General features: G+C 66.3%; 91 protein-coding genes, 1 tRNA gene, 1 other RNA gene and 2 pseudogenes. 53 read left to right on the top strand and 42 right to left on the bottom strand.

The window, feature by feature from the left end:
• Nucleotides 1-69 precede the first annotated feature (69 nt).
• Both J7I85_RS12975 and J7I85_RS12980 read right to left on the bottom strand, forming a co-directional pair.
• A complete protein-coding gene (locus tag J7I85_RS12975) occupies nt 70-1,287 on the bottom strand; it encodes an acyl-CoA dehydrogenase family protein (RefSeq protein ID WP_308159478.1) in 1,218 nt (405 codons plus the stop codon).
• Nucleotides 1,284-2,114 (bottom strand): SDR family NAD(P)-dependent oxidoreductase, encoded by an 831-nt coding sequence (locus J7I85_RS12980; RefSeq protein WP_214852293.1) that lies wholly within the window; start codon nt 2,112-2,114, stop codon nt 1,284-1,286. Before J7I85_RS12980 ends, J7I85_RS12975 begins: the two co-directional genes overlap by 4 nt.
• Before the next feature lie 158 nt (nt 2,115-2,272).
• Between J7I85_RS12980 and J7I85_RS12985 the strand changes: the two genes are divergently transcribed.
• From J7I85_RS12985 to J7I85_RS13000, 4 genes are all read left to right on the top strand, one after another.
• Nucleotides 2,273-3,529: a glycoside hydrolase family 76 protein gene (locus tag J7I85_RS12985; protein ID WP_214852295.1), complete on the top strand. Its 1,257-nt coding sequence runs from the start codon at nt 2,273-2,275 to the stop codon at nt 3,527-3,529.
• A gap of 163 nt (nt 3,530-3,692) precedes the next feature.
• A complete protein-coding gene (locus J7I85_RS12990) occupies nt 3,693-4,739 on the top strand; it encodes an iron ABC transporter substrate-binding protein (RefSeq protein ID WP_214852297.1) in 1,047 nt (348 codons plus the stop codon).
• A gap of 4 nt (nt 4,740-4,743) precedes the next feature.
• Nucleotides 4,744-6,336 (top strand): iron ABC transporter permease, encoded by a 1,593-nt coding sequence (locus J7I85_RS12995; protein WP_214852299.1) that lies wholly within the window; start codon nt 4,744-4,746, stop codon nt 6,334-6,336.
• Nucleotides 6,333-7,496, top strand: a complete 1,164-nt coding sequence (locus J7I85_RS13000; RefSeq protein WP_214852301.1) for an ABC transporter ATP-binding protein — start codon at nt 6,333-6,335, stop codon at nt 7,494-7,496. The genes J7I85_RS12995 and J7I85_RS13000 overlap by 4 nt, the downstream gene beginning before the upstream one ends.
• Nucleotides 7,497-7,547: 51 nt before the next feature.
• Here J7I85_RS13000 and J7I85_RS13005 read toward each other — a convergent pair whose 3' ends face one another.
• Together J7I85_RS13005 and J7I85_RS13010 are read right to left on the bottom strand one after the other, a co-directional pair.
• Nucleotides 7,548-9,257: a glycoside hydrolase family 32 protein gene (locus tag J7I85_RS13005; protein ID WP_214852303.1), complete on the bottom strand. Its 1,710-nt coding sequence runs from the start codon at nt 9,255-9,257 to the stop codon at nt 7,548-7,550.
• A gap of 108 nt (nt 9,258-9,365) precedes the next feature.
• On the bottom strand, nt 9,366-9,974 hold the full coding sequence (locus tag J7I85_RS13010; RefSeq protein ID WP_214852306.1) for a YdeI family protein: 609 nt from the start codon (nt 9,972-9,974) through the stop codon (nt 9,366-9,368).
• A gap of 121 nt (nt 9,975-10,095) precedes the next feature.
• On the opposite strand from J7I85_RS13010, the gene J7I85_RS13015 reads away from it, so the two are divergent.
• From J7I85_RS13015 to J7I85_RS13040, 6 genes are all read left to right on the top strand, one after another.
• Nucleotides 10,096-10,824, top strand: coding sequence for a VOC family protein (locus tag J7I85_RS13015; RefSeq protein WP_214852307.1), 729 nt, complete (start codon nt 10,096-10,098; stop codon nt 10,822-10,824).
• Nucleotides 10,825-10,974: 150 nt separating this feature from the next.
• Nucleotides 10,975-11,514 (top strand): NUDIX hydrolase family protein, encoded by a 540-nt coding sequence (locus J7I85_RS13020; protein WP_214852308.1) that lies wholly within the window; start codon nt 10,975-10,977, stop codon nt 11,512-11,514.
• Between the two features lie 85 nt (nt 11,515-11,599).
• Complete coding sequence (locus tag J7I85_RS13025) at nt 11,600-12,730, top strand: DUF6707 family protein (protein WP_214852309.1); 1,131 nt, start codon at nt 11,600-11,602, stop codon at nt 12,728-12,730.
• A gap of 90 nt (nt 12,731-12,820) precedes the next feature.
• Nucleotides 12,821-13,546 (top strand): SRPBCC domain-containing protein, encoded by a 726-nt coding sequence (locus J7I85_RS13030; RefSeq protein ID WP_214852310.1) that lies wholly within the window; start codon nt 12,821-12,823, stop codon nt 13,544-13,546.
• 33 nt (nt 13,547-13,579) lie between these two features.
• A complete protein-coding gene (tgt, locus tag J7I85_RS13035) occupies nt 13,580-14,884 on the top strand; it encodes a tRNA guanosine(34) transglycosylase Tgt (protein ID WP_214852311.1) in 1,305 nt (434 codons plus the stop codon).
• A gap of 84 nt (nt 14,885-14,968) precedes the next feature.
• Complete coding sequence (locus J7I85_RS13040; RefSeq protein WP_214852313.1) at nt 14,969-15,943, top strand: type IV toxin-antitoxin system AbiEi family antitoxin domain-containing protein; 975 nt, start codon at nt 14,969-14,971, stop codon at nt 15,941-15,943.
• 62 nt (nt 15,944-16,005) lie between these two features.
• Here the strand turns inward: J7I85_RS13040 and J7I85_RS13045 are convergent, their stop codons facing one another.
• The gene (locus tag J7I85_RS13045; RefSeq protein ID WP_214852315.1) at nt 16,006-16,698 is read right to left on the bottom strand and encodes a queuosine precursor transporter; all 693 of its coding nucleotides are present in this window, start codon (nt 16,696-16,698) and stop codon (nt 16,006-16,008) included.
• A 267-nt stretch (nt 16,699-16,965) separates the two neighbouring features.
• Nucleotides 16,966-18,348 carry an MFS transporter gene (locus tag J7I85_RS13050; RefSeq protein WP_214852317.1) on the bottom strand — a complete coding sequence of 461 codons (1,383 nt, stop codon included), beginning with the start codon at nt 18,346-18,348 and terminating at the stop codon, nt 16,966-16,968.
• Between the two features lie 342 nt (nt 18,349-18,690).
• On the opposite strand from J7I85_RS13050, the gene J7I85_RS13055 reads away from it, so the two are divergent.
• The 4 genes and pseudogenes from J7I85_RS13055 (at nt 18,691) to J7I85_RS13070 (ending at nt 22,767) form a co-directional block, all read left to right on the top strand.
• Entirely contained in the window at nt 18,691-19,359 is a 669-nt protein-coding gene (locus tag J7I85_RS13055; protein ID WP_214852319.1) for a response regulator transcription factor, read from the top strand.
• On the top strand, nt 19,356-20,810 hold the full coding sequence (locus tag J7I85_RS13060; RefSeq protein ID WP_214852321.1) for a HAMP domain-containing sensor histidine kinase: 1,455 nt from the start codon (nt 19,356-19,358) through the stop codon (nt 20,808-20,810). The genes J7I85_RS13055 and J7I85_RS13060 overlap by 4 nt, the downstream gene beginning before the upstream one ends.
• Nucleotides 20,803-21,840, top strand: a complete 1,038-nt coding sequence (locus tag J7I85_RS13065) for a TAXI family TRAP transporter solute-binding subunit (RefSeq protein ID WP_214852322.1) — start codon at nt 20,803-20,805, stop codon at nt 21,838-21,840. The genes J7I85_RS13060 and J7I85_RS13065 overlap by 8 nt, the downstream gene beginning before the upstream one ends.
• Nucleotides 21,841-21,911: 71 nt before the next feature.
• Nucleotides 21,912-22,767, top strand: a pseudogene (locus tag J7I85_RS13070) (hydroxymethylpyrimidine/phosphomethylpyrimidine kinase).
• A gap of 107 nt (nt 22,768-22,874) precedes the next feature.
• On the opposite strand, the gene J7I85_RS13075 reads toward J7I85_RS13070, so the two are convergent.
• Together J7I85_RS13075 and J7I85_RS13080 are read right to left on the bottom strand one after the other, a co-directional pair.
• Nucleotides 22,875-24,152: a serpin family protein gene (locus J7I85_RS13075; protein ID WP_214852323.1), complete on the bottom strand. Its 1,278-nt coding sequence runs from the start codon at nt 24,150-24,152 to the stop codon at nt 22,875-22,877.
• Between the two features lie 164 nt (nt 24,153-24,316).
• Nucleotides 24,317-26,065: a pyruvate dehydrogenase gene (locus J7I85_RS13080; protein ID WP_214852324.1), complete on the bottom strand. Its 1,749-nt coding sequence runs from the start codon at nt 26,063-26,065 to the stop codon at nt 24,317-24,319.
• A gap of 338 nt (nt 26,066-26,403) precedes the next feature.
• Here J7I85_RS13080 and J7I85_RS13085 point away from each other — a divergent pair, with 338 nt between their 5' ends.
• The gene (locus J7I85_RS13085; RefSeq protein ID WP_214852325.1) at nt 26,404-26,796 is read left to right on the top strand and encodes a hypothetical protein; all 393 of its coding nucleotides are present in this window, start codon (nt 26,404-26,406) and stop codon (nt 26,794-26,796) included.
• Nucleotides 26,797-26,867: 71 nt separating this feature from the next.
• Here the strand turns inward: J7I85_RS13085 and J7I85_RS13090 are convergent, their stop codons facing one another.
• Nucleotides 26,868-28,382, bottom strand: coding sequence for an XRE family transcriptional regulator (locus J7I85_RS13090; protein WP_214852326.1), 1,515 nt, complete (start codon nt 28,380-28,382; stop codon nt 26,868-26,870).
• Nucleotides 28,383-28,546: 164 nt separating this feature from the next.
• Here J7I85_RS13090 and aceA point away from each other — a divergent pair, with 164 nt between their 5' ends.
• Together aceA and aceB are read left to right on the top strand one after the other, a co-directional pair.
• On the top strand, nt 28,547-29,863 hold the full coding sequence (aceA, locus tag J7I85_RS13095) for an isocitrate lyase (RefSeq protein ID WP_214852328.1): 1,317 nt from the start codon (nt 28,547-28,549) through the stop codon (nt 29,861-29,863).
• A 310-nt stretch (nt 29,864-30,173) separates the two neighbouring features.
• Entirely contained in the window at nt 30,174-31,844 is a 1,671-nt protein-coding gene (aceB, locus tag J7I85_RS13100) for a malate synthase A (RefSeq protein ID WP_214852330.1), read from the top strand.
• 197 nt (nt 31,845-32,041) lie between these two features.
• Here aceB and J7I85_RS13105 read toward each other — a convergent pair whose 3' ends face one another.
• The 4 genes from J7I85_RS13105 to J7I85_RS13120 all read right to left on the bottom strand — a co-directional run bounded on the left by J7I85_RS13105 (nt 32,042) and on the right by J7I85_RS13120 (nt 36,590).
• Nucleotides 32,042-33,235 (bottom strand): CynX/NimT family MFS transporter, encoded by a 1,194-nt coding sequence (locus J7I85_RS13105; protein WP_214852332.1) that lies wholly within the window; start codon nt 33,233-33,235, stop codon nt 32,042-32,044.
• Between the two features lie 203 nt (nt 33,236-33,438).
• Nucleotides 33,439-34,188 (bottom strand): ThuA domain-containing protein, encoded by a 750-nt coding sequence (locus J7I85_RS13110; RefSeq protein ID WP_214852334.1) that lies wholly within the window; start codon nt 34,186-34,188, stop codon nt 33,439-33,441.
• A gap of 1 nt (nt 34,189) precedes the next feature.
• Nucleotides 34,190-35,284, bottom strand: coding sequence for a Gfo/Idh/MocA family protein (locus tag J7I85_RS13115; protein WP_214852336.1), 1,095 nt, complete (start codon nt 35,282-35,284; stop codon nt 34,190-34,192).
• An 82-nt stretch (nt 35,285-35,366) separates the two neighbouring features.
• A complete protein-coding gene (locus tag J7I85_RS13120; RefSeq protein ID WP_214852338.1) occupies nt 35,367-36,590 on the bottom strand; it encodes an ROK family transcriptional regulator in 1,224 nt (407 codons plus the stop codon).
• A 178-nt stretch (nt 36,591-36,768) separates the two neighbouring features.
• Between J7I85_RS13120 and J7I85_RS13125 the strand changes: the two genes are divergently transcribed.
• The 11 genes from J7I85_RS13125 (at nt 36,769) to J7I85_RS13175 (ending at nt 48,161) form a co-directional block, all read left to right on the top strand.
• The gene (locus tag J7I85_RS13125; RefSeq protein WP_214852340.1) at nt 36,769-37,851 is read left to right on the top strand and encodes a Gfo/Idh/MocA family protein; all 1,083 of its coding nucleotides are present in this window, start codon (nt 36,769-36,771) and stop codon (nt 37,849-37,851) included.
• A complete protein-coding gene (locus J7I85_RS13130) occupies nt 37,848-38,666 on the top strand; it encodes a hypothetical protein (RefSeq protein WP_214852342.1) in 819 nt (272 codons plus the stop codon). Before J7I85_RS13125 ends, J7I85_RS13130 begins: the two co-directional genes overlap by 4 nt.
• 94 nt (nt 38,667-38,760) lie before the next feature.
• Nucleotides 38,761-40,089 carry an extracellular solute-binding protein gene (locus tag J7I85_RS13135; RefSeq protein ID WP_214852344.1) on the top strand — a complete coding sequence of 443 codons (1,329 nt, stop codon included), beginning with the start codon at nt 38,761-38,763 and terminating at the stop codon, nt 40,087-40,089.
• 11 nt (nt 40,090-40,100) lie between these two features.
• On the top strand, nt 40,101-41,063 hold the full coding sequence (locus J7I85_RS13140; protein WP_214852346.1) for a carbohydrate ABC transporter permease: 963 nt from the start codon (nt 40,101-40,103) through the stop codon (nt 41,061-41,063).
• Nucleotides 41,063-41,953 carry a carbohydrate ABC transporter permease gene (locus J7I85_RS13145; RefSeq protein WP_214852348.1) on the top strand — a complete coding sequence of 297 codons (891 nt, stop codon included), beginning with the start codon at nt 41,063-41,065 and terminating at the stop codon, nt 41,951-41,953. Before J7I85_RS13140 ends, J7I85_RS13145 begins: the two co-directional genes overlap by 1 nt.
• A gap of 56 nt (nt 41,954-42,009) precedes the next feature.
• On the top strand, nt 42,010-42,768 hold the full coding sequence (locus J7I85_RS13150) for a sugar phosphate isomerase/epimerase (RefSeq protein ID WP_214852350.1): 759 nt from the start codon (nt 42,010-42,012) through the stop codon (nt 42,766-42,768).
• Complete coding sequence (locus J7I85_RS13155; protein WP_214852351.1) at nt 42,765-43,883, top strand: Gfo/Idh/MocA family protein; 1,119 nt, start codon at nt 42,765-42,767, stop codon at nt 43,881-43,883. Before J7I85_RS13150 ends, J7I85_RS13155 begins: the two co-directional genes overlap by 4 nt.
• Nucleotides 43,884-43,891: 8 nt before the next feature.
• Nucleotides 43,892-45,100 carry a Gfo/Idh/MocA family protein gene (locus J7I85_RS13160; RefSeq protein ID WP_214852353.1) on the top strand — a complete coding sequence of 403 codons (1,209 nt, stop codon included), beginning with the start codon at nt 43,892-43,894 and terminating at the stop codon, nt 45,098-45,100.
• A gap of 2 nt (nt 45,101-45,102) precedes the next feature.
• The gene (locus J7I85_RS13165; RefSeq protein ID WP_214852354.1) at nt 45,103-46,104 is read left to right on the top strand and encodes a sugar phosphate isomerase/epimerase; all 1,002 of its coding nucleotides are present in this window, start codon (nt 45,103-45,105) and stop codon (nt 46,102-46,104) included.
• A gap of 130 nt (nt 46,105-46,234) precedes the next feature.
• Nucleotides 46,235-47,125 carry a biopolymer transporter Tol gene (locus J7I85_RS13170; protein WP_214852356.1) on the top strand — a complete coding sequence of 297 codons (891 nt, stop codon included), beginning with the start codon at nt 46,235-46,237 and terminating at the stop codon, nt 47,123-47,125.
• Nucleotides 47,126-47,129: 4 nt separating this feature from the next.
• Entirely contained in the window at nt 47,130-48,161 is a 1,032-nt protein-coding gene (locus tag J7I85_RS13175) for a Gfo/Idh/MocA family protein (RefSeq protein WP_214852358.1), read from the top strand.
• Between the two features lie 99 nt (nt 48,162-48,260).
• Here J7I85_RS13175 and J7I85_RS13180 read toward each other — a convergent pair whose 3' ends face one another.
• Nucleotides 48,261-49,307 carry a glycosyltransferase family 4 protein gene (locus tag J7I85_RS13180; protein WP_214852360.1) on the bottom strand — a complete coding sequence of 349 codons (1,047 nt, stop codon included), beginning with the start codon at nt 49,305-49,307 and terminating at the stop codon, nt 48,261-48,263.
• Nucleotides 49,308-49,486: 179 nt separating this feature from the next.
• On the opposite strand from J7I85_RS13180, the gene J7I85_RS13185 reads away from it, so the two are divergent.
• Entirely contained in the window at nt 49,487-50,203 is a 717-nt protein-coding gene (locus J7I85_RS13185) for a DsbA family oxidoreductase (RefSeq protein WP_214852362.1), read from the top strand.
• A gap of 106 nt (nt 50,204-50,309) precedes the next feature.
• A complete protein-coding gene (locus J7I85_RS13190) occupies nt 50,310-50,957 on the top strand; it encodes a TetR/AcrR family transcriptional regulator (RefSeq protein ID WP_214852364.1) in 648 nt (215 codons plus the stop codon).
• A gap of 33 nt (nt 50,958-50,990) precedes the next feature.
• On the opposite strand, the gene J7I85_RS13195 is transcribed toward J7I85_RS13190, so the two are convergent.
• On the bottom strand, nt 50,991-51,665 hold the full coding sequence (locus tag J7I85_RS13195; RefSeq protein ID WP_214852366.1) for a LytR C-terminal domain-containing protein: 675 nt from the start codon (nt 51,663-51,665) through the stop codon (nt 50,991-50,993).
• On the bottom strand, nt 51,658-51,957 hold the full coding sequence (locus J7I85_RS13200; protein WP_043417724.1) for a type II toxin-antitoxin system VapB family antitoxin: 300 nt from the start codon (nt 51,955-51,957) through the stop codon (nt 51,658-51,660). Before J7I85_RS13200 ends, J7I85_RS13195 begins: the two co-directional genes overlap by 8 nt.
• A 148-nt stretch (nt 51,958-52,105) precedes the next feature.
• On the opposite strand from J7I85_RS13200, the gene J7I85_RS13205 reads away from it, so the two are divergent.
• Together J7I85_RS13205 and J7I85_RS13210 are read left to right on the top strand one after the other, a co-directional pair.
• The gene (locus J7I85_RS13205; protein WP_214852368.1) at nt 52,106-53,035 is read left to right on the top strand and encodes a hypothetical protein; all 930 of its coding nucleotides are present in this window, start codon (nt 52,106-52,108) and stop codon (nt 53,033-53,035) included.
• A 159-nt stretch (nt 53,036-53,194) separates the two neighbouring features.
• On the top strand, nt 53,195-54,778 hold the full coding sequence (locus J7I85_RS13210) for a stealth conserved region 3 domain-containing protein (RefSeq protein WP_214852370.1): 1,584 nt from the start codon (nt 53,195-53,197) through the stop codon (nt 54,776-54,778).
• A 60-nt stretch (nt 54,779-54,838) separates the two neighbouring features.
• On the opposite strand, the gene J7I85_RS13215 is transcribed toward J7I85_RS13210, so the two are convergent.
• Both J7I85_RS13215 and J7I85_RS13220 read right to left on the bottom strand, forming a co-directional pair.
• A complete protein-coding gene (locus J7I85_RS13215) occupies nt 54,839-55,750 on the bottom strand; it encodes a phosphodiesterase (protein WP_214852371.1) in 912 nt (303 codons plus the stop codon).
• A 618-nt stretch (nt 55,751-56,368) separates the two neighbouring features.
• On the bottom strand, nt 56,369-58,018 hold the full coding sequence (locus tag J7I85_RS13220; RefSeq protein WP_308159479.1) for a M23 family metallopeptidase: 1,650 nt from the start codon (nt 58,016-58,018) through the stop codon (nt 56,369-56,371).
• A gap of 325 nt (nt 58,019-58,343) precedes the next feature.
• Here J7I85_RS13220 and J7I85_RS13225 point away from each other — a divergent pair, with 325 nt between their 5' ends.
• The gene (locus J7I85_RS13225) at nt 58,344-59,252 is read left to right on the top strand and encodes an oxygenase MpaB family protein (protein ID WP_214852372.1); all 909 of its coding nucleotides are present in this window, start codon (nt 58,344-58,346) and stop codon (nt 59,250-59,252) included.
• Between the two features lie 70 nt (nt 59,253-59,322).
• On the opposite strand, the gene J7I85_RS13230 is transcribed toward J7I85_RS13225, so the two are convergent.
• Nucleotides 59,323-59,410, bottom strand: a tRNA-Ser gene (locus J7I85_RS13230).
• A 157-nt stretch (nt 59,411-59,567) separates the two neighbouring features.
• On the opposite strand from J7I85_RS13230, the gene J7I85_RS13235 reads away from it, so the two are divergent.
• The 5 genes from J7I85_RS13235 to J7I85_RS13255 all read left to right on the top strand — a co-directional run bounded on the left by J7I85_RS13235 (nt 59,568) and on the right by J7I85_RS13255 (nt 65,959).
• Nucleotides 59,568-59,891 carry a hypothetical protein gene (locus J7I85_RS13235; RefSeq protein ID WP_214852373.1) on the top strand — a complete coding sequence of 108 codons (324 nt, stop codon included), beginning with the start codon at nt 59,568-59,570 and terminating at the stop codon, nt 59,889-59,891.
• Nucleotides 59,892-59,963: 72 nt separating this feature from the next.
• Nucleotides 59,964-60,060: signal recognition particle sRNA small type (ffs, locus tag J7I85_RS13240), an RNA gene on the top strand.
• Between the two features lie 32 nt (nt 60,061-60,092).
• A complete protein-coding gene (locus J7I85_RS13245; protein ID WP_214852374.1) occupies nt 60,093-63,746 on the top strand; it encodes a DNA polymerase III subunit gamma and tau in 3,654 nt (1,217 codons plus the stop codon).
• A 131-nt stretch (nt 63,747-63,877) separates the two neighbouring features.
• The gene (recR, locus tag J7I85_RS13250; protein ID WP_111902426.1) at nt 63,878-64,477 is read left to right on the top strand and encodes a recombination mediator RecR; all 600 of its coding nucleotides are present in this window, start codon (nt 63,878-63,880) and stop codon (nt 64,475-64,477) included.
• Nucleotides 64,478-64,600: 123 nt separating this feature from the next.
• A complete protein-coding gene (locus J7I85_RS13255) occupies nt 64,601-65,959 on the top strand; it encodes an aspartate kinase (protein WP_214852376.1) in 1,359 nt (452 codons plus the stop codon).
• An 85-nt stretch (nt 65,960-66,044) separates the two neighbouring features.
• On the opposite strand, the gene J7I85_RS13260 is transcribed toward J7I85_RS13255, so the two are convergent.
• Together J7I85_RS13260 and J7I85_RS13265 are read right to left on the bottom strand one after the other, a co-directional pair.
• Nucleotides 66,045-66,230, bottom strand: coding sequence for a hypothetical protein (locus J7I85_RS13260; RefSeq protein ID WP_251024307.1), 186 nt, complete (start codon nt 66,228-66,230; stop codon nt 66,045-66,047).
• A 140-nt stretch (nt 66,231-66,370) separates the two neighbouring features.
• Nucleotides 66,371-66,565 (bottom strand): hypothetical protein, encoded by a 195-nt coding sequence (locus tag J7I85_RS13265; RefSeq protein WP_194718022.1) that lies wholly within the window; start codon nt 66,563-66,565, stop codon nt 66,371-66,373.
• A 161-nt stretch (nt 66,566-66,726) separates the two neighbouring features.
• On the opposite strand from J7I85_RS13265, the pseudogene J7I85_RS13270 reads away from it, so the two are divergent.
• Nucleotides 66,727-67,174 (top strand): annotated as a pseudogene (locus tag J7I85_RS13270) (MarR family winged helix-turn-helix transcriptional regulator).
• A 109-nt stretch (nt 67,175-67,283) separates the two neighbouring features.
• Here J7I85_RS13270 and J7I85_RS13275 read toward each other — a convergent pair.
• Nucleotides 67,284-69,728 carry a S8 family serine peptidase gene (locus tag J7I85_RS13275; protein WP_214852378.1) on the bottom strand — a complete coding sequence of 815 codons (2,445 nt, stop codon included), beginning with the start codon at nt 69,726-69,728 and terminating at the stop codon, nt 67,284-67,286.
• 241 nt (nt 69,729-69,969) lie between these two features.
• Between J7I85_RS13275 and J7I85_RS13280 the strand changes: the two genes are divergently transcribed.
• From J7I85_RS13280 to J7I85_RS13290, 3 genes are read left to right on the top strand one after another with little or no spacing between them, the layout of a single operon-like run.
• Nucleotides 69,970-70,608 (top strand): SSI family serine proteinase inhibitor, encoded by a 639-nt coding sequence (locus tag J7I85_RS13280; RefSeq protein ID WP_214852379.1) that lies wholly within the window; start codon nt 69,970-69,972, stop codon nt 70,606-70,608.
• 4 nt (nt 70,609-70,612) lie between these two features.
• Nucleotides 70,613-71,569, top strand: a complete 957-nt coding sequence (locus J7I85_RS13285) for a 3-methyladenine DNA glycosylase (RefSeq protein WP_374102469.1) — start codon at nt 70,613-70,615, stop codon at nt 71,567-71,569.
• Nucleotides 71,566-71,970 (top strand): serine protease inhibitor, encoded by a 405-nt coding sequence (locus J7I85_RS13290; RefSeq protein WP_214852380.1) that lies wholly within the window; start codon nt 71,566-71,568, stop codon nt 71,968-71,970. The genes J7I85_RS13285 and J7I85_RS13290 overlap by 4 nt, the downstream gene beginning before the upstream one ends.
• Before the next feature lie 201 nt (nt 71,971-72,171).
• Here J7I85_RS13290 and J7I85_RS13295 read toward each other — a convergent pair whose 3' ends face one another.
• Nucleotides 72,172-75,252, bottom strand: a complete 3,081-nt coding sequence (locus J7I85_RS13295) for a S8 family serine peptidase (RefSeq protein WP_251024320.1) — start codon at nt 75,250-75,252, stop codon at nt 72,172-72,174.
• A gap of 346 nt (nt 75,253-75,598) precedes the next feature.
• A complete protein-coding gene (locus tag J7I85_RS13300) occupies nt 75,599-75,901 on the bottom strand; it encodes a hypothetical protein (RefSeq protein ID WP_214852381.1) in 303 nt (100 codons plus the stop codon).
• Nucleotides 75,902-76,157: 256 nt separating this feature from the next.
• Between J7I85_RS13300 and purS the strand changes: the two genes are divergently transcribed.
• From purS to purL, 3 genes are read left to right on the top strand one after another with little or no spacing between them, the layout of a single operon-like run.
• Nucleotides 76,158-76,409 carry a phosphoribosylformylglycinamidine synthase subunit PurS gene (purS, locus tag J7I85_RS13305; protein WP_214852382.1) on the top strand — a complete coding sequence of 84 codons (252 nt, stop codon included), beginning with the start codon at nt 76,158-76,160 and terminating at the stop codon, nt 76,407-76,409.
• A gap of 1 nt (nt 76,410) precedes the next feature.
• Nucleotides 76,411-77,181, top strand: a complete 771-nt coding sequence (gene purQ, locus J7I85_RS13310) for a phosphoribosylformylglycinamidine synthase subunit PurQ (RefSeq protein ID WP_214852383.1) — start codon at nt 76,411-76,413, stop codon at nt 77,179-77,181.
• Complete coding sequence (gene purL / locus J7I85_RS13315; protein WP_214852384.1) at nt 77,181-79,508, top strand: phosphoribosylformylglycinamidine synthase subunit PurL; 2,328 nt, start codon at nt 77,181-77,183, stop codon at nt 79,506-79,508. The genes purQ and purL overlap by 1 nt, the downstream gene beginning before the upstream one ends.
• Nucleotides 79,509-79,579: 71 nt before the next feature.
• Here purL and J7I85_RS13320 read toward each other — a convergent pair whose 3' ends face one another.
• From J7I85_RS13320 to J7I85_RS13345, 6 genes are all read right to left on the bottom strand, one after another.
• The gene (locus J7I85_RS13320) at nt 79,580-80,524 is read right to left on the bottom strand and encodes a hypothetical protein (protein WP_251024309.1); all 945 of its coding nucleotides are present in this window, start codon (nt 80,522-80,524) and stop codon (nt 79,580-79,582) included.
• A 118-nt stretch (nt 80,525-80,642) separates the two neighbouring features.
• Nucleotides 80,643-80,936: a DUF503 domain-containing protein gene (locus tag J7I85_RS13325; RefSeq protein WP_214852386.1), complete on the bottom strand. Its 294-nt coding sequence runs from the start codon at nt 80,934-80,936 to the stop codon at nt 80,643-80,645.
• A gap of 23 nt (nt 80,937-80,959) precedes the next feature.
• Nucleotides 80,960-81,277 carry a putative quinol monooxygenase gene (locus J7I85_RS13330; RefSeq protein ID WP_214852388.1) on the bottom strand — a complete coding sequence of 106 codons (318 nt, stop codon included), beginning with the start codon at nt 81,275-81,277 and terminating at the stop codon, nt 80,960-80,962.
• Between the two features lie 5 nt (nt 81,278-81,282).
• Nucleotides 81,283-81,933, bottom strand: a complete 651-nt coding sequence (locus J7I85_RS13335; RefSeq protein ID WP_214852390.1) for a hypothetical protein — start codon at nt 81,931-81,933, stop codon at nt 81,283-81,285.
• Between the two features lie 13 nt (nt 81,934-81,946).
• Nucleotides 81,947-82,495 carry a DUF1990 family protein gene (locus tag J7I85_RS13340; RefSeq protein ID WP_214852392.1) on the bottom strand — a complete coding sequence of 183 codons (549 nt, stop codon included), beginning with the start codon at nt 82,493-82,495 and terminating at the stop codon, nt 81,947-81,949.
• Nucleotides 82,488-82,877 (bottom strand): MmcQ/YjbR family DNA-binding protein, encoded by a 390-nt coding sequence (locus J7I85_RS13345; protein ID WP_214852435.1) that lies wholly within the window; start codon nt 82,875-82,877, stop codon nt 82,488-82,490. The genes J7I85_RS13340 and J7I85_RS13345 overlap by 8 nt, the downstream gene beginning before the upstream one ends.
• 61 nt (nt 82,878-82,938) lie before the next feature.
• On the opposite strand from J7I85_RS13345, the gene J7I85_RS13350 reads away from it, so the two are divergent.
• The gene (locus J7I85_RS13350; RefSeq protein WP_214852394.1) at nt 82,939-83,967 is read left to right on the top strand and encodes an isopenicillin N synthase family oxygenase; all 1,029 of its coding nucleotides are present in this window, start codon (nt 82,939-82,941) and stop codon (nt 83,965-83,967) included.
• 31 nt (nt 83,968-83,998) lie between these two features.
• Here the strand turns inward: J7I85_RS13350 and J7I85_RS13355 are convergent, their stop codons facing one another.
• Nucleotides 83,999-84,424 (bottom strand): CoA-binding protein, encoded by a 426-nt coding sequence (locus tag J7I85_RS13355; protein ID WP_214852395.1) that lies wholly within the window; start codon nt 84,422-84,424, stop codon nt 83,999-84,001.
• A 284-nt stretch (nt 84,425-84,708) separates the two neighbouring features.
• Between J7I85_RS13355 and acs the strand changes: the two genes are divergently transcribed.
• The 4 genes from acs to J7I85_RS13375 are packed head-to-tail and all read left to right on the top strand — an operon-like array spanning nt 84,709 to nt 89,977.
• On the top strand, nt 84,709-86,913 hold the full coding sequence (gene acs / locus J7I85_RS13360) for an acetate--CoA ligase (RefSeq protein WP_251024310.1): 2,205 nt from the start codon (nt 84,709-84,711) through the stop codon (nt 86,911-86,913).
• Nucleotides 86,914-86,922: 9 nt separating this feature from the next.
• Nucleotides 86,923-88,131, top strand: coding sequence for a dimethylsulfone monooxygenase SfnG (gene sfnG / locus J7I85_RS13365; RefSeq protein ID WP_214852396.1), 1,209 nt, complete (start codon nt 86,923-86,925; stop codon nt 88,129-88,131).
• Nucleotides 88,131-89,486, top strand: a complete 1,356-nt coding sequence (locus J7I85_RS13370; protein ID WP_214852397.1) for an O-acetylhomoserine aminocarboxypropyltransferase/cysteine synthase family protein — start codon at nt 88,131-88,133, stop codon at nt 89,484-89,486. Before sfnG ends, J7I85_RS13370 begins: the two co-directional genes overlap by 1 nt.
• A complete protein-coding gene (locus J7I85_RS13375; RefSeq protein WP_214852398.1) occupies nt 89,483-89,977 on the top strand; it encodes a CoA-binding protein in 495 nt (164 codons plus the stop codon). Before J7I85_RS13370 ends, J7I85_RS13375 begins: the two co-directional genes overlap by 4 nt.
• Nucleotides 89,978-90,234: 257 nt before the next feature.
• Here the strand turns inward: J7I85_RS13375 and J7I85_RS13380 are convergent, their stop codons facing one another.
• The 4 genes from J7I85_RS13380 to J7I85_RS13395 all read right to left on the bottom strand — a co-directional run bounded on the left by J7I85_RS13380 (nt 90,235) and on the right by J7I85_RS13395 (nt 93,728).
• Complete coding sequence (locus tag J7I85_RS13380; protein ID WP_214852400.1) at nt 90,235-91,011, bottom strand: hypothetical protein; 777 nt, start codon at nt 91,009-91,011, stop codon at nt 90,235-90,237.
• Nucleotides 91,008-91,556, bottom strand: coding sequence for an RNA polymerase sigma factor (locus J7I85_RS13385; RefSeq protein ID WP_111904867.1), 549 nt, complete (start codon nt 91,554-91,556; stop codon nt 91,008-91,010). The genes J7I85_RS13380 and J7I85_RS13385 overlap by 4 nt, the downstream gene beginning before the upstream one ends.
• Nucleotides 91,557-91,659: 103 nt before the next feature.
• Entirely contained in the window at nt 91,660-92,199 is a 540-nt protein-coding gene (locus J7I85_RS13390; RefSeq protein ID WP_214852403.1) for a hypothetical protein, read from the bottom strand.
• A gap of 239 nt (nt 92,200-92,438) precedes the next feature.
• Nucleotides 92,439-93,728 (bottom strand): adenylosuccinate synthase, encoded by a 1,290-nt coding sequence (locus J7I85_RS13395; protein WP_214852405.1) that lies wholly within the window; start codon nt 93,726-93,728, stop codon nt 92,439-92,441.
• Nucleotides 93,729-94,131: 403 nt separating this feature from the next.
• Between J7I85_RS13395 and J7I85_RS13400 the strand changes: the two genes are divergently transcribed.
• Nucleotides 94,132-95,343: a cobalamin-independent methionine synthase II family protein gene (locus J7I85_RS13400; protein ID WP_214852407.1), complete on the top strand. Its 1,212-nt coding sequence runs from the start codon at nt 94,132-94,134 to the stop codon at nt 95,341-95,343.
• A gap of 220 nt (nt 95,344-95,563) precedes the next feature.
• The gene (locus tag J7I85_RS13405) at nt 95,564-96,199 is read left to right on the top strand and encodes a uracil-DNA glycosylase (protein WP_214852409.1); all 636 of its coding nucleotides are present in this window, start codon (nt 95,564-95,566) and stop codon (nt 96,197-96,199) included.
• A 216-nt stretch (nt 96,200-96,415) separates the two neighbouring features.
• Here J7I85_RS13405 and J7I85_RS13410 read toward each other — a convergent pair whose 3' ends face one another.
• From J7I85_RS13410 to J7I85_RS13425, 4 genes are all read right to left on the bottom strand, one after another.
• Nucleotides 96,416-96,838, bottom strand: a complete 423-nt coding sequence (locus J7I85_RS13410; RefSeq protein WP_214852411.1) for a DUF3151 domain-containing protein — start codon at nt 96,836-96,838, stop codon at nt 96,416-96,418.
• Between the two features lie 2 nt (nt 96,839-96,840).
• On the bottom strand, nt 96,841-97,860 hold the full coding sequence (fbaA, locus tag J7I85_RS13415) for a class II fructose-bisphosphate aldolase (RefSeq protein ID WP_214852414.1): 1,020 nt from the start codon (nt 97,858-97,860) through the stop codon (nt 96,841-96,843).
• A 201-nt stretch (nt 97,861-98,061) separates the two neighbouring features.
• The gene (locus tag J7I85_RS13420) at nt 98,062-98,256 is read right to left on the bottom strand and encodes a hypothetical protein (protein WP_214852416.1); all 195 of its coding nucleotides are present in this window, start codon (nt 98,254-98,256) and stop codon (nt 98,062-98,064) included.
• 318 nt (nt 98,257-98,574) lie between these two features.
• The gene (locus tag J7I85_RS13425; RefSeq protein WP_214852418.1) at nt 98,575-99,261 is read right to left on the bottom strand and encodes an RNA methyltransferase; all 687 of its coding nucleotides are present in this window, start codon (nt 99,259-99,261) and stop codon (nt 98,575-98,577) included.
• Nucleotides 99,262-99,313: 52 nt separating this feature from the next.
• Between J7I85_RS13425 and J7I85_RS13430 the strand changes: the two genes are divergently transcribed.
• Nucleotides 99,314-100,144 carry an HAD-IIA family hydrolase gene (locus J7I85_RS13430; protein ID WP_214852420.1) on the top strand — a complete coding sequence of 277 codons (831 nt, stop codon included), beginning with the start codon at nt 99,314-99,316 and terminating at the stop codon, nt 100,142-100,144.
• Here J7I85_RS13430 and J7I85_RS13435 read toward each other — a convergent pair.
• The 3 genes from J7I85_RS13435 to J7I85_RS13445 all read right to left on the bottom strand — a co-directional run bounded on the left by J7I85_RS13435 (nt 100,141) and on the right by J7I85_RS13445 (nt 103,215).
• Nucleotides 100,141-101,190 (bottom strand): thioesterase domain-containing protein, encoded by a 1,050-nt coding sequence (locus J7I85_RS13435; RefSeq protein ID WP_214852422.1) that lies wholly within the window; start codon nt 101,188-101,190, stop codon nt 100,141-100,143. The genes J7I85_RS13430 and J7I85_RS13435 overlap by 4 nt on opposite strands.
• A 170-nt stretch (nt 101,191-101,360) precedes the next feature.
• Nucleotides 101,361-101,942, bottom strand: coding sequence for an orotate phosphoribosyltransferase (gene pyrE, locus J7I85_RS13440; protein ID WP_214852423.1), 582 nt, complete (start codon nt 101,940-101,942; stop codon nt 101,361-101,363).
• A 10-nt stretch (nt 101,943-101,952) separates the two neighbouring features.
• The gene (locus J7I85_RS13445; protein WP_214852424.1) at nt 101,953-103,215 is read right to left on the bottom strand and encodes an FAD-dependent oxidoreductase; all 1,263 of its coding nucleotides are present in this window, start codon (nt 103,213-103,215) and stop codon (nt 101,953-101,955) included.
• Between the last annotated feature and the right edge of the window lie 90 nt (nt 103,216-103,305).

The raw sequence follows: 103,305 nt of genomic DNA on the forward strand, positions 1-103,305 counted from the left end.
CCACAATCCTCACAGACACTTAAGCCCCCGGACCGCAGGGCCATAAGTGTCCGTTCGCGCTCAGAACCGTCAGGTGATTGCGGAGACGCCCGTGACTGCGCGGCCCACGATCAACGTGTTGATCTCGTACGAGCCCTCGTAGGTGTAAATCGCCTCGGCGTCAGCGAAGATCTTGGCCATCCGGTAGTCCGTGACGATGCCGTTGCCGCCCAGAATGGACCGGCCCATCGACACGGTTTCGCGCATCCTCGCCGACGTGTACGACTTGGCCAGCGCCACCTGCGCCATCCCGGCACCCTGCTCCTGCAGCTGCGCGATCCGGGCCATCATGCCCATGCTCGCGACGGCGTTGCCCAGCATGGACACCAGCTGCTGCTGGATGAGCTGGAACCTCGCCAGCGGACGGCCAAACTGGTGGCGTTCGACGGCGTACTGCCGGGCGACGTCGAACGCCGCCAGCTGCTGCCCCACGGCCTGCCACGCGACCATGATGCGCGAGCCGCGGAGCAGTTCGTTGGTGTCTTCGAAGCTGCTGATGCCGGCAAAGCGGTCGGTCTCGGCAACCCGCACGTTGTCGAAAACAATGTCGGCGTTTTGCACGGTGCGCAGCGCGATCTTATTCTCGATCCGGCTGCGGCTCACTCCGGGCAGGCTGGCGTCTACGATGAAGCCGCGGACCGCGCCGTCGGCTTCGTCCCGGGCCCACACCAGCATGTAATCGCAAAACGTCCCGTTGCCGATCCACCGCTTGGCGCCGTTCAGCACCCAGCCGTCCCCGGCGGCGTCGGCCACTCCCGTGCGGCTCGATATCCGGCGCGCCCGCGTCTCCATGCCGCCGGCGACGTCGGAGCCGTGGCCCGGTTCGGTCAGGGCAAACGCACCCGTGGTCCTGAGGTTCGAGGCGTCGTCGAGATACCGGTTCCGCTGGTCCCCGGAGCCGAAGCGGTAGAGCGACTCGACGAAGAGGTCGTGGTGGACCAGGAAAAACGTGGCGATCGATGTGTCAACGCGCGTCATCTCCGCGATCACCAGTCCAGCGAACAGGTGGCTGTAGCCGCGCTGGGCGGGCGTGCTCAGCTCCAGGGCGGCCAGCTTGGGGAGGATGTGCGCCGGAAATTCGGCCTTGTTCCACCAGTCCCCCGCAAACGGCGCTATCTCCGCGGCCAGGAAGTCCCGCAGTTCGCCCAGCTTGCGCTGCTCGGAGGCGCTGAGCAACGACTCGTAGCCGAAAAAGTCAGCGCTGGGCAGGGAGTCCACGGCGGATATCGCCTGCGCGGTGCCGGTCACTTCGGGCCCATCCGGATGGCGCCGTCGAGGCGGATGGTTTCGCCGTTGAGCATGGCATTCTCCACGATGTGCGCGGCTAGGTTTGCATACTCGGCGGGCCGGCCCAGGCGGGACGGGTGCGGCACCTGCCGGCCCAGTGACTCCTGCGCCTCCTGCGGCAGCCCGGCCATCATCGGGGTCTCGAAAATCCCGGGTGCGATGGTCACCACCCGGATGAGGGATCGGGCCAGTTCGCGGGCCAGAGGCAGGGTCATGGCGGCCACGCCGCCCTTGGATGCAGCGTATGCAGGCTGGCCGATCTGCCCGTCGAACGCGGCTACTGAGGCGGTGTTGATGATGACGCCGCGTTCCTCTCCGCCAAGCTCGGTGACAGCAGGCTCAGTGGCGGCCATCGCGGCGGCGGCCAGCCGGACCACGTTGAAGGTCCCCACCAGGTTGATCTGGATGACGCGGTGGAAGGTCTCCAGCGGCAGCACGCCGTCGCGCCCCAGGACCTTGCCCGGCGTGGCGATGCCGGCGCAGTTCACCACGATCCGCAGCGGTCCCATCCCGACGGCGGCGTCCACAGCGGCCTGCACCTGATGCTCGCTGGTCACGTCCGCAGGAACGAAAACCGCTTTGGGGGCTGCCACCTCGCGGCCTGAAGCGATGCCCGCAAGGTTCTGCGGGCCGGCCGCATTCAGCTCGTCGGCGTACGCGGCACCGGCCGAGGTGCCGAGGTCGGCGAGAACCACAGAGGCGCCGGCATTGAACAGTCGTCGTGCCGTGGCGGCGCCCAGGCCGGATGCACCGCCCGTGATGAGCGCGACGGAACCCTCAATTTCCATACATCCTCCTTGATGCGGAACCGGTCGATGCGGATCCGGATCCCGGCCGCGAACGTTAGTTAGTGAATGTTAACTGAAATGGGCGGCGGATGCATCCCGCCCCGCCCGGCTCGCCACGCTGGCGGGTCGCCAGTCTGGCGGTTCGCTAGGCTGGCCGAATGATCCAGCCAGATGCTGACGCCACCCCAGATGCCGTCCCCGCCGCCGCAACGGCCTGGGCAGAGCGGGCCGACGAGGCCGCGCGGTCGGTGACGCACCTGTTCGGCCAGCGGCTGTTCTTCCTGCCGGGGACGCACCTCGCAGCCACCGCCCGCCCCTCCGGCCGCATCGAAAACCTCCGCCGCCCGTGGCACTACTGGTGGCAGGCGCATTACCTGGACTGCCTCGTGGACGCAGGCTTTCGCGAACTCGGGAGGGCGGGGCGGCCGCCGGAAAAGTTCGACGGCGGCACCCGCCCCAGTGCGGGCCAGCTCGCTTCGCGGCTGGTCACCGGCATCCGGCTGCGGAATTTCCTGACGCTCGTCAACCATTACTACGACGACATGGCCTGGCTGGCCCTGTCCACACTCCGGCTGGAGCGGCTGGCCGAGGAGAGCCGCCGTCCCAGCCCCCGGCGGCAGGAGAGGATCCGCAAGAGCCTGACGCTGCAGTTCGACTCGGCATCCACCGACGACCTGGGCGGCGGCACGTTCTGGAGCACCCAGCGGGACTTCAAGAACACCCCGGCCACGGCACCGGTGGCGCTCTACTATGCACGCACGGGCAACGTCGCCAAGGCGCAGGCCCTGCTCGACTGGCTGGATGCGCGGCTGTTCGACTCCACCCGCGGCCTCTACCTGGACGGAATCCGGGTCCGCAGCACCGGGGAGACGGTGCTGGAGGACGCCATCTACACCTACAACCAGGGGCCCGTCCTCGGCGCCCTGCTGGAGCTCGGCGGCACCGCCAATCTGGAACGCGCATCGACCGTGGTGCGGGCAGTGGCAGCGCACCTCACCGTGCCGGAGGACGGCGGCACTGCCACCGGCGGCCCCGCGCCCAGCAGCATTCTCCGCTGCGACGGTACAGGCGACGGCGGGCTGTTCACCGGCATCCTCGCCCGCTACCTGGCACTCGCCGCCAACGACCAGCGGCTGCCGCAGGACGTCCGGACCACTGCCGCCGGGCTGGTCACCGGCACAGCCGGGGCCCTCTGGGCTGGCCGCCGGCTGATCGCGGCGGGCGAACCGCTGGCCCGCCACGGACGGGCCGGCGAACCGGTGTTCTCCTTCGAACCCCGGCGGCCGGCGAGCGACACATACCCACTGGGTGCCGCCGTCGAACTTTCCACCCAGCTTCAGGCCTGGATGGCACTGGAGGCGGCGGCGTCAGTGGCGGCGGCTTCAGCAACGGCGGCCAAGGGAAGCGCCAATTAGGACACGCAACAGTTTCGTAATTGATGTGATCCTCATCACTTAAAGCCCTTGTCGCTTGGTACTTAGGTTTGGCTAACCTACAGTTTTTCGAGTGAGCTTTGCCTTACTTCCCCAGCTCACAGAGGGCCTTGCCCACGAGACTTTTGCAGAAAGAAGCACCCCGATGAAGATCCGCATTAAAGCGCTGGCCGGCATCGCGATCGCCGCCACCGCAGCCCTTGGCCTCTCGGCCTGCGGCTCCAACACCTCCCCCGCTGCCTCGTCCTCGGCTGACGCGTCCAAGGGCGAGATCACGGTCTACAACGCCCAGCACGAAAGCCTCACCAAGGAATGGGTGGACGCTTTCACCGCGGAAACCGGCATCAAGGTGACGCTCCGCCAGGGTGACGACACCGAGATGTCCAACCAGATCGTCCAGGAAGGCGCAGCCTCACCGGCGGACGTCTTCCTTACCGAGAATTCCCCCGCAATGGCGCAGGTGGAGAACGCCGGCCTGTTCGCCGACGTCAACAAGGACACGGTGGCCCAGGTTCCGGCGGAGTTCCGCCCCAGCACCAACAAGTGGACCGGCATTGCCGCCCGCTCCACCGTCCTGGTTTACGACAAGAACAAGTTGAGCGAGGACAAGCTGCCGAAGTCCATGCTGGACCTGGCCAAGCCGGAGTGGAAGGGCAAGTGGGCAGCCTCCCCGAGCGGCGCCGACTTCCAGGCCATCGTCTCCGCCCTCGTTGAGCTCAAGGGCGAAGCCGCTGCCGAGGCATGGCTGAAGGGCATGAAGGAAAACTTCACCGCCTACAAGGGCAACAGCACCGCCATGAAGGCAGTGAACGCCGGCGAGGTCGATGCCGCGCTGATCTACCACTACTACTACTACGGCGACCAGGCGAAGACCGGCGAGAACTCCAAGAACGTCACGCCGTACTACTTCAAGAACCAGGACCCGGGCGCGTTCCTGTCCGTCTCCGGCGGCGGCGTGCTGAAGTCCTCGAAGAACGCTGAGAACGCCCAGGCCTTCCTGAAGTTCATCACCGGCAAGAAGGGCCAGGAAGTCCTGCAGAAGGGCACGTCCTTCGAGTACGCCATCGCTTCCGGCGTCCCCGCCAACGAGAAGCTGGTTCCCGTCAAGGAACTTGCCGCTCCCACCGTGGACCCGGCCAAGCTGAACTCCGAGAAGGTCACCGAGCTGATGACCAAGGCAGGACTGCTCTAATTCTGTGACCACGCAAGTATCGGCACCGGAGATATCCGGAAGCACGACGACGGCGGGCCGGGGCAAGCGCCCCCGCCCGCCTTTCGGCGTTTCCGCGGTAGGCGTCATGGCGGTGCTGATCGCCCTGTTCGCACTCGTCCCCCTCGGCTACGTCGCGGTGATGACCGCGGCCACGGGCTGGGACACCGCCTTTGAACTGATCGTGCGCCCGCGCGTCGGCGAGCTGCTGCTCAACACCGTGCTCCTGACCGTGCTCACGGTGCCGCTGTGCCTCATCCTGGGCGTGGGCGGCGCGTGGCTCGTGGAACGCACCACGCTGCGCGGGCAGAAGGTGTGGGCGGTGCTGCTCGCGGCGCCGCTGGCCATCCCTGCCTTCGTCAACAGCTACGCGTGGGTCTCCGCCGTGCCGTCCCTGCACGGGCTGTTTTCCGGCGTGCTCATCGCCACGCTCTCCTACTTCCCGCTGGTTTACATTCCCGCCGCCGCGACGCTGAGCCGGCTGGATCCCGCCGTGGAGCAGTCGGCTGCGTCCCTCGGCCTGGGGGCCTGGCGGGCGTTTTTCCGGGTGGTCCTGCCGCAGCTCCGGATCGCGATGACCGGCGGCGCGCTGCTGGTGGCACTGCATCTGCTGGCCGAGTACGGCGCCTTCGCGATGATCCGCTTTGACACGTTCACCACGGCCATCATGGTGCAGTACCAGTCCACGTTCAACGGCGCCGCAGGCACCATGCTGGCCAGCGTGCTGGTGTTCTTCTGCCTCCTCCTGCTCCTGGTCGAGGTGCGCAGCCGCGGCACCGCCCGGTACGCCCGCGTGGGGTCCGGCGCGCAGGCCAAAGCCCTGCGCCTGCCGCTTCACGTCTACCAGGTACCGGCCCAGCTGGCCCTGCTCGGCCTGACCCTGCTTGCCTTCGGGCTGCCGCTGCTGTTCGTGCTGCGCTGGATCATTGCCGGCGGTGCTGACATCTGGGCGGCTGACGAATTCGTTCCGGCGCTGTGGCAGACCCTGCTGTACGGGCTGGCCGGCGCGGCGGCCACCACCGTTGTCGCCTTCCCCATGGCGTACCTGGCCGTTCGGCATGCCAGCTGGTTCAGCAAGGCCCTGGAACTCTCCAACTACGTCACCAGCTCCATGCCGGGCATCGTGGTGGCCCTGGCCTTCGTCACCGTCAGCATCCGGTTGGTCCCGGGCATCTACCAGACAGCCGGCGTCCTGGTGGCCGCCTACATCCTCCTGTTCCTGCCGCGCGCGCTGGTCAACATCCGTGCCGGCCTGGCCCAGGCACCCAAGGAATTGGATGAGGCGGCCCAGGCCCTGGGCACGCCTCCGCTGCTGTCCTTCATCCGCGTGACGCTCCGGCTCACCGCCCCCGCTGCGGCCGGCGGGGCGGCGCTCGTCTTCCTTGGCATCGCCAACGAGCTGACCGCCACGCTGCTGCTCTCCCCCAACGGAACCCGGACCCTGGCCACCGAGTTCTGGAGCAAGAGCAGCGAAATCGACTACGCCGGCGCGGCGCCGTACGCCCTGCTCATGATCGTGATCTCGGCGCCCATGACCTATTTGCTCTTCCAGCAGTCCAAGAAAGTAGCGGGACAGTGACCGAACAATCCCCGTCCAGGCTTCCGGAACCGCGGATCTCACGGTCCGTGGCGCCAAGCACCAACAGCCATCTGGAGATCGAGGCCGTCACCAAGAACTTCGGCTCGCAGGCCGTCCTCAAGGGCGTGAACCTGTCCGTGGCCAAGGGCGGAACCACCGCGATCGTGGGCCCCTCGGGTTCGGGCAAGACCACCCTGCTCCGGCTGATCGCCGGCTTTGAACACCCGGGCACCGGCAGCATCTCGCTGAACGGTTCCCCCGTGGCGGGCGACGGCGTATGGAAGCCGGCGCACAAGCGCCACGTCGGCTACGTGGCCCAGGACGGAGCGCTGTTCCCGCACCTGACCGTGGGGCAGAACATCGCGTTCGGGCTCAGTGCCGCAAAGCTCGACGGCGGCCGCCGCGCGGTTAACGCCCGGGTCAACGAACTCCTCGAAATGGTGTCGCTGGACACGGCCATGGCCAAGCGCCGGCCGCACCAGCTCTCCGGCGGGCAGCAGCAGCGTGTCGCCCTGGCCCGGGCACTGGCCCGGGAACCCGAGCTCATGCTGCTGGACGAGCCGTTCTCAGCACTGGACGCCGGACTCCGGGTGGCCACCCGGCGGGCGGTGGCCAAGGTCCTCAACGAGGCCGGCGTGACCACCATCCTGGTCACCCACGACCAGGCCGAGGCGCTGTCCTTCGCGGACCAGGTGGCGGTCATGCGGGGCGGCAAGCTGGCACAGATCGGCAACCCGTTCGTGGTCTACACCCGGCCGGCGGACCGTGCCACGGCCGAATTCCTGGGCGACGCCGTGATCCTCGATGCGTGGATGGAGGGGTCGCTGGCCACCTGCTCGCTGGGCGGGATTCCGGTCCGGCGTCCGCCCGCGCAGGGCCGCGTGCAGCTCATGCTGCGTCCGGAGCAGATCCGGATCGCCGAGGACGGGCCCATCCGCGGCGTGGTGGTGGATACCGACTACTTCGGCCCCGAAACCACCGTGCGGCTCAAGCTTGCCGTGCCGCCCAAGCTGGCCGGCGCCATGCCCGACCACCGCTATCCCGGCGGCGGTGAAGTGATCACCATCCGGCACTGGAACGCGTCCATCGCCCAGCCCGGCACGGAACTGTGCCTGCGCGTGGTGGGGGAAGCCGTGGCCTTCCCGCTCGAGTCCGACTGACGTTCCGCTGACGTTTCTGCTGGGCGCCGCTGTTTGAAGGCACCGGTGCGTCTAGCGTGCGGTCAGCACGGTGGCGAGCGGGGTGTACTTGAACGACTTCAGCGTCAGCTTCCCGCCGGCGGTGGCAGCGCTGACCGCCGGCTGGCCGGACCGCGGCAGCACCACCGATGTCAGGGTCTGCTCCCCGCCGTTCACGAAGACCTCCACCGAGGAATAGTCCACGAAGACGGTCAGGTCCACGCTGCCCCTGCCTGGTGAGCTGCCCTGAGCGCTGCCGCTGCGGGGCGGGCTCTGGGCGCTCCTCCGCTCGGTGAAGAGAGGTCCAAGGGGTTCGGCGCCCGGCACCACCGCCGCCCGGCTCACCCACGCCGTGCCCGCCTCGAAGTTGTAGCCCACCCTGGCGTAGTCCGCGCCGCCGCTGCCAAGTTTCAGCAGGGCCTCCGTGCCGTCGTCGCCCGGTGCACGTTCCAGGGTCACATCCAGCCGGTAGGCGCCGCCTGCCGGCGCGGGAAGCTCGCCGGCGCCCTCCGGGGTCAATGCCCTGCTGCCTGCTGTCTTGGCTTCACCGTCCAGCGCGGACAGGGCCGGGATGGGGGTGGAGACGAGGGTAGGCCTGCCCTGCACGGTTTTCAGCCGGATGTCCCGGACGATCGAGTCGGCGCCGCCCTGCCAGTCCGTGGTGGGCAGCTGCCGGGCGTACGTCCAGTTGTTCATCCAGCCGATCGCGTGGCGGGAGGCCATCCGTTCGTTTTCCGGGAGCCGTGGATCGTCCCAGGTGACGGCCGCATAGAAGTCTGCACCGGCGTCGAGCCACTGGTGTTTGTCATCCGCGGGGGTGAACGTGGTTCCGTCAAAAGTCCCGGTCCAGTAGGCCACCCCGGTGGTCCGGCCTTCCGCGGTGCCGTTCGCGCTGGCGGCCAGGACCCAGGTGCGTTTGGCGGGGTCGCCGTCGACATCCAGCTGGAAGAGATCCGGGCATTCGAGGATACCCAGGCCTTTCCGCTCGAAGTCGGACACGTAGCGCCAGTCCTTGAGGTCCTTTGAGGTGTACAGGCCGATCTTCTCTCCCTCGGCCAAAGCCATAACCCACTGTCCGCGGTTCTCGTCACGGATGATTTTGGGATCGCGCCAGTGCTGGGCGCCGGGGTTCTCCATGACCGGATTGCCGTCGGCGGCCTTGAAGGTGTGGCCCTTGTCCGTGGAGTAGAACAGGGACTGCCGCTGCACGCCCTTGTCCTGCTGGGTCATGATGGCGACGACGGCGCCCTTGCCGAAGCCGGCGGTGTTGTCCCGGTCCACCACGGCGCTGCCGGTCTCAATGTCCCCGAGGCCGTTCTTGAACTTCTCGATGGCGACGCCTTCGTCCTTCCAGTGGACCAGATCGGTGCTGGTGACGTGGAACCATTCGGTGCCGTTCCCCTCGGGGTGGTCCGCGTTGTAGAGGTAGTAGTAGTGCCATACCTCGTCCAGCAGGAACGGCCGCTGCGGATCGTTCATCCACTCCTTGGCCGGAGTCAGGTGGTAGGAAGGCCGGAACTGCGAGGCGCCCCCCGGCCTGCTGAACGACTTCGGGGCTTCGCTCTGGGCGCCGCTGCCCTGGTGTCCGCTGCTTTGGGGTCCGGCGCCGCCCTGCGTTCCGCCGTCGCCCGAACGCCCGGCGAGGCCGATAACCGCTGCCGCGGCCAACACCAGAGCCAGGACCACTGCCGCCGCAATCCACCGCCCGCGTGGGCTCAGCGTGCGTAGGGAATACCGCTGCATGTTCGCCGTTCGTGTTTGGAGTTGGCACCAATTTTAGCGCGGCCGCCCTTCTCCTTGACCCGGCCAACTGGTTTCGACAGGCTCAACCAGCGGAATGAAGCACCGGGCTCAACCAGCGGGATTCTGCACCGGGCGCTTCTTCTGCGGATACGGCGTCTCGCCGCGGGCCAGCATCTCAACAAACCCGGCGATCTTCCGCTCCCGGGTGGAGGCCTGCTTGACCGAATTGGTGCGGTAGATCAGCGCGTAGCGGTTCACCGAGGTCAGCACATCGAACATGGCCTGCGCCTCGGGCACGGTCGCGATGGCGGCGGCCAGATCAGTTGGGACCTCCGCCGTCGCCTGTCCCGAATAGGCGGCCTCCCAGCGGCCGTCCGCTTTAGCGGCGTCGACGGCGGCACGGCCCGGGACTGTCATTTTCCCTTCCGCCTCAAGGCGGGCCACGTGGCCGACGTTCCGTTCCGACCAGGGGCTCTTGGCACCCCGGCGGGTCATGCGCTGGAGGTAACTGTCGCCGTCGCGCTTCTTGACCTGGCCGTCGATCCAGCCGAAGCACAGCGCCTCGTCCAGGGCGGCGTCGTAGTCGAGTTCGGTGACGTTGCCGCCCTTCTTGTGCAGGACCAGCCAGACGCCGGGGCTGTCGCTGTGGTGGGATTCCAGCCACGTCCGCCACGCGGCGGCGTCAGGCACCAGCAGTTCCTCGAGTTCTACAGCCATGCGCCTATTCTGCCCCGCACGCCTGCGGATTCAACCCGGTGCCACGCGATTCAAGACGTGGCATCATGGCCATGTCGGCGCCGTTTTCGGGATCCAGGTGTTTCGAGTTCGAGGAGAGAGCATGCTTCGTGTCCGCCCCATCCACTTCACGTCCCGGGTTGAACCCTGGGAGCGGCTCCTCACCGATTTGGGGATGATCAAGTCCGCCGACGAGGGCTCCTGGCGGGAGTACGACGCCGGGGCCGGCCGGCTGGCGCTGCACCAGGCCGAGCCGGGCGCAGCGGAGGACGGCGTCACCCACTTTGGCGTGGAGGTCGGCGACCTCGAGGAATTTGCCCGGCGCACCAACCAGTCCGGCGCGGAATCGGATACTTCCTCCGCCGAACTCGTCCGCGCGGACCACGGCGACTCCTGCCGGATCACCGGCGCGGACGGCTTCAGCTTCTTCGCCGACAAGGCCAGCCACGGGGCCCACTGTGCGGATGCGGATCCGGCGCTGGCGGTGGTGGAGGTGTGGTTCAGCGAGGATGTGACGGCCGCCGCCCAGGCGCTGCGGGACATCGGCGCACGGTTCCGGCCGGTCCCGGACGACGACGAAACCGCCGATTTCACGGCCAAGAACGGCGGCGTGCTGATGGCGCGCCCCGGCACGGGTGCGGCGCACGCAGGGCTGGGGTTCGAGTACGGCGGCGACATCGACGCCCTGCGGGACCGTCTCACCGCCGCCGGACACGACGTTACGCTGACCGAGGAGGCCTTCGGACGCACCCTGCATGTGCCCCACCCGGACAACGACGGCGCGGCAGCTCAGCGGGCACCGCTCTGGATCTCCGCCCGGCGCCCGTCGTAGCCCCCCCCCCCGCTCCGGTACCCCGGCGTGACGCAGCGGCGGTTCAGGACGGCAAATCGAGGGGTGATATCTCGTCGCTTTGGCCGCCTCGAAGCGTTGGAATCTCACGCATCGGCGGCCGGACCTGTGGCGATGGGGTAAAAATGACTCATGAACGTGCGCACCCCTGACCCCAACCCCGGCTGGCTCTCGGACGAAGATCTCTTCGAAGCCCGAGGCAGGCTTCCGATGGTCTACGTGGAGGCGGTGCCGGTCCGGCTGGATCCGCTCGGATTCGTGAATGAGGTGGGCACGCTCTTGCAGGCGGACGAGGACGGCACCATGGTCCGGTCGCTCGTCTCCGGGCGGGTGCTCTACCGCGAGACCATCCGCGCCGCACTGCTGCGCCACATGGAAAAAGACCTCGGCCCGCTGGCATTCCCCCAGCTCCCCATCAGCCCGGTGCCTTTCACCGTGGCCGAATACTTCCCCGCGCCCTCCCACACCGGCTTCACCGATGACCGCCAGCACGCCGTTTCACTGGCCTACATCATCCCTGTAACCGGCGAATGCGACCCCCGCCAGGACGCGCTGGAGCTGACCTGGATGACGCCCCAGGAAGTGCTCAGCGACGGCGTGCAGCTCGAGTTCGCCGGCGGCCGCGGCGCCCTGGTGCGCCAGGCCCTGGCCTACGCCGGCGTCGGCAGCTGACGCCCGGGCGCCCGCGCCTCCCAGACTTCGCAGCCTCTCCTTTGTAGACTGTTGGGCGGACCGCAAGAGAACTTAAGGACTCCCGATGAACCATCCTGCAGCTGCCAAGACCTACCGTGAACAGCAGGCGGGCTCTCTGCGGGCGGGCGACCACCTGCTCTTGCCGGATGGCGAGCGGTCCGCGGAAATCCACTTCGTGGAAGTCGAAACCGATGATTTCGGCAGCCCCGCCATCATCCTTGCGACCCTCACGGGCGGCGGCACGCTGCGCATCGCTGCCGGCTCGTCCGTCCGGATCCCGGAACCCGCGGTTGACGGTTCCGCCTCCCCGGCAGACGCCGCCAATCACGCTGTGAAGACCGCTGCCGTCGTCGAAGGTGCTGCCCTCGCAGACGGCGCCAGAAGGGCGGACGGTGACGCCCCGTCGGACGCCCAGGCGTCCGACGCCGGCACTCCCCTTTCCGTAGTGGGGAACTCCGTTGTGGGAAACTCCGTAGTGGGGAACGACGGTGCTGGGGAGCCTGCGCGGACGGCGCCTCCCGCCGTCGTCGTACCTCCTTTGCCGTCCACCACCCCGGTGGTGATCGGCCCCAGCGCCGAAGATCTGGCCCTCATCCCGGAGCCCTCGGGAACGCCTGAGTCCGTGGTGGAAGCCGTGGCGGAGGCCCATCCGGACTCCACCGGGGTGCAGCTGCTGGCCGACAAGCTGGTCAAGGGCATCAACACCAAGTCCGGCAGCTGCCTGAAGGACCTGAGCGACCTCGCGCATGAGCTGTTCGTCATGCTCAAGGACGCCGAGGCCGCGCTGGCGGTAGCCGACCTGCTGAACGTGCTGCCCTTCGACGGCAACCCGGGGCGCTGGGGATCGGTGGAGGCGTCGCTCGCGCTGTCCAGCTATGTGTGCCGCCAGACAGGGCAGAAGGGCCGGGCCGCCGTGTATGAGAAGCTGCTCCGGGCTCCGGACAACCAGGAGACGGATCCGTTCAAGGCGCGGATGCAGGCCAGGGTGCGCCAGCGCTCTCTCAACGAGCCGAACCTGTACGACAAAGAGATTTTCCGCTCCATCGACAACTCCAACCATGAGGCGGAGCGCGAGTGGCGGCTGCTGCGCTTGGAATCGCTGCTGTTCCTTCGCGCCCACGGCGGATCGCAGACCATCAGCGGATCAGAACTGGAGCGGCGGATTGCGAACGAACTGGAATCCGTGCGGGCCTAGGCAGCCCAGGCCTGCCGCCGGGACGACTGAACCCGCTTTCCACCGGATATTCCTCTAGCCCGGTTGCACCCCAAGTTGTAGATTCAGGCCATGACGAACAATCTCAGCCTTGTGATCAATTCGGACGCGCCGCAGGTTTGGACGATGCTGCGCGAACCCTCGAAAGTCGCGCAGTGGCATGGCTGGGAAGCCGACGATTTGGCGGCCGAAATCAATGAGATCTACTTCGGCAAGAACGTGGTCGAAGGGCCGGACCACACCACACTGACCGTCGACGGCGGCGACGTCTTTACGCTGAAACCCGTGCCCACCGGGACAGAGGTCAGCGTCACCCGCGCCGGCGTGGACCACAACTCGGAATGGGCCGCGTGGGACGAGGACATCACCCAAGGATGGCTCATCTTCCTGCAGCAGCTGAGGTTTGCACTGGAGCGCCATCCCCACGGCAAGCGCCGGACCTGCTATTTCTCCGTCCCCGGCAGCGGCGGGTCCGCCATCGAGAAACTCGGGCTCAAGGACATCCCCGCCCCCGGCGAAGAATATGCACTCACCCTGGGCACCGGCGAGGAAGTCTCGGGCAGGGTCTGGCACAAGACCAACCACCAGGTGGGACTCACCGTGCACAGCTATGCGGAGCACGGGGAGGGCCTGCTGATCGTGGCCGACCAGCCCGTGATTCCCGAGAAAAGGCCCGACGGCGGATCGATGGTGATCCTCTCGCTGTACGATCTCGGCGCGAACAGCATGGAAACGATCCGCTCCCTGTGGGACGACTGGCGCTCTGAGAACTACCCCACATCAGAACCTATCCAGTGAAGGTCCACGGCTGTTAGCTGGCACACTTGAACCGTGCCAGCCAATCCTGAACTGTCTTCCCCTTCTGCACCGGCCCCGGCCGCCCGCCAGTCCGAGTTTTCCTTCCGTGTGGGCAAGCGCCTCACCGAAACATGCAGCCCCGCCGCCGAACAGGTGAGCGCCAACGGAGGCGGGTTCCTGGGCCGGACCGGCACCATCACCACCCCGCACGGCGAGATCCAGACGCCGGCCTTTATCGCCGTCGGCACCAAGGCCACGGTGAAATCCGTGCTTCCCGAGTCCATGGCTGAGCTCGGCGCCCAGGCACTGCTGGCCAACGCCTACCACCTGTACCTCCAGCCCGGCCCCGAGGTCCTGGACGAAGCCGGCGGGCTGGGCGCCTTCATGAACTGGCCAGGGCCCACCTTCACAGATTCGGGCGGCTTCCAGGTGATGAGCCTCGGGTCGGGGTTCAAAAAGGTCATCGACATGAAGTCCGTCGATACCTCGGGGCCCGACGATGCTGTGGCGCCGGGCAAGGAGCGGCTGGCCCATGTGGACGAGGACGGCGTGTGGTTCAAGAGCCACCTCAACGGCGACCGCCACCGCTTCTCGCCCGAGATCTCCATGCAGGTCCAGCATCAGATCGGCGCAGACATCATGTTCGCGTTCGACGAGCTCACCACGCTGCAGAACTCGCGGGGATACCAGGAGGAATCGCTGGAGCGCACCCGGCGCTGGGCTTTGCGGTGCATCGAGGAGCACTTCCGGCTCACTGCCGAACGCTCGGGCAAGCCGTACCAGGCGCTGTTCGGCGTGATCCAGGGCGCCCAGTACGAGGACCTGCGCCGCAAGGCCTGCCAGGACCTCGGTGCCATGGCGTTCGACGGCTACGGGATCGGCGGTGCCCTCGAGAAGGAGAACCTGGGCACCATTGTGCGCTGGTGCAACGAAGAACTGCCCGAAAACAAGCCGCGGCACCTGCTGGGTATCTCCGAGCCGGACGACATCTTCACGGCCATCGAGAACGGGGCCGACACCTTCGACTGCGTCTCCCCGACCCGCGTGGCCCGCAACTCGGCGTTCTACACGCCCGACGGCCGCTTCAACCTGTCCGGCGCCAAGTACAAGCGCGACTTCGGCCCGCTGCAGGATGGCTGCGACTGCTACGCGTGCCTGAACTATTCGCGCGCGTACATCCACCACCTGTTCAAGGCCAAGGAGATGCTCTCCGCCACGCTCATCTCCATCCACAACGAGCGCTTCGTGGTGAAGATGGTGGACGACGCGCGGCTCGCGATCGAGTCCGGCGACTTCTTCGAGTTCAAGGCCGAGACCCTGGGCCGGTATTACTCCTAGGTGGCTCCCGCCGTCGAAACGGCGTTCTCCACATAGGAGCCGGAGCCTCTGTGCCTCCGTCGCTGCTGTGGCCATGGTGGAGAGATGAACTCATGTGTCCCTGCGTTGCCCATGTCGGAGGACCTCTGGCGCACAGAACAGCTCCTGCAGTACGGCCTGAATTCGCGGGTCCTCACCCAGCTGGTTCGCGAAGGAAGCCTCATCAGGGTGCGCCGTGGCTGCTATGCGCGAGGTAGCTGGTGGACCGGCCTGAACGCAGCGGGCCGCCGGCGTCAGCTGGTTTACGCGCATGCGCACGGTACACGCACGACGTCGGCCGGCGGCTTCGTCTACAGCCACACCTCGGGTGCCAGCCTGCAGAGGCTCCATCTGTGGGGCGTCGACGATATGGTCCATCTGACCCAGGCAGGCTGCCCATCCGGCGCCTCCCACGGGCGGGGCGTGGTGGCCCACACCCGGCAACTGGGCAGCCGCGAAGTGACCTTCGTTGACGATCTGCCTTGCACCTCGTTGGAGCGGACCGTGGTGGACTGCTGCCTGATGTTCAGCGTGAGCCAGTCCCTGATTCTCGTGGATCACGCCGCCCGTGCGGGAGCCGACCTGCCCCTGCTGCGGGATTACTGCACTGCCCTGGCGGGCCGCAATGGAGTCGTGGCATTGCGGCGGGCACTGGAGCTGGTGGATCCGCGTGCCGAATCTGCCGGCGAAAGCCTGACCCGGGAACTCATCCACAGACTCAGGATCCCTCCGCCGGAGCCGCAATACGTGGTACGGACATCGTTGGGCGAGCACCGTCTGGACTTTGCGTGGCCCGGACGGAAGGTGGCACTGGAATTCGACGGCAAGACAAAGTACTTCGATTACCGGCCGACGAGCGAGGTCGTGTTTCAAGAGCGGCGCCGAGAAAAGGCGCTCATGGAGCAGGGCTGGATCATCGTCCGGATCGAGTGGAAGGACCTTTTCCGCGAGCAGGAATTCAAAAACCGGATATTGCGGGCGCTGAGCCCACGATCGCATGATTCGCAGCCCGCCCCGTTTCGACGGTTCCCTGCCAGCTAGACGTTGCGGAACGTCGAACGGGCAGGGAACCGTCGAAACGGGGAACTCTCGGCGCCGCCGGACTACGCGTAGCTCGGTTCGCGCCTCTTGACCCAGCCGATGGCCAGGGTTGTCACGGGAACGAAGAGGAACTCCACGAGGGTTTTGTACAGGAAACCCACCAGTACGTAGTTCACAAACATGCCGAAGTCACTGATGCCGATCACCGAGGCCGCGATGCTGCAGAAAATCAGCGTGTCCACGAATTCCCCGGCCACTGACGAGCTCACGATGCGTGCCCACAGGGACTTCTCGCCGGTGCGGGCCTTCATCCGGACCAGGATCCAAGAGTTGATGGTCTGCCCGGCGAAGAACGCCAAGAGCGAGGCCAGCACGATCTGCGGAACCGGGCCGATGGCACCTTCGAGGGCGGCCTGCTTGGCGGTGCCGAAATCGTCGCCGAAGCCGGGCAGCGCAATGATCACCCAGTAGCACAGCGAGGCGAACACGGACAGGGCAAACGTGGTGACAATGGCCTTCCGGGCCACCTTGAAACCGTAGACCTCACTGATGACGTCGCCCAGAATGTACGCCAGCGGGAACAGGAAAAAGCCGCCGTCCGTGACGATTGGACCTATCGCCACGCCCTTGGAGGCACCGATGTTGGACAGGATCAGCACCACGGCCATGACCGCGAGCATGGTTCCGAAGTAGGGGGAACCGACCGAGGCGAATTTTGGCGCCGCTTTCGGCAGGGAGGACTGGGCGGTGGTCATGGGCGTTCCGTTCGTAGTGGTTCGCTCGGCCGCCTGGCCCTTGCGGAAACGGGGAGGCAGCCGGCTGTATTAGCACTGGACCGGTCCCGCCGGCTGGCCGCCGAAACCGGTCTTCATTGTCCCACCATTGCCGGCACCGGGAGTGCGTCACCCGGTTACCGCACCAACCCGGGAACGACGACGGCGGGCCGCCACCCCGGGACCCGAGAGTCACCGCGGAGCCGGCTACCCGCCGTCGTACGTTGCCGTGTTGTTCGTTACTGGAGGTCAGGCGTTGACGAGGTCCTCGTCGTCATCCTTGCGTGCGGCCGGGGCGGCGGACCAGGCAGTGCCCTGCTCGCGGTCCAGGTGCGTGGGCTTCTTGTTCTTCAGCGCGAAGATGTACACCAGGAGCGAGATGCCGATGGCCACGGTGACGTAGGTGAAGAGAACTTCCACTTGGCCGGACTTCTGCAGCGCGGCGCCGATCAACGGGACGGTGCCGCCGAACATCGAGTTGGCCAGTGCGTAGCCAAGGCCGACGCCGAGGGCCCGGATGGATGCCGGGAACAGCTCGGCCTTCACCAGGGCGTTGATCGAGGTGTAGCCGCCCACGATCAACAGGCCGCCGATCATCAGCAGGAAGGCGATCATGGGGTCCTTCGTGCCGGCCAGCGTGGACATTAGCGGCCAAGTGAACAGCACGCCGGTGATGCCGAACCACAGCAGCAGCGGCTTGCGCCCGATCTTGTCCGAGATGATGCCGTAGACCGGCTGCAGGAGCATGAAGATGAACAGCGCCCAGAAGTTGATCACCGAGGTGGTTTCCTTGGGGATGCCGCTGGTGTTGTTCATGAAGTTCAGGATGAAGTTGGTGTACGTGTAGAACGCCACGGTGCCGCCGAGGGTCACGCCGATGCAGATCAGCAGGGCTTTCCAGTGCTTGGTCAGCAGCAGTTTCATGGTGCCCGGCTGGGCCTCGCCCGGCACCGATGCGCCGGCAGCTTCAGCCTGGCTCGTGGACAGGGTTTCCTCCATGGAGCGGCGGAGCCAGAAGACCACCAGGGCAGCCACGCCGCCGATGGCGAACGGAACGCGCCAGCCCCATTCGGACAGCGCTTCCTTGCCCAGGGTGTTCTGCAGGACCACGAGGACCAGGAGGGCCAGCATCTGGCCGCCGACCAGGGTGACGTACTGGAAGCTGGAGAAGAATCCGCGGCGCTTCGCCGTCGCCGCCTCGGACATATAGGTGGCGCTGGTGCCGTATTCACCGCCCACAGAGAAGCCCTGGACGAGGCGGGCGAAGACCAGCAGAACCAGCGCCCACACGCCGATCACGTCCTTTGTGGGCAGGATAGCGATGAAGAACGACCCCGCCGACATCATGGTCACGCTGAGCGTCAGGGCTGCTTTCCGGCCCTTGCGGTCGGCATAGCGGCCGAAGAACCAGCTGCCGATGGGGCGCATCAGGAACGTGACGGCGAAGACCGCCATGCCTTCCAGGGCGCCCTGCAACGGGTCCTTTGAGTTGAAGAAGTGGGGCTGGAAGTAGGCCAGAAACGCCGTGTAGATGTAGACGTCGTACCACTCCACGAGGTTGCCGGCGGAGCCTTTGAGGATGTTGCCTACGGCCTTCCTCGTCTGGGCCGACTCGGTCAGTTGGGTGCTCATCAATGAACCTTCCTGGATCCGGCGCCGCCGTCGGCAACCGTTGGGTGTTTGCTTGATGTCCGTGCCGTCTGAACCTGCGGTTCCCCGTCTGCGCCTGCTGGCTCCTGAAGCAAAGGACTCCATCCAAACTATTCGTGATCCACGGCACAAGCTAAGCCAGGCGGTATTTCCTAACACTTCCTTAGGTTTTCCGGATCATTCGGTAGCACGGCCCCGCTCCGGTGGAAGACCCCGATCGAAGACCCGTGGAGGGACAGTGGGCGGCTAAAATCCCTTCCAGGGGGTAGTCTCCAAACGGGCTGCGGACGAAGGACCAAAGAACAACCCACTAAGGAACGTGCAATGGAAGTGCTCATCGTCGAGGACGACGACGCCATGGCGTCCGCCCTCGACGCGGCCGTGGTCTCCGCCGGGCACAAGGCCACCAGGGTTTCCCGCGGAGCCGATGCGCTCCTGGTCCACCGGCGGTTCGAAGTGATTCTGCTGGACCTGGGCCTTCCTGACCTCGATGGCCTTGACGTGCTGCGGAAGCTTCGCCAGGTGACGGCCTGCCCGATTCTGATCCTCACGGCCCGGGACGATGAGCGCAGCGTGGTCCTGGGACTGCGCTCCGGGGCAGATGACTATCTGGTCAAGCCGGTGAAACTTGTGGAACTGCTGGCCAGGATCGAAGCCGTCACCCGGCGCACAGGCCGTTACGGCGACGGGCAGCACCACAGCATCGCACTCGGGGACCTCGACGTCGACCTGGACCGCCGGGTGGCCGCCGTCGGTTCCAGGGTGCTGTCGCTGACGCCCACCGAGTTCCAACTGCTCGCCCTGCTGGTCCGCAATGCGGGCTCCGTGGTCACGCGCGAACAAATTCTGGACGCCCTCTGGGGCGATGCCTTCCTTGCGTCCTCGAGGTCCCTTGACGTCCATCTCACCGGGTTGCGGGCCAAGCTCCAGCTGCCGGGGTTCATCATCAACGTCCGGGGCGTCGGCTACCGGGTTGAGGGGAATCCTGCGTGAGGCTCCGCGTTCTGGGCATCCTGAGCCTTCTTTCCGTCCTGATGGTGATCGCTGCAGCCGGCGCCATTCTGTCCTCCGCGAGCCGGGAGCTCACCCAGGAGGTAGAGATCAACCGCAACGCCGCCCTCAACAGGTTCGGCCAGGTGGCCTACGATGCGGCACTGGACGGTGATTCCACCCAGCTGCGGCGGGAGATGGAGGGGTACTCCCGGCTGTACGGCGAAGGGATCCTCATCCGGATGCAGCAGGGCACGCTGCGTTCGGGCGGTTTGGGCGAGGACAAGGCAGAGGTCCGGGACGCGGTTTCGAGGGCCAGCCTGAACGTCAGCGACACAGACCTTCCCACGCTTCAACCGTTGGGCAGCGGCTCGGAAGTGATTTCCAGGTCGTTCGGCACCGCCAGCCAGGTACTCGGCGAAGCTGTCCTGGAGGTCAAACTGGATGCGGCCCGCCAGAAACTGCGGGAACGGTGGCTCGTCGTCGGACTGGCGGGGGCGGTGCTGGAAGCACTGCTCCTCCTGGCGGCCGCCCGGTTGACCGGGTGGGTGCTGCGCCCCGTTCATCGCCTGAACGCAGCGGTGACGGAACTGGAGGCAACGGGCAGGAGCAGCCAACTGCCCGCGGACGGCCCGCCTGAACTAAGGGAGCTGAGCAGGTCCTTCAGCGCCATGGCACAAACCGTCACCGCAAGCATCGACTCGCAGCGGCAGCTGATTGCGGACACCTCACACCAGCTGCGCAACCCGGTGGGGGCCCTCCGGCTGAGAATCGACCTGCTGCAGCTCGAGCTGCAGACAGACCGGCAGCAGGCCGCCGCCGCGGGGGTCGTGGCAGAACTGGAACGAGTCGAAGAGCTCCTGGACGGCGTACTGAAACTCGCTGCCGCGGAGCACAAGGCGTTTGAAGGCTCGGCCCGCAGCGCCGTGCGCCCGGATTCCCGACGGACGCCTGATCTCATCGATCCGTTTCCCGTGCTGCAGGAGGAAGTGGAACGTGCGGCGCCTGCCGCCCGGAGCAGCGGGGCAACGCTGGTGCTTGAAGCGCAGCCGGGGACTCCGCTCCAGCTGGCATGCCGTCCGGACGAGCTGGCGCACATGGTGGGTGAGCTTCTCACCAACGCCATCAAGTACGCGCCAGCCGCCCGCATCTCCGTGGCGGTTCGCCGGCGGCCAGGAGGTTTTGCGATCGAGGTGTCTGACGACGGGCCCGGACTTTCCGCCGTCGAACGGGCCGCGTCCACCGGGAGGTTCTGGCGTTCTCCCCGGCACCGGGGGATCCCGGGGAACGGCCTGGGCATGACCATCGTGGACAGGCTCGCGGAGGCCAACGGCGCCCGACTGCTCCTGGAGGAGCGGTCTCCGCACGGACTGCTTGCCCGGATAGATTTCCCCGAACCGAAGCCCGGGCAGGGCCCGGGACAGACGCCCGGGAAGGAGTCCCCGCATGGCTGACACCGGCACCGGGTATCCGGTTCTTCCGTCCCGCCGGACGGCCATCCGGGCGGGGCTGGCAATGGGGCTGTCCGGACTTCTGCTGCCCGCCGTCAATGCCTGCACGCCCGACGATCGCGGGCGCACGGTAACGGTGGCCGGGGGCGAGCCGGGTGGCTTTTACCTGGAGTTTTCAACCCTGCTGGCTGAGTCACTCCAGCGTCACGGTGTGGTGGGTACTGCCGTTCCGCAGGTGACCGGCGGGAGCCTGGAGAACATCCAGCGGCTCCTCGCCGGCGACGCCACTTTCGCGGTGGCACTGGCTGATGCTGCGGCGCAGCAAGCGGCGGCTCCGGCAGCGTCAACGCCGTCGGCGGCGTCCGGCAGGATTGTCGCCTTGGGCAAGGTCTACGAAAACTACGTCCACTGCCTGGTGCGGAAGGACAGCCTCATCCGCACTTTCACGGATCTTGCCGGGAAGACCGCGGCCATCGGAGAGGTTGGCTCGGGTACGTCCCTGACCGCGCACCGCATCATCGCGGCATCCGGCCTGTCCGCCGTTGGAAACGCCGCCGGCAACACCGCCGCGGGCAGCCCGCTCAAGGAAGTGAACCTGGGGCTGAACGACGGACTCGCGGCCCTCACTGCGCGGTCCGTGAATGCCCTTTTCTGGTCCGGTGGTGTACCCACAGCCGCCATCACTGCCGCTAACAAGGAGGCAGGGCTGGCCTTGATCGACCTGTCGGCACTGGTCCGGGAGACGCGGGCGCGGTACGGCGGCTTTTACGACCGGGTCCTGATCCCGGAGAACAGCTACGACGGCGTCCCCGGCGCATGGACCGTGGGCGTGGCCAACCTTCTCCTGTGCCGTGAGGATCTGGACGACCGCATTGTGCAACGAACCGTCGAATTGCTGGTGGGGCAAGCCCGGGAACTTATCCCCCGGTCCAGCCTCGGCGTGCAGTTCCTGAGTCTGGAAACGCTGATCAACACTGCAGGCGTGCCGCTGCACTCCGCCGCGGCGTCGGCCTATCGCACCCTGCACGGTTAGAGTCCACCGGCCGTCCCGGCCGTCCCCGCGCCTGGGCCGTGCGGGGCCGGGGCAGCTGGCATCATGGAGACATGACTTCAGTGACTTCCAAGGACCTTCACGCCCCCGTTCCCGCCGTCGCGCTGACCATTGCCGGGTCCGAGGCGACCGGGCGGTGCCGGAGCCCAGGCCGACCTGAAGACCTTCCAGGAACTGGGCGTTTTCGGCATTGCCAACCTCACGTGCATCGTCTCGTTCGACCCGAAGAATGAATGGAACCACCGCTTCGTGCCCGTGGCCCAGGATGTCATCGCGCACCAAATAGAGGCGACGACGGCGGCCTACGGTGCCGCTTCCGGCGCACCTTCCGTCCTGGACACCGTGAAGATCGGCATGCTGGGCAGCCCGGCCACCATTTCGACGGTGGCCTCCGCGCTGGATTCAGGCGCGTTCAACAACGTTGTCCTGGACCCTGTCCTGATCTGCAAGGGCCAGGAGCCGGGCCACGCACTGGACACGGACCAGGCACTCAAGGCACAGATCCTGCCGCTCGCCACGTTCGTCACGCCCAATCACTTCGAGGCCGAGTCGCTGTCCGGTCTGGAGATCACCGACGTCGACTCCCTCAAGGCTGCGGCCATCCGCATCCACGAACTGAGCGGAGCCGCGGTGCTGGCGAAGGGCGGCGTGCGCCTGTCCGGGCCCGACGCCGTCGACGTCTTCTACGACGGCGAGACCCTCGAGGTCCTGAGCGCCCCGAAGGTGGGCGAGGTGGCCGTCTCCGGCGCCGGCTGTTCCCTGGCCGCTGCCGTGACGGCCGAGCTGGCCAAGGGTGCATCTCCGCTGGAGGCAGCCCGCACGGCGAAGGAGTTCGTGACCGCCGGGATCCGGAACCGCGTGGCCTCCGGCGCACCCTTCGACGCCCTATGGCAGGGCGGCCCGCGCTAGGCCCTGGCGGAACCCTTCCTCACCTTTCGCAGAAAAACCGGGAACCCTTCCTCACATGGTGAGGAAAGGTTCCGGTTTTTGCTGCAGGATGTGATGAAGCGTTTGGGTCAGGACCGGGGGTCGGCCACTGTTCCCATGAACAGCGGCAGCCCGGTCTCAAAGTGCACGATCTGGTAGTGGAACGGCCGGTCGAAATCGATGGTGTGCTCGGGCTGCGGCGGAGCGCTGGTAACCATGCCGTTGACCTGGGTGACAGCGGCGGCGATGGTCCCCTTTTCGGCGACCGTGATGTTGGCGGCCTGCCCGGCCTGGGTGATCGCCATGTCGGGCTGGATGGCGTTGAAGTCCTCAGTTGTTGTCAGGGTCTTCTGCAGTCCGGCTGCTTCGAGGACCTGGTGCAGGTCGAAGCTGCATTTGTGGTCCCAGCGGGGCAGCTGTATCTGCACGGTCTCCAGAGGCGCGGCGGCTAAGGCATCCGCAATTTCCGTGAGCTGCTGCGCCCCGAATGCGGCAGCGGCGTCGATAGCGTCTGGCAGGACAAGACGCATCACGAACCCCTCAGCGTACGGCAGGTCCACAGCCCGCCAGCCTGCCCCTTCCGCGTATTTCATCTCAAGCAGGTTGCGCATGGCGGGGACGTCGATCTCCTCTCCCGCGCCCGTGGTGAAGGGCAAATCCGATGTGGAGCTGGGGTCAAACGGGGTCTGCCAGGCCGCCGCGAAGTACATGGCATTGAGCAGGCTGAAGGTGTTCCGCGGATCGTACTTCGCGGGCGCTTCCTTGATCCGTCCGCCCGTGTTGCTGTCCACCCAGGCATCGATCGCGGGCTTGGTCACGCCCTCATTGCTGAAATCGACCGGATAGACGCCGGTTCCATAGTGCCTGGCCAGCGTGGCGAGGAATGATTCACCGGTTGGCACGCCTTCGTCGACGAACAATCCATTGGCCACGTGCATGACGGGCACCCGCGGCGGGTTGTCCTCGTCCACGGCGCCGGGATCGCCGTCGAACTTCGCCAGAGACGCGAGCAGCGCATTCATGGCCTCATCGCGTGTACCCAGCGGAAGACCCAGCACGGCGTCCAGCTCGGCGGCCGTTTCCCCGGACGCACCGGCACGCAGCATCGCGAGCGCAACCAGCAGGCTTCCGGGCGAGGACACCACGTTCCCGCCGGAACCGTTGCCGCCGTCGGCGAGCAGTGCCTGGCCAAGCCCAAGGGCGGAGTCCCGGAACGCACGGAATTCAGCGGCGTAAACCGTGCCATCCACCGAAACCCGCTCCACGCCGTCGGCCTTCAGCAACCCCGGCACCGGCGCCGAACACGCCGCCGCACGTGCGACCGCGGCCGAGGCCGCCACCATTTTGGCCATTCGAATCCTGTTCATGTCAGTCCTCGGCTCATCCGGAGAACACCGTACATGATCAGTCAACCAGCGGGGTCCGACAGTTTCGATGCCTGCCCGATCACGGTTTGTCGTCGGTTTGGTTTCGCCTTACCGACGCTCACGTTTGACGGCGGCCTTTCTGGCCACCTAACGGTGAGCGGCCACTACCGCCGCGGAATGTTCCGGAGGTTGCTGCGCGCCATGCTCACGGCCTCGCCGGCGCCACGGTTCAGGACCACCTTGGACATGGCGGTGGCAAACCCGAGGACCTGCGAGCCGGTGATTTTCGGCGGGATCGACAGCGCCTTGGGATCCGTGATGAGCTCCACCAGCGACGGCCCCGGATGGGCGAAGGCCTCGCGGTAGGCGTCCTCAATCCGGGCGGGATCCGTGACGCGCACCGCGTGGAAGCCGAGGGCGCGGGCCACGGCGGCGTAGTCGGCGTCGGGCACGTCCACACCGAAATCCGGCAGGCCGTCCACCAGCATCTCCAGCTTCACCATGCCCAGGGTTGAATTGTTGAAGACCACCACGTTGACCGGCAGCCGGTGCGCGGCTAGGGTGACGAGCTCGCCAAGAAGCATCGACAGGCCGCCGTCCCCCGACACCGAAATGACCTGGCGCCCGGGGTACGCCAACTGCGCGCCGATCGCGTGCGGCAATGCGTTCGCCATGGAACCGTGCAGGTACGAGCCGATCAGCCTGCGGGTGCCCAGCGGGTTGATGTAGCGGGCGGTCCACACGTTGCACATGCCGGTATCCGCGGTGAACACTGCATCCTCGGCCGCCACCTGGTCCAGCAGCGACGCCGCGTATTCCGGGTGGATCGGCTGCTTCTTTTCCACCTTGCGGGTGTAGGCGCGCACGGCCTTGTTCATCAGCCGGTCATGTTTCTTGAGCATCTGGTTGAGGAAGCGGCGGCTCTTCTTCGGAGCCAGCAAGGGCATCAGAGTCGCGAGCGTTGGCAGCACATCACCGTGGACGGCGATGTCGACGTCGGTCCGCCGGCCCAGCCTGTGGGCGGCACGGTCCACCTGCGCGGTGCGGGTTCCGGGCAGGAACTGGTCGTAGGGGAAGTCGGTGCCCAGCAGGATCAAAAGGTCCGCGTCCTCGATCCCCTCCGCCGCGGCACCATAGCCCAGCAGCCCGGTCATGCCGATGTCATAGGGATTGTCGTACTGCAGAAAGTCCTTGCCCCGCAGAGTGTGGCCGACGGGCGCACCGATCAGTTCCGCGAGTGCGATGACCTCGTCATGGGCTCCCTGCGTGCCCGCCCCGGCGAAGATGGCAACCTTGTCCGCCGCGTTGATGGCATCGGCGAGTTCCCGGACGCTTTCGGGTGCCGGGACCAGCGTTGCCGGCCGGAACTTTGCGGGCAGCGGTGTTTCGCCGGTAGCCTCCAGTCCGGCGATGTCACCGGGAAGGGTAACGACGGCGACGCCTCCCAAGGCGACGGCGTGCTGGATGGCGCTGTGCATCACCCGCGGCGCCTGTTCCGCCGTGCTGATGAGCTCCGAGTAGACGGAGCATTCGTTGAAGATCCGGTCCGGATGGGTTTCCTGGAAGAAACCGCTGCCGATCTGCTTGCTGGGGATGTGCGAGGCGATGGCCAGAACCGGCGCGCCGGAGCGGTTTGCGTCGTACAGGCCGTTGATCAGGTGGAGGTTGCCGGGGCCACATGAGCCGGCGCACACGGCAAGCTTTCCTGTCAGCTGCGCTTCGGCAGCGGCGGCGAAGGCGGCGGCCTCTTCGTGCCTAACATGAATCCAGTCGATGCCGCCCTGCTGCGAGCCGCCGGTCTGGCGGACTGCGTCGACAATCGGGTTGAGGCTGTCCCCGACGATTCCGTAGATCCGCTGGACGCCGGCAGCACGAAGTTGTTCGATGAGCTGGACGGCAAGTTCCTTGGCCATGGGTGCACGCTCCCGCGATCAGATTGGTGGGCCGACAGGGCCAATATAGTCCGCTTACCTTGGCGGGGTCTCAGGTTGCCGGGTGGCCGCGTTCTGGAGGTGGCCCGGTGCGGGCCGTTTTCCACATACGGCTGGTCGGCCGTTGAAGCCAAGCGTTCCCCACTCATAGCGTTTTGGGAAAGGCACTCCGCCTCTTTCCACGTCCACAGTGAGGATCGATTTTGGCCAACAAATCCCGCCGCCGCCGGCTGGCAAAACGGAAGTCCCGCAGCGGGCACCCTGCCGGGACACCCGCCAGCAGACCAGCTTCCGTTGCTTTGCACCAAGGTGACCAGGAAATGGGTTCCCTGTTCGCATTCGTGACTTGGCACCGGGAGCACGGGATGTTGCCAGACATCCTTCCCGTCCTGGCGCAACTGACCGCGTTCTTTCCGACCTACGCCGAAATCTCTGGCGGCGCCGCAGTGACCGCAATGGACCCCGGACTCATCGCTGAACATGTGGAGTTACTCAATGAGCGTGATGCCGACCTTGCATCCTTTTTCTGTGCCGTGCTGTTTGAATACATGCACTTTCTGAGGGACACGGGCCGGTGGTCCGGCACCGACGAAAGCCACCGGGTTTTGCATGACGTGCTCTATCACGGGATTCTCAACGAAGAATTTTCCCCCGCAGGGTGGCCGCGCACGCGAGCCGCAAGCGGTCGTCAGGCCTCCCCCAAAAGTGCGTGAGCGTCACGGGCAAGCCCGCGCAAACGGCGTGAGCGTCACAGGACGGCCCACAGGACCTGCGGAAGCGTCGGTCAGCTACCCGAGTGGGCCTGCAGGAATGTGTACACCTCGGTCTCGTCCACGCCGGGGAAGGCGCCCGGGGGCATGGCCGCCAGCAGGTGGGAGTGTGCCCGGGCGGAGGGCCAGGCATTGCCCGCCCACTCGGATGTCAGCGCGGCCGGCGGCCGTTTGCAGCAGGTGGGGTCGGGGCAGTTGGAGGTTGCCCGGGCCGTGGTTTCCCGTCCGCGGAACCACTTCACGTGCTGGTACGGGACCCCGATGCTCAGCGAGAACTGCCCGCTGGCCGACCGGTCCGTGCGCGCGGTGCACCAGTACGTGCCCGACGTCGTGTCCGTGTACTGGCTGTACGCACTGAACTTGTCCGGCACATCGAACACGGCGCGGGAGGTCCAGGCCTTGCACGACGGCTGCCCCTCGATCGCTCCTGTGTGGTCCTGAGGAAAATTCACGCCGTCGTTCTCATAGGCCTTGTAGATGATCCCGCTCTGGTGCGTCTTCTGGAAATGCGTGGTGATGCCCAGGTGCTTGGTGGCCAGGTTGGTGAAACGGTGGGCTGCGGTCTCATAGGACACGGCGAAGGCGTCCCGGATGTCCTCGACCGCGATTTCCTTCGCGGCCTTGGCTTTTTGCAGAAATTCCACCGTGGCCTGCTCCGGGAGCAGGAGCGCTGCCGCGAAATAGTTCGTGGCCACCCGTTGCGCGAGGAAATCGCCGTAGTTGCGGGGCGTTTCATGGCCCAGGACGTAGTGGCCCAGGGCCTGCAGGAGCACGGAGCGGGGGTCGTGGTCCTGCCGTTCGCTCTGAGTCAGATAAATTTTGCGGTTCTTCAAATCGGTCACCGAACGCGTGGAATGCGGCAGGTCGCCCACGTGGTGGAGGCTGAAACCGAGGTTCTCAGCGATGTCGGCAATGACGTGCTGGCTGAGCGGACCAGCGGTGTAGCCGACCCCCTTGAGGACCTTCTGCGCCTCCGCCTCATACTCCGGGAAATAGTTACCGCGCTCACGCATCATGGCCCGCAGCTCGCCGTTCGCGCGGCGGGCCTCCTCCGGCGTCGCCACCTGTTCATTCATCTTGCGTTCGAGCTCGTGCAGCAGCCCCACCTGCGCCTCCAGAACATCCATCGGCAACCGCGAACTGATGCGGATTTTGGGCAGGTTCAGCGACTCGTAGAGCGGGCCCCGCTGGTAGCGTTCGAGCTCGATTTCCAGGCCTGCCCGGCGGCTGGGCGGTTCGGCTCCGAGCAACTGGTCGATGCTGACGTTGAGCGCCGTTGCCAAGTGCTGCAGCAGACCGAGTTTGGGTTCCCGCTTGCCATTCTCAATCAGGCTCAACTGGCTCGGGGCGGTGCCGACGGCGGCACTCAGGTCATCCAGGGTCAGTCCCGCCTGCTTGCGCAGGTGGCGCACGCGGCGACCGAGCGAGATAACGTCCAATTCGGCCGTCGGCGCGGACGACGACGGCTGTGAAACTTCCCTGTTCCAGCTTGAAGGCGACATTTCTGAAGAATACGTGAAGAAGTGCATTTCTTTCCACCCTTTTCCCCTAGAAAGGTGTTGGAAAGTGCAGAAAAGTAGGTGTCACGGAAAGAAACACCACCGGAAAAGCCGGCCGGAGCTGCAAAGGCGCAGCGAAGGTCGGGCCGGAAACCATCACCCGGAATGGCCCGGGAGCTAACAAGGAGACAAAGATGACTGCAGCATTTGAGCCCACCCAGCAGACGCCCGAACAGCAGGCCGCCGCACTGGAGCTCGAGTGGGCTGCCAACCCGCGCTGGGAAGGTGTGACCCGTGATTACAAGGCAACGGACGTCGTCCGCCTCCGCGGCCGTGTCTCCGAAGAGCACACCCTGGCCCGCCGCGGCTCCGAGAAGCTGTGGAAGCAGCTCACCGAGGAGCACAAGGAAGGCAAGTACACCAACGCCCTGGGCGCCCTGACCGGCAACCAGGCCGTGCAGCAGGTCAAGGCCGGCCTCCGCGCCATCTACCTCTCCGGCTGGCAGGTAGCCGCCGACGCCAACAACTCCGGCCACACCTACCCGGACCAGTCCCTCTACCCCGCGAACTCGGTCCCCACCGTAGTTCGCCGCATCAACAACGCCCTCCTCCGCGCAGACCAGATCGAGTTCTCCGAGGGCATCCAGACCGTCGAGGACTGGGTGGTCCCGATCGTCGCCGACGCCGAGGCCGGCTTCGGCGGACCGCTGAACGCCTACGAACTCATGAAGTCCATGATCCAGGCCGGCGCCTCGGGCGTTCACTGGGAAGACCAGCTCGCCTCGGAAAAGAAGTGCGGCCACCTCGGCGGCAAGGTCCTGATCCCCACCCAGCAGCACGTCCGAACCCTGAACGCGGCCCGCCTGGCCGCCGACGTCGCCGGCACCCCGACCGTCGTCATCGCCCGCACCGACGCCGAGGCGGCCACCCTGATCACCTCCGACGTCGACGAGCGCGACCAAGAATTCATCACCGGTGAGCGCACCGCCGAGGGCTTCTACAAGGTCCGCAACGGCATCGAACCCTGCATCGCCCGCGCCAAGGCCTACGCCCCGTACTCCGACCTCATCTGGATGGAAACGGGCACCCCGGACCTGGAGCTCGCCCGCAAGTTCGCCGAGGCCGTCAAGGCCGAGTTCCCGGACCAGATGCTCTCCTACAACTGCTCACCCTCGTTCAACTGGCGCAAGCACCTGGACGACGCCACCATCGCCAAGTTCCAGCGTGAACTCGGCGCCATGGGCTTCACCTTCCAGTTCATCACCCTGGCCGGCTTCCACGCCCTGAACTACTCGATGTTCGACCTCGCCCACGGCTACGCCCGTGAAGGCATGAGCGCCTACGTCGAGCTGCAGGAAAAGGAATTCGCCTCCGAGTCCCGCGGCTACACCGCAACCAAGCACCAGCGCGAAGTCGGCACCGGCTACTTCGACGACATCTCCACTGCGCTCAACCCGAACGCATCCACCCTCGCCTTGGTCGGATCGACCGAAGAGGGACAGTTCCACTAATCCCCGGCCGCCCCCTCCGCTCGCAAGCTCGCGAGGGAACCCGGCGGCCGTGGGCCCTTCACCGCCAAAGGTGAGCTGTCAACATCGCTCACCGGAAGGCACGACGGTGGCCGGCACCCAGGTGCCCATGCCTCGGGCCGAAAAAGGTGATCCGGAAGCGTGCGTAAAAGGGGCCCTGTCCCCCGCCCGGCCGAGCTCTGCGAGGCCCATGGCGGGGATGGGGAATAGCACGCGGAGGATTGCCTTTTTCGGCCCCCAGCACCAGCCGCCGCACCGCCGTTAACTTGCTTCTTCTGAGGAGAGACTTGAAATGAACAGCTTCACCGATAACTTCACGATTAACGGCATTACTTTGACCGCGCAGCCGATTTGCCGGCAGGGCGAGGTCCTCACTTCGGATGCTCTGGCTTTCGTTGCGCAGCTCCACAAGGCAACTGCCGGGCGGCGCGAGGAGCTGCTGCGGGCACGCCGGGCACGCCGGGACCAGATCGCCCGGGGCCAGGATCCGCGCTTCCTGCGGGAGACCGAGCCCGTCCGGAACGATCCGCACTGGCGGGTGGCTCCCCCGGCTCCGGGCCTGGAGGACCGGCGGGTGGAGATCACCGGCCCGGTGGACAAGAAGATGACCATCAACGCCCTGAACTCCGGCGCCAAGGTGTGGCTCGCGGACATGGAGGACTCGTCCACGCCGTCGTGGCGCAACGTCATCCAGGGCCAGCTGAACCTGACGGACGCCCTGGAGCGCCGGATCGACTTCACCTCGCCCGAAGGCAAGGAATACAAACTCAGGGCCGCCGAGGAACTGCCCACCATCGTGGTCCGCCCGCGCGGCTGGCACCTGCCCGAGAAACACATGCTGATGAACGGCGAACCCATCGCCGGCGGCATCGTGGACTTCGGCCTGTACTTCTTCCACAACGCCCGCCGCCTCCTGGCCCAGGGCAAGGGCCCGTACTTCTACCTGCCCAAGATCGAAAACCACCTCGAAGCCCGGCTCTGGAACGACATCTTCATCCTGGCCCAGGACCTGCTCGGCATCCCGCAGGGCACCATCCGCGCCACCGTGCTGATCGAAACCATCACCGCAGCCTTTGAGATGGAAGAAATCCTCTACGAACTCCGCGACCACGCCTCAGGACTGAACGCCGGCCGCTGGGATTACATCTTCTCCCTCATCAAGAACTTCCGCACCCGCGGCCCGCGCTTCGTCCTCCCGGACCGCGGCCAGGTGACCATGACCGCCCCGTTCATGCGGGCGTACACCGAACAGCTGGTGCGTGCCTGCCACAAGCGCGGCGCCATGGCCATCGGAGGCATGGCCGCCGCCGTCCCCAACCGCAAGGACGAAGCCGCCAACACCAGCGCCTTCGAAAAGGTCCGCGCGGACAAGACCCGCGAGGCAGCCGACGGTTTCGACGGCTCCTGGGTGGCGCACCCGGACCTGGTCCCGGTGTGCCGCGAGGTGTTCGACGGCGTCCTCGGTGACCGGCCCAACCAGCTCGAGCGCCTCCGTGAAGACGTCACCCCGGACGACCGCGCCCTCATCAACGTCGCCGCGACGCAGGGCACCATCACCGAACAGGGCATCCGGAACAACATCGAGGTAGGCATCCGCTACATCGAGTCCTGGCTGCGCGGCAACGGCGCAGTAGCCATCCACAACCTCATGGAGGACGCCGCCACCGCGGAAATCTCCCGCTCCCAGCTGTGGCAATGGATTTACGCCCGCGCCATCACCGACCACGGCGAGATCATCAGCCGGGAATGGGTGGAGGAGATGCTGGACGAGGAGTTCGCCCGGCTGGAGCGCTTCGACGGCGACCGCTTTGCCGATGCCCGCGACATCTTCGAGGAGGTCACGCTGAGCGACAAGTTCCCCAGCTTCCTCACGGTTCCCGCCTACGCCCGGTACCTGCACGAAGCCCGTGAGGGCATCGACGCCACGAGCGAGGCTATCGAAGACGAGCTCGTAGCCGCCTGATATCCGGCACAGGTTTTCCGTCCGCCGGGCTGCCACGCCTCCGCAACAGCACCCCCGAAATCCGGGGAGGCAGCCCGGCAACGGAATCATCTTTATAGCGCGAACTGGCAGCTAATAACCCCAAAACCCAGGTTTGAGGGCGTTAGCTGCCAGTTCGCGCTTTGCAGTTTAAGGAATGTACGACGGCGGGGCTGCGCCTAACGCTGGCGGGGCACCTTCCGCACGGACAGGGTCGTCGAGACGAAGAACGCCAGGACGGAGCCGAGGATCACCAGGAGCGGCACGGACCAGTTGCCCGAGACGCTGTGGACGTAGCCCACCACCGTCGGAGACAGCGCGGCGAAGCAGTAGCCGACGCCCTGGACGATCGCCGACATCCTGCCCGCGGAGGCCTGGTCCCGGGCGAGCTTGATGATGGCGATGAAGATGAGCGTGATGCCGCCGCCCTGCGCTACTCCCCCGAGCGAGGACCACAGCCACCACAGCTGCGGAGCGAAAAGCAGCCCCAGCGGAACGGTCAGCCACATGGCACCCAGGGTGACCGCAACCGCCGTCGTACTCATGAACCGGGCTGCAAGCGGCACGCCCAGGCTGCCCGCGATGGCCATGATCTGGAACAGGGAGGACCCTGCCCCCGCGGCTGCCGGCGTCATGCCGAGTTCATCGGACAGCAGGGTGGGCAGCCAGGCGGTCACGCCATAGTAGGAAATGGCCTGACCGGCGAAACCAATTGTGAGGCCCACTGTGATCCATCGCGACGCCGGGCGGCCTGTGGCTGTTGGCCCGCCCGAGCCGTCGTCCGCCGCGGGCAGGAAGGCCCGGCGCCCGGTCGCGAAGATCCAGAAGCCGACTGCCGCGATGGCGAAGGCCGCCGACGCCGCAATGGAAGCCCGCCAGCCGGCCCATTCGGCCAGCGGCGCCGTAACCACGGAAGTTACAAACGAGCCGACGTTCAGTGCTGCCGTGTAGATGCCCATGGCAGTGCCCTGGCGCCGCGGCGAGAAGTCCCGCCGGATGATCAGCGGTACCGCGATGTTGCCCACGGTAATGGCCAGGCCGAGGATGACCGTACCCGCCATCACCATCGCCCCGCCGCCGGCAGAACGGACCGCTACGCCGGCCAGTACGCCCGCCAGCGTGAGGGTGATGGCCAGTTCCGCGCCGAGCCGGCGCCCTGCGAGCGAGGCAAGGGGCGCCGCGAGCGAGAAGCACAGCACGGGAATCCCGGTCAGCAGGCCCAGCTCGACGGGCGAGAAGCCCAGCTCCTGCTGCATCGGGCCAAGCACCGGTGCCACCGCCACGAAGGGGCCCCGCATGTTGAGGGCGATGAGGCCGATGCATGCGAGCAGGATCCAGCTGCGGGGAACCTTCGTTCCGATCGTGTCCCTCATAGGGCGCGGACGTCAGCGTGCTGGAAGCGGGCAAGGGGTTTCATCACCCTCATTGCTATCATGCGGCGCCCCTTACGGCGGAAAGGGCAGGGCACCAAGTGTCCGGTCGCGCTCGACCGAGGGGCCCCAAGTGTCCGTTCGCGCTGGACCACAGTGCCCCAAGTGTCCGTTCGCGCTGGACAGGTTCTTCTGCAGGCGTTCTTTTAGGGGGCCTGCAGGAACCAGTCCCGCGGGGCGTTGCTGACGCTTGGCGCCTCGCGGAACTTGCCCGGCTGCGCCACCCAGCCCACGCCGTTGGCGATCACCTGCTGGATCTGCGGCTGGTGGTACACGGGGTACTCCTGGTCGCCCGGGCTGAAGTAGAAGATCCGGCCCTTCCCGCGCGTGAACGTCACACCCGAGCGGAACACCTCGCCGCCTTCGAAGGAGCTGATGAAGATGAGGTCGTCGGGCTCGGGAATGTCGAAGAGCTCGCCGTACATCTCCTGCTTGGGGATCACGATGGGGCTTTCCACGCCGGCGGCGATCGGATGCGAGGGCTTCACGGTCCACACGAGTTCCCGCTCGCCCTCGTTGCGCCACTTCAGCGAGCACGTGGTGCCAAGGAGTTTGGTGAAGATCTTGGCGAAGTGCCCCGAGTGCAGGACGATCAGGCCCATGCCGCCCAGGACGTGCCGCTGCACGCGTTCCACGACCTCGTCGCGGACGTCGCCGTGGGCCACGTGCCCCCACCACAGGAGCACGTCTGTGGCGGCAAGGGTCTCCTCGGACAGTCCGTGTTCCGGATCGGCCAGCGTGGCGGTGGTGATGCCGGAGTCCGGATAGAAACCCTTGAGTCCGTCCGCGATGGCACCATGAATGCCGTTGGGGTACATCTCGGCCATGGTTTCCGGCTGGTTGTTCGCCTCATGGACGCCTTCGTTCCAGACCAGGATGTTGAGTTTTTCGGTCATGTCAGAGCCTCACTTCGCGCTGTTCGAGGGCGGATTTGTAGCAGGCGTCGAGCACCAGGGCCCGGGTCAGGGCAATTGACCCGTCGTGGGTTCCCCACACGGTCTCGCCGCCGCGGACAGCTTCCACGAAGTCCTCCACCACGGCCTGGTGCGCCCGGCCCGGCTCCGCCACCACCACGTAGTCTGCGTTCTCGCCGTCCTTTTCCTTGAAGATCCGGACATCTGCGACGGGGACGTTGGAAGCCCCGACGGCGCGGAGTTCCGCTCCGCCGTCGGTGCCGTAGACGGTGAAGTCCATCAGGTCCTCCTCGTCCCGGTAAGCTGCCCAGCCGGCTTCGAGGATCAGCGTGCCGCCGCCTTCAAGTCGGATGAACGCCGAGGCGAAGTCCTCCACCTCGAACTTGTGGGAGGACTTCATGGCGGTGTAGCGGGCGTTGCCGCCCAGGCCGCGGGGGCCCAGTTCCGAATGGGTCGACGCCGAGACGGAGAGGACCTTAGGTTCGCCCAGCAGGTGCAGCGCGTAGTCCAGGACGTGGACGCCGATGTCGGCCAGGGGGCCCCCGCCGGCCAGCGCCGGGTTGGTGAACCAGCTGCCGAGCATGGGGATCCCCTGCCGGCGGAGCCACGACGCCTTGGCGTAGTATGGCCGGCCGAGTTCGCCGTCGTCGATGATGCCTTTCAGCTTTTGGATGTCGCCGCGGCGGCGGTGGTTGAAGGCCACGTCCAGGACGCGGCCGGCCTTCCGCGCCGCCTCCACCATCTGCAGGCCTTCCTCGCCGTTGCGCGCCAGGGGCTTTTCGCTCAGGACGTGCAGCCCGCGTTCCAGGGCGGCGACGGCAATCGGGGCGTGCAGGAAGGTCGGCACTGCCACGCTGACGGCGTCGAGCCCGTCGAGTTCGATCAGGTCCTCCCAGCGGGCAAACGTGTGGGGGACGCTGTACTCGTCCTTGATTTTCCTCAGCAGGTCCTCTTCCATCGCGGCGACCGCAACCAGTTCCACGCCGTCGATCTTCTTGTAGGCCTCGATATGCTGCTGGCCGGCCCAGCCGATCCCGACGACGCCAACCCTCAGGGGTGTGTGCTTGTGCGTGCTCAATGTTTTAAGACTCCGTTTCGCTTGGATGTGAAAGTTGGTCTTCCTGCGGCAGCCAGCCCGTGCGCCGGGCTTCGTGCGCCGGCTAGCCCGTGGCCTGCAGCGTGGCTTCGATGACCGTCGGGGACAGGACGTGCTGGGTGACCATCTGGCTCGCACCCAGCACGGCCGCCTGGCCGCCCGCCATGGACAGGCCGATGCGCAGGTGCGTGGTGGCAAGCGGAAGCGACCTGCGGTAAACCACTTCGCGCACGCCCGCCATGAGGTGTTCGCCGGCCTGTCCAAGGCTTCCGCCGACGACAATGACGGAGGGATTAAGGAGGTTCACCACTGTGGCGAGCACGTCGCCCACATCCCGGCCCGCCTGGCGCAGGGCCTGAATGGCCTGCAGGTTGCCCCCGGCCACCAGGCGAAGGACGTCGGCCCCGCTCTCTGCCTGGACACCCAGCGCCGCCAGTGCCCGCGCCACGGCAGGGCCGGACGCGAGCGCCTCGAGGCACCCGTAGTTGCCGCACCGGCACAGGACGTCGTCGCCTCTGGGCACCCGGACGTGGCCCAGGTCGCCGGCGGTGCCGTTGGCTCCGCGCTGCAGCTCGCCGTTGCTGATGATGCCGGCCCCGATGCCTGTGGCCACCTTGATAAACAGGAAGTTGTCGTGCTCCGGCCAGTGGGCTGTGCGTTCACCCAGGGCCATGATGTTGACGTCGTTGTCCACCAGCACCGGGACAGGGAACGAGCGCTGGACGTGGCTGACCACGTCGAACCCGTCCCAGCCCGGCATGATGGGCGGCTTTACCGGCATGCCGCTGGCGTGCTCCACGGGCCCCGGCAGGCCAATCCCGACGCCGGCAAGGTCTTCCGTGGTCCGTCCCGTCTCCGCCAGCAGCGACGTCGCCTCGGCCACGATCCGGCCCAGCACTGCCTCCGGCCCCTCGGCGACATCCTGGGCCAGGCGCCGCTCACTGAGGATATTTCCGCCCAGGTCAGTGACCGCGATGATCACGTGCGTGGCACCGACGTCGACAGCCAGCACAGCGCGGGCAGCCGGCTTGAAGGCAAAGCGCGACGGCGGCCTGCCGCCGCTCGATGTCGCCTCGCCAGCGGGGCCGACCAATCCGGAAGCAATCAGCGCATCAATACGGGAGGCGACCGTGGACCGCGCGAGTCCTGTTGTCAGCGCCAGCTCGGCGCGGGTCCGGGCCCTGCCGTCGCGGAGCAGCTGAAAGAGGTCGCCGGCGCGGGACAGACTGCCCGTAGCGTCGGCGGAAACCGGCTCCGCAGCTTGGCCATTACCCGTTCGTGGACTCATGGATTCAGTGATAGCACGAATGCTTCTGGGTGTCACAGGACACAAAGAATGTCGATAACTTTCTGACTTTTGCTTGACGCTCGTCAAAAGTGGTTCTAGGTTGAGCTGTGAGCCCCATCACCGAGCAACACCGGTCGGGCGGGTAGAGCTTTTCCGGCGATTACAAAGAGGTAATGACTTGTCGAGCCAGCACCAATCAGGGGCGCCCCTTGGCGTCGGCATCCTGGGCGCGGGGCCTGTCACGCAGGCTATCCACCTTCCGTCCCTGGCCAGACTCACCGACATCCTGGAGGTGCGCCACATCATGGACGTGGATCCGGCAGTGGCCGAATCCGTCGCCGGCCGAGTAGGGGCACGCTTCAGCACCAGCGTGGAAGAACTGCTGGCCGATCCCGGGGTGGACATTGTCGCCATCTGCAGCCCGCACCAGTTCCATGCCGCCCAGGTCATCGCCAGCTGCCGGGCCGGCAAGAAGGCGGTGCTGTGCGAGAAGCCCTTCGCGATGACCGGCGAGGAGGCAGCCGGCATCTCCGCCGTCTCGGCCGAAACCGGCGTCCCCATCATTGTCGGCGCGATGCATACCTTCGATCCGGGCTGGCTCGCGGCCGAGGCCGCCTGGGGGGATCTGCCGGAGCAGGTCCACACGATCCGTTCCTCCATCGTCCTGCCGCCCAACCCGCGCTTTGAGGACTTCGCCACCGAGATCGTGGGCCGGGTTCCCATGCCGGAGCAGGACCTCAGCGACCCCGAGGTCATAAAGGCCCGCCTCCAGGGTGGCGTGATGGGCCTGGCCATCCATGATCTTCCGCTGGTGCGGCGCTTCACGCCCGATTTTGCCTCCGTGGAGGTTCTGCACGCCGAAATCGCGCAACCGTTCGGCTATGTCATCTCGCTGCGGGCCGGGGCGGTCAGCATCGAGCTGCGCGCCGCCATGAATGGCACGTGGGAACCGTCGTGGGTGTTCGAAGCCATCGGCGATGACGCCGCCCTGAGGATCGACTTCACGCCGTCGTATGTCCACGCTGGCTCCGCGGCAGCGCAAATCCGGAAGGACGGGCAGACCCTGTTCCTTGGCCCCTACGGCCATAACGGCTACGAAGGCGAATGGCGCAAGCTCGCCGAACTGGCCCGGGGAACAGGACAACCGCCGTCGGCCGAAACACTTATCCACGACCTGGAGTTCGCCCTGTCCATCGCCGACGCCGCCGACGGCCTCGTGGACGCCGCCGGCGCCACCGTAGCCGAGGAGGTCAGCGCATGAGCGCGCAGCTGTCCCTGTACGCGGACCCGCAGGCCGAGGCAGCAGGTGCTGTCGCCGCCGTCGCCGCTTCCCTCCCCCTGTCCTTCGCTCCGGCCCCGGCCCAGGGCCCGGCTCCCGATGTCGTCGCCGTCGCCGGCCACACCGGGTGGACGCAGCGCGCAGCCGGCGCGATCCGCGGCGGCGCCAGGGGCGTCGTCGTGACTTCGCCGGTCCCCGAGGATGCAGGTCAGCTGACCGCCCAAGCGTCCGAATCCGGGGCGACGGTGGTTCTCGACCAGCGCTGGGCCGGAAACGCAGTACTCGCCGGGCCCAGCGCAAACGTGCAGGACGTCATTGCCGATGCCCTTCGCGACGCCGTGCTGGTGGACTCGGTTGCCGTGGCAGCACCCGGAACAGATCCCCTGCAGCTGCTGACGGAACAACTCTCCGCCGTCCTGCACGCCGGCATCGAACTGCGCAACGTGAGGATGGTCCAGCGCAGCGCCAACGGCTACACAGTGGCCGCCACCCTGCCCGGAGGAGCCCCCACTGCGCTGCAGGGCATCCTCACGTCGTCGTTACCGGCAACGGCAAGCATCTCCGTTCTCACTTCCGCAGGACGTGCCGACATCGTGCTCCCCGAGCCCGCTGCGGCGTGGCCGGCCGAAGTCCGCGTCGTCAACGCGGAGGGAGCGATGACGCTTCCCACACTTTACGAATCGGCTCACCGGACCAGCTGGTCAAGGGCCCACTCGCACATCACATCCGGTAACCCCGCCAACGATCTGGGGCAGTTCACCGCGGCCATGTCCCTCCTCACCCAACTCACCGACTAGACAGTTTTCCCAGCAATTCCAGCGTCACCTCACAATCCACTCATCGTCGAGAAGGGACCGGGCACTCAGCAGCCGGGTCCTGAAAGGAAACACCGTGTCTGCTAAATCCTCCATCGCATCCCCCGCCTTTTCCCGCAGGGGATTCCTCGGCTTCGCTGCCGCTGCGGCTTCCGCTCCCCTCTTGGCAGCATGCGGCGGCGGCTCGGCAAGCCAAGGCGGAGGCGGCGGAGCCAGCGGGACCGTCAAGTTCTGGGATATGCCTTGGGCCACCCCCGCCTACAATGACGCCGCCAAGGGCATTGCCGAGGGTTTCTCCGGTGCTAGCGGCAGCAAGGCCACCTACCAGACCATCCAGTGGAACAACTTTTACCAAACCTTCTCCTCGGCCATCGCGTCCAAGACAGGCCCGGCTGTGTCCACGGGCGGCGGCTTCCAGGCTTTCCAGTTCGAGCAGCAGGGCCAGATCGCCTACGCCGACAAGGCGATCGAGAAGCTCAAGGCCAGCGGCCAGTTCAACGATTTTCTGCCGGGCGTGCTGGATCCGTTCAAGTCGGACAAGGGCTATGTGGCTGTCCCGTGGCAGCTGGACATGCGCGTTTTCTGGTACCGGAAGTCCCTGTTTGAGAAGGCGAACGTTGCCCTGCCGACGGACTGGCCGTCCCTCCTTGAAGCAGGCAAGGCACTGAAGAAGGTCGGTGCCTTCGGCTTCACCACCGGTGCAGGCGCCGGCAACAACTATGCCAACCATTCCATGATCATGATGATGGTCAACAACGGCGGCGGCGTATTCAACAAGGACGGCGAGCTGGACCTGCTCAACGACCGCAACGTCGAGGCCATGGAGTTCGTCCTGGAACTCGTTTCCAACGGCATCGTCGATCCTGCCGCCGTCAGCTACACCACCGACAACATGTCGGCGCAGTGGAAGGACGGCAAAGCAGGCTTCGGCCTTTTCCAAGTGAACGTCCCGGAGCGCGTGGGCGACACGTCCGGCGACCTTCTGGTGGCGGACCCCCTGACCGGACCGCACGGGGACAAGGCGACCATCGTCTTCCCGAACAACATCATGATGTACACCAACACCCCCTCGCAGGACGCTTCCGAGGAGTTCCTGGTGTATTACCTGGGCCAGCTCAAGCAGCTGTGGCAGAAGAAGCTGATGTCTGCACTGCCTGTCTTCAAATCCATCACCGAGCTCCCCGAGTTCGCCGGTGACCCGAACAACGTCAAGATCGTCAAGGATTGGCAGCCCATCGCCAAGACCTTTGCCTCCCAGGGCAACAGTCTGAACGCCAACCTCGCCGCGCTTGATGGCGGACAAGCACTGAACCAGTTCAGCCAGACCATCATCACCGGAAAATCGGATGCCAAAACTGCGCTGCAGGCGTTCCAGTCCGGCCTCGAATCCGTGCTGAAGAAGTAACCGGACTCCCCATGGCTCTGACCACAACCCAGTCCGGCCTGTCCCGCGCCCGCCGGGGGGTTGCCCCCGGCGGGCCCGGGACCGCCCCCGTCAAACGCAGGAGCAAGCTCTCCGCCCAGACCAGCAGGACATTCTTCTGGCTCCTGCTCCCCTCCGTGGTCCTGCTTGTTTTGATCCACGGCTACCCGCTGATCCATGCGGCTGTTCAGGCCACGCACGACGGGAACCTGCTTCAGACCGGCAACTTCGTGGGCGGGGAGAACTTTTCAACCGTGCTGACCTCGCCCGCGTTCTGGAAGGCCGCCCAATTCACGCTCTGGTTCACCATCGTGGGCGTGTTCGGGTCCTGGCTCGTGGGCCTGGGCCTGGCCCTGCTGCTGCGCACCAAGATCCCCGCCGGTGGCACCTTCAAAGTCCTGCTCCTCCTGCCCTGGGTGGTGCCGATCGTGGTGTCCTCCACCGCCTGGAACTGGCTGGTGGCCACCCCGGACAGCCTGATCCCGTCCCTGTTCCGCAACCTCGGACTGGGTACCCCGCTGTTCCTCGCCGACCCCACCCTCGCCTCTATCACGGTCATGGTGTTCAAGGTCTGGGTCAGCTTCCCTTTCATGATGATGATGATCTCGGCCGCGCTGGCCTCCGTAGACAGCACCGTCTACGAAGCGGCCAGCATGGACGGCGCCACCCGCTGGCAGCAGTTCAGCCAGATCACCCTGCCGCTGATCGCCCGTTCCACCTACATCAGCTGGATCCTGATGACGATCTTCTGCGTCAACGACTTCCCCACCATCTACCTGCTGACCGGCGGCGGACCGGTCAGTGCCACCACATCTCTGGTGGTCCTGGCCTACCGGACGGTCTTCCAGGACTTCGCCACCGGTCCCGGCGTGGCCATCGCCTTCCTCATGACCATGACCCTCGTGGTCATCTCGGTCATCCTCTACCGCCAGATCCGAAAGTCGAGCGTCGAATAATGAGCGCAGTCCTCCACGCCCATCCCGAATCCGGTCCCGCGCTCGGCGTCGATGCCGGCAAGCCCCGCAAGGTCCTCTCCGAGGCCGGCCAGCGCGGCCGCTGGTGGCGCTTCACGGCCATCCTGGCTATCACCGCGATCGTGCTGGTGCCCATCGTGGTCACCGTTCTCCTGGCGTTCACCCCCGGACCCAACAGCACCGCCACAGGCCTGACTTTCGAGAACATCAGCAACGTCTTCTCCAAGACGCTTGCCGCGACCTGGCTCAAGAACAGTTTGATTACTACTCTGGCCACCGTCATCATTTCAGTGGCCGTGGCAGCACCGGCCGGCTACGTCCTCTCCCGCGGACGCAGCAAGGCAGTGTCCGGGTATTCACTGCTGCTGTTCGTCATGCAGTCCCTGCCCATCATCACCTCCGTGGTGCCGCTGTTCATCCTGTTCGCCGGCATGGGACTGGTGGACAACCTCATGGGCCTGACCATCATCTATGTCGGCTCCACCATGACCGTGGCCACCTGGATGATGGCCGCGTACTTCGACTCCATCCCGATCAGCCTCGAGGAAGCCTCGTGGATCGACGGCTGCTCAGTCTTCGGCTCCTTCACAAAGGTTGTGCTGCGCAACAGCCTGCCCGGCATCCTCTCCACAGCGATCTTCTCGTTCCTGCTGGCCTGGAACGACTACCTGGTCGCCATCGTGTTCCTCCGGTCCAACGAAATCTTCACCCTGCCCATGGGTGTGCAGTCCTTCTTCCAGCAGAACGCTACGGACTGGACCTCCGTCATGGCCCTCGCCGTGATCATGATGCTGCCGCCTGTCATCGTCTTCGCCACCCTGAACAAATACTTCAGCGTCGGCGGCATCGGCGGATCCCTCGCCGGCCGCTAGCCACGCCCGATTACCGAACCATCCCTGAATACATACAGAACCCGCAAAGGAACAACATGTCTTACTCACTCCAGCTGTACACCCTGCGCAACGCGATCCAGGAGGACCTTCCCGGCACCATCAAGAAGGTCGCAGAGATCGGTTTCACGCAGGTGGAGCCGTACAACTTCGTGGCCACCGCCAAGGAGCTCGGCGCCGCGCTGAAGGAGAACGGCCTCACCGCCCCGTCCGGCCACGCGCCGCTGCTCACCCAGGACCAGGACGAGATCTTCGCCGCCGCCAAGGAACTCGGCATCACCACCGTCATCGACCCCTACCTCCCGGCCGAGCACTGGCAGGACGCGGAGACCATCCAGGCCACCGCTGCCAAGCTCAACGCCGCCGCCAAGAAAGGAGCCGAATACGGCATCCGAGTGGGCTACCACAACCACGCCTGGGAGCTGGAGTCCAGCATCGAGGGCCAGACCGCCCTGGAGTACTTCGAAGGGCTGCTGGACCCCGAACTGGTCCTGGAGGTGGACACCTACTGGGTTGCCGTCGGCGGCCAGGACCCGGTGGACATCCTGGCCAAGCTGGGTGACCGGGTGAAGTTCATCCACATCAAGGACGGTCCGCTGAACACGGACACCAAGGCCCAGCAGCCGGCAGGCCAGGGCAAGATCGCCGTGTGGGACGTCATCGGCGCAGCAAAGTCGCTGGAGGTCGGCGTCGTCGAATTCGACGACTACTCCGGAGACATCTTCGACGGCATCACCCAATCGCTTGCCTTCCTGAACTCTGACTCCGCAAAGGCCGCTGAAGGAGCACAGGCATGAGCACCTCATCCCCCCGCCGCGGACCGGTCGGCGTCGCAGTCATCGGTGCCGGCAACATCAGCAAGCAGTACCTGGACAACCTGACCGTCTTCCCGGACCTCAAGGTCCATGTCATTGCCGACCTCTTCGAGGAGGCGGCCGAGGCGCGGGCCAAGGAATACGGCATCCCGCAGTGGGGCGGCGTGGACCCCGCACTGAACCATCCCGACGTCGAAATCATCGTCAACCTGACCATCCCGGCCGCCCACGTGGAGGTCGCGACGGCGGCGGTGAACGCCGGCAAGCACGTCTGGACCGAGAAGCCGTTCTCGCTGGACCGCGAATCAGGGCTGGGGCTGCTGAAGACCGCCGACGCCGCAGGCATCCGCCTCGGCACCGCGCCGGACACGTTCCTCGGCGCCGGACTCCAGACCGCGCGCAGGCTCATCGAACGCGGCGATATCGGCACCCCGCTCACCGCCATGACCACGTTCCAGACCCCCGGACCGGAGTCCTGGCACCCGAACCCGGCATTCCTCTTCCAGTACGGCGCCGGGCCCCTGTTCGACATGGGCCCGTACTACCTCACCGCACTGGTCCAGACCTTCGGGTCCGTGCGTCGGGTGGCGGCCATCGGCTCCAAAGCCAAGGAAGTCCGCGTCATCGGTTCCGGGCCCAAGCTGGGCGAGGAGTTCACGGTGGACGTCCCCACCCACGTCAGCGCCATGGCCGAGTTTGAAGGCGGCCAGTCCTCGCACAGCGTCTTTTCCTTCGAGTCGCCCCGGCAGCGGATGGGCTTCGTGGAAATCACCGGCACCGAGGCCACCATTTCCCTCCCGGACCCCAACTACTTCGACGGCGACGTGCGGCTCTGGCGCGCCGGCGATGACGAGTGGACAGTTATCCCCGCCACCGGACCGTCCAACGGCCGCGGCATGGGTGTGCTGGACATGGCCCGCTCCATCCGCGCCGGAGTGCCGCACCGCGCCACAGGCAACCTCGCCTACCACGTCCTGGACACCATGGTCTCGATTTCCGAGTCCGTCGAATCCGGCAGCTTCGTCACCGTCGAAAGCTCCGCCCCCGCGTCCCCGGCCCTCCCCGAGGACTGGAACCCCACCGCTTCCACCCTCTAGGAATACCAATGACTTCCCACGAATCCCCCGGTACACCTCCGGGTTCCAAGCGCCCCTTGGGTGTGGCGATGATCGGCTATGCCTTCATGGGCAAGGCCCACTCGAACGCGTGGCGGAACGTCGCGTCCTACTTCGACGTCCCGGCCTTCGAACAGAAAGTGCTCATTGGGCGGGACGCCGGCCAGGTCGCCACGGCCGCGGCAAAGTACGGCTGGGCCGAGTCCGCGACGGAGTGGCGTGCTGTCCTGCAACGGGACGACATCGACATCGTGGACATCTGCGCCCCGGGCTGGATGCACGCCGAGATCGCCATCGCCGCCCTCGAAGCCGGGAAGCATGTGCTCGTGGAGAAGCCACTGGCCAACACCCTCGCCGAGGCCGAGGCCATGACCTCCGCGGCGCAGGCGGCACGCGCGCGAGGGGTGCAGTCCATGGTCGGGTTCAACTACCGCCGCGTGCCCGCCCTGGCACTCGCCCGGGAACTGATCGCGGAGGGCCGCCTTGGCACCGTGCGGCACGTCCGCGCGGCCTACCTGCAGGACTGGCTCGCCGACGCGGAGTCCCCCATGACGTGGCGGCTGAACAAGGAAACCGCCGGGTCCGGTGCCCTCGGGGACATCGCGTCCCATGCGATCGACCAGGTCCTGTTCCTGCTCGGGGACGCCGTCACGGAGGTCTCCGGCCGGCTGCATACTTTCACTCCGGTCCGGCCGGGCAAGCACGGGCCGGAAGAAGTGACGGTCGACGACGCCGCCTGGGTCACGCTGTCTCTCGCCTCCGGGGCCATCGCCTCAGTCGAAGTCTCCCGTGTGGCCACCGGGCAGAAGAACTCCCTGAAACTGGAAATTTACGGCGAGAAGGGCACCATCCTCTTCGACTTGGAGAACCTGAACGAACTAGGTTTCCTGGACGCCACGGCGCCGGCTCGGGAGCAGGGCTTCCGCCGGATCCTGGTCAACGAGCCCGAGCACCCCTACCTGGATGCCTGGTGGCCGCAGGGCCACATCATCGGCTGGGAGCACACCTTCACGCACGAGATCCGCGACTTCCTGGCCGCGATCGGCAGCGGCGAGGCGCCGTCGCCGTCGTTCGAGGAAGGCCTCGCCGTCCAGCGTGTCCTGGCCGCCGTCGAGGAATCCGCCGCAGCGAAAAGCGCCACCATACAGCTCGTCCCGCCCACCGGCGGCGCCGCCGCCACACCAACCGAAGGAGCCTGACCATGCCCCGCCCGTATACCCTGTTCACCGGCCAGTGGGCCGACCTCCCCTTCGAGGAAGTCGCCAAGCTCGCCTCCGGCTGGGGCTATGACGGCCTGGAAATTGCCGTCTCCGGGGACCACCTGGACGCCTGGCGCTGGGACGAACCCGGCTACGTCGACTCCAAACTCGCCATCCTGGACAAATACAACCTCAAGGTCTGGGCCATCTCCAACCACCTCAAGGGCCAGGCCGTCTGCGATGACCCGATCGACTTCCGCCACGAAGCGATCGTCGGCTCCAAGGTCTGGGGCGACGGCGACCCCGAGGGCGTGCGCACCCGCGCCGCCGAGGAAATGAAACACACCGCCCGCCTCGCCAAAGCGCTCGGCGTGGACACCGTCGTCGGGTTCACCGGCTCCTCCATCTGGCAGTACGTCGCGATGTTCCCGCCCGTCCCGGAAAAGGTCATCGACGCCGGCTACCAGGACTTCGCAGACCGCTGGAACCCCATCCTGGACGTCTTCGACGGATGCGGCGTCCGCTTCGCCCACGAGGTCCACCCGAGCGAGATCGCCTACGACTACTGGACCACCGTCCGCACCCTCGAAGCGATCGGGCACCGCGAAGCGTTCGGCCTGAACTGGGACCCCTCCCACTTCATGTGGCAGGGCATCGACCCCGTCTCCTTCATCTGGGACTTCAAGGACCGGATCTATCACGTGGACTGCAAGGACACCAAGCTCCGGTTTACGGGCCGGAACACCGTCATGGGCTCGCACCTGCCCTGGGGCGACCCCCGCCGCGGCTGGGACTTCGTCTCAGCCGGCCGCGGCGACGTCCCCTGGGAATCCTCCTTCCGGGCGCTGACCGCGATCGGCTACACCGGGCCCATCAGCATCGAGTGGGAGGACGCCGGCATGGACCGCCTCCACGGCGCCCCCGAAGCCCTCGCCGCGCTGAAGAAGTTCGACTTCCCCGCCTCCCAGACCAGCTTCGACGCCGCCTTCAGCAGCAAGGACTGACCCGATTTCCCTTTGGAGTTTTTGTACAGATATCGCGAGCAAAAGTGCCTTTTGGGGACGATATCTGTACAAAAACTCCATGGAACATCCCCCGCAGGGAACTGAACTTCCAATCCGAGAGGAAAGCGCAGTGATCCGCACACTTCAGCCCGGCCAGCGGTGTGAGGTCTGGATTGCCTTTATCACCGGCGAGCGCGAACTTGCCTTCGCCACAGAGGACATACTCCTGGAGGCGCCCAACTGGACGCTCGACGGCGAGGCACTGGTCCTCAACGGCGACGGGAAGCTGTGGACCTTCGACGTTGCCGGCCGGACCATCAGCCAGGTCCCGCTCACCGGAATCCCCGGCCTCAACAACGACCATGTCCTCGATCCCGACGGCGAGCACATCTTCCTCTCGGCCAACGACGGCCACATCTACCGGGCGGCCCTGCGCGGCGGCCACGCCACGCGCATCACCAAAGACGACGGCTCCTTCCATTTCCTCCACGGCGTCAGCCCGGACGGCCAGGAACTGGCCTACGTGGGCATGGAAGCCGGTGATTTCACCCAGCCCGGCAGGCTCATGACCATCCCGGCCAGCGGCGGCGCGTCCACGCCCATCAGCGTCGACGGCCACTGCGACGGGCCTGAATACTCCCCGGACGGCGGATGGCTGTACTTCAATGCCGAGGCGTTCACCAGTCAGCCCGGCCACGCCCAGCTGGCACGCGTGCGTGCCGCCGGCGGCAGCAGCGCCGAGCAGTTGCTGGCGAGCCACACCGTCGACTGGTTCCCGCATCTGTCCCCCGACGGCCGCCTGGCCAGCTACATCCGTTTCCCCAGCGGCACGGAAGGGCACCCGGCGGACCTGCCGGTCGACGTCGTATTTGTCTCCACGGATGACTGGGCAGCGCCGCTGCACACGTGGCCCGTCTTCGGCGGGCAGGGGACAATTAACGTCAACAGCTGGTCGCCTGACTCCGCCCGCCTCGCGTACGTGGCCTACCCGATCGCCAACTCCAACCCCGCAAAGGACTAAGCACGTGACCAACCACCCGAATGGCACTTCCGACGGACACATCCGCTGGGGCATCCTCGGCACGGGCTTCATCGCCGGGCTGCAAACACAGGACCTGATCGAGAATGGATTCACCGTCCAGGCCGTCGGCTCCCGCAGCCCGGAATCCAGCAAGGCCTTCGGTGAGAAATACAGCATCCCCACCGCCCACGACAGCTACGAAGCGCTGGTGGCCGACCCGGACGTAGACGTCGTCTACATTGCCACGCCACATCCTTTCCATCATGCGAACGCGCTGCTCGCCCTCAATGGCGGAAAGCACGTTCTGGTGGAGAAGGCGTTCACCATCAACGCCCGCGAAGCGCAGGATATTGTTGACCTGGCCGAGTCCAAGGGCCTCGTAGCGCTGGAGGCCATGTGGAGCCGCTTCCTCCCCCACATGATCCGCCTCCGCGAAATCATCCAGGAGGGCTCGCTCGGGGAAATACGGAAGGTCACGGCCAGCCACAACCAGGACCTCCCCAAGGACCCGGCCCACCGTCTGAACGATCCTGCCTTGGGCGGCGGTGCGCTGCTGGACCTCGGCGTCTACCCCGTTTCCTTTGTCTTCGACGTCCTCGGTGCACCGGTCAGCATCCGGGCCAGCGCCGCGATGACGGCGACAGGCGTGGACCGGCAAACGGCAGCAATCTTCGAGTACCCGGACGGACAGCAGGCGCTCGTGGACTGTGCCCTGGACACTGCTTCAAATAACCGCGCCGCCATCATCGGGACAAAAGGGTGGATCGACATCGAATCCACTTGGTACAACCCCACGCCGTTCACCCGGTTCGATAACCAGGGAAACGTCCTGGAGCGGTTCGATCAGCCCGTCACGAGCAGGGGAATGCAATACCAGGCGGCCGAGATGGAACGCCTCATCAGGGAAGGCGCCACAGCGGGAACGATTCTGCCGCCGAGCGAGAGTGTGGCTGTCATGGCCGCGATGGACGAGATCCGCCGCCAGATCGGCCTCAGCTACGAGGCCGACGCCGGCACCGGAGGGAACCTCCAATGACTGAAACCGTCCACCCCCGCTGGAGTTTTTGTACAGATATCGCGCTCTAATGGGCCTTTTGGGGCCATTATCTGTACAAAAACTCCATGCATGCAGGGCCTACCCGTTCGGCTGAGCCCGCTGCCCCACGACCTGTCCGCCGAGGATCTGTTCGTAGAGCGCCAGGTGGTCGGCCACCATGCGGGCCGAGCTGAAGCGCTGCTCCACCGAGGCGCGGCAGGCTTCCCGGCTGAGGCCGGCGGCTTCGGCGGCGAACGTGGCCAACTGCTCGACGCTGCCGAGGTAGCCCGTGACGCCGTGCTCCACGATTTCCGGAGCAGCACCGGCAGGGGTACCCACAACAGGCGTTCCGGTGGCGAGCGCCTCAATCATCACCAGGCCGAACGGCTCCGGCCACTGGATCGGGTTCAGGAATGCGAGCGCACCACCGACAAGTTGGTATTTCTCGGCGTCGGACAGCGGCCCCGTGAACTCCACACTGGGCCCCAGCACTGGCTTCACGACGTCGTCGAAATAGCCCTGCTCCTCGGGTCCCTGGATCCGGGCGCTGATGCGCAGGGGGATTCCCGCGGCACCTGCGATCTGGATTGCTTCGAGGATGCCCTTGTCCGGTGATAGCCGTCCGACGAAGCACAGGTAACCGCCGTTCCCCTGGCCCACGGGAACGGACGCCACATCCATGCCGTGGTGGATCACCTTCGTCACCGGGACCTCCGGCGAACGGCTCACCTGGTCACGGGAGATCGCAATGATGCCGGTGGTCTTTCCGATGGCGGTGTACAGGTCCACGGCCTGCGGAGCCAGGCGGATGTGGATGGTGGTGACCACCGGGACTCCGGCCGGACGGTGGGCATACAGCGGTCCACTCATGGTGTGGTCGTGGATGATGTCCATGCCTGCCATGCCGTCGTAGGCCCTGATGATGTGGCTCAGCTCCGACAATGCGCGTCCCATGTCCACCGGTGCCGAGGGGCGCATTCGCGGGGCCAGAGGAACCGGGCAGGTGCTGTCGGAAGGCGCGGCAAGCAGGACCTCATGCCCGGCTGCGGCGAATCCGCGCGCAAGGCTGTCCACCACCCGCTCTGTGCCGCCGTACCCGGGCGGCGGAACCGGGATCCACGGTGCCGATATCAATCCAATACGCACTTGAGCCTCCCTCGAAGGTACGGTCTGACCGCCGGGAGTTAGTCCAAACAATATGGCCGGGCCTGCCGCCAAACAAGGGCTGCGTGAAGCCGGGCTCCCAGAGAAGAGTGTTCAGCCGGCGTGACCAAAGCAACTGTCCGCGCAGGAATGCCCGGGAAAGCCCGGGAGTTGTCGCAGGCATGAAGATTGAGATCTGGTCAGACGTCGCCTGCCCCTGGTGCTACATCGGCAAGCGCCGGTTCGAGACCGCCCTTGCCGAGTTCCCGCACCGCGACCAGGTGGAGGTGCAGTGGCGCAGCTACCAGCTGGACCCTAGCGTGCCCGAGCACTACGACGGCACGGAACTGGACTACCTCAGCAAGCGCAAGGGCATGGCCGCTGACCAGGTCACGCAGATGTTCGACCACGTAGCAGCCCAAGCCAAAGGCGAGGGCCTCAACTACCGGTTCGACGCCGTCGTGGTTGCCAACAGCTTCACGGCCCACCGGCTGATCCACCTGGCTGCCGCGCACGGCATGCAGGATGCGGCCAAGGAGCGGCTGCTCAGCGACCACTTCGAGCACGGCAAGGACATCGGCAGCCCCGACTATCTCGCGTCGGTTGGCGCGGATCTGGGCCTCGACGCCGGTCACGTTGCCGAGCTGTTCAGCACCGACAAGTATGCCGATGACGTCCGCCGCGACTTCGCCGAAGCCCGCGCCCTGGGCATCAGCGGCGTTCCGTTCTTCGTGATCGACCGCAAGTACGGACTGTCCGGAGCCCAGCCCGCGGCGAGCTTCACCATGGCCCTTGAACAGGCGTGGCAAGAGTCGCACCCGCTGGTGATGGTCGGCGACAAAGCCGGCGCCAAGACGGATAACGCAGAGGCATGCGGCCCGGATGGCTGCCCCGTCTAGCTCTACGAGTTTTTGTACAGATGTCGTCCCCTGAAGGGCATCTAGCGCCCACTATCCGTACAAAAACTCAGAACGGTTTGGTGACAGACGGCGGTAAAGTGTCCCTATGCCCCGGATTTCGGCCCCCAGCAACGCTGCGCAGCGCGCCGAGACCCAGCGCCGCATCCTGAACGCCTTCGGTGAGCTTCTCTTCTCGCACGGGCTGCCCGGGCTCACTATGACCGACGTCGCCCGGCATGCAGGGATCGGCCGCACGGCTGTCTACAACTATTACGCGGACATCGAAGAGCTCCTGATTGCCTACGCACTCGTGGAGACGGAACGGTTCATGACCGGACTGCGGGAGTCGCTGGCCCGGCTGGACAATCCGGTGGACCGGCTGGCCCTGTACGTGCGGGCCCAAGTGGAGGATCTCAGCCGTCGGCATCTGCCGCCCGGTCCAGCCATGGGCGCCGTCCTCTCGCCGGCGTCGTTCGCCAAGCTGGCCGACCACGTGGGCGGGCTCAGCGACATGCTGCAGGACATTCTTCGCGACGGCATGGACAAGGGTTACTTCCCGGTGGCCGATCCGCTGCAGCAGGCGCAGCTGATCCACGGCACGCTCTCATCCAGCGCGGCCCGCGGCGACGCCTCCGGGGACCTGGAGGAAAGGGTCTCGCGGACCGTCCGCTTCATCCAGTTGGGCGCCGGGGCAAGGTTCGACGACGGCGGCCGCCCCGTCCGCCCGCAGCCGCCGGCCGCTGGGGCCGGCTAAGGATCAGCCGGCCAAAAGCTCAGCCTGCCAGGCTCAGGGCTTGGCGCCCTGGGTGGGCATGACTGGCCACTGCGAATCGTCCGCGACGCGACGGCTTTCCCGCGGGCAGCTGAGCTTGCCCGGCGTCTGATCCACAAGCTGCGGCTTGACCAGGCCGCGGTAGTCCCCAGTCAGGATCACATCCACGCTGCCGTCCTTGCGCCCGTCCTGGAAGTAGTCCGAGCCAGGCAGATTCCGCTGGACGGTGAAGGCCGCCGCCTGTCCGGCAGCACCAGAGACAATGGCCGCCACGCCGCGGTATCCGGTTTCCGTGTTGGCCACCTTGCCGAGAACAAACTTCCTGCCCTTGAACTCATTGGCTGCCGCCTTCGCCAGGCCATTGCGGCTCGTAGCGTTGAGGACGTTCACCGTCACCTTGGCGGGCGGCGTGTAGTCGAAGGTTGTTGCCGGGCAGACGGAGGAGTTCTCCTGGGCCTGGAGAGCGGACGGAAACTTGATCTGCCCGCTCATCACACCCATTGCTCCCATGATCCCAGCAACAATGAGGCCAAGCAGCAGCACGAGCACCACACCGTGCAGGATCCGGCGGCGAAGGCGGCCGGGGTTCTCTGCTTTTTCGTCGTCCTCGACGAACGTGGCCCTGAGCTCGGGGCCGCTAATCACGCGGTGACCGTGGAGGACGGTCACGTCTTTGGGTTTTCTAGCCATCGATCACGAGCACCCTTGCATGTATAGCGGTGCGCTGGTGGAGTGCAGTCCTTACCGCCCGGTGCAGGCCGTCCTCCAGATAGAGGGTGCCCTGGTACTGCACCACGTGGGGAAACAGGTCCCCAAAGAAAGTGGAGTCCTCGGCAAGGAGCGCTTCAAGATCCAGGGTCCGCTTGGTGGTCACAAGTTCATCCAGCCGCACGGGACGGGGCGGAAGGGCCGCCCAGTCTTTGGGGGTACTGAAACCATGGTCGGGGTAAGGGCGTCCCTCGCCCACAGCTTTGAATATCACATTGCAAGCGTAAGCAACTGGCCGGTTCAAGGGAATGTGGAATCAGCGCGCCGCGGGAGGTTGTAGCCAAACAGTAACTATGTGTCACATGCTGGCCGCCACCCGCGGTCCGGGCGGATTGGCCGGTGTCGGCTGACAGAATGGAGCCATGACTGCACCTACTGCGAATGCCGCCCCGGGGTTCGGCGCCCACACGCCGTCCGCACCCGCCCTGGCCCTACTCCTGGACGTTGACGGCCCGGTTGCCAGCCCGGTGACCCGGGATGTGAAACCGGAAATCATTGCCGATTTGGTGGCCCTCGCGAACGCCGGAGTGCCGGTCATCTTCAACACCGGGCGCTCGGATGCATTCATCCGTAAGCAGGTCATGGAGCCCATGATCGCCGCCGGAATGCCGGGCGGAACGCTGATCCACGCCATCTGCGAAAAAGGTGCGGTGTGGTTCAGCTACACCGCGGCCGGCCCCGGACCCATCCACGTGGACCACGAGCTTGCCGTGCCGGCAGCCTACGGCGACGATGTCCGGCGCATGGTGGCTGAGGACTACTCGGCCCACATGTTCTTCGACGAAACCAAGCGCGCCATGGTGTCGGTGGAGCAGCACATTGAGGTGCCCAGCAGTGAGTACCTCGCCGAGCAGAAGCTGTTTGATGCCGAGGCGATGGAGCTGATGGAGCGCCACGGCCTGGGCGTCGTGCGGCTGGACCACCATGCACCTAACTCCGACGATGAGATCGACTACCGCGTGGACCCCACCATCATTTCCACGGACATTGAATCGGTGCGGCTGGGCAAGGACCTCGGAGCGAGCCGCGCCGTGGAGCTGCTGGCGGCCCAGGGCATCACGCCGCAGGCGTGGCGGACGGTAGGTGATTCCCGCACGGACTACGCCATGGCCGACTGGCTGCACCACAACGACCACGCGGTGAAGCACGTCGACGTCAGGCCTGCGGACGGCGTCCCGGCCAAGCCCTACGACGTGCTCACCGCCGCCGACCTGGGCCTGCAGGAAACGGTCATTCACGACGACGCCGGGGCGGCGTTCCTGTCCAGCTGGCGGCAGGCTCTCCTCGACTAAGCCCGCTGCCGCGGCCCCGACGGCCAGACGATAGCTCAGACGGCCAGACCATACAGGCCGGGCCACCGCCCGGCCGCCTGCCCGGCATGTTTTCCCGGCAGGACTATCATGCAAGTAAGACTTCACCCCTAGCAGCATGGGAGAAACACCATTACCGACGTGACGGTTCAGGACGACATTTACTACGGCGGTCAGGCCGAGGACGTACCCGCACTCGCGGAAGCAACGTCGCCGGCGGCTGTGGCGCGCCTCAAACACCGCCCCGACGTCGTCCGCCGATCAGGCCGGTATGCGCTGATCAACGACACCCGGACGCCCTACCAGGCCATGGTGGAGGACCTGCTCTTCCTGCGGAACGTGCTGGACGCGACCGGGCTGGATTACCTGCTGGTCCGGGGCAACAACGACCGTCCCGTGATCGCCCTTGACTGGAAGGACCGCAAAAAGCTGCGGTCCGCCCTCGTGGACGCGTGCCGGAACGAGCCGTTCTACTCCATGACCGTGGACGCGAAGAAGAAAACGTCCGTCCTGGTGGCCGACGGCGAGCTCTCCGTCAACCGGCAGGCGCGCATCTTCCGGCTGTACCGCCCGCGGGTTGAACCCGAGGGCGGCTTCGAATTCGGTGCGTCCGCCGGCGTCCAGGTGGAGCTGTGGAGCTTCCTGGGCAACGAAGTGATCCTCCCGATCGAGAACTCCCTGACCCGCCGCACCATGATGGCCCACGACGCCGTCCGCGGAACGGTGGAGCGCTACGGCCACACCTGGCCCACCATCGAGAACATGTTCGCTGACCACGCGAGCGACATCAGCTTCGACATCGACATGGTCTTCTCCTGGGTGGACGGCAGCTCCCCGGAGTACATCGCCGCCCGCCGCGCCCGCATGGCGGGAGCTGTCCTGGGCGAGGGTGACGACCACGAGGCGCGCTACCGGCAGATCAACGAGCTCAAATATGCGCTCCGGTCGGTCTACATGTTCGCCCCCTGGGTCCGCCGCATCTTCATCGCCACCGACTCCCCCGCCCCGGAATGGCTGGCCGACCACCCGTCAGTGACCATCGTCCGGAGCGAGGAGTTCTTCGCCGACCCGTCGGTGCTGCCCACCCACAACTCCCAGGCCGTGGAGTGCCAGCTGCACCACATCGAAGGCCTCTCCGAGCACTTCCTCTACTCCAACGACGACATGTTCTTCGGGCGGCCGGTGGGCCCGGACATGTTCTTCACGCCGGGCGGGATCACCAAGTTCATCGAGGCGGAGACCCGCATCGGCCTCGGCGAGAACGACGCCGAACGCAGCGGCTTCGAGAACGCGGCCCGGGTCAACCGAAAGCTGCTCTGGAACCGCTTTGGTCGGATCACCACGCGCCATCTGGAACACTCGGCCGCGCCGCTGCGCCGGAGCCTCGTAGCCCAGATGGAGCAGGAGTTCCCCGCGGAGTTCGCGAAGACCGCTGCCAGCACGTTCCGGGCCGCAGACAACATCTCCGTCACAAATTCCTTCTACCACTACTACGCACTGCTGACCGGGCGGGCCGTGACCCAGACGGCGGCCAAGGTGAGGTACGTGGACACCACGCTCCGGTCGGGACTGAACTACCTGCCCAAGCTGCTGACCAAGCGCAACATGGACTTCTTCTGCCTCAATGACGGCAGCTTTCCGGAGGTCCCAGCCGATGAGCGGGCGGACCTTGTCACGGAGTTCCTGGAGAGGTACTACCCCATCAAGGCGCCCTGGGAAATATAAGCTCCTAAATCGCAGAAGAACCCCACCGGATCACCGGCGGGGTTCTTCTGTCTGTGCTCCCTATTTCCGCGTGAGCACGGGACGTTTGGCCCCTTCCGGGATGCGGATTCCGGCTGCAGCCAGGCGGCGTTCCGTCTCCTCCGGGGTGACATACTCGCCCACGGTGGGAGTGACGCCCAGCGGCACCACGGAATGCACCACCGTGTGCTCGTAAACGTGCACCAGGTTGAAGGCCTGGCCGCCGTCGCGGCCTCGGGTGCCACCCTGCGGAACGTTCAGGTCCTGGGTGTAGCACGTGGCTGAGGCCACGGACACTGGGATGCCGGCGAAGCTCGCCGTCGTGGAGTAATGGAGGTGCCCGGCCAGGATGCTGCGGACATCCGAGTTCCGGACCACGGCCGCCAGGGACGCCTGGTCGCGGAGTTCCACCAGCACGGACAGGTCCAGCACCGACGGAACCGGCGGATGGTGCAGCGCCAGGATCGTCCCGTCCGGTGCGGGGGTCTCCAGTTGCCCGGCGAGCCAGTCCAGCTGGTTGTCACTGAGTTCGCCGTGGTGGTAACCGGGTACGGACGTGTCCATGGTGATGACCCGCAGCCCGTTGACGTAGTAGCTGTGGTCGACGGGATCGTCGTTGCCCGCCTGGTCGAACAGGCCAGCCCGGAAGTTGGCGCGGTTGTCGTGGTTGCCCATGGCCCAGATGACCTGGGCGCCGAGGTCCTGGCATGCAGGTTCCACGATCGCGCGGAGCTTGGCATACGCCTCGGGGTCGCCCTTGTCTGCCAGGTCGCCAGTGAAAATCACGGCTTCCGGGCGCGCGCGCGAAGCCTGAACCTCGTCGAAAAGCTGGATCAGGCGGGCTTCGCTGTCAACTGCGCCGTATAGGGGGTCCGGACCTCCCAACAGGTGGGGGTCACTCAGGTGGAGTAGAAAATGGCGTGGCCGGGGATGCTCGGCCTCGATGAGCTCCATTGCTGCCTTCGCGGTAGTTAGGAAGCGGGGCGCCTCCTGTGTCCCTCTAAGTACGTTCCATCCAACCAGATAAGAAGCGAACTATGGGGAAACGGGAGTTGGCATGTTGAAAAATTACAACACCGCCGTCGCTTTCGGGCTACCTTCCTCGCTTTCGTTTCTTGCACGGCCATCCCCCGATGGCCATTTCGTTAGTTTGCCGCGCATTGTTTGATTTGCAGAGATAGACGCGGAGACGGGAGTCCGCCGCCTGTTCCGGGCGGAATGCTCTTTCGGAACGTACCCGGCTTACCGCGCCTCGGGCAGAGTGAAAGGAGGACGCCGACGCACTGCGGCGCGTGGGGCAAGCGCCCAGCAGACCAGGGAGAGCCCGCACATCCACATTCGGAGGATGCGTCCGTTGCCGGCACCGCATCCCCCGAAGGGCATCCGAAACCCGGGCGGGTTCCGTCGTGTGTCGGCGGAATCGTTTGGAGGGAAGTCACATCGTGCTCTCTCGCCGGGTGCATGGCTGTCACTAATGACAACGGCTTTGGCTTCCGTTGCATTCCCTGACCTCCTGACCAGTTAGATTCACCCAGTAAAGCGAACAGCCCGACAGCGGCTGCCCTCTACCGCTTACGGCGCCGCCGCGGGCTCCGCGGTCGGCACAGCTTCCGCTGCTGCCTTCGCTTCTGCCACGGCAGCATCCTCGATTGGCGCAGCACTTGGCAATGTGGCGGTTGCCGGTGCCGAAGGGGGAGCTGGCACCGGTGCAGGCGCTACCGGTGCAGGCGCTACCGGTGCGGGCACTACCGGAGCGGGCACTACCGGAGCGGGCACTACCGGAGCGGGCACTACCGGTGCGGGCACTACCGGTGCGGGCACTACCGGTCCAGGCACTACCGGTGCGGGCACTACCGGTGCGGAGGGCACGGCCGGTTCGGCGGGTGCCGGTGGCGCGGGCTCGGTCGGAACTGCCGGCTCGGTGGGCGGCGGGTCAGCCGGCGGCGCCGGCTCAGTGGGTGGCGGCGCGGGCTCGGTCGGTGCCGGTGGCTCGGGCACTGCCGGAACTACCGGCTCGGTGGGCGGGTCAGCCGGCGGCACAGGTGTCGCAGTGGGCGGCGCGGGAGCGGGAGCGGGCGCGGGAGCGGGCGCGGGAGCCGGTTTCGGCTTCGGGGTCGGAGTAGGAGTCGGGGCCGGCTTCGGCTTGGCTGTCGCGGGAGGCGTCAGCTTCGGCGGCGTCGGTTGGGGACTTGTAGTAACGGTCGATGTTTCCGCTGGGCTGAAGGAAGAGGAACCGGAGAACGATGAGCTGGCAACCAAGGTGGGCCGCACAGCAGTTGCCCGGCCAGCGCGAGGGTAGGCCATTGCAGCTGCAGTCACGGGTGTCAGGCCGTCGTCGGTGTTGCCCGGCCCGCTGTTGCCCGGGATGTTAGGGATAGCCCACCCATACGTGCTGGCAGCGCCGCCTGCGAAGCTGGTAAACACAGCGGGTGTCAGTTGGTCGGTCTGCCGGATGGGCAGCAGGGTCCACTTGAGGGGATCCTCGTGCTGTCCGTTCTTGATGACCTCGAAGTGCAGGTGGCAGCCGGTGGAGGATCCGGTGGTGCCCACCTCCGCGATGATCTCGCCTACCCGAACCTGGTCGCCCTTTTCGACGGCGATGCCCTGCAGGTGGTTGTACGTGGTGATCAGGCCATTGCCGTGGTCGATCTCCACCCTGTTGCCCCCGCCCCAGGGGTGCCATCCGGCGGCCCGGACCACGCCGCCGTCGGCTGCGTAAACGCGGGTGCCGCAGGCGGCTGCGTAGTCCTGGCCCCAGTGGAATTCACCCGACTCGCCGGTGATCGGGCTGTGCCGCAGGCCGAACGGGGAACTTGGCCTGAGGACTTCCAAGGGCGCCATGAGGAAGCCGGCTCCGGGCCGCTTAAGCGCGGTGGAGGCCACACCCGGAGATTTGGCGGCGCCCGTCTTGGTTGCCTTGACTTTGGAGTTGGACACGGTGTGTCCGGTGGGAGCCTTAGCCGGCGCGGCAATGGTGGACCCGCTGATCGGGTACGCGGGCAGGGTGGTGTCGGGATCGAGGAGCCCGGGACCCACGACGCCCGAGGGAGGTGCAATTGGGACGGCAGCACCCACGGGCTGCTGGATGGACGTGGCCGGTCCCTGGAATCCGAAGGCGAAGACGGAGAAGCCGACAACCACCGCCGCGGATAGGCTCCGCAAGGCGATCCGGCCCGGGCCGATCACCCTCGGTGAGTGCTTGTGTCCCCCGTGATTTGCCACAGAATTCTCCTGAATAAGTACCCGTCAAACTCCTATCTCGACGAGCGTGTCCTCCATTGTGGCCACAGGCTCAAGAGCGGCGAAACCCCTAAAACTGGGGGTCAGCCCGTAAGAATCCATAGGCTTTTAACGAGTGCTGCCTTGGTACTGGCTGCACGGTTGACCGCGTTCCATGTCGGGGCGCAGGAGGGTTAGGGCTTTTCCGCCGGCCAGGCGGAAAAACTTCTGATAATCAAGGTGTGCGGTGGTGTGTCCGGCCTTGATGCCGTAGATATAGATTGGTTCCTCCGCTTACCCGGCCCGCCTCGGCGCGCGAGAATGAAATATGCGGACTTTCCTGAGGAAATGGCAAGCGGAACTGAAGCGTACGCTAACCGGCAGCCCGGATGCGCTGCCGGACTGGTCGCGGAAGTTTGCCCAGGGCGACGACCCCGGGTATTTCCTTCCCGGCTCTGCGGTCTGGGCCGTCCATGGCGGCGTGCCAACCATCGTCGGCGGCATCCGGTCCCTGTTGATGCAGACACTTCACCCCGCAGTCCTCGCCGGAGTCCACGACCATTCAAATTTCCGTGAGGACACCCTGGGCCGGCTGGCCCGAACCACTGCCTGGATCCACGCCGTCACGTACGGATCCACGGCTGAAGCCCGGGCCGCAATCGAGAGGGTGGTCCGGCTGCACGGCTCCGTCAGCGGCAAGTATGTCGATGGCGACGGCACCCTCCAGAAGTACTCCGCCAACGATCCTGAGCTGCTCCGCTGGGTGCACATCACGTTCACGGACTCGTTTCTCCGGACTCATGAACTGTGGGACGGCCCCATTCCGGGAGGCCCGGATGCCTACGTGCGTGAGTGGGCGCAGGCGGGCAAGCTCATGGGAGTGGAATCCCCGCCGGAGAGCAAGGCCGCCCTCGTCCGGGAGCTCGCAGAATGGTCTGCCGCAGGCACGCTCCGCTGCGACGAACGGGTCGCCGAAACAGTCGCGTTCATCAGGAATCCGCCCCTACACCCCCTGCTGAAACCGGGTTACCGAGTGCTGTTCGAGGCCGCCGTCCTGAGTTTGGAGCCTGATTACCGCCGGCTGCTTGGCATGCGTACTGCCCGGCTGGGCCCGCTGCCGCTGCCGGTGAGCCTGGCCGCCCGAGCAACCCTCGCCGTAGTGCGCCTCGCACTGGGGCCGGCCAGCCCCAGCCAGCTAGCCGCCCGCGAGCGGCTCCAGAGGCTGGGCGTGACGTAACTCCATCCCGCAACCGGGGCAGGAAAGCAGAAAAACCCGGTCCTGACGATGTCAGAACCGGGTTTCCCAATGGCGGAGAATGGGGGATTTGAACCCCCGAGGGCGTTAACCCAACACGCGTTCCAGGCGTGCGCCATAGGCCGCTAGGCGAATTCTCCAGCTGCTCTTGAACCAAAAGCAGATACTAGAATACCTGAAGTTTCCGGCATCTCCCAATCGGCCGGATCCGCCCCCGCCACAGGCCTCCTCCGGGGCTGTTGTGGCGCGGCCAGCCAAGGCGCAGGGACGCCCCGAAACGAATGGCAGGATGGTGCCATGTCCCAGCTGCATGCGCTCGTGGTGTACGTCCCCGATTCCCACGCCGAGGCGGTACGCATCGCCATCGGAGATGCCGGCGCCGGCAGGCTGGGCGACTACTCGCACTGCTCCTTCACGTCGCCGGGAACGGGACGTTTTACCCCCTTACCCGGGGCCCGGCCCTACATCGGCACGGCCGGTGAGCCGGAAGAGGTTTCCGAGGTCCGGGTCGAGTGCATCGTGGAAGAGGACGTGCTCGACGCCGTCGTACAGGGATTGCGGCGGGCCCACCCCTATGAGGAGCCGGCGTTCATGAGCTGGCCCGTGAACGGGCACCGCTAAGACGACGGCGGTGCCCGCCGCTGCCCCATCGGAGCCGATTCGGGCCACGCCCAAAGTTCGGGTAAAGTATCTGACGGCCCCTCATGTGGCGTCATCCTGTTGAACTCCCCCAGGACCGGAAGGTAGCAAGGGTAGATGGGCTCTGGCGGGTGCATGAGGGGTCTCTTATTTAATGTCAGTCCCTATAGGTAGGTTTTCCCTGTGACTGTTACAACTGCCCTTTACCGCAGGTATCGCCCGGACTCGTTCGCGGACGTTATCGGGCAGGAGCATGTCACGGAGCCGCTGATGACGGCGCTGCGCAAGAATCGCGTCAACCACGCCTACCTTTTCTCCGGCCCGCGTGGCTGCGGCAAGACCACGTCTGCGCGCATCCTGGCCCGCTGCCTCAACTGTGCCAAGGGCCCCACAGACACCCCGTGCGGCGTCTGCCCCAGCTGCGTCGAACTTGCCCGCGGCGGAGCCGGCTCCCTCGATGTCATCGAGATCGACGCCGCCAGCCACGGCGGCGTGGACGACGCCCGCGACCTCCGGGAACGCGCCACCTATGCACCAGTGCGGGACCGCTACAAGATCTTCATCATCGACGAGGCGCACATGGTCACCTCGGCGGGCTTCAACGCCCTGCTGAAAATCGTCGAAGAGCCGCCGGAACACATCAAGTTCATCTTCGCCACCACCGAGCCGGACAAGGTCATCGGGACCATCCGCTCGCGCACGCACCACTACCCTTTCCGGCTGGTGCCGCCTGAGCCGCTGATGGCTTACCTTGAGCAGCTCTGCCACCAGGAAAACGTCCCGGTGGCCCCCGGAGTGCTGTCCCTCGTGATCCGCGCGGGTGCGGGATCCGTGCGGGATTCGCTGTCCGTGCTGGACCAGCTCATGGCAGGCGCCGGACCCAACGGCCTCGACTACGAACTCGCTGTGGCACTTCTCGGTTACACGCACGCCTCGCTTCTGGACGACGTCGTCGAAGCAATCGCCGCTTCCGATGCCGCCACGGTCTTCCGTGCCGTGGACCGCGTCATTCAGACGGGGCATGATCCCCGCCGTTTCGTGGAGGACCTCCTGGAGCGTTTCCGGGACCTCATCATCGTGCAGGCCATGCCGGAAAGCGCCCAGGCCATCCTCCGCGGCATGCCGGCCGACCAGATCGCCCGGATGCAGAGCCAGGCACACAATCTCGGCGCGGCCGAGCTGTCTCGCGCGGCCGACGTCACCAACACCGCGCTGACGGAGATGACGGGTGCCACGTCGCCGCGGCTGCACCTGGAACTGCTGTGCGCCCGCATCCTGCTGCCCAGTTCCGAGCAGACCGAGCGCGGCATCGCTGCCAGGATCGACCGCGTGGAGCGGCGCCTTAACTACGGAGGGTCCGACGCCGGCGCTCCCGCCGCCGCCTCGGCTCCGGTTGCGCCGGCCGTGCCGGCGCCTGCGGCAGCCGCGCAGGCTCCTGCTGCGGCTTCTCCGGTTTCGCCTGCTCCGCTTGCACCCCCTGCGTCTGTTCCGTCTGCCGCTCCTGCCCAGAACGCTCCGGCCTCCCATGGTCCGGCAGCTTCGGCGTCAGTCCCTGCCGCTCCGGCGCAGGTGGCTCCGGCGTCCAGCGCGCCGCGAGTGGGCCCGCCCAGCATCCAGGCCGCGCCCACGGCGCAGGACGCGCCCGAACGGGAAGCCCTGGCCGCGCCACGCATCACCACTGGTGACTGGCCCACGGATGACGCCGCCGCAGGCGAACGTCGCCCGGCCCCGGGCTCGCACGACGGGCAGGGCCGGGAGCCTGTCGCCCAGCGTCCCGCGGCCTCACAGGCCCCGGAGTCCGCCCCACGGCCGGAGCAGGCCCAGCGCCACGAGGCCCGGCGCCAACAGGCTCAGGGCCCCGAGTCGCTTGCCGCGCAGGCGGCCCCGTCGGCTCCCGCTCCGCAGCCCCCCGCCGAACCCTCTTCCAGCACAGCCCCCGCCGGTGCAGCCCCCGCCGGGTCGCATGCCGACGTCGAGGTACTCCGCCGCGCCTGGCCCGAGGTCCTGCAGACCCTGACAAGGATCAAGCGAAGCACCTGGGCTCTCGTTGAGCCCAATGCCCAGGTTGGCCAGTTCGACGGCCAGGTCCTGACGCTCGTCTTCACCACCTCCGGGCTGGCGGGCGCCTTCGGCAGGGCAGACCACTCCGAGAATCTGCGCCAAGCCATCCACAAGACGATCGGCATAGACTGCCAGATCACCGCGGTGGCAGGCGCCGGCAGTTCAGCGAGCTCTGAACCAAACCCAAAAGCGCCTACTAGCCGGGACGTTCCGGCTACCACCACCGACGCGGATTGGGGCCTGGCCCCTGCCCTGGGTGGCTCCGGAGAGCCGGAGCCCGCCCCTGCCAGCCCTGCGGCAACAGGTCCGGCTCCGGCGTCGCCGGGTCCGTCCACCGCGCCCGCGGCCCGGCATGCCTCTCCTTCTTCGCCGGAGGCTTCTGCGGTCTCCACACCGCAGTGGTCAGGACCCACCATCACGGCGTCCCGGTCGGACACTGGCGGCCCCGCCGGCGGCGGCAGCGATACTGGCGCCTCCAGCGCTCCTGCACCATCTGCGCCTACGGCACCCGCCGGCAGCGGCAACGCTGCTGGCGCATCCGGCAATGAACCGTCCGCACTCTCGCAGCAGCCCGCCCCGCAGCCTGTTGCCGCACAGGCGTCCGCTGCGCAGCCGGTGGCCACCCACCCGGCGGCTTCCAGGGCGTCTGTCGCCCCATCCACTGCAGGGCAGACGCAAGAACGCGGGCCGCTAGCGCAGCAGACCGGCGACTACTCCTATCCGGATGACGACTGGGGCCCTCCACTCGACGAGGACGCGCCTCCGCTGGATGAAGAACCTCCCATGGACTGGGAGCCGTCGCGCCAGTGGCAGGGCAGCCCCGCGCCATCGTCGGCGCCGGAGGTAAAGGCACCGGAGGTAAACCAATCTGTCGAGCCTGCACCCTCGGCGGCGCAAGCCCGCGCCAAAGCTGCTGCTCCGGCACAGGCGGAGCGCCAACCTGCTCCAGAAACCTCCGCTGATCCGTGGTCGCGTGCTGTCGAGCAGACACCTGGCGTATGGGCTCTCCGTTCCGAAAGCAACGTGGGCAAATACCCGGCCGCGGCTGACAACGACCACGACGACGACCACGAGGAGTCGACCGGCTCCGCTGCACCTGTGTACCCACCCGCCGCCGCCCAGCCGCCGCATACCGGCAGTAGCGCCGCGGGACGGCAACAGTCCAGTACCCCGGGTGTGAGCGCCCCAGCTGAAATCGCCGCTGCTGAGAGCGCGCCGGAAACAGCCGAGCGCGCTGTCCCGGAGTTGGAGCCTGCCTACGCCATGGCATCCGCCCCGGCGGCTGCCAGCCACGAGTACGGAGCACCCACCCCAAACCAGGGTGTCCGCGCGCCCGCCGTGACCGCTGCCACCCACGCCGCCCCGGTCCGGGTTCCCGTGTTCGCATCCGGCCCAGCAGTTCAGGCAGGACCCGCGGTGCAGGCGGGGCCCACAGTGCAGGCCGGACCAGCGGTCAAGGCCGGCCCTGCAGTTGCCGCTGCCCGCACCACTGCGCCGGCGCAGGCGCAGGCGCCGGCGACCGAGACTGCCGCCAGGGGCAAGCTGAGCCTCTACCAGAGGCTCTCCAATAGCCCGGAGGCTGAGGCGGGCCGGGCCAAGGCGCCCGCGCGGAGCACCGAGGAACCGGCACCGTACGTGCAGGACATCCCCAGCGCGGATGACGAAACCATCGAGGAGTCGGGCGTCTTTGGCCGTGCCGCCGTCGAGCGTATTCTGGGCGGAAAGCTCATCGAAGAACGGTCGCTGGACGGCAGCCCCCTGATGCCCCGGTACTAGGCCGCGGCACCCGGTCTGAAGGAGCTCCCGCCCGAGGCGAGGACCCCAAGGGCCGGGCAGACCGCCCCGCGACGTACCAGTGCCCCGTCTGGCGGCACCGGCCATCTTCCAACCAAGCAATCGAGGAAAAAGTGTACGAGGGTGCAGTTCAGGAGCTTATCGACGAGCTCGGACGTCTTCCCGGTGTGGGACCGAAGTCGGCGCAGCGCCTGGCGTTCCACATCCTGGAGGCAGACCCCCAGGACATGAAGCGGCTGGTGGAGGCCATCACCACCGTCAAGGAACGGGTCAAGTTCTGTACCGCCTGCGGCAACGTGACCGAGCAGGAACTGTGCAACATTTGCCGCGACCCGAGGCGTGACCCCTCCGTCATCTGCGTCGTGGAGGAGTCCAAGGACGTGCTGGCCGTGGAGCGCACCCGCTCATTCCGGGGCCGCTACCACGTGCTCGGCGGTGCCATTAACCCAATCGCCGGCGTCGGCCCGGAGCAGCTTCGGATCCGCGAACTCCTCAACCGGCTCAGCGATGGCGCCGTCCAGGAGATCATCATCGCCACTGACCCGAACCTGGAGGGCGAGGCCACGGCCACCTACCTGGCGCGCATGCTGCAGTCGATCGGGATCGCAGTGACGCGGCTCGCTTCCGGGCTGCCCGTGGGCGGAGACCTCGAATACGCGGACGAAGTCACCCTGGGCAGGGCCTTCGAGGGCCGCCGGAACGCCCTCAGCTGACCGCAACGGTCACAATTCCACAGCGGGCGGACGGCGGCGATAAACTGTTGAAATCAGTATGCCGCCGTGCCGTAAGGCCGTCTGGCCTCCAGAACTCCAATTTGATCCAGTGAGGGTGCACGCATGAGTATGCCCAGTACCGATGTGAAAACCGAACCGCGGCCGCAGGAGCTGCCCGCAGCTGCTGCTGCCACCACGCAGCTCATTGTGCAGAAGTTCGGCGGCTCCTCGGTGGCTGACGCAGACGGCATCAAGCGCGTGGCCAGGCGCGTGGTCGACGCCCAGAAGGCCGGCAACGAAGTCGTCGTCGTCGTCTCCGCGATGGGTGACACCACCGACGAACTCCTTGACCTTGCCGCCCAGGTCACCGACTCAGCCCCGGCCCGGGAGATGGACATGCTCCTCTCCGCCGGTGAGCGCATCTCCATGGCCCTGCTGGCCATGGCCATCAACAAGTTCGGTGCGTCCGCGCAGTCCTTCACGGGTTCCCAGGCCGGCATGATCACGGACGGGATCCACGGCAAGGCGCGGATCATCGACGTCGACCCGCACCGCATCCGCACCGCCCTGGACAAGGGGCACATTGCCATCGTCGCCGGGTTCCAGGGCATGAGCCGCTCCACGAACGAGATCACCACCCTCGGCCGCGGCGGTTCGGACACGACGGCGGTGGCCCTCGCCGCCGCCCTCGAGGCTGACGTCTGCGAGATCTACACCGACGTTGACGGCATCTACACGGCGGACCCCCGGGTCGTTCCGTCAGCCCAGAAGATCGACCGCATCTCCAGCGAGGAGATGCTGGAACTGGCTGCGTCCGGGGCCAAGATCCTCCACCTCCGGTGCGTCGAATACGCCCGGCGGTTCGGCGTGCCGCTGCATGTCCGTTCCTCATTCAGCCAGAACGAAGGCACCTGGGTCCTGCCCGGCGCCGATGACAAGATCACGACTCAAGAGGGAGTTGCCTTGGAGCAGCCAATCATCTCCGGTGTTGCACACGACCGCTCGGAAGCAAAGGTCACCGTTGTAGGTGTTCCGGACATCCCGGGCAAGGCAGCCGCGATCTTCCAGGTCATTGCGGACGCGCACTCGAACATCGACATGATCGTCCAGAACGTCTCCACGCACGGCACCGGCAGGACGGACATCTCCTTCACGCTGCCCATCGTCGAGGGCGCCGACGCCCTTGCCGCCCTCCGTGCTGCGCAGGCCGAGATCGGGTTCGAAAGCATCGAGTACAACGAGCAGATCGGCAAGCTGTCGCTGATCGGCGCCGGCATGCGCTCCCACCCGGGCGTTTCGGCCACGTTCTTCAAGGCCCTGTCCGCCGCGGGCATCAACATCAACATGATTTCCACCTCGGAGATCCGCATTTCCGTGGTGACCCATGCCGACCTGCTCGATGACGCCGTCCGCGCCATCCACAAGGCATTCGACCTGGACAGCGAAGCCGTTGCCACCGTCTACGGGGGCACCGGCCGCTAAAGGTCCGCTTGGGCACTGCGAGTCAGTGTAGTCAGAAGCCCGGTGCGTTCACGCACCGGGCTTCTTCACTTCATTGAAGGCGTTGTCACTTATCCAGTTCGCCCTTGCGGACAGCATAGTGGTGCCCCTCCGAGTCGGTCTCGACTTCGAACTGGGCCAGATCGTCTTCGGAAGCATGTTCATAATCGTCATGCAGGTGAACCACCGGCGTAGCTGAGTCGCCGACGGCGGCAGGGCCGAATACGAACCGGAGCCTGTCTGTCAGGTTCATAAAGCCACTGAGCACGTGTGCCACAAGTCCCACCCCCTTCCCTGCTTGAAGGCGGAGAGCGTCTGCCCTTCGACTGCCAGTGCCCTTATTTTACGCCGGGAGCCCAAAAATGAACCCCCGCCGGTACAGCCCGGCCGCTGCTAGCGCAGGGACTTGTCGTCGGGGTTGCGCGGCACCACATAGGTGCTACCGTCCGGGCGCCGGACAGTTTCCCACTGCTGCGTCTCGGCCTCGCGCTGGGCGAGCAGTTTGCGGTTCTCCTCGGTCATGTCGTGCACCAGCGAACTCCTGTTGGCGGGGCCAAAAACCGCCCTGAGCTTGCCGGTTGCCCGCATGAACCGCTGTGCGCCGTTCTCTTTTGCCACGGTGTCCACTCCATTCCACTACTACTGCCAAAATCAAGGTACACGAATTATTAGTGGACTAACGATCGAATGGGATGCTCATGGCTACCCGCCCGAAATCCCTGGCCCCCTGTGCTACCGGAACAGCTGCAATGCCCGCCTCCGAACAGGACGACCTCCTTCTGGAAAGACAGCTGTGCTTCGCCCTGACCGTCGCCTCGCGCAGCGCCGTAGGGGCATAAGCCCGTCCTGGACAGGCTGGGGCTCACCCATCCCCAGTACTTGGTCATGCTGTGCCTTCGGGAGTCCAGTCCGCGCTCGGTCCGCGATATCAGCGACGCCCTCCTGCACGAGCCCGCGACCATATCGCCTCTTTTGCGGCGCCTGGAAGCGGCCAGCCTCATCACGCGCACGCGCGTGGAGGGAAACGAGCGCGCCCTGGCAGTGGACCTGACTCCGCAGGGGGCGGCCCTCCGCATGCGGGCCACGGCAGTTCCCGGGACCATGATGGCCAAGCTCAGCCTCAGCCGGGACCAGGTGGAGAGCCTGCATAGCTCCATGATGGACCTCATTGCCGCCACAGGCTCCGCCCATGGGTGATTCTCCGCCCCCGGGTGACTTCCTTTTGCTTTTCAACCGGTCCCCGCACGACGCCGGGACCCGCCACCAGCGGTGAGTCCCGGCGTCGTCCGTCCTGGGATCAGAGGCACTATGGCACCGGCCGCACCGCCACCGGTGAGCGAACGGTGTTGTCACCTGACGTCCACGTCAGGGATCCGGTGGAGTATGCGTTCAGCGGAGCCCCTGCGGTAGTAAACGTGATGGTGAACGTGGCGCTTTCACCCTCGGCCAGCGTCACTTCTGCCGGACTGACGGTGGTTGTAATGCCCGGAAGGGTGATCGCTGCCCGGTAGGTTCCCGCCGTCACCGCCGTGACCCGCCGCGTAACGGTCTGGCTGCCGGACATGGCGCCCAGTGCCACCGAGGGAAGGTTGACGTCTTTGGCTGCGATGGGAGCCACACCAAGGGCTATTCCCTGTCCCTGGAGGAAGCCCATCCAGTCACCGATGCCGGCGTCGTAGACGAGCCCCGGGGAATCGAACCGGGCCGGCTGGACATGGCCGGCGCCCTGGGCAAAGACGTCATGCACGTCGACGCCCTTTGCATCGACCAGGTCGTACGCCGTGGTCATGATGGCGGATTTCACGGCCGCCGGGGACCACTGCGGGTTCTTGCCGAGCAGCAGGGCTCCCGAGCCGGCAATGTGCGGCGATGCCATCGACGTGCCGGACAGGAAGCCGAAATTCTCGCCCTTGAATCCGACCGGTGAAACGGCGGCCAGAACTGCAACACCAGGAGCCGCAACATCAGGCTTGAGCAGGTCTCCGTTGGATGCCAGGGTGGGTCCGCGTGAGGAGAATCCGGCAATCTGCGGCACCGGCGGGGGTTCGGCTCCGGTGGTGTCAGTCGCCTTGAGGCTTGCCGTCATGCCCGGAGTTGCCGCCACCAGGTCCTTGATCTTCGGGTCGTCTATGTGAACCGTGGGAACACTGTGCAGATCGGCATCGAGGGAGCTGGGCGTCAGGTTGACCAGGACCATGCCCACGCCGCCGGCGCGCTTAACCTCGGCGCTCTTGTCAACGCGTGCAACAACGCCGCGGTCGCAGACCACGATCTTGTCCGCAACCTTGGCCGGGTCCAGGGAGTTCGGCGCGCACAGCGCCGCATCTGTGGCCAGGGCGGCGGCCGCCTTCACGTCCACGGCCAGAACGATCGGCTTGGAGTCCACCTCGCTGCCCATGACACTTGCGCCGGCGAACTTGCTGCCGTCCGACAGTTCCGCGGTTCCGCGCAGGGTGTTGTCGAACGTTGAGGCGGCCACGCTGGTGATCCAAGGTCCGGCATGGTTGACGGTCGAGGCCGTCGGACCGGAATTACCTGCGGAGGCGGCCACAAAGATCCCTGCGGCCGCGGCGTTCAGGAACGCGAGCGAAACGGCGTCGACAGTGGAGTTGTTATTTCCCGAGATGGAGAAGTTCAGCACGTCCACGCCGTCGAGGACGGCATCCTGGATGGCGTTAAGAATGTCCGACTCGACGCACCCGGTAGCCTCCGGAATGGCGCCTTCCCAGCAGACCTTGTAGACGGCGATCTTGGCCGCCGGCGCAACGCCTGAGCTCTTGCCAAAGTCCCGGCCGCCTGCCGACTGGGTGACGTCACTGTTTCCGGCTGCGGTGCTGCCCGTGTGGGATCCGTGGCCGCTAACGTCCAGCGGCGAGAACTTCTCGTTCGGGGACCGGAATTCCGGGGGGACCGCCGCCTTGTAGGCCTTGTCGTAGAACCTGGCACCGATGACCTTGCTGTTGCATTCCGTGCCGTCGAAACCGTCGCCGGCCACGCAGTCGCCCACGAACGTTCCCCCGTTGGCCTTGCGCATCGCGATCACGTTGCCCTGGAGTCGGTACGGCACGCCCACGTCCGGGGTGCCGGACAGCGGATCGACGGTGTCGCCGGTGAAGAACGGGTTGTCGGGCGTGTAGCCGGTGTCCACCACGCCCACGACGACGCCCTTGCCCGCCTCATCCGTGCCACCGAACTGCTGGTCCCACACGCCGTCGCCGCCCGGAAGTCCAAGGAAGTCGGTGCTCGAGTAGTCCGGCTTGCGCATGCTGTCCGGGACCACGGCCAGCACGCTGCTGTCACCGGCGAGCGCCTTGGCCTGCGCCGCGGAGAGTACAGCGCTGAAGCCGTTGAGGGCCAGGGTGTAGCTCCTGTTGATGGTCACGCCCGTTGATGCTGCCGCCTGCCGCTGCTTGGCCCTGAGGTGAGCATCGTATTTGCGGGAGTTGGGGCCGGAGGGGTTCAGCTTCTTACTCTTCGGCACCGCCGTGCCGGGGATGCCGGCCACGCCGCCGGAATAAGTGGCCAGCGGTTTGTCCTTGAGCATCACGATGTAGTGGCCGTCGTCGAGCGGGGATGCCGCCGGCTGGGCAGCGGTTGGCCGGAGAGCAGCCAGCTGCGCCGATGCAGGTGCGGGAGCCGCCGCCGTTGGTCCGGCGAGGCCCTGGCCGATGACCATGGCAAGGGCTACGGCGAATATGGCCGGCAGCCTACTGCTGTGTCCGGGGCGGGTAGTGGATTGCTGAGGGATCATGGGGGATGCCTTCCTTGGTTCAGGACCTGTAGACCTTCGGTCCCACGAACTGGACGCTCTGCCCCCCATGGGCGTCATCACTATTTGGTTATGCCGCGCACCCGTTGATGTCAGAAAGATACCGCGGACGCCCCCAAGAATCGATACCCTTCCGTTAGCAATTGCCGGGTACCGTTATCCGGCTGTACCGGACGGCCCGGGGCCCCGACGGTAGAATGGGAAAAACTTGAGGAGACCCGGCATGCGCAAGCAACTGATTTCTGTGCTGCTCGCCCTCGCAGCGACGGGCGGTCTCGCGGCCTGCACCCCGAACACCGGAACCGGCCAGCCTTCGGCCACCCCCGGGACCACCACCGGCTCGCCGGGGACCTCATCGCCCGGAACTTCATCACCGGGCACCGAGACTCCGGGCACTGAAACCCCCGGCACCGGCACTCCCAGTACCCCGGCGCCCGGCTCTACACCGCCCGACGCCGAAACGACGGTCCCAGCGCCCGCACCCCCTGCCGCTTCTCCCCTGCCGTCCGGGCCCAGCGCCGGCGATGCCGAACTGTCCATCACGGTCAAAGCGTCGAAGGACGGAAAGGCCGCCAATTACACTCTGGTCTGCAAGGGCGGCGCGCCGATGGCAGAGAGCCAGCACCCCAACGCCGCAGCAGCCTGCACTTCGCTGAAGGACAACGCAGCCATCGTGAACCCCGCCGCGCCGCCCAAGGGCATCTCCTGCACGCAGCAGTATGGCGGGCCGCAGGTTGCCAGCGTGACCGGCGAAGTCAATGGCACCCCCGTGGAGACCTCCTTCGCCCTGCGGGACGGCTGCCAGATCGGAGCCTGGAACGCCGCCAAGGACATCCTCGGTGCTGCAGGCGGGGCTCTCTAGCACCGTGGCAGGCACTGCATTGACGATCCCCGCCGCCCAGGTCCTCTCCGCCGCCGACTGGAAGGGACGGGAAGCCGCCCACGTGCGCCGGGTGCGCCGCTACGCCGATCCCTACCTTGCCCGCCGTTCCGCGGGGCGGAAGCATCCCGTGGAGGACTTCCTCTTCACGTACTACACGCAAAAGCCCGGCCAGCTCCTGCGCTGGCATCCCGGTGACGGTGCGGTCGTCTCCGGAACGGAGGCGGCTGCCCGCAAGGACTGGAAATACTACAAAGCACTCGACGGCGGTGAGCTGGCCAGCGCGGGCCTTCCGCCCGGCATCACCGCGGTGGCGTTCGACCGTCAGGCGTTCCTGGCCGAACGGCGCGAGGCTCTCCTGTTTGCCCGGATCATCCTGGCCGCAACCGCCGCGCGGCCGGCGCAGTTCGGCTGCTTCGGCCTGCACGAGTGGGCCATGGTCTACCGGCAGGAGAAGTTCGAGCTGCGCCACGAGTACCTCAAGCTGCGGCTGGGCGCCGCGGGCACGGACAAGGTGGTCGAGGACAACAGGATCCGCTGCTCACACTTTGACGCGTTCCGGTTCTACACACCCGACGCCGTGCCCCTGAACGAGCTTTCCCCCAGCCGGGAGAACCAGCGGACCATGGAGCAGCCCGGCTGCCTGCACGCCAACATGGACCTCTACAAGTGGGCGTACAAGCTCTCCCCTGCCCTGCCCAGCGAACTCGTCATGGACTGCTTCGAGCTGTCCTGGCGGGTGCGGGCCATGGACATGCAGGCCTCCCCCTATGACCTCACAGACTGGGGCTACCCGGCCATTCCGATTGAGACCGCCGACGGCAAGGCTGCTTACGTGGAGCAGCAGCGCGCCTTCTCGGCCGAAGCCCAGGAGCTGCGTGGCAGGCTGATGGCCGCCCTCGCGCCGCTCTTCGACAGCCTCGGAACGGAGACCGAAGGATGAGCGATACACCTCAATTCCCGGGCGCAGGCCCGGACGTCGGCCTGCCTCCGGACACGGACCTTGAACTGACCGTCGCCCTCACCCACGAACCGGGCGGCCCGGAACACGTCTTTGTCCTGGTCAGCCGTTCCGGCCAACTGGTGGAATCAACCCTCCCGGATCCTGCGGCGGCGATTGCCGCCGTCGGACGCTTCGGCGAACGGATCTTTTTCCCCGAACCGGGCCCGCCCAGGCTGTGCACCCAGCAGTACGGCGGCCCCCAGGTGGCCGTGGTCACAGGCACTTTCAACGGACGCACGGTGAACTCCCGGTTTTCCCTGACGGACGGCTGCGAAATTGCCCGCTGGCGGACGCTATCCCCGCTGCTGGGCGGAGTGGCCGGGTCCACCGGCGCCATCTGAGCTGCCAGGACATCCTTGGCCGCGCGGTCCAAGAAAGAGCTTTTGTACACATATCGCGACTTCCGGGGCGTTTAGCGCCCATTATCTGTACGAATACTCCAACCATACGCACGGCGAAGGCCGGCGGGACATTGGCATTTTGCGCCACGCCCGGCGGCCTTCGCTGTGGGGCCCCTTCGGGAGCCCGGTTCCGGGACCTTCCTAGATGGAGTTATCCGGTGACCGCGTCAGGTCCTGGTTCTGGACCTTCCCCCGTTCCTTCTTTTTCTTCGGATCTTCCGAGGCCGGTGCAACAGCGACGGCGCCGCCCTCCGCCACCACGACGTTCACGAACGTCGGGGCGCTGGCCCCATCGAAGGTGATCCGCCCGATGTAGGAGCCGGGCGCCAGGTTCTTCCAGGTGAGGGCGAGCTTCCCGCTGAGCCCGTTCGCAAGCCGGACCGGATCAGGAGTCACGGTGGCGTTGCCCTCGTTTGCCCCCAGGACCGCAGCATCCACCGAGGCCTTGGTTGCCTGTTGGTTGGGACTGTCGTAGAGATTCACGAACATCTGGTAGGTACCGGCAGCAGGGTTCGGAATCGAAACAGACTCGCTCGCCGAGGCCGTGGCGACCACAATTCCCTGCCCGTCCGGCGTGACCACCACCATGTCGAAGTCGGCGTTCTCATCCGCGGAAATCACGGACAGCTTGGCCAGGGGCACGCCGGCCGGAACTTCCACCGTCTTGACGAAGTTCGAGGCGTCGGCCTCGTACCGGAACGGCCCGGGTACGAGTTCGATGGCCGAGGAGTCCGCCTTCGACAGACCGTCGAGCGTCACGTTCGTGGGCAAGTTCGAGCCCGAGACGATGCCGATATTGCCTGAACTGTTGGCCCCCTGGGAGGTGAACGCAATGTTCTTGGGAGCCACCACCGACTGCGGCCGGACCGCAATCGGTGATGTCACTGTCTTGTTGGCACCCCGCCACGTGAGCGAACCCGCGGCAAACTCGCCCAACTTGGCACTCTGGTTCTCAAAGGCCACCTTGAACTTGCGCTTCTCGCCGGCAGCGCCAAAGGACAGGACCGACGGCGTCACCGTCACCTTCACTCCGGGCACGCTGGCCTTTGCGCTGTAGACACCCGGCGTCAGCGCAGTCACCGTGCGGGTGACCTCGATCCTGCCGGCCAGGTTTCCGAGCGAGAAGGACGGGACGTTCATGTCACGGGGCCGCGTGCTACCGAGCCCAGGCATGCCCAGATCGACGCCGGTTCCCTGGATAAACCGCAGGTAGTCGTCGACGGTGGCGTCGTACACGAGACCCGGATCCAGCACACGGGCGGGATCCACCTGCCCCGCGCCGGTGGCGAGGACGTCCGTATTCTTGCTGCCGTCTGCGAGCTTGACGTCGCTGGCAGTGGTCATCATGGCCGACTTCACGGCGGCCGCGGACCAGGTGGGGTTCTTGCCCAGGATCAGGGCACCGAAGCCGGCCACGTGCGGCGACGCCATGGAGGTGCCGGACATGAACCCAAACTCGTCGCCGCCGGCACCGATCGGAGAAACGCCGGCAAGGACAGCGACGCCGGGTGCAGCGACGTCGGGCTTCAGCAGGTCAGAGTCGGCGGCGAGGAGCGGTCCGCGGGAGGAGAAGCCGGCGATCTGCGGCTGCGCCTCGGCGGGCAGTCCCGTTGTGTCCTTGTTGACCAGGGAGACCGTGATGGCCGGGTTCGCCGCCACCTTGGCCTTGATGGTTTCCGTGGCAGGCGGATTCACATGCACGGTGGGGACGGAGTGCTTGTCGGCGTCGAGCGATGATGCGGCCAGGTTCACGAGGATCATGCCCACCCCGCCGCCCCGCGCAACCTCGGCACTCTTGGCCACCCGGTCATAGACGCCGCGGTCGCAGACCACCACCTTGCCTGCAATCTTGGCCGGATCGAGCGAACCGGGGGCGCACAGTGCAGGGTCGGCGGCCTGTCCGGATGCTGCATTGGCGGCGAGCACAACGCCTGCCCCGGCAACTTCACGGTTCATGATGCTGGCGCCGCGGAACTTGCTGCCGTCGGAGAACTCCACGGTGCCCTGCAGCTCCTGGGAGAAGCTGCTGGCCGCAACGGTGGTGACCCACGGCTCGCCGTGGTTCACGGTGCTTGCTTCAGGGCCGGAGTTGCCTGCGGAGGTGGCCACGAAGATGCCGGCTGAGGCGGCGGACAGGAACGCCATGGACACCGGGTCCGTCGTGCTGGAGGTGGTGCCCGAGATCGAGTAGTTCAGGACGTCCACGCCGTCGAGCACGGCCTGGTTGATGGCGTCGACAGCGGACGAGGTGTAGCAGCCGCCGGTGTTGGGATCGTTGTCCTCCCAGCAGATCTTGTAGCTGGAAAGCTTGGCGGCCGGTGCGATGCCGCCGGTCAGGCCGAAGCTGCGACCGTCGACGAAGGTTTCCACGTCGGCGTTGCCGGCCGCGGTGCTTGCCGTGTGGGTTCCGTGGCTTCCCACATCCACCGGCGAAATCAGTTCCTCCGGCGCCCGGTCCTGCTTGGCCACGGAATCCTCGAAGGCGTCGGAGAAGTACCTGGCACTGAGGACCTTGGAGTTGCAGGCCGTTCCGTTGAACTCTTCACCCTTTTGGCACTCGCCCTCGAAGGTGCTGCCGTCTGATTTCAGCATCGCGATGTTACCGCCGGCGGCGCGGTAGGGAACGCCTACCTCCGGATTGCCCTTGAGCTGTGCAACCTCATTGCCGGCGAAGAACTGGCTGCCCGGCGTGTAGCCGGAGTCGATGACGCCCACCACAACGCCCTTGCCGGCGCCGGCCTTGCCGCCGAACTGCCTGTTCCACGTGCCGTAGGCTCCGCTGAGCTTGAGGAAGTCCGTGGTGGAGTAGTCCGGGGCCTGCTGGGTGTCGGGTGCCACCGCGAGGACCTCAGGGTTCTTGGCAAGGTTCACGGCCTGGTCGGCGGTAAGCCTGGCGGTGAATCCATTGAGTGCCGCCGTGTATTTGCGGCGGATCTGCACGTTTTCCTTCTCAGCCAGCGCGGCCTGTTTCGCCTCCAGGTGGGCCTGGTACTTGCGCACCTCCGCCCGGTCGGCGTCGAGTTTGTGGCCGGACCGCGGCTTGGTGGCCTGCAGGCCCGGAGTGCCGCCCTCGTAGGTGGCGGCGGGCTTCTCGGTCAGGACCACAATGTAGCGGCCGGCCGAGTAGTCGTTGGGGTCGACGTTCTTTTGCTGTGCGGCCGTGGCCGCAACCTGCGACGGCGCCGCGGTTGCCGGCAGCGCGCCGACTGACGAAAGAAGCAAAGGCAAGCCGACAACCAGTGCCGCTGCTTTCCCGGCCCCCCGGCTTAGGAATAAGCTTTTTCCTGCTGATTTCACGAGTGCTTGGAACCTTTCATAAGGAACGGCCCCGGCTACGTTGCCGGGCGCAGGCGGCAACGACACGTGAAGATGACAGGTCCTGTCGATCCCAGCAATCGTCGACCGATCCCCACAGTACCTACCGAGAGCCGGATATGACATAGGGCGCAATCCCCGAGTTTACTTTTTTGTCACTGCCCTTGACACTGGCATCAAAAAGCAGCGGCGGGTGCCCGGAAAGGGCACCCGCCGCTGCTACTAGAAGTCTGTGCTGCCGCCTCGCCGGGAGCTACTGCCGGGGTGTGCGGACCACCTCACTGATCCACTGGCGCGTCTTCTCGTCCACCGGACCGGCCACCCGGTCACGCCCGGCAGCCCCACGGCCAAGACGGCGCCCAACGCGGGTCTGCCCGGTACCGCCGGACCCAGCGCGGTTCTGGCCAGCACCGCCCGAGCCAGCGCGGTCCTGCCCGGCACGGTTCTGGCGGGCCGCACGGTCGGCCTTGATCTTCTGGAACACCATCCTCCCGAGGCCGGCGAACACGGCGACGGCCATCACAGGCAACAGGACGGATTTTGAATTCTCAGCCATTCCGCAATCCTACTGAGCGTGCCCCCGGTGGACCAGAGCCGGCGTCGTTCTTCCCTCGCTGCGGCGTCCGCCGCACCGAATACGAAAGTGGTGCGCTGCGGCCGGTAGAATAGGCATGCAAGCTCGCGGAGCGCCCGTCCACACCATGCCATTTGAATGCCCTGCCATTTGAAACGGCCAGGCAATTTCAGGAATGGCGTGAGACGGCAACACTCCGCTGCGCCCTTACCCAATGCACACGCACAGGAGTTACCGGATGCCCCGGATCGTTGTCGACGTCATGCCCAAGCCCGAGATTCTGGACCCGCAGGGGAAGGCCATCGTGGGTGCACTCCCCCGCCTGGGCTTCACCAGCTTTAGCTCTGTCCGCCAGGGCAAGCGTTTCGAACTGACCGTTGACGGCGAGGTGACCGAGGACATCCTGGCCCAGGCCCGCGAAGCCGCCGAGACCCTGCTGTCCAACCCGGTGATCGAGGACGTCGTAAACGTCGAGGTCGTCGAGGCCTGAGATGACTGAACTTCCCCTGATCGGCGAGGCAGTCGCCGTCGCCGCCGAGCCGCGCCTCGCAGGCGCGAAAATCGGCGTCGTCACCTTCCCCGGAACCCTGGATGACCGGGACGCTTCCCGTGCGGTCCGGCTCGCGGGCGGCACGCCCGTGGAGCTCTGGCACGGAGACTCCGACCTGGGCGACGTCGACGCCGTCATCCTCCCGGGCGGATTCTCCTACGGCGATTACCTCCGCGCTGGCGCCATCGCGCGCTTCGCCCCGCTGATGTCCAAGATCATCGACGCCGCCAACTCGGATGCCAAGCTGCCGGTGCTCGGCATCTGCAACGGCTTCCAGCTGCTGACCGAGTCGCACCTGCTGCCCGGTTCCATGATCAAGAATGACCACCTGAAGTTCATCTGCCGCGACCAGGTGCTGCGGGTCGAGAACAACAGCACCTACTGGACCGGGGACTACGCCGCGGGCCAGGAAATCACGGTGCCGCTGAAGAACCAGGACGGCCAGTACATCGCGGACGAGAAGACCCTCGACGCCCTCGAGGCCGAGGGCCGCGTGGTGTTCCGCTACGTGGGCTTCAACCCGAACGGCTCGCGCCGCGACATTGCCGGCATCTCGAACGCCGCCGGCAACGTGGTGGGCCTCATGCCGCACCCGGAGCACGCCGTGGAGGTAGGCTTCGGCCCCGAGTCCCTGGACGGTATCGGCGGGTCCGACACCGAAGGCCTCGGTCTCTTCACCTCGGTACTGAACAAGATTGTGGGAGCGAACTAATGACCGAGATCTCAACAAGCTCGATCACCGAGACCAAGAAGTTCAACATCGACACCGTCGAGCACGCGGCCAAGACCCCGGACACCGAACTGCCGTGGGCCGAACTCGGCCTGAAGCGCAACGAGTTCGACGAGATCGTCAAGGTCCTGGGCCGCCGCCCGACCGGCGCCGAACTCGCCATGTACTCCGTGATGTGGAGCGAGCACTGCTCCTACAAGTCCTCGAAGAACCACCTGCGCCAGTTCGGCGAGAAGGTGACCGACGAGATGAAGAAGGACATGCTGGTGGGCATCGGCGAAAACGCCGGCGTCACCAACCTGGGCGACGGCTGGGCCGTGACTTTCAAGATCGAGTCCCACAACTCGCCGTCGTTCGTTGAGCCGTACCAGGGTGCCGCCACCGGCATCGGCGGCATCGTCCGCGACATCATCTCCATGGGCGCCCGCCCTGTTGCCGTGATGGATCCGCTGCGCTTCGGCGCCATCGACCACCCGGACACCGCCCGCGTCATGCACGGCGCGGTCGCCGGCATCGGCGGTTACGGCAACTCCCTCGGCCTGCCGAACATCGGCGGCGAGATGGTCTTCGACTCCGTGTACCAGGGCAACCCGCTGGTCAATGCCTTGGCCGTGGGCGTCATGCGCCACGAGGACATCCGCCTGGCCAATGCCTCGGGCAAGGGCAACAAGGTAGTGCTGTTCGGTGCACGCACCGGCGGCGACGGCATCGGCGGCGCCTCGGTGCTCGCCTCCGAGTCCTTCGACGACACCAAGCCGTCCAAGCGCCCTGCTGTCCAGGTGGGCGACCCGTTCGCCGAGAAGGTCCTCATCGAGTGCTGCCTTGAACTGTTCAAGGGTTCGCTGGTTGAGGGCATCCAGGACCTCGGCGCCGCGGGCATCTCCTGCGCCACGTCCGAGCTCGCCTCCAACGGCGACGGCGGCATGAACGTCGAACTGACCTCTGTCCTGCTGCGCGACCCCACCCTGACTCCGGGCGAGATCCTGATGTCCGAGTCCCAGGAACGCATGATGGCCGTGGTGACGCCGGAGAACGTCGAGGCCTTCGAAGCCGTCATGGACAAGTGGGCCGTGGAGTACGCCTGGCTGGGTGAGGTGACCGACAGCGGCCGCCTGATCATCACATGGGAAGGCGAAGTCATTGTCGACGTCGACCCGCGCACCGTGGCCCACGACGGTCCGGTCTACGACCGCCCGTTCGCCCGCCCCGAGTGGCAGGACGCCCTCCAGGCCGACTCCTTCACCGGGTCCGTACAGGACGCCGGCCGCCCCTCCGCCCCGGCGGAACTGGCCGCGGCCGTCACCGAGCTGGTTGCCTCGCCGAACATGTGCGACAAGTCCTGGATCACCAACCAGTACGACCGGTACGTCGGCGGCAACACCGCCCTGGCGTTCCCGGACGACGCCGGCGTGGTCCGCGTGGACGAGGAATCCGGCCTGGGCGTTGCCCTGGCCACCGACGCCAACGGCCGCTACACCTACCTCGACCCGTACCACGGCGCCCAGCTGGCACTGGCCGAGGCCTACCGCAACGTGGCCACCTCCGGGGCCGTGCCGATGGCCGTCAGCGACTGCCTGAACTTCGGTTCCCCCGAGGACCCGGACGTCATGTGGCAGCTGGCCGAGGCCATCCGAGGCCTCTCCGACGCCTGCATGGTGCTGGGCATCCCGGTGACCGGCGGCAACGTCTCGCTGTACAACCAGACCGGCACCACGCCGATCCACCCCTCCCCGGTGGTGGCAGTGCTGGGCAAGCTCGACGACGTCGCCCGCCGCACGCCGTCGGGCTGGCGGGAAGACGGCGCAGCCATCTACCTGCTGGGCACCACGGCGGCGGAGCTGGACGGCTCCGAATGGTCCAACCTGCGCGGCCACCTCGGCGGTCTGCCGCCCAAGGTTGACCTCGAGGCCGAGCGTGCGCTGGGCCAGATCCTGATCAACGCGTCCCGCGACGGCATGGTGGACTCGGCCCACGACCTCTCCGAGGGCGGCCTTGCAGCGGCCCTCGTGGAAGCGTCGCTGCGCTACGGCGTGGGCGCCCGGATCGCGCTGCAGGACGTCCTGGACCGCGACGGCGTCGACCTCTTCACCGCGCTGTTCTCCGAGACCCAGGGCCGCGCCGTCGTGAGCGTTCCGCGCTCCGAGGAAGTCCGCTTCAAGGACATGTGCACTGCCCGCGGCTTCGAGCACCTGCGCATCGGCGTGGTAGACGCAGCCAGCGGACAGCTGGAGATCAACGGCGTGGACACCCTCTCGCTGGACTCGCTCCGCGAAGCCCACGAGGCCACCCTGCCGAAGTACTTCGGCTAGTCCTCACCCATCGATTGCTCCGTAGCTGCCCTTCTGACCCGTCAGAACGGCAGTTACGGAGCAATCGTTGTTTAACGCCCGGGCCGCCAGCCGGCCTGTACCAGCGCGCTACGGACTTTGGCTACCGCCGCCTTGCCGTCATTTAGCATGTGACGCTTGGAAATACGGACTTCCGTCCAGCCCAGCGCGGAGTACCGTTCCGACCGCGCGATGTCCCGCTCAATCTGCAGCTCGTCACCGTGATGCTCCCCTTCATACTCGATGCCGACGCGGTACTGCTTGTACGAGAGGTCCGGCTCATGGTGCCGGGTGCCGTCGTCGGAAAAAATCGGCACGTTCAGTGCCGGCTCAGGAAGCCTCGCTCGGACAATCGCCAGCCGAAGCAGGGTCTCCTGGGGTGAGTCTGAGCCGACCCGGACGAGCCTGATGGCCTCCTTTGCCTTCCGCAGTCCCCGTTTGCCCTTGTGCCGGTCGATCATGCGCTGGAGGTCCGCCAGCGTACATAACGGCTGGTCCCGGCCCTCCAGCTCCGGACGCGGCACACGCACGGAGCTGTCCCCGGCCACAACAAGCTCATCCACGCTCAGCATTTCGGCGAGGTCAAGCCACGTTCGTTCGGGCGTGGTGACGGGGATGCCGTCGAGAACAGTGACTTCATCGTCGAAGAGCCTCATCCGGTGCACGATGACGTGCGGCCGGTTTAGGTGGGCTGCCCCCTCGGGCCTGATGATGTCGAACATGTCGGGCTCCCCTTTCTGGCGTCGTCGTCGCGGCAGGTTGAGGAGCTCCGCCGCAGTGAGGTGCGACGCGGCGCAACGCTCATTGACCTCGATGAAGGGCCGCACCCTGACGTTCAAGGGGAGCTCCGCCGTCGGGCTTGCTGCACGGATGCCCCTGCCCAACGCGGTGAGCGAGCGGTGCCGGAGCCGCTTCGAAGTAATGCCCGCGCGGCCGGCCTCACCAACGGTGAAGGGCCTGTCCTGGAATTTGTTCGGCAATGGGCGTGCGGTCTTCATGGCTACATAAGAACAGAAAGGCTTCCGGCCCCGCAGAAGTTATCCACAGCCCCCATCGAATGCTCCGTCGACGCCCTTATGGGGCCTCAAAAGGGCGGTTACGGAGCACTCGATGGGATCAGTCCTCGCTGTGGAGCTCCCGCTGCCGGGCGCTCAGCAGCTCCAGCTCGGGCCGGAAGGCCACGAAGCGTTCGACGGCGGTGAGCACCTCCACGAGGTGCGCGCGGTCGGCGGCGACCAGGCCGGCGCCGATCCTCGTGCGCCGGTACTGGTCGTGGTCCCCCACCTCGGCCACGGAGACGTCATAGCGCCGTTTGACCTCGGCCAGCAGCGGCCGAACAACAGACCGCTTCTCCTTGAGGCTGTGCACGTCGCCGAGGAGGATGTCGAACTCTATCCAGCCGATCCACATGCAGTTAATGCTAGCGAGGCTGCTCAGATAGTGAGCTCGCCCATCGTGTCCCAGCCGTCGCCGTCGAGCTGACGGCTGATGATGCGCGGGGTCTCCGCGAGGGCCTGCGGCATGTCCTCCATGGCCTTCTTGAAGTGGGCGCTGTTGACATGGTCCCCGGCGGCATCGTCCTTGAACGCTTCGACCAGGACAAACTCGTTGCGGTCATCCACACTGCGGGACCAGTCGAACCACAGGTTGCCTGGCTCCTGGCGGGTGGCCTCGGTGAAGTCCGCCACCAGGCCGAGCCACTTATCTGACCAGTCGGGTTTGACCTTGAACTTGACGACGATGAATATCACGGGATTTATGCCTTTCTTTGGGTTTGTGCGTTCCGTTCGGAGGAGAGCGCCTGCTCGCACTCCTCGATGGCCTCGCGGGCATACTTCTGCTGGGCCGGGGTACCGACGCGTTCGGCCCACTGCTCGGCCAGCTGGAACTCCACGAGCGCCTCGGTGAGCCGGCCCGCTCCGTGCAAGGTCCAGCCCAGGTTGTTGTGCAGCGCCACCATCCAGCGCTTGGTCCGTTCGTCGTGGACCGTGGAGGCGTACTCCAGGGCGCTGCGGGTCCAGAGCTCCGCGTGGGCGGAGTCGGCGATGGCCAGCATGTGCAGTGCGTCCACGGCCAGGAATTCCTCGCCGAGATGGTCGCCGAGCTCGGCCGCCTGCTCGAACAGAGGCACCGCCATGGCCGCGTGCCCGCTCGAGTTCAGGACCCGACCGCGCTCCAGCAGGACGCGGACACCAACCGTCGGCTCGTCCCCGTCAATCGAGTCGAGCAGGGCGTCAGCCTCTTCGAAGCGGCCCTGGAGCCCGATGGCCCGCCCCAGCTGCGTGGAGAGTTCGGCCCGTTCGTCGGCGTCGTACCGGGGGTCCGCCAGCGCATCCCGGAAGCGTTGCTCGGACAGCTTCGGATCCTCGAAGTTCCACAAAAGGTCAAGGCTCTTTTGGTCCAGCATGTACCTCTCCTGATCAGCTTTCACCTGCGGCGAGTTGGCGTGCACCTTCAATGTATCGGGAAGTCATGAGGCGCTGCGCGCGGCGGGCCAGCGCGCCGCCCGCAGCGTAGAACCAGTTGGACGGCCGGCTGAACGCAGTGATGCTGAGGTAAACCCTGCCCTGGGCGTCAATCTCGGTCACAAATGACTCCTCACCACGCACCGGGTGGCCCGGCAGGGAGCCGTAGCCGAAGCCGGCCGACTGTGGTCCGCCGCCCGGCGCGGGACGGTGCACCCACACGACCTCACAGGGCGCGTTGAGGCGGAAGGGCCCGACGCCGAAACCGCTCACCACGCGCGCGCCGGGAACGACGACGTCGGATTCGGTCCGGACGCGCAGCCCGGACCGGCGCTGCAGTTCCCAGGCCAGGATCCCCTGCGCCACCTTGGCGTACACGTCCGCGCCCTCTCCGAGGTAGGTCCGGGACGCCACCCGGCGGTAGCCTGCCGGCGAGCCGCCGCGCTCCGTGGCGCCGATCTCCGCATAGTTGAGGGCACCCCGCGCCAGCCGCTTTTCAGCCATTGCCCACCTGCCTGGCCCAGCCAAGCTGCTCCCGCTGTTTCCGGCTAAGCGAGGCAACCACAAGGTCGTAGGAGTCCTCCACCATGTCCCGGACCATGTCGTCCGGCAGGCCACCGTCCAGCCGGACCCCGTTCCAGTGCGTCTTGTTCATGTGCCACGCCCCGGTGATCTCCGGATGCACGGCCCGGAGCTGTTCTGCCAGGGCAGGCTCACACTTGAGGCTCACCGACCAGTCGTCAGGATCCATGGCGGACGCGGCGAACATCTTTGCCTCCTGCCGCGCCCCACCGGACACCGCCGCCCTGACCTTGAACACCGACGTTTCGGGCCCGAACGGGAAGTCCTCGAAGGCGCCCGGAAACGACAGGCAGATTTTTCTCAGGGCGGCTTGATCCCATGCTGCGAGCCTACAAACCCTTTCCAGGCGGTGCTAGTCTGCGAACATGGCAGCTGCCCGGGAGACCATACCTGTACTGGATCTCGGCTCCGCACGCCGGGCCGACGGTTCGTTCAATCCGGAGTTCATTGAGGAGCTCCGCGATGCCACGCACCGCGTCGGTTTCTTCCAAGTCATCGGCTACGACGGTGCACCCGGCCAGGCCAAGGAGCTGCTGGCGACGATCAGTCGCTTTTTCGATCTTCCCCTCGAGGAACGAATGAAGCTGGACAACCGGCTGTCCCCGCATTTCCGTGGCTACACCCGGATGGGCACGGAGGTCACGCAGGGAAGGGCGGATGCGCGCGAGCAGATCGACTACTCACCCGACCGGGAGCCTGTGAAGGACTATCCGCCCGAGCAGCCGTACTGGCTCCTGCAGGGCCACAACCTGTGGCCGGAGGAGTCCATGCCGGAGCTGAAGCAGGCGGCAATGGCCTGGGCCGAGCTAATGTCCAAGGTGGGGGCGGAGCTCATGCGGGCCATCGCCGTGTCCCTCCGACAGCCGGAGAACTATTTCGACGAACCCTTCAGGGACGCTCCGGCCTGGATGGGCAAGCTGGTCCATTACGTCGGCGGAGTGGTGGAAGCGGCGGGCGATCAGGGCGTCGGCTCACACGCGGACTACGGCTTTGTGACCCTCCTCCTTCAGGATGAAGTGGGCGGGCTTGAAGTGCAGCCGCCAGGCTCCAGCGGGTGGGTTTCCGTGAACCCCATTCCCGAAGCGCTGGTGGTGAACCTTGGCGAAATGCTCGAAGTGGCCACGGAGGGCTATCTGGCCGCCACCATCCACCGGGTTAAGTCTCCGCCGCCCGGTGTGGACCGTTACTCCGTCCCGTTCTTCTGGTCGCCCCGGCTGGATGCGGTGATCGATCCGGTGCCCCTCCCGGCAGAACTTAAGGCGCAGGCGCGCGGCATCACTGACGATCCGTCCAACCCGTTGCTCGCCTCGTTCGGCCTGAACATGCTCAAGGGCCGGATGCGTGCCCACCCGGACGTCACCGAGCGCCACTACCCTGAGCTGATGAAGCCCTGAACCGGAGCCTTGAAGCCGTGCCCCGCACAGGCTAGATCCCCACGCGCCACCCTTCGCGGGCAGGGCAGGAATTCACGACGACGTCCAGCCCGGCGGCCTTCGCGCGTTCCACGGCGGCGTCGTCAAACACGCCCAGCTGCAGCCACACTGCCTTGGCCCCGACTGCGATGGCCTGGTCGATGACGGGCCCTACCTTCTGCGAATTGACGAAACAGTCCACGACGTCGATCGGGTGCTTTTCGGCCGGAATCTCGGAGAGGGAACGGTAGCCTTTCTCCCCGTGCACGTCGTCGCCCGGCAGGTTAACCGGGATGATCTCCATGCCCATGCGGTCGCGGACAAACAGCGAGACGTCGTACGCCGAGCGCCACTCATTCCGGGTCAGGCCGACGATGGCCCAGATGCCCTTCGTTCGCATGAGTCGGTCGACAACCGCCGGATCGTTTTCGTGAGCCATGAGTCAACTCTACTCCTGCGGTATTTGGCGGTCTTTTCCGAATATGTGGATGGCAGGCAGTGATTCCGACCGTGATGAACGAATATTACAGCTCCCAAGAGGCCAATTTTGAGAAATCCTGCAATTCGGCTCTAGTAGGTAGTGACCATCCCGAGCGGCCGAGAGACCTGGATCGATGAAGCCGCAGCAACCCCGGTGACGTGAGACGACCATTCCCACGTCACTGTTCTTCCGTCCCGGCGGAGGGCTAGGGGTGCTACTGCCAGGACCGATGGAGTGCTGCAATGACCCCAGAGAATACTTCTGCCCTGCCCACCCTTGCCCGGATTCCGTCCGAGGCAACCCCACAAACCACTTCGGACGCGACGGCGAACGAAGCAGGGCTGCGTGACGCGCCCGGCTCCTTCAGCGGCTCTTCGGGATGGTCCTCGACCGAGCCAACGGACGACGCAGTGCACGGCGTCCCCACCGACGGGCCGGCGCGTCACAGCGGCACCACCCCCATTGTCGATCCCAGCACCATTGTCGAGCCCGGCAACGTGGCCTTCTGGGAGGAACAGGCCCTTCGGTTGGACTGGGCCGAGCGCCCCGGCGACCAGCAACCTGGCACCCAAAAGCCTTGGCACACGGCGCACAGCTGGCTGCCCGCCGACGTCGAAGCCGGCCGTGGGCCCGAGATCAAGTGGTTCGACGGCGGCAGGCTGAACGTCGCGTACAACTGCGTGGACCGCCACGTCGCCGCCGGCCGCGGGGACAAGGTGGCGCTGTTCTTCGAGGGCGAGCCGGGCGACCGCCGCACCATCACCTACGCCGAACTGCACCGTGAAGTCTCCAAAGCCGCCAATGCCCTGCTGGCCCTCGGCATCACCAAAGGCGACCGCGTGGTCATCTACCTGCCCGTAATCCCGGAAACCGTCATCATCACCCTCGCGGTGGCCCGGATCGGAGCCGTGCACTCCCTGGTGTTCGGCGGGTTCTCCGCCGAAGCCCTCCGGTTCCGCGTCGAGGACACCGGCGCCAAATTGCTGGTGACCACCGACGGCCAGTTCCGCCGCGGCGTCGCGGTCCCGGTCAAGGACAACGCCGATGCAGCCGTCGCCGGGGACAACGCCATCGAGCGCGTCCTGGTCATCAACCGCACCACCGCCCCCGCAGACCTCCCTGCAGTCCCCATGACCGCAGGCCGCGACGTCTGGTGGCATGACGTCGTCGGGCCCGCCTCCGACGTGCACGAACCGGAGGCGTTCGACGCCGAGACTCCCCTGTTCATCATGTACACCTCCGGCACCACGGGTAAGCCCAAGGGACTGGTCCACACCTCCGGCGGCTACCTGACCCAGGCCTCCTGGAGCTTCGAGCACCTGTTCAGCAACCCCGATCCGGCGCTCCGGGACCAGGACGTGCACTGGTGCACGGCCGACCTCGCCTGGGTCACCGCGCACACCTACGAGATCTACGGCCCGCTCTCCAACGGCGTCACGCAGGTGATCTTCGAGGGCACGCCCCACACCCCGCATCCCGGCAGGCACTTCGAGATCATCGAACGCTACGGCGTCACGCAGTACTACACGGCACCCACCCTGGTCCGCTCGCTCATGGGTTGGTTCCCGGACGGCGTGCCGGACAGCTACGATTTCTCCTCGATCCGGATGCTCGGCACCGTGGGCGAGGCCGTGAACCCGGAGGCGTGGCGCTGGCTCCGTGACAACCTCGGCGCAGGCACCGCGCCCATGGTGGACACCTGGTGGCAGTCCGAAACCGGGGCCACCATCATGTCCCCCGCGCCCACGGACATCGAATTCAAGCCCGGCTGCGCCGCCCGCCCGCTCCCCGGCGTCAGCACCCGCGTGGTGGACGAGGCAGGAAACCGCACCGCCCCCGGTGTGCAGGGCTTCATCGTCGTGGACCAGCCGGGCCCGGCAATCGCCCGGACCGTCTGGGGCAACCCGCGGCGCTACTTCGACTCCTACTGGAGCCAGTATGCGGAGCAGGGCTGGTTCCTTGCCGGCGACGGCGCCAAGTACGACGTCGACGGCGACATCTGGATCCTCGGTCGGGTTGACGACACGCTGAACGTCTCAGGCCACCTGCTCTCCACGATCGAGATCGAGTCCGCCCTCGTCACCCACCCGGACGTGGTGGAAGCGGGCGTCTGTCCGGTCGCCGACCCCAAGACGGGCCACGCCGTCATCGCGTTTGTGGTTTTGAAGGGCGGGGTTTCGACAAGCTCAACCAGTGAAGCCCTCCGCAACCACGTTGCCAAGGAGATCGGCCCGATCGCCAAGCCGCGCGACGTCGTCGTTGTCCCTGACGTACCCAAGACCCGCAGCGGCAAGATCATGCGCCGGCTGCTGACCCAGCTTTACGAGGGAACCACCCTCGGCGACACCACGTCGCTCCAGAACGAACCGGCCATTGCCGGTATCCAGGATGCGCTGCACCGCCGCGCTACCGCCGTCCCCGGAAACCCCAACTCCGGACAGAAGTAAGGAACGATCATGAACGACATCAGCAACGTAGCCCGTCTTTCCGAACCGCTGAAGTTCGCCTACTGGGTGCCGAACGTGTCCGGCGGCCTGGTGGTCTCCACCATTGAGCAGCGCACCAGCTGGGACTTCGACTACAACAAGAAGCTGGCCCGCATCGCGGAGGAATCCGGCTTCGAATACGCCCTGACGCAGACCCGCTATGCCGCATCCTACGGCGCCGACAAGCAGCACGAGGCGACGTCCTTTAGTCTCGCCCTGCTGGCGGCCACGGAGCGGCTCAAGGTCATCTCGGCCGTCCACCCGGGCATGTGGCACCCCGGCGTGCTGGCCAAGTACATCATCACCGCCGACCACATTTCGAACGGCCGCGCGGCCGTCAACATCGTCTCCGGCTGGCTCAAGAACGAGTTCACCAACTTCGGCCTCGAATGGCTGGAGCACGACGAACGCTACGTCCGCACCGAGGAATTCATCAGGGTGCTGCGCGGGCTGTGGACGGAGAAGGACTACAGCCAGGCCGGCAAGTACTACAACATCACCGACTTCACCCTGAACCCCGCCCCCGTGGACGTTCCGGGGCGCGCGCACCCGGAGATCTTCTTCGGCGGAAACTCGACGGCGGCCCAGGCCACCGCGGGCCGCGTCGCCGACTGGTACTTCTCCAACGGCAAGGACCTTGAAGGCTTCAAGGAGAACATCGCAGGCGTGGTCTCGGCGTCCGGCGAGACCCGGCGCGGCACCGAGGGCGCGCTGGCCGCACCCCGGTTTGGCCTCAACGGCTTCGTCATCGCCCGAAACTCCGAGAAGGAAGCCCGCGACACCCTCCGCGAAATCGTCGAGAAGGCACACAAGCCCGCTGTGCAGGGCTTCCGCGACGCCGTCCAGGAAGCCGGCGCGTCCACCAAGGACGGCAAGGGCATGTGGGCGGACTCCACGTTCGAGGACCTGGTCCAGTACAACGACGGCTTCAAGACGCAGCTGATCGGCACCCCCGAGCAGATCGCCGAGCGGATCGTTGAGTACAAGAAGGTCGGCGTGAACCTGTTCCTCACCGGCTACCTGCACTTCCAGGAGGAAGTCGCTGCCTTCGGCCAGGACATCCTGCCGATCGTGCGCGAACTCGAGGCGGACCTCGCCCGCAAGAACGGCACCGAGCTGGACTTGTCCCAGACGCCGGTGGCTTCGGCAAGCTCAACCAGCGGGCTGGTGAACGCGTAGTGGCTGACCGCAAATTCGGGTTCCGCACCCGCGCCCTGCACGCTGGCGGCACGCCCGACGCCGAGCACGGCGCCCGTGCCGTCCCCATCTACCAGACCACGTCGTTCGTGTTCAAGGACACCCAGGACGCCGCGAACCTCTTCGCCCTGCAGAAGTACGGCAACATCTACTCCCGCATCGGCAACCCGACCGTTGCCGCGTTCGAGGAGCGCATCGCGTCCCTCGAGGGCGGCATAGGAGCGGTTGCGACGTCGTCGGGCATGGCCGCGGAGTTCATCACCTTCGCCGCCCTCACCCAGTCCGGCGACCACATGGTGGCGGCGTCCCAGCTCTACGGCGGCACCGTCACCCAGCTCGACGTGACCCTGCGCCGTTTCGGCGTGGACACCACGTTCGTCCCAGGCACCGACCCCGCCGACTACGCGGCGGCCGTCCGGGAGGACACCAAGGCGATCTTCGTCGAGGTGGTGGCCAATCCGTCGTCGGAGGTCCAGGACCTGGCGGCCCTGGCAAAGGTGGCGCACGACGCCGGCATCCCCCTCGTCGTCGACGCCACCTTGAGCACGCCATACCTCGTGCGGCCGATTGAGCACGGCGCGGACATCGTGATCCACTCCGCCACGAAGTTCCTCGGCGGCCACGGCACCACCCTGGGCGGCGTCATCGTGGAGAGCGGCCGGTTCAACTGGGGCAACGGCAAGTTCCCCACCATGACCGAGCCCGTGGCCTCGTACGGCAACGTGTCCTGGTGGGGCAACTTCGGCGAGTACGGGTTCCTCACCAAGCTGCGCTGCGAACAGCTGCGCGACATCGGGCCCGCCCTCTCCCCGCAGTCCGCATTCCAGCTGCTGCAGGGCGTGGAAACCCTCCCCCAGCGCCTGGACGAGCACCTGAAGAACGCCCAGGCCGTGGCCGAGTGGCTCGAGGCCGACGAACGCGTGGCCTACGTGAACTTCTCCGGACTGCCCTCCCATCCGCACTTCGAGCGGGCACGGAAGTACCTGCCCCTGGGACCGGGCTCCGTGTTCTCCTTCGGCGTGAAGGGCGGCCGGGCAGCGGGGCAAAAGTTCATTGAATCCCTGCAACTCGCCTCGCACTTGGCCAACGTGGGCGACTCCCGCACGCTGGTCATCCACCCCGGGTCCACGACCCACCAGCAGCTGAGCCCGGCGCAGCTCGAATCCGCCGGCGTTCCGGAGGACCTGGTTCGCATCTCGGTTGGCCTGGAAGACATCGACGACATCCTGTGGGACCTGGACCAGGCCCTCACCGAGGCGCAGAACGCAACGGCGGAAGACGCCGTCGTTCTTGACGACGCGGCAGCTGATTCCTGCACGATTGGAGCACGGGCATGAGCACCACTGAGAGAACTTGGGCCGGCCCCTCAGCGCCGGAGCGTTTAGCCCTGCTGCGTGAGGCCAGGTCCATTGCCATCGTGGGCGCATCGGACAAGCCGTCCCGGGCGAGCTATTTCGTGGCCACCTATCTGCAGTCCTCGACGCGGTACAAGGTGTACTTCGTGAACCCCGTGGTCAAGGAGATCCTCGGCCAGCCGACGTACGCCTCACTGGCGGACCTGCCGGAGAGCCCGGACATCGTGGACGTGTTCCGCAAGCACGATGACCTGCCGGGCGTGCTGGACGAGGCCGTGGCCGCGAGTGCCAAGACGCTCTGGCTGCAGCTCGGCTCGTGGCACGAGGGCGTTGCGCAGGATGCCGAGGCCGCGGGACTGAACGTGGTGATGGACCGCTGCGTCAAGATTGAGCACGCACGCTTCCACGGCGGGCTTCACCTGGCCGGGTTCGATACGGGAGTGATCTCCTCGAAGCGGCAGGTCCTGGCTTAGAAACAGGCCGGTAGGACCGAAGACACTAAAATGCCGGGCTGGAATTTGATGGGGGACAACTTCCAGCCCGGCACTCTCACTTCGGTAATCGACGGGGAACCCGAAAGGGTTACGCCGATTCCAAAACATTTTCAAAAACTTTTTTGCGGCCCGCTTGGCCCGCTAATGGTCCGGGCTCCTAGGAGTTTTTGTACACGTACCGCGACTTCAGCGGCCGTTTGGGGCCAATAAGTGTACAAAAACTCGGGTTGCTCGCTTTAGGGCGTGCCGGGGACCGGCTTGGCCGGGACGGTCGGCATGCCGCCCGGCAGCGTAGGCACTGCCGGCAACGGCTTGGCCGGAAGCTTGGGAGCCACGCCGGTTCCGGGGACTGTGGGCAGCTGGCTGGACCGGTCGGGCGAGGGCGTCTGGCCCTTCGCCGCGCCGTGGGTGGAACCGTTTGCCGCCGATGAGTTCGATGAACCGTTCGAGGGAGTCGGGTCCGTCTGGGCGGGCGTCACAGGTGCCGACGGCGAAGCAGCCGTCCCGGTAACCGATGGCTTGGGTGCAGCAACAGTTGGCGCCGGAGCCGCCGGAATGCCGGCGGGCGACGTGGCCACCGGCGTCGGCGCGGTTGTCTCGCTGGCTGGCTGGAAGATTCGAACCACGGTGTGGCCCACGCTGTTGCGGAAGTCCTCGCTGGAGGCTGCGACAGCGCCAGCGCCAAGCCCCATGGCACCGACGACTGCGGCGCCCACCACAAAGCCCATGCGCCGCTGCCTGTTGCGGCGGTGCAGTTCGAGGCTGGCGACGTTGGAGGCGGCGCGTCGCATGGCTGGGCCCTGGGCGGGCACGACTGACGCGGGTACGCCTGAAGCGGATGCTCCGTGTGCGAGCATCGCGGCGAGATCGGCCCGTGGTTGGGGTGCGGAGTCCTGAGCGAGCCCGCGCAGTTCTTCGAGGGACCTGCGGAGATCGGCGTCGTCTTCGAGCCCGGAATCCAGGAGGATCGCCTGGATCTCTCCTTCTTCGCGGCCTGCCGGCGTGACACTCATGATGCTGCGTGGTCCTTTTCCTTGACGAGTTCGCGCAGGGCTATCAGCCCGCGGCGCTGGAGCTGTTTGATGGCCCCGGGGGTCTTGTCCATGATGCCTGCCACCTGTTCGACCGAAAGGTCCGCGACGATCCGCAGGACCAGCACTTCCCGCTGGTCGTCGTTGAGCATGGCAAGTGATGAAGTGATTCCGCCCAGCGAACCGAGCACCTCGTCCTCGGCGGAACTCGACCGACGCTCATCCAAAAGCGGGTCGAATTCGGTAAGCTGCGGCGTTCTGGCGGACCGGCGGTGATAGTCCACGAGCCGGGCATGAGCCACGGAGAAGATGAATGTCCGCAACCCGGAGTGGCCGCCCCTGACATTGCTGAGCTTGGGCAGGACATCCACGAAGACGTCCTGCGTGAGGGCTTCGGCGTCGTCCACCCCGCGGGCCCGGAAATAGCCGAGGACTGCGGGCGAAATGATGCTGTAGACAGCGCTGAAGCCGGAGGGGTCGCCAGAAAGGGCTGCTGACAATTCGTCGTCGGTCAGCTGAGCTGCCAAGGAGCTGTCCTTCCCTTTACTGCAGGTGTGCGGCGGTAGTAAGCCTAGCCGCCGCACACCTCACGCCCCTATTCGGGGAACGCCCTGTTTCGCGTGCTGCGGACTACTTGCCGGTGGGCAGGTCGGCAGCAGCGTCAGCCTTGACGTCAGCGTCTGCAGCGACGGACGGCGCGGCCGGCTTGGCCACGTGGTCCGCAACGTCCGGCACAGCCGGGGTGGCGGGAACGGCCGGGGTGGCCGGAACGCCGGCGCCACCGGGAACAGCAGGGGTGGCGGGGATGGCGGCGTTCACGTTGGCGCCTGCAGCCTTGTCCCCGGCGGAGACGTTGGCGTTGGCGGCAGCGTTGTCCTTGTCAGCTTCCACTGCGGCGTCGGCTGCGTCCGCAGCTTCGCCGGCAGCCTTGGCCTTGGCGGCCGGGGCGGCAGGAACCGTCGGGGTGGCCGGCGTGGCCGGGACGGCGGGCACTGTCGGGACCTCGGGGGTGGCGGGAACGGCCGGCGCGGCGGGCGTAGCGGGGGTCACCTCTGCATGCTGCGAGCTGGACACCTGGGCAGCGTTGGCCAGTCCGATGCTGGAGAAACCTCCAACAGCGAGGATGGCGGCGCCGACAGCAATCTTGGTGGTCTTGCTAACACTCTTCATTAGAAAAAAATCCTTTGGTTGATTGAAGGCCGGGCCGGAGGCCGATGGGGGACAACCTCCTGCCCGGCGCTTACATATACGTAATCGCAGCGGGAGCTCTGCAGGTTACGCAGTTTCGGAAACTTTTTCTGACGGCATGTTTTTCCCCCTGAAAGCACGACGGCGGCGGGCCACCGTATGGTGACCCGCCGCCGTCGGGAACTGCTTGCTTGAGCTGTTGGTGCCGGGGGCTTCCGGCGTCAGTCGTTGATCAGGTCGTTGACCACGATGGTCTGGTCGCGGTCCGGTCCGACGCCGATCGCGGAGAAGCGCGTGCCGGACAGCTTCTCGAGGGCCAGCACGTAGTTGCGGGCGTTCTCGGGCAGGTCAGCCAGCGTGCGGGCGCCGGTGATGTCCTCGGTCCAGCCTTCGAAGAATTCGAAGATGGGCTTGGCGTGGTGGAATTCCGTCTGGGTCATGGGCATCTCGTCGTGCCGGACGCCGTCGACGTCGTAGGCCACGCACACTGGGATCTGTTCGATGCCGGTGAGGACGTCCAGCTTGGTGACGAAGTAGTCGGTGAAGCCGTTCACGCGGGAGGCGTGGCGGGCCAGGACGGCGTCGTACCAGCCGCAGCGGCGCGGGCGTCCGGTGTTGACGCCGAATTCGCCGCCGGTCTTCTGCAGGTACATGCCCATCTCGTCGAAGAGCTCCGTGGGGAACGGGCCCGCGCCGACGCGCGTGGTGTACGCCTTGATGATGCCGATGGACCGCGAGATGCGGGTGGGGCCGATGCCCGAGCCAACGGAGGCGCCGCCGGCGGTGGGGTTGGAGGAGGTGACGAACGGGTAGGTGCCGTGGTCGACGTCGAGGAACGTGGCCTGGCCGCCCTCCATAAGCACCACCTTGCCCTCGTCCAGGGCGGTGTTCAGCACGAGGGTGCTGTCGATGACCAGGGGGCGCAGCCGGTCGGCGAAGGAGAGGAAGTAGTTGACCACTTCATCCACCTCGATGCTGCGGCGGTTGTAGATCTTGACCAGAAGCTCGTTCTTCTGGCGCAGCGACCCTTCCACCTTCTGGCGCAGGATCGACTCGTCGAAGACGTCCTGGACGCGGATCCCCAGGCGGGCAACCTTGTCCATGTAGGTGGGCCCGATGCCGCGGCCGGTGGTGCCGATGGCGCGGCTGCCGAGGAAGCGTTCGGTGACCTTGTCCAGCACCTGGTGGTACGGGGCCACAAGGTGGGCGTTGGCGGAGACACGCAGCTTGGACGTGTCCGCGCCGCGGGCTTCGAGGCCTTCGATCTCCTGGAAAAGTGCCTCGAGGTTGACGACGCAGCCGTTGCCGATGATGGGGACGGCGTTGGGGCTGAGGATGCCGGCCGGAAGGAGCTTGAGCTCATACTTCTCACCGCCTACGACGACGGTGTGCCCGGCGTTGTTGCCGCCGTTCGGCTTCACCACGTAGTCGACGCGGCCGCCAAGCAGGTCGGTGGCCTTACCTTTTCCTTCGTCGCCCCATTGGGCTCCGACGATCACGATTGCTGGCATGGGATCCTCCCCCATTCGTTCGGGCCGCTCCGCTTGATCACCGAGGTGCTTCAACCGGGGGTCGGCGCCGTTCATGAGAATGCCCCGAATTCGTCGTCCGCCCCCGGCGTTGACCGGGGAAGGGACGCAAGAGTTCCGGGGCTCTTACCACCCAAGTTTAGCGGATGGGCTGCAAAAGTATGGCTTTTGGTGTTTCACCCGTGACGGAGATTCCGGCGACACATTCCGCCTGCGATTTGCCAGTGTCTCCATCCGGAGACTTAAGTGAGAGTGAACCATCCCGAGCGGCCGAGAGACCTGGATCGCTGACGCCGCAGCAACCTCGCACCGAAAGGCAGCGCCCGTGCGCCATGCCATCCGTAAAGGTGCTACCGCCAGGACCGATGGAAAGGAAAACCCTGCCTTGTCACTGAACATTGACCACATCCGCGTCACCCACGCCGGATCCCTGCCCCGCACCCCGGAGCTCATCGCCGCCAACGCTGCCAAGGAAGCTGACGGCATCACGCCCGAGTTCCTGGACCTCCTGGAAACCTCCGTGGTGGACATCGTCCACCGCCAAAAGGACCTGGGCATCGACATCCCCAACGACGGCGAATACGGGCACGCCATGTCCAGCAGCGTGGATTACGGCGCCTGGTGGAACTACTCATTCGCGCGACTCGGCGGCCTCGAGCCCACCGACGTTGACCGCTGGGCCGATGCCGAAGTGCACCGTTCCACGCCGGGCAACATCGTCCTGACCTCCTTCCCGGACCGCCGGGACAGGCAGAAGTTCAACGACGCCTACAGCGATGCCTCGTCCGGGATCCTCGCCCACCGCAAGAGCGTCGCGCAGCCCAAGATCGCCGGTCCGCTGACCTACACCGGGCAGGACCTCGTGGCCTCGGACGTCGCCAACCTCAAGACCGGCATGCAGGCAGCCGGCCTCACTGAGGGTTTCGTCGCGTCGCTTTCGCCCGGCTCATGCGCACGGGTTGCCAACGACTACTACAAGACCGAAGAGGAACTGGTCTACGCGTGTGCCGACGCCATGCGGGAGGAATACAAGGCAATCATCGACGCCGGGCTGACCGTGCAGCTCGATGACCCGTCGTTGGCGGAGAGCTGGGACCAGATCAACCCGGAGCCCAGCCTCGAGGACTACCTCAACTTCATCCAGCTCCGGGTCGAGGCCACCAACTGGGCCCTCCGCGGCCTGCCCCAGGACCAGATCCGGCTGCACGTCTGCTGGGGATCCTGGCACGGCCCCCACACCACGGACATCCCGTTTGCGGACATCATCAGCTCCGTCCTGCAGATCAATGCAGGCGGTTACTCGTTCGAGGCAGCCAACGTCCGGCACGAGCACGAATGGCGTGTGTGGGAAGACACCAAGCTTCCCGAGGGGAAGGTCATCATTCCGGGTGTTGTCTCGCACGCCACCAACGTCGTGGAGCACCCGGAACTGGTGGCGGACCGGATCGAACGCTTCGCCAGGCTCGTGGGACGCGAGAGCGTGATCGCCTCCACCGACTGCGGCCTCGGCGGCCGCGTCCACCCGCAGATCGCCGTCGCGAAACTTGAGGCCCTCGGAGAGGGCGCACGCCTCGCCACCAAACGGCTCTGGAAGTGATTTAGCCCGCATTTGCTGCCCTGCAGGCCCTTCCCCCCGCGTGTCGGCCACGGCGGCGCGCGGGGGCGGGGTCCTCGGTTGTGTCGCCTTGCTAAACTGGAGTGAACCGGTCAGCTACCGGTCCACACCTTATTTCACATCACGCCGCACTCGGCATGCCTGCGGCGTGCCGGCCCTGCGGCGCGGCAGCGCGACCCACCTGCAGGAGACACACCACCACATGACAGCCCTGGCTACAGAATCTTTCCATGAACAGCTCCTGAGGCGCCGTTACGAACCCAACGTTGCCGCTGTCAATGAGCTCTGCGATGTACTGCAGAGCGCCAAGCCGGGCACCCAGGTGCCGTACGTCGACCCCATGCACGACGTCGATGAATGCCGCATCATCAGCCTCTACTCCAACATCGGCACGGCATCGCCCACCGGCTTCATCATGCCGGGCGACGACGATGCTGCCACCCGCATGCTGGGCCTCCAGTGGAAGCTGGGCCTGCGGCCGGAGTACATCATGCCGTGGAACGTCCACCCGTGGCACACGGCGGATGAGCCGAACGGCAAGTTCACCCCCGACCAGATTCAAGCCGGCCTCAAGCCGCTGCTGAAATTTCTGGCAGTGGTCCCCCGCGCCTCGGTCATCGTGGCCCACGGCACCGAGGCCAACCGCCTCGCCGGCCTCCTGCTCAAGACCGAGGTTCCGCTGCTCTGGCGCCGGGGGCTCAAGACCTACAAGGTCCGTTCGCTGAGCGGCCGCTCCTTCGCCGGAAGCCCCGAGCGGCAGAAGCAGTACCTGGACGAGATGCAGGTTGCCTACGCCGACGCGATGGCCCGCACCGGCCTGGCGAAGGCCGCCAGCTAAGCGTCGGTTGAGCATAACCTCCGCTGATTGAGCTTGCCGATATCAGGCCCCCAAATCCGGGTCTCGGCAATCTCGACCAGTGGACCGGCTCGGCCCCGTATACGACGGCGGGCGGTCACCTTCAAGGAGAAGGTGACCGCCCGCCGTCGTATGCGGGGCCTCCGCCGCCGAGGGTTCCCTGGCTGAGCGGAGCGAAGCGAGGGAGGCGGTGGGGACCTACTTGCCCTCGATGGCAGCCTTGGCCACGGGGTCCGAGTCGTTGAGGAACTTCTCGATGCGCTGGGGCTCCTCCGCCTCGTTGATGGCGGCGGAGGCGCGGCCCAGCGAGTAAAGCGCCCGCAGGAAGCCGCGGTTGGGCTCGTGCTCCCACGGAATGGGCCCGACACCCCGCCAACCGTTGCGGCGGAGCGAGTCCAGGCCACGGTGGTAGCCGACCCGTGCATAGGCATAGGAATCGATGGTGCGGCCTTCCGACCACGCCTCCTCGGCCAGCACGGCCCACAACAGCGACGACGTGGGGTGCTTTTCCACGAGGTCCAGTGCCTCCTGGCCCGACTCCAGCTGCGCGTAGACCTCGGTCTCGGCAGGCAGGAGCGTGGGCTCAGGACCCATGAGGTTCTTGCGGAACTCGTCGGACATGACTAGAAGGTCTTGCCCGCGGAGCCCAGCTGCTGGGTTGCTTCGACAACCCGGGCGGCGAGGCCGGCCTCGGCGGAGGCTCCCCAGACGCGGGGGTCGTAGGTCTTCTTGTTGCCCACTTCGCCGTCGACCTTCAGGACACCGTCGTAGTTGCGGAACATGTGGTCCACCACCGGACGGGTGTACGCGTACTGGGTGTCCGTGTCGATGTTCATCTTGATGGTGCCGTAGGACACGGCGTCCGCGATTTCCTGGTCCGAGGAGCCGGAGCCGCCGTGGAACACCAGGTCAAACGGGTTCTCCTTGCCGATCCGGGCACCGACCTGGGCCTGGATGTCCTTAAGGATCTCCGGGCGCAGCTTCACCCCGCCCGGCTTGTACACGCCATGCACGTTGCCGAAGGTCAGTGCGGTGATGTAGCGGCCGTTCTCGCCGGCGCCGAGGGCCTCGATGGTGGCGAGGGCGTCGTCGACCGTGGTGTACAGCTTCTCGTTGATCTCGTTCTCGACGCCGTCCTCCTCGCCGCCGACGGTGCCGATCTCAACCTCGAGGATCATCTTGGCGGCCGCGGTGCGCTCAAGCAGTTCGCGGGCGATGCGCAGGTTCTCATCCAGGGTCTCGGCGGAGCCGTCCCACATGTGCGAGTTGAACAGCGGGTTGCGTCCGGCCTTGACCTCGGCCTCGGAAGCGGCCAGCAGAGGCAGGACGAAACCGTCCAGTTTGTCCTTGGGGCAGTGGTCCGTGTGCAGCGCGATGTTCACGTTGTAGTTCTTGGCTACCTCGCGGGCGAAAGCGGCGAAGCCCAGCGAACCGGCAACCATGTCCTTGGTGGAGGCGCCGGACCAGTACGCAGCACCGCCGGTGGAGACCTGGACGATACCGTCAGACTCGGCCTCCGCGAAACCGCGCAGGGCCGCGTTCAGGGTCTGGGAAGAGGTGACGTTGACGGCCGGGAACGCGAAGCCGTCCTTCTTGGCGCGGTCGATCATGTCGGCATAGATATCTGGGGTTGCAATGGGCATGCTGACTCCTAAATCGAATTTCGTCTGCGGGTTGGGTTGACCCTGGAGTGAACCTCGTCGGCTAGGAACCATCCTAGCCATTTCTTTCCACGGGCCGTGGTTCGCGTCACGCGGCCGGGGTAACACTTGCCACTGAGAGCCGGCACCGCCACTGAGATGGCACTTCACGGCAGTCTCAGGCGCAAACACTGCCGCGAAGTGTCATCTCGCGTGCCAGCCTCGGCTCTGCAACGCCGCCCTGACCTTGCCGACGACGGCGGGACGGTCTCCGGCGAGGTCGAACTTCGACATCCGGACCTCAAGCCAGCCATGTTCTGCCGCAATGTCCGCCCGCCGGATATCCCGCAGGTACTGGTCGGCCGCATTGTGGTGCGAGCCCTCATACTGGACTGCCACCCGCTGGACTGGTACGCGGCATCGGTCCAAAGCACCGGGCTTCCGTAGACGCTCGTCACCGCATGGTTCAAGACGGGTTCGGGCAGTCCTCCCCTGACCAGGTAAAGGCGCGTCCTCGTTTCGGGCTGCGAGTCAGAGCCAACGCGGACGAGTTCCACGGCGGCTCTGGCCGTGCGTACGCCACGCGTTCCCGGATGCCGGCCGATGACCGCGCGAAGGTCCCCAACATTGCACAGCGGCTCGCGCGGTTTCGGAAAGTCAGGGCCATGCGAGAACACAAGTGAGTCACCGGCAACGACGAGTTCATCTCGGCGGGAGTCAGACGTGCTGGCCGAACACGTGCCGGCGCACCCAGGCGTGCATGGCGATCGCCGCGGCCGAGCCTGCGTTGATGGAACGCGTGGACCCGAACTGCTCGATCGACAGTGTGGCCTCCGCCGCCTCATGCACCTCGGGCGTCAGCCCCGGCCCTTCCTGCCCGAAGACCAGCACACACTTCTGCGGCAGCTCGTAGGTCTCCAGCGGCACGGAATCGGGGAAGATGTCGATCCCGATGATGGCCAGCCCCTCCCCCTGCGCCCAGGCCACGAAGTCCTCCACGGTGGGGTGGTGGCGGACGTGCTGGTAGCGGTCGGTGACCATCGCACCGCGGCGGTTCCACCGCCGTCGCCCGATGATGTGGACCTCCTTGGCGAGGAACGCGTTGGCGGTGCGCACCACGGTGCCTATGTTGAGGTCGTGCTGCCAGTTCTCGATGGCGATGTGGAAGTCGTGCCGTTTGGCGTCCAGGTCCGCGACGATCGCCTCGTGCTTCCAGTACCGGTACTTGTCCACCACGTTGCGCCGGTCGCCGTCGGTCAGGAGGTCCGGATCCCAGTGGTCGCCCTCCGGCCATTCACCCTCCCAGGGCCCGACGCCGATCTCCGGCTTTGGCTCCGGCGTCCCGTTCTGTTCTGGCTGGGATGGTTCTGGTTGGGGTTCGGGTGTCCCGGGCGTTTGCGTCACCCCTCAACACTAGACTGGGCTCCGAACGCAAACATCTCGGTGAAGGAATGACATGGCAGAAGCGGACAAGGTAAAGACATCGGCGGCCGTGTACCGCAGCGGCCAGGACATTGAGTGCTGGCTCACCGACATGGACGGCGTCCTGGTGCATGAGAACCAGGCCGTTCCCGGGGCCGCGGAGCTGGTCCAGCGCTGGGTGGACACCTCCAAGAGGTTCCTCGTCCTGACCAACAACTCCATCTTCACACCGCGCGACCTCGCCGCCCGGTTGCGGGCCTCCGGCCTGGAAATCCCGGAGGAGAACATCTGGACGTCGGCCCTGGCCACGGCCCAGTTCCTGAAGGACCAGGTGCAGGGCTCGGATTCGGGCAACCGCGCGTACACCATCGGCGAGGCAGGGCTGACGACGGCGCTCCATGAGGCCGGCTTCATCCTCACCGACCAGAACCCCGACTTTGTGGTGCTCGGAGAAACCCGCACGTACTCCTTCGAGGCAATCACGATGGCGATCCGGCTGATCCTCGCCGGGGCGCGTTTTATCGCCACCAACCCGGACGCCACCGGCCCCTCCAAAGACGGTCCGATGCCCGCCACGGGCGCCATCGCCGCGCTGATCACCAAGGCGACCGGCCGGGAACCGTACATTGTGGGCAAGCCGAACCCCATGATGTTCCGCTCGGCCATGAACCAGATCGATGCCCACTCTGAGACGACGGCGATGATCGGCGACCGCATGGACACCGACATCATCGCGGGCATGGAGGCCGGGCTGCACACCGTGCTGGTGCTCAGCGGCATCACGCAGCGCGACGAAATTTCCGCCTACCCGTTCCGGCCCAACCAGGTGCTGAACTCCGTGGCGGACCTCAAGAACCAGATCTAGAACGGTGTCATCTTTCCGCCGCCTCCAGGCAGCGGGAAGATCTCGTTCTCCAGGTCCTCGAGGATGGGCCGGTACACGAACGGGTTCCAGCCCGGGCTGGCGTGTGCCGGCAATGCGCCCGTGGTCTGCCGGTCGGCTGCGACCATGTTGGCGGCGAACGTGTGCGCCCAGGAATCACGCGCCGTCCGGTAGTTGACGGTCTGGTCCCGGGGATTTCCGATGTAGGCCATGCGGGTATCGCCGATCTGGCCAGCAAAGCGCGTGGCGTCGAAGTGGTAGATGTAGGCGGATTCCGTCTGGACCAGCACGCTGGAGGGTGCGATCGGGGACAGCTGCTCCAGCGTCTGGTCGAGGATCTGCCGCCACGAGCGCTCGTCCTTGTGGACCACCCGCTCCCCCAGCTCATAGCCCCCGCGCAGCACCGAGGGGATCCGGAACCCGCTTTCGTAGAGGAACACCACGCCGTCGAACCAGCTCTGGTCCAGGACGTCGAACTTGCTGTAGGGGCTGCAGTCGAGCAAGATCATCTCAACCTTGACGCCGTGCAGCTCCAGCAGCCGGGCTGCCACCTGCGTCGCCACCATCCCGCCGAAGCTGTGGCCGTAGAAGTAGAGCGTGGTGAGGTTGTGTGCCCGTACGTGCTCAATCACCGCGATGACCAGCTGGTCGATGTCCAGTCCGAGGTTCGAATACCCGGCCGCCGCGAGCTGGCCGCGCAGCCGGAGGCTTCCGCGGAGCGAGTTGAGGATCCACTGGGCCTCTTCCCAGCTTGTCTTGTAGCCGGGGAACAGGATCCAGCTGGCATTCGGAAAGTAGCTCTGCGCGAAGTCGTCCTCGACCACGAGGATCTTATGGACCTGCCGCTCCTCCTGCACGCGCTTCGTGAACAGCATGTCTGCGGCGAGGACAGTGGAGGCGCCGGCTCCAGTGAGGAAGGTCCGGCGGGAGAAGCGTTTCAGGTTCGCGGCGCGCCGGAGAAGCCGGGCAGCGTCTGCGCCCGGCGGCTTCTGCTGGCCGGTCTGGCCCGCGGCCCCTTCGTATGGCACTGGACTACCCTAGGCACAGCCCAGCGGGGCAGCACAAGCGGGCTGGGACTTCGGCCCAAGGCTTAGGCCCCAAAAAGCGGAGCGGACGACGGCGGGAGGTCCCGCCGTCGTCCGCTCCAAACGGTCCGCTCCGGGCGTCCGCTCCGCTGCCAGAGCAGCTCAGGCGAAGATCAGCTCAGGCCGAGCTCGTCCTTGCTGAAGGCGTACAGGTACGGCACGCCGGCTTCGGCTTCGATCTTTTCCTTGGCTCCCGTGTCGCGGTCGACAATGACGGCGACAGCGACGACGTTGCCGCCCGCGTTGCGAACGCCCTCGACGGCGGTCAGGGCCGAGCCGCCGGTGGTGGAGGTGTCCTCAAGCACCAGGACCTTGCGGCCCTCGACGGACGGACCCTCCACCTGGCGGCCCATCCCGTACGACTTCTGCGCCTTGCGGACCACGAACGCGTCGATCGCCCGGCCGGCGTCGGTGGCGGCGTGCATGACGGCGGTGCCCACCGGGTCTGCCCCCATCGTGAGGCCGCCGGCGCATTCAAAGCCGATGCCGGCGTCGTCGATCAGGGACAGCATGACCTGGCCAACGAGCTTGGAGGCCTCATGGTGCAGGGTGATGCGGCGCAGGTCGATGTAGTAGTCGGCCTCGGCACCGCTGGACAGAATGACCTTGCCGCGGACAACGGCGAGCTCCTTGATCAGTTCCAGAAGTCGGGCACGGGCAGCGGTGTCGGAAAGCGAGTCCGGGGTGGCAGTCATGGGCTCCAGTTTAGTCGGTGCCGGGTGCCTTGCCGGGCCCCGCGTCCACCCGCCTGGCAAAGGCGGGCGCGTGCTCGGGCAGCGGTCCGATCGCGATCATCCGGGGCAGCAGCCGCATCAGGACGGGCACATGCTGGGCGAGGTACATCATCACCGGCGGCGCTCCCGACCTCTTGCCGGTAAAGAGCGGGACAAAGACGCCGCGGTGCATGAAGCGCTGGACGGACTGGATGATCACGGTGGGCAGCAGCCGCCGCCGCTGCACCGCCGCAAGATCCTTCACTGTGACTTTGCCGCGCAGCAATGCGGGGGCAAGCCGGGCGGCCGCGGCCACGGCGTCCTGGATGGCCAGGTTGATTCCCACCCCGCCGGCCGGGGACATCGCATGCGCGGCATCGCCGATGCACAGGAGCCCGTCGACGTACCAGCGCCGCAGGCGGTCCAGCCGGACATCAAGCCAGTGAAGGTCGTCCAGGGAACCGATCGCATCCACCCTGTCGGCAAGGTCAGGGCGCAGCGCGGCGATCCGTTCCCGGAACCGTTCCACCCCCTCACTCTGAATCCGGGGTCCGGAGCCTTTCTGGGCGAAGTAGCCCATCTGGTAGTAGGTGTCCCGGAACAGGGCGATGACGCCGGCGCGGTCGCCGAAGGCCGGAACGATCCCGGCCACCTCCCCCTGTTCGGACTCGGCCCTCGGCAGCTTGAACCACCAGGTGTCGAACGGCACCGGGTAGTCCTTCGATTTCAGGCCGGCCGCCTGGCGCAGCACCGAATGCCTGCCGTCCGTGGCCACCACGAGGTCTGCGCGGAGGGCACCTTCAGTGCCGTCCTGGGTGAGGTACCGGACACCGGTGACCCGTCCGCCGTCGGACATCAGGGACGTTGCCTTGTGCTCCATCAGGAGCGTGAACGTCGGCTCATGCTCGGCGGCGCGGGCGAGGAAGTTTAGGAAGTCCCACTGCGGCATCATGGCGATGTAGTTGTACGGCGGCCGGAGCGCGGCGAAATTTCCCAGCGTGACCAGGCCGCCGCCGGGCACCGGGAAGGCGACATTGCGCAGCCGGCTTTGCGGCAGTTCGCGGAACTCGGCTCCGAGTCCGAGTTCGTCGATGAGCCGGATGGTGGAGGCATGGACGGTGTCGCCGCGGAAGTCCCGGAGGAAGTCGCCGTGCTTTTCGAGGACGGTGACCTCGACGCCGGCCCGCGCCAGCAAGAGGCCCAGCATCATGCCGGCCGGCCCGCCACCGACCACCGCGCACCCTGTACTCTCCATGAGCCATACGGTACGCCTCCCGGTGCACGGGAGCACAGAGCGCGAACGGATCCTTAAGCCCCGGATCGCGGGGCCTCAAGTGTCTGTGAG

This window comes from Arthrobacter sp. ISL-65 (genome assembly GCF_018613795.1).
Taxonomy (GTDB): domain Bacteria; phylum Actinomycetota; class Actinomycetes; order Actinomycetales; family Micrococcaceae; genus Arthrobacter.

Bases quoted from the DNA above. Each gene is read 5' to 3' on its own strand.
- J7I85_RS12980 (WP_214852293.1), bottom strand. From the start codon at position 2,114: ATGGAAATTGAGGGTTCCGTCGCGCTCATCACGGGCGGTGCATCCGGC.
- J7I85_RS12985 (WP_214852295.1), top strand. From the start codon at position 2,273: ATGATCCAGCCAGATGCTGACGCCACCCCAGATGCCGTCCCCGCCGCC.
- J7I85_RS12990 (WP_214852297.1), top strand. From the start codon at position 3,693: ATGAAGATCCGCATTAAAGCGCTGGCCGGCATCGCGATCGCCGCCACC.
- J7I85_RS13005 (WP_214852303.1), bottom strand. From the start codon at position 9,257: ATGCAGCGGTATTCCCTACGCACGCTGAGCCCACGCGGGCGGTGGATT.
- J7I85_RS13010 (WP_214852306.1), bottom strand. From the start codon at position 9,974: ATGGCTGTAGAACTCGAGGAACTGCTGGTGCCTGACGCCGCCGCGTGG.
- J7I85_RS13015 (WP_214852307.1), top strand. From the start codon at position 10,096: ATGCTTCGTGTCCGCCCCATCCACTTCACGTCCCGGGTTGAACCCTGG.
- J7I85_RS13020 (WP_214852308.1), top strand. From the start codon at position 10,975: ATGAACGTGCGCACCCCTGACCCCAACCCCGGCTGGCTCTCGGACGAA.
- J7I85_RS13025 (WP_214852309.1), top strand. From the start codon at position 11,600: ATGAACCATCCTGCAGCTGCCAAGACCTACCGTGAACAGCAGGCGGGC.
- J7I85_RS13030 (WP_214852310.1), top strand. From the start codon at position 12,821: ATGACGAACAATCTCAGCCTTGTGATCAATTCGGACGCGCCGCAGGTT.
- J7I85_RS13040 (WP_214852313.1), top strand. From the start codon at position 14,969: ATGAACTCATGTGTCCCTGCGTTGCCCATGTCGGAGGACCTCTGGCGC.
- J7I85_RS13045 (WP_214852315.1), bottom strand. From the start codon at position 16,698: ATGACCACCGCCCAGTCCTCCCTGCCGAAAGCGGCGCCAAAATTCGCC.
- J7I85_RS13050 (WP_214852317.1), bottom strand. From the start codon at position 18,348: ATGAGCACCCAACTGACCGAGTCGGCCCAGACGAGGAAGGCCGTAGGC.
- J7I85_RS13055 (WP_214852319.1), top strand. From the start codon at position 18,691: ATGGAAGTGCTCATCGTCGAGGACGACGACGCCATGGCGTCCGCCCTC.
- J7I85_RS13065 (WP_214852322.1), top strand. From the start codon at position 20,803: ATGGCTGACACCGGCACCGGGTATCCGGTTCTTCCGTCCCGCCGGACG.
- J7I85_RS13075 (WP_214852323.1), bottom strand. From the start codon at position 24,152: ATGAACAGGATTCGAATGGCCAAAATGGTGGCGGCCTCGGCCGCGGTC.
- J7I85_RS13080 (WP_214852324.1), bottom strand. From the start codon at position 26,065: ATGGCCAAGGAACTTGCCGTCCAGCTCATCGAACAACTTCGTGCTGCC.
- J7I85_RS13085 (WP_214852325.1), top strand. From the start codon at position 26,404: ATGGGTTCCCTGTTCGCATTCGTGACTTGGCACCGGGAGCACGGGATG.
- J7I85_RS13090 (WP_214852326.1), bottom strand. From the start codon at position 28,382: ATGCACTTCTTCACGTATTCTTCAGAAATGTCGCCTTCAAGCTGGAAC.
- aceA (WP_214852328.1), top strand. From the start codon at position 28,547: ATGACTGCAGCATTTGAGCCCACCCAGCAGACGCCCGAACAGCAGGCC.
- aceB (WP_214852330.1), top strand. From the start codon at position 30,174: ATGAACAGCTTCACCGATAACTTCACGATTAACGGCATTACTTTGACC.
- J7I85_RS13105 (WP_214852332.1), bottom strand. From the start codon at position 33,235: ATGAGGGACACGATCGGAACGAAGGTTCCCCGCAGCTGGATCCTGCTC.
- J7I85_RS13110 (WP_214852334.1), bottom strand. From the start codon at position 34,188: ATGACCGAAAAACTCAACATCCTGGTCTGGAACGAAGGCGTCCATGAG.
- J7I85_RS13120 (WP_214852338.1), bottom strand. From the start codon at position 36,590: ATGAGTCCACGAACGGGTAATGGCCAAGCTGCGGAGCCGGTTTCCGCC.
- J7I85_RS13130 (WP_214852342.1), top strand. From the start codon at position 37,848: ATGAGCGCGCAGCTGTCCCTGTACGCGGACCCGCAGGCCGAGGCAGCA.
- J7I85_RS13140 (WP_214852346.1), top strand. From the start codon at position 40,101: ATGGCTCTGACCACAACCCAGTCCGGCCTGTCCCGCGCCCGCCGGGGG.
- J7I85_RS13145 (WP_214852348.1), top strand. From the start codon at position 41,063: ATGAGCGCAGTCCTCCACGCCCATCCCGAATCCGGTCCCGCGCTCGGC.
- J7I85_RS13150 (WP_214852350.1), top strand. From the start codon at position 42,010: ATGTCTTACTCACTCCAGCTGTACACCCTGCGCAACGCGATCCAGGAG.
- J7I85_RS13155 (WP_214852351.1), top strand. From the start codon at position 42,765: ATGAGCACCTCATCCCCCCGCCGCGGACCGGTCGGCGTCGCAGTCATC.
- J7I85_RS13160 (WP_214852353.1), top strand. From the start codon at position 43,892: ATGACTTCCCACGAATCCCCCGGTACACCTCCGGGTTCCAAGCGCCCC.
- J7I85_RS13165 (WP_214852354.1), top strand. From the start codon at position 45,103: ATGCCCCGCCCGTATACCCTGTTCACCGGCCAGTGGGCCGACCTCCCC.
- J7I85_RS13185 (WP_214852362.1), top strand. From the start codon at position 49,487: ATGAAGATTGAGATCTGGTCAGACGTCGCCTGCCCCTGGTGCTACATC.
- J7I85_RS13190 (WP_214852364.1), top strand. From the start codon at position 50,310: ATGCCCCGGATTTCGGCCCCCAGCAACGCTGCGCAGCGCGCCGAGACC.
- J7I85_RS13195 (WP_214852366.1), bottom strand. From the start codon at position 51,665: ATGGCTAGAAAACCCAAAGACGTGACCGTCCTCCACGGTCACCGCGTG.
- J7I85_RS13205 (WP_214852368.1), top strand. From the start codon at position 52,106: ATGACTGCACCTACTGCGAATGCCGCCCCGGGGTTCGGCGCCCACACG.
- J7I85_RS13215 (WP_214852371.1), bottom strand. From the start codon at position 55,750: ATGGAGCTCATCGAGGCCGAGCATCCCCGGCCACGCCATTTTCTACTC.
- J7I85_RS13225 (WP_214852372.1), top strand. From the start codon at position 58,344: ATGCGGACTTTCCTGAGGAAATGGCAAGCGGAACTGAAGCGTACGCTA.
- J7I85_RS13235 (WP_214852373.1), top strand. From the start codon at position 59,568: ATGTCCCAGCTGCATGCGCTCGTGGTGTACGTCCCCGATTCCCACGCC.
- J7I85_RS13255 (WP_214852376.1), top strand. From the start codon at position 64,601: ATGAGTATGCCCAGTACCGATGTGAAAACCGAACCGCGGCCGCAGGAG.
- J7I85_RS13260 (WP_251024307.1), bottom strand. From the start codon at position 66,230: ATGAACCTGACAGACAGGCTCCGGTTCGTATTCGGCCCTGCCGCCGTC.
- J7I85_RS13265 (WP_194718022.1), bottom strand. From the start codon at position 66,565: ATGCGGGCAACCGGCAAGCTCAGGGCGGTTTTTGGCCCCGCCAACAGG.
- J7I85_RS13275 (WP_214852378.1), bottom strand. From the start codon at position 69,728: ATGATCCCTCAGCAATCCACTACCCGCCCCGGACACAGCAGTAGGCTG.
- J7I85_RS13280 (WP_214852379.1), top strand. From the start codon at position 69,970: ATGCGCAAGCAACTGATTTCTGTGCTGCTCGCCCTCGCAGCGACGGGC.
- J7I85_RS13290 (WP_214852380.1), top strand. From the start codon at position 71,566: ATGAGCGATACACCTCAATTCCCGGGCGCAGGCCCGGACGTCGGCCTG.
- J7I85_RS13300 (WP_214852381.1), bottom strand. From the start codon at position 75,901: ATGGCTGAGAATTCAAAATCCGTCCTGTTGCCTGTGATGGCCGTCGCC.
- purS (WP_214852382.1), top strand. From the start codon at position 76,158: ATGCCCCGGATCGTTGTCGACGTCATGCCCAAGCCCGAGATTCTGGAC.
- purQ (WP_214852383.1), top strand. From the start codon at position 76,411: ATGACTGAACTTCCCCTGATCGGCGAGGCAGTCGCCGTCGCCGCCGAG.
- purL (WP_214852384.1), top strand. From the start codon at position 77,181: ATGACCGAGATCTCAACAAGCTCGATCACCGAGACCAAGAAGTTCAAC.
- J7I85_RS13320 (WP_251024309.1), bottom strand. From the start codon at position 80,524: ATGAAGACCGCACGCCCATTGCCGAACAAATTCCAGGACAGGCCCTTC.
- J7I85_RS13325 (WP_214852386.1), bottom strand. From the start codon at position 80,936: ATGTGGATCGGCTGGATAGAGTTCGACATCCTCCTCGGCGACGTGCAC.
- J7I85_RS13335 (WP_214852390.1), bottom strand. From the start codon at position 81,933: ATGCTGGACCAAAAGAGCCTTGACCTTTTGTGGAACTTCGAGGATCCG.
- J7I85_RS13340 (WP_214852392.1), bottom strand. From the start codon at position 82,495: ATGGCTGAAAAGCGGCTGGCGCGGGGTGCCCTCAACTATGCGGAGATC.
- J7I85_RS13350 (WP_214852394.1), top strand. From the start codon at position 82,939: ATGGCAGCTGCCCGGGAGACCATACCTGTACTGGATCTCGGCTCCGCA.
- J7I85_RS13355 (WP_214852395.1), bottom strand. From the start codon at position 84,424: ATGGCTCACGAAAACGATCCGGCGGTTGTCGACCGACTCATGCGAACG.
- acs (WP_251024310.1), top strand. From the start codon at position 84,709: ATGACCCCAGAGAATACTTCTGCCCTGCCCACCCTTGCCCGGATTCCG.
- sfnG (WP_214852396.1), top strand. From the start codon at position 86,923: ATGAACGACATCAGCAACGTAGCCCGTCTTTCCGAACCGCTGAAGTTC.
- J7I85_RS13375 (WP_214852398.1), top strand. From the start codon at position 89,483: ATGAGCACCACTGAGAGAACTTGGGCCGGCCCCTCAGCGCCGGAGCGT.
- J7I85_RS13380 (WP_214852400.1), bottom strand. From the start codon at position 91,011: ATGAGTGTCACGCCGGCAGGCCGCGAAGAAGGAGAGATCCAGGCGATC.
- J7I85_RS13390 (WP_214852403.1), bottom strand. From the start codon at position 92,199: ATGAAGAGTGTTAGCAAGACCACCAAGATTGCTGTCGGCGCCGCCATC.
- J7I85_RS13395 (WP_214852405.1), bottom strand. From the start codon at position 93,728: ATGCCAGCAATCGTGATCGTCGGAGCCCAATGGGGCGACGAAGGAAAA.
- J7I85_RS13405 (WP_214852409.1), top strand. From the start codon at position 95,564: ATGACAGCCCTGGCTACAGAATCTTTCCATGAACAGCTCCTGAGGCGC.
- J7I85_RS13410 (WP_214852411.1), bottom strand. From the start codon at position 96,838: ATGTCCGACGAGTTCCGCAAGAACCTCATGGGTCCTGAGCCCACGCTC.
- fbaA (WP_214852414.1), bottom strand. From the start codon at position 97,860: ATGCCCATTGCAACCCCAGATATCTATGCCGACATGATCGACCGCGCC.
- J7I85_RS13430 (WP_214852420.1), top strand. From the start codon at position 99,314: ATGGCAGAAGCGGACAAGGTAAAGACATCGGCGGCCGTGTACCGCAGC.
- pyrE (WP_214852423.1), bottom strand. From the start codon at position 101,942: ATGACTGCCACCCCGGACTCGCTTTCCGACACCGCTGCCCGTGCCCGA.
- J7I85_RS13445 (WP_214852424.1), bottom strand. From the start codon at position 103,215: ATGGAGAGTACAGGGTGCGCGGTGGTCGGTGGCGGGCCGGCCGGCATG.